At 43.6% G+C, this 109,252-nt stretch carries 131 protein-coding genes and 3 tRNA genes (2 of these 134 running past the window's edge); 74 read left to right on the top strand and 60 right to left on the bottom strand.

Features of this window, described 5'->3' with window-relative positions:
• The 5 genes from trpS to LC1Nh_RS00945 all read right to left on the bottom strand — a co-directional run.
• Positions 1-667, bottom strand: partial view of a tryptophan--tRNA ligase gene (gene trpS / locus LC1Nh_RS00965; RefSeq protein ID WP_153549835.1) — the 5' portion only. The gene continues 437 nt to the left of window position 1, outside the view; only the first 667 of its 1,104 coding nucleotides appear in the window; it begins with the start codon at positions 665-667; the stop codon falls past the left edge of the window.
• A gap of 52 nt (positions 668-719) precedes the next feature.
• A complete protein-coding gene (locus tag LC1Nh_RS00960) occupies positions 720-1,034 on the bottom strand; it encodes a hypothetical protein (protein ID WP_153549834.1) in 315 nt (104 codons plus the stop codon).
• A gap of 9 nt (positions 1,035-1,043) precedes the next feature.
• Positions 1,044-2,105: a M20 family metallopeptidase gene (locus tag LC1Nh_RS00955; protein ID WP_153549833.1), complete on the bottom strand. Its 1,062-nt coding sequence runs from the start codon at positions 2,103-2,105 to the stop codon at positions 1,044-1,046.
• Complete coding sequence (locus LC1Nh_RS00950) at positions 2,102-2,863, bottom strand: hypothetical protein (RefSeq protein WP_153549832.1); 762 nt, start codon at positions 2,861-2,863, stop codon at positions 2,102-2,104. Before LC1Nh_RS00950 ends, LC1Nh_RS00955 begins: the two co-directional genes overlap by 4 nt.
• 299 nt (positions 2,864-3,162) lie before the next feature.
• Positions 3,163-4,329 carry a phosphoglycerate kinase gene (locus LC1Nh_RS00945; protein ID WP_153549831.1) on the bottom strand — a complete coding sequence of 389 codons (1,167 nt, stop codon included), beginning with the start codon at positions 4,327-4,329 and terminating at the stop codon, positions 3,163-3,165.
• Positions 4,330-4,533: 204 nt separating this feature from the next.
• Between LC1Nh_RS00945 and glyS the strand changes: the two genes are divergently transcribed.
• Together glyS and LC1Nh_RS00935 are read left to right on the top strand one after the other, a co-directional pair.
• The gene (gene glyS / locus LC1Nh_RS00940; protein WP_153549830.1) at positions 4,534-6,255 is read left to right on the top strand and encodes a glycine--tRNA ligase; all 1,722 of its coding nucleotides are present in this window, start codon (positions 4,534-4,536) and stop codon (positions 6,253-6,255) included.
• A gap of 61 nt (positions 6,256-6,316) precedes the next feature.
• Positions 6,317-7,300: a rhomboid family intramembrane serine protease gene (locus LC1Nh_RS00935; RefSeq protein ID WP_153549829.1), complete on the top strand. Its 984-nt coding sequence runs from the start codon at positions 6,317-6,319 to the stop codon at positions 7,298-7,300.
• Here LC1Nh_RS00935 and LC1Nh_RS00930 read toward each other — a convergent pair whose 3' ends face one another.
• Genes LC1Nh_RS00930 through rnhB form a run of 3 tightly spaced genes read right to left on the bottom strand, consistent with a single transcriptional unit; the run spans position 7,301 to position 9,083 of the window.
• Complete coding sequence (locus tag LC1Nh_RS00930; protein WP_153549828.1) at positions 7,301-7,825, bottom strand: hypothetical protein; 525 nt, start codon at positions 7,823-7,825, stop codon at positions 7,301-7,303.
• 24 nt (positions 7,826-7,849) lie between these two features.
• Complete coding sequence (gene endA, locus LC1Nh_RS00925) at positions 7,850-8,389, bottom strand: tRNA-intron lyase (protein WP_153549827.1); 540 nt, start codon at positions 8,387-8,389, stop codon at positions 7,850-7,852.
• Between the two features lie 25 nt (positions 8,390-8,414).
• A complete protein-coding gene (gene rnhB / locus LC1Nh_RS00920; RefSeq protein WP_153549826.1) occupies positions 8,415-9,083 on the bottom strand; it encodes a ribonuclease HII in 669 nt (222 codons plus the stop codon).
• A gap of 96 nt (positions 9,084-9,179) precedes the next feature.
• Between rnhB and LC1Nh_RS00915 the strand changes: the two genes are divergently transcribed.
• Positions 9,180-9,326 (top strand) — tRNA-Met (locus LC1Nh_RS00915).
• An 8-nt stretch (positions 9,327-9,334) separates the two neighbouring features.
• Here LC1Nh_RS00915 and LC1Nh_RS00910 read toward each other — a convergent pair.
• Positions 9,335-9,973: a hypothetical protein gene (locus LC1Nh_RS00910; RefSeq protein WP_153549825.1), complete on the bottom strand. Its 639-nt coding sequence runs from the start codon at positions 9,971-9,973 to the stop codon at positions 9,335-9,337.
• A 216-nt stretch (positions 9,974-10,189) separates the two neighbouring features.
• On the opposite strand from LC1Nh_RS00910, the gene LC1Nh_RS00905 reads away from it, so the two are divergent.
• The gene (locus LC1Nh_RS00905) at positions 10,190-11,098 is read left to right on the top strand and encodes an ROK family protein (protein WP_217907063.1); all 909 of its coding nucleotides are present in this window, start codon (positions 10,190-10,192) and stop codon (positions 11,096-11,098) included.
• Here the strand turns inward: LC1Nh_RS00905 and LC1Nh_RS00900 are convergent.
• The gene (locus LC1Nh_RS00900; RefSeq protein WP_153549823.1) at positions 11,086-11,436 is read right to left on the bottom strand and encodes a YybH family protein; all 351 of its coding nucleotides are present in this window, start codon (positions 11,434-11,436) and stop codon (positions 11,086-11,088) included. The genes LC1Nh_RS00905 and LC1Nh_RS00900 overlap by 13 nt on opposite strands.
• A 130-nt stretch (positions 11,437-11,566) precedes the next feature.
• Between LC1Nh_RS00900 and LC1Nh_RS00895 the strand changes: the two genes are divergently transcribed.
• From LC1Nh_RS00895 to LC1Nh_RS00875, 4 genes are all read left to right on the top strand, one after another.
• On the top strand, positions 11,567-11,920 hold the full coding sequence (locus LC1Nh_RS00895; protein WP_153549822.1) for a hydrogenase/urease maturation nickel metallochaperone HypA: 354 nt from the start codon (positions 11,567-11,569) through the stop codon (positions 11,918-11,920).
• A gap of 23 nt (positions 11,921-11,943) precedes the next feature.
• On the top strand, positions 11,944-12,777 hold the full coding sequence (locus LC1Nh_RS00890; RefSeq protein WP_153549821.1) for an LAGLIDADG family homing endonuclease: 834 nt from the start codon (positions 11,944-11,946) through the stop codon (positions 12,775-12,777).
• Between the two features lie 39 nt (positions 12,778-12,816).
• Positions 12,817-12,937 (top strand) — tRNA-Leu (locus LC1Nh_RS00885).
• A gap of 198 nt (positions 12,938-13,135) precedes the next feature.
• A complete protein-coding gene (locus tag LC1Nh_RS00875; RefSeq protein ID WP_153549819.1) occupies positions 13,136-13,669 on the top strand; it encodes a class I SAM-dependent methyltransferase in 534 nt (177 codons plus the stop codon).
• A 3-nt stretch (positions 13,670-13,672) separates the two neighbouring features.
• Here the strand turns inward: LC1Nh_RS00875 and LC1Nh_RS00870 are convergent, their stop codons facing one another.
• The 4 genes from LC1Nh_RS00870 to LC1Nh_RS00855 form a co-directional block, all read right to left on the bottom strand.
• Complete coding sequence (locus tag LC1Nh_RS00870) at positions 13,673-14,035, bottom strand: hypothetical protein (RefSeq protein WP_153549818.1); 363 nt, start codon at positions 14,033-14,035, stop codon at positions 13,673-13,675.
• 143 nt (positions 14,036-14,178) lie between these two features.
• The gene (locus LC1Nh_RS00865) at positions 14,179-14,691 is read right to left on the bottom strand and encodes a deoxyuridine 5'-triphosphate nucleotidohydrolase (RefSeq protein WP_153549817.1); all 513 of its coding nucleotides are present in this window, start codon (positions 14,689-14,691) and stop codon (positions 14,179-14,181) included.
• Between the two features lie 80 nt (positions 14,692-14,771).
• Positions 14,772-15,092: a hypothetical protein gene (locus LC1Nh_RS00860; RefSeq protein WP_153549816.1), complete on the bottom strand. Its 321-nt coding sequence runs from the start codon at positions 15,090-15,092 to the stop codon at positions 14,772-14,774.
• A 16-nt stretch (positions 15,093-15,108) separates the two neighbouring features.
• Positions 15,109-15,348 (bottom strand): ribbon-helix-helix domain-containing protein, encoded by a 240-nt coding sequence (locus LC1Nh_RS00855; protein WP_153549815.1) that lies wholly within the window; start codon positions 15,346-15,348, stop codon positions 15,109-15,111.
• Between the two features lie 149 nt (positions 15,349-15,497).
• Between LC1Nh_RS00855 and aspS the strand changes: the two genes are divergently transcribed.
• Both aspS and LC1Nh_RS00845 read left to right on the top strand, forming a co-directional pair.
• On the top strand, positions 15,498-16,808 hold the full coding sequence (aspS, locus tag LC1Nh_RS00850; protein ID WP_153549814.1) for an aspartate--tRNA(Asn) ligase: 1,311 nt from the start codon (positions 15,498-15,500) through the stop codon (positions 16,806-16,808).
• Between the two features lie 10 nt (positions 16,809-16,818).
• The gene (locus LC1Nh_RS00845; protein ID WP_153549813.1) at positions 16,819-17,094 is read left to right on the top strand and encodes a hypothetical protein; all 276 of its coding nucleotides are present in this window, start codon (positions 16,819-16,821) and stop codon (positions 17,092-17,094) included.
• A gap of 17 nt (positions 17,095-17,111) precedes the next feature.
• On the opposite strand, the gene LC1Nh_RS00840 is transcribed toward LC1Nh_RS00845, so the two are convergent.
• The gene (locus tag LC1Nh_RS00840) at positions 17,112-17,666 is read right to left on the bottom strand and encodes an RBBP9/YdeN family alpha/beta hydrolase (RefSeq protein ID WP_217907062.1); all 555 of its coding nucleotides are present in this window, start codon (positions 17,664-17,666) and stop codon (positions 17,112-17,114) included.
• A gap of 58 nt (positions 17,667-17,724) precedes the next feature.
• Between LC1Nh_RS00840 and LC1Nh_RS00835 the strand changes: the two genes are divergently transcribed.
• From LC1Nh_RS00835 to LC1Nh_RS00815, 5 genes are all read left to right on the top strand, one after another.
• On the top strand, positions 17,725-20,271 hold the full coding sequence (locus tag LC1Nh_RS00835; protein ID WP_217907061.1) for a chromosome segregation SMC family protein: 2,547 nt from the start codon (positions 17,725-17,727) through the stop codon (positions 20,269-20,271).
• 90 nt (positions 20,272-20,361) lie between these two features.
• Complete coding sequence (locus tag LC1Nh_RS00830; RefSeq protein ID WP_153549810.1) at positions 20,362-21,123, top strand: segregation/condensation protein A; 762 nt, start codon at positions 20,362-20,364, stop codon at positions 21,121-21,123.
• Between the two features lie 18 nt (positions 21,124-21,141).
• A complete protein-coding gene (gene scpB, locus LC1Nh_RS00825) occupies positions 21,142-21,648 on the top strand; it encodes an SMC-Scp complex subunit ScpB (protein ID WP_153549809.1) in 507 nt (168 codons plus the stop codon).
• A gap of 34 nt (positions 21,649-21,682) precedes the next feature.
• Complete coding sequence (rqcH, locus tag LC1Nh_RS00820) at positions 21,683-23,572, top strand: ribosome rescue protein RqcH (protein WP_153549808.1); 1,890 nt, start codon at positions 21,683-21,685, stop codon at positions 23,570-23,572.
• A gap of 69 nt (positions 23,573-23,641) precedes the next feature.
• Positions 23,642-23,714 (top strand) — tRNA-Pro (locus tag LC1Nh_RS00815).
• 9 nt (positions 23,715-23,723) lie between these two features.
• On the opposite strand, the gene LC1Nh_RS00810 is transcribed toward LC1Nh_RS00815, so the two are convergent.
• Positions 23,724-24,458 carry a dTMP kinase gene (locus tag LC1Nh_RS00810; RefSeq protein WP_153549807.1) on the bottom strand — a complete coding sequence of 245 codons (735 nt, stop codon included), beginning with the start codon at positions 24,456-24,458 and terminating at the stop codon, positions 23,724-23,726.
• Between the two features lie 55 nt (positions 24,459-24,513).
• Between LC1Nh_RS00810 and LC1Nh_RS00805 the strand changes: the two genes are divergently transcribed.
• The 4 genes from LC1Nh_RS00805 to glyA are packed head-to-tail and all read left to right on the top strand — an operon-like array spanning position 24,514 to position 29,379.
• The gene (locus LC1Nh_RS00805; RefSeq protein ID WP_153549806.1) at positions 24,514-25,161 is read left to right on the top strand and encodes a hypothetical protein; all 648 of its coding nucleotides are present in this window, start codon (positions 24,514-24,516) and stop codon (positions 25,159-25,161) included.
• 38 nt (positions 25,162-25,199) lie between these two features.
• The gene (locus LC1Nh_RS00800) at positions 25,200-27,554 is read left to right on the top strand and encodes a S8 family serine peptidase (protein WP_153549805.1); all 2,355 of its coding nucleotides are present in this window, start codon (positions 25,200-25,202) and stop codon (positions 27,552-27,554) included.
• Between the two features lie 55 nt (positions 27,555-27,609).
• Complete coding sequence (locus LC1Nh_RS00795; RefSeq protein WP_153549804.1) at positions 27,610-28,077, top strand: HIT family protein; 468 nt, start codon at positions 27,610-27,612, stop codon at positions 28,075-28,077.
• Positions 28,078-28,116: 39 nt separating this feature from the next.
• Complete coding sequence (glyA, locus tag LC1Nh_RS00790; protein WP_153549803.1) at positions 28,117-29,379, top strand: serine hydroxymethyltransferase; 1,263 nt, start codon at positions 28,117-28,119, stop codon at positions 29,377-29,379.
• On the opposite strand, the gene LC1Nh_RS00785 is transcribed toward glyA, so the two are convergent.
• Positions 29,380-30,234, bottom strand: a complete 855-nt coding sequence (locus tag LC1Nh_RS00785; RefSeq protein WP_153549802.1) for a hypothetical protein — start codon at positions 30,232-30,234, stop codon at positions 29,380-29,382.
• 131 nt (positions 30,235-30,365) lie between these two features.
• Between LC1Nh_RS00785 and thyA the strand changes: the two genes are divergently transcribed.
• From thyA to LC1Nh_RS00765, 4 genes are read left to right on the top strand one after another with little or no spacing between them, the layout of a single operon-like run.
• A complete protein-coding gene (thyA, locus tag LC1Nh_RS00780; RefSeq protein ID WP_153549801.1) occupies positions 30,366-31,388 on the top strand; it encodes a thymidylate synthase in 1,023 nt (340 codons plus the stop codon).
• A 10-nt stretch (positions 31,389-31,398) separates the two neighbouring features.
• Entirely contained in the window at positions 31,399-31,641 is a 243-nt protein-coding gene (locus LC1Nh_RS00775; RefSeq protein WP_153549800.1) for a hypothetical protein, read from the top strand.
• Positions 31,638-32,111, top strand: a complete 474-nt coding sequence (locus LC1Nh_RS00770) for a dihydrofolate reductase (RefSeq protein ID WP_153549799.1) — start codon at positions 31,638-31,640, stop codon at positions 32,109-32,111. The genes LC1Nh_RS00775 and LC1Nh_RS00770 overlap by 4 nt, the downstream gene beginning before the upstream one ends.
• Positions 32,112-32,150: 39 nt before the next feature.
• Positions 32,151-34,457, top strand: a complete 2,307-nt coding sequence (locus LC1Nh_RS00765; protein WP_153549798.1) for a DEAD/DEAH box helicase — start codon at positions 32,151-32,153, stop codon at positions 34,455-34,457.
• Here the strand turns inward: LC1Nh_RS00765 and LC1Nh_RS00760 are convergent.
• Genes LC1Nh_RS00760 through LC1Nh_RS00750 form a run of 3 tightly spaced genes read right to left on the bottom strand, consistent with a single transcriptional unit; the run spans position 34,454 to position 36,483 of the window.
• Positions 34,454-34,762, bottom strand: coding sequence for a hypothetical protein (locus LC1Nh_RS00760; protein ID WP_153549797.1), 309 nt, complete (start codon positions 34,760-34,762; stop codon positions 34,454-34,456). The genes LC1Nh_RS00765 and LC1Nh_RS00760 overlap by 4 nt on opposite strands.
• A 29-nt stretch (positions 34,763-34,791) precedes the next feature.
• Entirely contained in the window at positions 34,792-35,658 is an 867-nt protein-coding gene (locus LC1Nh_RS00755; RefSeq protein ID WP_153549796.1) for a class 1 fructose-bisphosphatase, read from the bottom strand.
• A gap of 6 nt (positions 35,659-35,664) precedes the next feature.
• Positions 35,665-36,483, bottom strand: a complete 819-nt coding sequence (locus LC1Nh_RS00750) for a class I fructose-bisphosphate aldolase (RefSeq protein ID WP_153549795.1) — start codon at positions 36,481-36,483, stop codon at positions 35,665-35,667.
• Between the two features lie 79 nt (positions 36,484-36,562).
• Here LC1Nh_RS00750 and LC1Nh_RS00745 point away from each other — a divergent pair, with 79 nt between their 5' ends.
• Genes LC1Nh_RS00745 through LC1Nh_RS00710 form a run of 8 tightly spaced genes read left to right on the top strand, consistent with a single transcriptional unit; the run spans position 36,563 to position 41,031 of the window.
• Entirely contained in the window at positions 36,563-37,270 is a 708-nt protein-coding gene (locus LC1Nh_RS00745) for a PH domain-containing protein (protein WP_153549794.1), read from the top strand.
• Positions 37,267-37,821, top strand: a complete 555-nt coding sequence (locus LC1Nh_RS00740; protein ID WP_153549793.1) for a thioredoxin family protein — start codon at positions 37,267-37,269, stop codon at positions 37,819-37,821. The genes LC1Nh_RS00745 and LC1Nh_RS00740 overlap by 4 nt, the downstream gene beginning before the upstream one ends.
• Before the next feature lie 42 nt (positions 37,822-37,863).
• Positions 37,864-38,388 (top strand): nucleotidyltransferase domain-containing protein, encoded by a 525-nt coding sequence (locus LC1Nh_RS00735; RefSeq protein ID WP_153549792.1) that lies wholly within the window; start codon positions 37,864-37,866, stop codon positions 38,386-38,388.
• A 1-nt stretch (position 38,389) separates the two neighbouring features.
• Positions 38,390-38,824 (top strand): HEPN domain-containing protein, encoded by a 435-nt coding sequence (locus LC1Nh_RS00730; protein WP_153549791.1) that lies wholly within the window; start codon positions 38,390-38,392, stop codon positions 38,822-38,824.
• A complete protein-coding gene (locus LC1Nh_RS00725) occupies positions 38,821-39,285 on the top strand; it encodes a hypothetical protein (RefSeq protein WP_153549790.1) in 465 nt (154 codons plus the stop codon). The genes LC1Nh_RS00730 and LC1Nh_RS00725 overlap by 4 nt, the downstream gene beginning before the upstream one ends.
• 39 nt (positions 39,286-39,324) lie before the next feature.
• Entirely contained in the window at positions 39,325-39,891 is a 567-nt protein-coding gene (locus LC1Nh_RS00720) for a hypothetical protein (protein WP_153549789.1), read from the top strand.
• Positions 39,891-40,481 (top strand): protein-L-isoaspartate O-methyltransferase family protein, encoded by a 591-nt coding sequence (locus LC1Nh_RS00715; RefSeq protein ID WP_153549788.1) that lies wholly within the window; start codon positions 39,891-39,893, stop codon positions 40,479-40,481. Before LC1Nh_RS00720 ends, LC1Nh_RS00715 begins: the two co-directional genes overlap by 1 nt.
• A gap of 25 nt (positions 40,482-40,506) precedes the next feature.
• Positions 40,507-41,031, top strand: coding sequence for an adenylyltransferase/cytidyltransferase family protein (locus LC1Nh_RS00710; protein WP_153549787.1), 525 nt, complete (start codon positions 40,507-40,509; stop codon positions 41,029-41,031).
• Positions 41,032-41,035: 4 nt separating this feature from the next.
• On the opposite strand, the gene LC1Nh_RS00705 is transcribed toward LC1Nh_RS00710, so the two are convergent.
• Complete coding sequence (locus LC1Nh_RS00705; RefSeq protein WP_153549786.1) at positions 41,036-41,239, bottom strand: hypothetical protein; 204 nt, start codon at positions 41,237-41,239, stop codon at positions 41,036-41,038.
• Between the two features lie 35 nt (positions 41,240-41,274).
• Positions 41,275-42,036 (bottom strand): NAD(P)H-hydrate dehydratase, encoded by a 762-nt coding sequence (locus tag LC1Nh_RS00700; protein ID WP_217907059.1) that lies wholly within the window; start codon positions 42,034-42,036, stop codon positions 41,275-41,277.
• A gap of 52 nt (positions 42,037-42,088) precedes the next feature.
• Here LC1Nh_RS00700 and LC1Nh_RS00695 point away from each other — a divergent pair, with 52 nt between their 5' ends.
• The 5 genes from LC1Nh_RS00695 to LC1Nh_RS00675 are packed head-to-tail and all read left to right on the top strand — an operon-like array spanning position 42,089 to position 45,258.
• A complete protein-coding gene (locus tag LC1Nh_RS00695) occupies positions 42,089-42,340 on the top strand; it encodes a ribbon-helix-helix domain-containing protein (RefSeq protein WP_153549784.1) in 252 nt (83 codons plus the stop codon).
• Complete coding sequence (locus LC1Nh_RS00690) at positions 42,300-42,698, top strand: PIN domain-containing protein (RefSeq protein ID WP_217907057.1); 399 nt, start codon at positions 42,300-42,302, stop codon at positions 42,696-42,698. The genes LC1Nh_RS00695 and LC1Nh_RS00690 overlap by 41 nt, the downstream gene beginning before the upstream one ends.
• 3 nt (positions 42,699-42,701) lie before the next feature.
• Positions 42,702-43,109 carry a hypothetical protein gene (locus LC1Nh_RS00685; RefSeq protein ID WP_153549782.1) on the top strand — a complete coding sequence of 136 codons (408 nt, stop codon included), beginning with the start codon at positions 42,702-42,704 and terminating at the stop codon, positions 43,107-43,109.
• A 46-nt stretch (positions 43,110-43,155) separates the two neighbouring features.
• Positions 43,156-44,181 carry a type II glyceraldehyde-3-phosphate dehydrogenase gene (locus LC1Nh_RS00680; protein ID WP_153549781.1) on the top strand — a complete coding sequence of 342 codons (1,026 nt, stop codon included), beginning with the start codon at positions 43,156-43,158 and terminating at the stop codon, positions 44,179-44,181.
• 27 nt (positions 44,182-44,208) lie between these two features.
• Entirely contained in the window at positions 44,209-45,258 is a 1,050-nt protein-coding gene (locus LC1Nh_RS00675) for a glycosyltransferase family 4 protein (RefSeq protein ID WP_153549780.1), read from the top strand.
• On the opposite strand, the gene LC1Nh_RS00670 is transcribed toward LC1Nh_RS00675, so the two are convergent.
• Positions 45,253-45,573 carry a rhodanese-like domain-containing protein gene (locus LC1Nh_RS00670; RefSeq protein WP_153549779.1) on the bottom strand — a complete coding sequence of 107 codons (321 nt, stop codon included), beginning with the start codon at positions 45,571-45,573 and terminating at the stop codon, positions 45,253-45,255. The two genes, LC1Nh_RS00675 and LC1Nh_RS00670, sit on opposite strands and share 6 nt — an antisense overlap.
• Before the next feature lie 3 nt (positions 45,574-45,576).
• Positions 45,577-45,816: a hypothetical protein gene (locus LC1Nh_RS00665; RefSeq protein WP_153549778.1), complete on the bottom strand. Its 240-nt coding sequence runs from the start codon at positions 45,814-45,816 to the stop codon at positions 45,577-45,579.
• Between the two features lie 77 nt (positions 45,817-45,893).
• Here LC1Nh_RS00665 and LC1Nh_RS00660 point away from each other — a divergent pair, with 77 nt between their 5' ends.
• The 3 genes from LC1Nh_RS00660 to LC1Nh_RS00650 all read left to right on the top strand — a co-directional run bounded on the left by LC1Nh_RS00660 (position 45,894) and on the right by LC1Nh_RS00650 (position 48,973).
• Positions 45,894-47,111: a glycoside hydrolase family 57 protein gene (locus tag LC1Nh_RS00660; protein WP_153549777.1), complete on the top strand. Its 1,218-nt coding sequence runs from the start codon at positions 45,894-45,896 to the stop codon at positions 47,109-47,111.
• A gap of 8 nt (positions 47,112-47,119) precedes the next feature.
• Entirely contained in the window at positions 47,120-47,830 is a 711-nt protein-coding gene (locus tag LC1Nh_RS00655) for an alpha/beta hydrolase (RefSeq protein WP_153549776.1), read from the top strand.
• 66 nt (positions 47,831-47,896) lie between these two features.
• Positions 47,897-48,973 (top strand): glycoside hydrolase family 15 protein, encoded by a 1,077-nt coding sequence (locus LC1Nh_RS00650; protein WP_217907055.1) that lies wholly within the window; start codon positions 47,897-47,899, stop codon positions 48,971-48,973.
• Between the two features lie 6 nt (positions 48,974-48,979).
• On the opposite strand, the gene LC1Nh_RS00645 is transcribed toward LC1Nh_RS00650, so the two are convergent.
• Positions 48,980-49,261, bottom strand: coding sequence for a type II toxin-antitoxin system RelE family toxin (locus LC1Nh_RS00645; RefSeq protein WP_153549774.1), 282 nt, complete (start codon positions 49,259-49,261; stop codon positions 48,980-48,982).
• Between the two features lie 111 nt (positions 49,262-49,372).
• Between LC1Nh_RS00645 and LC1Nh_RS00640 the strand changes: the two genes are divergently transcribed.
• Positions 49,373-49,636: a ribbon-helix-helix protein, CopG family gene (locus LC1Nh_RS00640; protein WP_153549773.1), complete on the top strand. Its 264-nt coding sequence runs from the start codon at positions 49,373-49,375 to the stop codon at positions 49,634-49,636.
• Here LC1Nh_RS00640 and LC1Nh_RS00635 read toward each other — a convergent pair.
• The 11 genes from LC1Nh_RS00635 to LC1Nh_RS00585 form a co-directional block, all read right to left on the bottom strand.
• Complete coding sequence (locus tag LC1Nh_RS00635; protein ID WP_153549772.1) at positions 49,633-50,631, bottom strand: reverse transcriptase/maturase family protein; 999 nt, start codon at positions 50,629-50,631, stop codon at positions 49,633-49,635. The two genes, LC1Nh_RS00640 and LC1Nh_RS00635, sit on opposite strands and share 4 nt — an antisense overlap.
• A 24-nt stretch (positions 50,632-50,655) precedes the next feature.
• Entirely contained in the window at positions 50,656-51,027 is a 372-nt protein-coding gene (locus tag LC1Nh_RS00630) for a hypothetical protein (RefSeq protein WP_153549771.1), read from the bottom strand.
• Positions 51,017-51,349, bottom strand: coding sequence for a diversity-generating retroelement protein Avd (gene avd / locus LC1Nh_RS00625; protein ID WP_153549770.1), 333 nt, complete (start codon positions 51,347-51,349; stop codon positions 51,017-51,019). Before avd ends, LC1Nh_RS00630 begins: the two co-directional genes overlap by 11 nt.
• Positions 51,349-51,720, bottom strand: coding sequence for a hypothetical protein (locus LC1Nh_RS00620; protein ID WP_153549769.1), 372 nt, complete (start codon positions 51,718-51,720; stop codon positions 51,349-51,351). The genes avd and LC1Nh_RS00620 overlap by 1 nt, the downstream gene beginning before the upstream one ends.
• A 31-nt stretch (positions 51,721-51,751) precedes the next feature.
• Complete coding sequence (locus tag LC1Nh_RS00615) at positions 51,752-52,840, bottom strand: formylglycine-generating enzyme family protein (RefSeq protein WP_217907053.1); 1,089 nt, start codon at positions 52,838-52,840, stop codon at positions 51,752-51,754.
• Positions 52,841-53,149: 309 nt separating this feature from the next.
• Complete coding sequence (locus tag LC1Nh_RS00610) at positions 53,150-53,602, bottom strand: HVO_A0114 family putative DNA-binding protein (protein ID WP_153549767.1); 453 nt, start codon at positions 53,600-53,602, stop codon at positions 53,150-53,152.
• 14 nt (positions 53,603-53,616) lie between these two features.
• Entirely contained in the window at positions 53,617-53,922 is a 306-nt protein-coding gene (locus LC1Nh_RS00605) for a toxin-antitoxin system TumE family protein (protein ID WP_153549766.1), read from the bottom strand.
• 114 nt (positions 53,923-54,036) lie between these two features.
• Positions 54,037-55,179, bottom strand: coding sequence for a glycosyltransferase family 4 protein (locus LC1Nh_RS00600; RefSeq protein ID WP_153549765.1), 1,143 nt, complete (start codon positions 55,177-55,179; stop codon positions 54,037-54,039).
• A 2-nt stretch (positions 55,180-55,181) separates the two neighbouring features.
• Positions 55,182-55,793 carry a glycosyltransferase family 4 protein gene (locus tag LC1Nh_RS00595; protein ID WP_153549764.1) on the bottom strand — a complete coding sequence of 204 codons (612 nt, stop codon included), beginning with the start codon at positions 55,791-55,793 and terminating at the stop codon, positions 55,182-55,184.
• Positions 55,790-56,914 (bottom strand): hypothetical protein, encoded by a 1,125-nt coding sequence (locus LC1Nh_RS00590; protein ID WP_153549763.1) that lies wholly within the window; start codon positions 56,912-56,914, stop codon positions 55,790-55,792. The genes LC1Nh_RS00595 and LC1Nh_RS00590 overlap by 4 nt, the downstream gene beginning before the upstream one ends.
• On the bottom strand, positions 56,911-58,656 hold the full coding sequence (locus tag LC1Nh_RS00585; protein WP_153549762.1) for a glycogen/starch synthase: 1,746 nt from the start codon (positions 58,654-58,656) through the stop codon (positions 56,911-56,913). The genes LC1Nh_RS00590 and LC1Nh_RS00585 overlap by 4 nt, the downstream gene beginning before the upstream one ends.
• Positions 58,657-58,762: 106 nt before the next feature.
• Between LC1Nh_RS00585 and LC1Nh_RS00580 the strand changes: the two genes are divergently transcribed.
• Genes LC1Nh_RS00580 through LC1Nh_RS00570 form a run of 3 tightly spaced genes read left to right on the top strand, consistent with a single transcriptional unit; the run spans position 58,763 to position 62,414 of the window.
• The gene (locus LC1Nh_RS00580) at positions 58,763-60,532 is read left to right on the top strand and encodes an amylo-alpha-1,6-glucosidase (RefSeq protein ID WP_153549761.1); all 1,770 of its coding nucleotides are present in this window, start codon (positions 58,763-58,765) and stop codon (positions 60,530-60,532) included.
• Positions 60,532-61,173 (top strand): triose-phosphate isomerase, encoded by a 642-nt coding sequence (gene tpiA / locus LC1Nh_RS00575; protein WP_153549760.1) that lies wholly within the window; start codon positions 60,532-60,534, stop codon positions 61,171-61,173. Before LC1Nh_RS00580 ends, tpiA begins: the two co-directional genes overlap by 1 nt.
• A complete protein-coding gene (locus LC1Nh_RS00570) occupies positions 61,170-62,414 on the top strand; it encodes an ADP-dependent glucokinase/phosphofructokinase (protein ID WP_153549759.1) in 1,245 nt (414 codons plus the stop codon). The genes tpiA and LC1Nh_RS00570 overlap by 4 nt, the downstream gene beginning before the upstream one ends.
• On the opposite strand, the gene LC1Nh_RS00565 is transcribed toward LC1Nh_RS00570, so the two are convergent.
• Genes LC1Nh_RS00565 through minD (LC1Nh_RS00545) form a run of 5 tightly spaced genes read right to left on the bottom strand, consistent with a single transcriptional unit; the run spans position 62,411 to position 66,522 of the window.
• A complete protein-coding gene (locus tag LC1Nh_RS00565) occupies positions 62,411-63,742 on the bottom strand; it encodes a phosphomannomutase/phosphoglucomutase (RefSeq protein WP_153549758.1) in 1,332 nt (443 codons plus the stop codon). The two genes, LC1Nh_RS00570 and LC1Nh_RS00565, sit on opposite strands and share 4 nt — an antisense overlap.
• Before the next feature lie 2 nt (positions 63,743-63,744).
• The gene (locus LC1Nh_RS00560) at positions 63,745-64,371 is read right to left on the bottom strand and encodes a hypothetical protein (RefSeq protein WP_153549757.1); all 627 of its coding nucleotides are present in this window, start codon (positions 64,369-64,371) and stop codon (positions 63,745-63,747) included.
• Positions 64,372-64,377: 6 nt separating this feature from the next.
• On the bottom strand, positions 64,378-64,896 hold the full coding sequence (locus tag LC1Nh_RS00555) for an HIT family protein (RefSeq protein ID WP_153549756.1): 519 nt from the start codon (positions 64,894-64,896) through the stop codon (positions 64,378-64,380).
• Between the two features lie 52 nt (positions 64,897-64,948).
• Positions 64,949-65,710 carry a cell division ATPase MinD gene (gene minD, locus LC1Nh_RS00550; RefSeq protein WP_153549755.1) on the bottom strand — a complete coding sequence of 254 codons (762 nt, stop codon included), beginning with the start codon at positions 65,708-65,710 and terminating at the stop codon, positions 64,949-64,951.
• A 44-nt stretch (positions 65,711-65,754) separates the two neighbouring features.
• Positions 65,755-66,522: a cell division ATPase MinD gene (gene minD, locus LC1Nh_RS00545; protein WP_153549754.1), complete on the bottom strand. Its 768-nt coding sequence runs from the start codon at positions 66,520-66,522 to the stop codon at positions 65,755-65,757.
• 97 nt (positions 66,523-66,619) lie between these two features.
• Between minD (LC1Nh_RS00545) and leuS the strand changes: the two genes are divergently transcribed.
• Positions 66,620-69,397, top strand: a complete 2,778-nt coding sequence (leuS, locus tag LC1Nh_RS00540) for a leucine--tRNA ligase (RefSeq protein WP_153549753.1) — start codon at positions 66,620-66,622, stop codon at positions 69,395-69,397.
• Between the two features lie 20 nt (positions 69,398-69,417).
• On the opposite strand, the gene LC1Nh_RS00535 is transcribed toward leuS, so the two are convergent.
• Positions 69,418-69,687 carry a hypothetical protein gene (locus tag LC1Nh_RS00535; protein WP_153549752.1) on the bottom strand — a complete coding sequence of 90 codons (270 nt, stop codon included), beginning with the start codon at positions 69,685-69,687 and terminating at the stop codon, positions 69,418-69,420.
• A 97-nt stretch (positions 69,688-69,784) separates the two neighbouring features.
• Here LC1Nh_RS00535 and LC1Nh_RS00530 point away from each other — a divergent pair, with 97 nt between their 5' ends.
• The 8 genes from LC1Nh_RS00530 (at position 69,785) to LC1Nh_RS00495 (ending at position 75,791) form a co-directional block, all read left to right on the top strand.
• Positions 69,785-70,432 carry an FKBP-type peptidyl-prolyl cis-trans isomerase gene (locus tag LC1Nh_RS00530; RefSeq protein WP_153549751.1) on the top strand — a complete coding sequence of 216 codons (648 nt, stop codon included), beginning with the start codon at positions 69,785-69,787 and terminating at the stop codon, positions 70,430-70,432.
• Between the two features lie 141 nt (positions 70,433-70,573).
• Entirely contained in the window at positions 70,574-71,683 is a 1,110-nt protein-coding gene (ftsZ, locus tag LC1Nh_RS00525) for a cell division protein FtsZ (RefSeq protein WP_153549750.1), read from the top strand.
• 115 nt (positions 71,684-71,798) lie between these two features.
• Positions 71,799-72,788, top strand: a complete 990-nt coding sequence (locus LC1Nh_RS00520; RefSeq protein WP_217907052.1) for a PH domain-containing protein — start codon at positions 71,799-71,801, stop codon at positions 72,786-72,788.
• Positions 72,789-72,935: 147 nt separating this feature from the next.
• Positions 72,936-73,142 (top strand): protein translocase SEC61 complex subunit gamma, encoded by a 207-nt coding sequence (locus LC1Nh_RS00515; RefSeq protein ID WP_256727642.1) that lies wholly within the window; start codon positions 72,936-72,938, stop codon positions 73,140-73,142.
• Between the two features lie 15 nt (positions 73,143-73,157).
• Positions 73,158-73,595, top strand: coding sequence for a transcription elongation factor Spt5 (locus LC1Nh_RS00510; protein WP_153549747.1), 438 nt, complete (start codon positions 73,158-73,160; stop codon positions 73,593-73,595).
• 39 nt (positions 73,596-73,634) lie between these two features.
• Positions 73,635-74,132, top strand: coding sequence for a 50S ribosomal protein L11 (locus tag LC1Nh_RS00505; protein WP_153549746.1), 498 nt, complete (start codon positions 73,635-73,637; stop codon positions 74,130-74,132).
• Positions 74,133-74,188: 56 nt separating this feature from the next.
• Positions 74,189-74,815 carry a 50S ribosomal protein L1 gene (locus LC1Nh_RS00500; protein WP_153549745.1) on the top strand — a complete coding sequence of 209 codons (627 nt, stop codon included), beginning with the start codon at positions 74,189-74,191 and terminating at the stop codon, positions 74,813-74,815.
• Between the two features lies 1 nt (position 74,816).
• Positions 74,817-75,791: a 50S ribosomal protein L10 gene (locus tag LC1Nh_RS00495; protein WP_153549744.1), complete on the top strand. Its 975-nt coding sequence runs from the start codon at positions 74,817-74,819 to the stop codon at positions 75,789-75,791.
• A gap of 15 nt (positions 75,792-75,806) precedes the next feature.
• Here the strand turns inward: LC1Nh_RS00495 and LC1Nh_RS00490 are convergent, their stop codons facing one another.
• Both LC1Nh_RS00490 and LC1Nh_RS00485 read right to left on the bottom strand, forming a co-directional pair.
• Complete coding sequence (locus LC1Nh_RS00490; RefSeq protein ID WP_153549743.1) at positions 75,807-76,718, bottom strand: DHHA2 domain-containing protein; 912 nt, start codon at positions 76,716-76,718, stop codon at positions 75,807-75,809.
• A gap of 28 nt (positions 76,719-76,746) precedes the next feature.
• On the bottom strand, positions 76,747-77,466 hold the full coding sequence (locus tag LC1Nh_RS00485; RefSeq protein ID WP_153549742.1) for a hypothetical protein: 720 nt from the start codon (positions 77,464-77,466) through the stop codon (positions 76,747-76,749).
• 69 nt (positions 77,467-77,535) lie between these two features.
• Between LC1Nh_RS00485 and rpl12p the strand changes: the two genes are divergently transcribed.
• The 3 genes from rpl12p to alaS all read left to right on the top strand — a co-directional run bounded on the left by rpl12p (position 77,536) and on the right by alaS (position 81,556).
• Positions 77,536-77,844: a 50S ribosomal protein P1 gene (rpl12p, locus tag LC1Nh_RS00480; RefSeq protein WP_153549741.1), complete on the top strand. Its 309-nt coding sequence runs from the start codon at positions 77,536-77,538 to the stop codon at positions 77,842-77,844.
• 64 nt (positions 77,845-77,908) lie between these two features.
• Positions 77,909-78,685, top strand: coding sequence for a glycerophosphoryl diester phosphodiesterase membrane domain-containing protein (locus LC1Nh_RS00475; protein WP_153549740.1), 777 nt, complete (start codon positions 77,909-77,911; stop codon positions 78,683-78,685).
• A 72-nt stretch (positions 78,686-78,757) separates the two neighbouring features.
• Positions 78,758-81,556, top strand: a complete 2,799-nt coding sequence (alaS, locus tag LC1Nh_RS00470) for an alanine--tRNA ligase (RefSeq protein WP_153549739.1) — start codon at positions 78,758-78,760, stop codon at positions 81,554-81,556.
• Between the two features lie 28 nt (positions 81,557-81,584).
• On the opposite strand, the gene LC1Nh_RS00465 is transcribed toward alaS, so the two are convergent.
• Positions 81,585-82,103, bottom strand: coding sequence for a hypothetical protein (locus tag LC1Nh_RS00465; RefSeq protein WP_153549738.1), 519 nt, complete (start codon positions 82,101-82,103; stop codon positions 81,585-81,587).
• Positions 82,104-82,174: 71 nt separating this feature from the next.
• Between LC1Nh_RS00465 and LC1Nh_RS00460 the strand changes: the two genes are divergently transcribed.
• Genes LC1Nh_RS00460 through LC1Nh_RS00450 form a run of 3 tightly spaced genes read left to right on the top strand, consistent with a single transcriptional unit; the run spans position 82,175 to position 83,265 of the window.
• Complete coding sequence (locus tag LC1Nh_RS00460) at positions 82,175-82,570, top strand: hypothetical protein (protein WP_153549737.1); 396 nt, start codon at positions 82,175-82,177, stop codon at positions 82,568-82,570.
• A gap of 55 nt (positions 82,571-82,625) precedes the next feature.
• Positions 82,626-82,805, top strand: a complete 180-nt coding sequence (locus tag LC1Nh_RS00455; RefSeq protein WP_153549736.1) for a hypothetical protein — start codon at positions 82,626-82,628, stop codon at positions 82,803-82,805.
• Between the two features lie 37 nt (positions 82,806-82,842).
• Positions 82,843-83,265, top strand: coding sequence for an Hsp20/alpha crystallin family protein (locus tag LC1Nh_RS00450; protein ID WP_153549735.1), 423 nt, complete (start codon positions 82,843-82,845; stop codon positions 83,263-83,265).
• A gap of 8 nt (positions 83,266-83,273) precedes the next feature.
• Here the strand turns inward: LC1Nh_RS00450 and rtcA are convergent, their stop codons facing one another.
• Entirely contained in the window at positions 83,274-84,287 is a 1,014-nt protein-coding gene (rtcA, locus tag LC1Nh_RS00445) for an RNA 3'-terminal phosphate cyclase (protein WP_153549734.1), read from the bottom strand.
• Positions 84,288-84,333: 46 nt separating this feature from the next.
• On the opposite strand from rtcA, the gene LC1Nh_RS00440 reads away from it, so the two are divergent.
• The 4 genes from LC1Nh_RS00440 (at position 84,334) to LC1Nh_RS00425 (ending at position 87,746) form a co-directional block, all read left to right on the top strand.
• Positions 84,334-84,855, top strand: a complete 522-nt coding sequence (locus LC1Nh_RS00440) for an aminoacyl-tRNA deacylase (RefSeq protein WP_217907051.1) — start codon at positions 84,334-84,336, stop codon at positions 84,853-84,855.
• A 25-nt stretch (positions 84,856-84,880) separates the two neighbouring features.
• Positions 84,881-85,411, top strand: a complete 531-nt coding sequence (locus LC1Nh_RS00435; RefSeq protein WP_153549732.1) for a hypothetical protein — start codon at positions 84,881-84,883, stop codon at positions 85,409-85,411.
• A gap of 166 nt (positions 85,412-85,577) precedes the next feature.
• On the top strand, positions 85,578-86,606 hold the full coding sequence (locus tag LC1Nh_RS00430; protein WP_153549731.1) for a tyrosine--tRNA ligase: 1,029 nt from the start codon (positions 85,578-85,580) through the stop codon (positions 86,604-86,606).
• Positions 86,607-86,768: 162 nt separating this feature from the next.
• Positions 86,769-87,746, top strand: a complete 978-nt coding sequence (locus tag LC1Nh_RS00425; RefSeq protein WP_153549730.1) for a V-type ATP synthase subunit I domain-containing protein — start codon at positions 86,769-86,771, stop codon at positions 87,744-87,746.
• 75 nt (positions 87,747-87,821) lie between these two features.
• Here the strand turns inward: LC1Nh_RS00425 and LC1Nh_RS00420 are convergent, their stop codons facing one another.
• On the bottom strand, positions 87,822-88,025 hold the full coding sequence (locus LC1Nh_RS00420) for a hypothetical protein (protein ID WP_153549729.1): 204 nt from the start codon (positions 88,023-88,025) through the stop codon (positions 87,822-87,824).
• Between the two features lie 170 nt (positions 88,026-88,195).
• Between LC1Nh_RS00420 and serS the strand changes: the two genes are divergently transcribed.
• Both serS and LC1Nh_RS00410 read left to right on the top strand, forming a co-directional pair.
• Positions 88,196-89,464, top strand: coding sequence for a serine--tRNA ligase (gene serS / locus LC1Nh_RS00415; RefSeq protein WP_153549728.1), 1,269 nt, complete (start codon positions 88,196-88,198; stop codon positions 89,462-89,464).
• 41 nt (positions 89,465-89,505) lie between these two features.
• Positions 89,506-89,712: a hypothetical protein gene (locus tag LC1Nh_RS00410; RefSeq protein WP_153549727.1), complete on the top strand. Its 207-nt coding sequence runs from the start codon at positions 89,506-89,508 to the stop codon at positions 89,710-89,712.
• A gap of 22 nt (positions 89,713-89,734) precedes the next feature.
• On the opposite strand, the gene LC1Nh_RS00405 is transcribed toward LC1Nh_RS00410, so the two are convergent.
• Entirely contained in the window at positions 89,735-90,124 is a 390-nt protein-coding gene (locus LC1Nh_RS00405) for a hypothetical protein (RefSeq protein ID WP_153549726.1), read from the bottom strand.
• Positions 90,125-90,227: 103 nt separating this feature from the next.
• Between LC1Nh_RS00405 and topA the strand changes: the two genes are divergently transcribed.
• Together topA and LC1Nh_RS00395 are read left to right on the top strand one after the other, a co-directional pair.
• Positions 90,228-92,276 carry a DNA topoisomerase I gene (gene topA / locus LC1Nh_RS00400; protein ID WP_153550821.1) on the top strand — a complete coding sequence of 683 codons (2,049 nt, stop codon included), beginning with the start codon at positions 90,228-90,230 and terminating at the stop codon, positions 92,274-92,276.
• Between the two features lie 150 nt (positions 92,277-92,426).
• Entirely contained in the window at positions 92,427-92,810 is a 384-nt protein-coding gene (locus tag LC1Nh_RS00395) for a hypothetical protein (protein ID WP_153549725.1), read from the top strand.
• A 7-nt stretch (positions 92,811-92,817) separates the two neighbouring features.
• On the opposite strand, the gene LC1Nh_RS00390 is transcribed toward LC1Nh_RS00395, so the two are convergent.
• The 9 genes from LC1Nh_RS00390 to radB all read right to left on the bottom strand — a co-directional run bounded on the left by LC1Nh_RS00390 (position 92,818) and on the right by radB (position 99,604).
• Positions 92,818-93,111 (bottom strand): chorismate mutase, encoded by a 294-nt coding sequence (locus LC1Nh_RS00390; RefSeq protein ID WP_153549724.1) that lies wholly within the window; start codon positions 93,109-93,111, stop codon positions 92,818-92,820.
• Positions 93,112-93,141: 30 nt separating this feature from the next.
• Positions 93,142-94,002, bottom strand: a complete 861-nt coding sequence (locus LC1Nh_RS00385; protein WP_153549723.1) for a prephenate dehydrogenase/arogenate dehydrogenase family protein — start codon at positions 94,000-94,002, stop codon at positions 93,142-93,144.
• Positions 93,999-95,114, bottom strand: coding sequence for a pyridoxal phosphate-dependent aminotransferase (locus LC1Nh_RS00380; RefSeq protein WP_153549722.1), 1,116 nt, complete (start codon positions 95,112-95,114; stop codon positions 93,999-94,001). Before LC1Nh_RS00380 ends, LC1Nh_RS00385 begins: the two co-directional genes overlap by 4 nt.
• Positions 95,111-95,887: a prephenate dehydratase gene (locus LC1Nh_RS00375; RefSeq protein ID WP_153549721.1), complete on the bottom strand. Its 777-nt coding sequence runs from the start codon at positions 95,885-95,887 to the stop codon at positions 95,111-95,113. Before LC1Nh_RS00375 ends, LC1Nh_RS00380 begins: the two co-directional genes overlap by 4 nt.
• Positions 95,884-96,156 (bottom strand): chorismate mutase, encoded by a 273-nt coding sequence (locus tag LC1Nh_RS00370; protein ID WP_217907050.1) that lies wholly within the window; start codon positions 96,154-96,156, stop codon positions 95,884-95,886. The genes LC1Nh_RS00375 and LC1Nh_RS00370 overlap by 4 nt, the downstream gene beginning before the upstream one ends.
• Before the next feature lie 79 nt (positions 96,157-96,235).
• Positions 96,236-96,568: a hypothetical protein gene (locus tag LC1Nh_RS00365; RefSeq protein WP_153549719.1), complete on the bottom strand. Its 333-nt coding sequence runs from the start codon at positions 96,566-96,568 to the stop codon at positions 96,236-96,238.
• Complete coding sequence (ilvA, locus tag LC1Nh_RS00360) at positions 96,562-97,638, bottom strand: threonine ammonia-lyase (RefSeq protein ID WP_153549718.1); 1,077 nt, start codon at positions 97,636-97,638, stop codon at positions 96,562-96,564. Before ilvA ends, LC1Nh_RS00365 begins: the two co-directional genes overlap by 7 nt.
• Positions 97,639-97,908: 270 nt before the next feature.
• A complete protein-coding gene (locus tag LC1Nh_RS00355) occupies positions 97,909-98,553 on the bottom strand; it encodes a hypothetical protein (RefSeq protein ID WP_153549717.1) in 645 nt (214 codons plus the stop codon).
• Positions 98,554-98,905: 352 nt separating this feature from the next.
• A complete protein-coding gene (gene radB, locus LC1Nh_RS00350) occupies positions 98,906-99,604 on the bottom strand; it encodes a DNA repair and recombination protein RadB (RefSeq protein ID WP_217907049.1) in 699 nt (232 codons plus the stop codon).
• Positions 99,605-99,718: 114 nt separating this feature from the next.
• On the opposite strand from radB, the gene LC1Nh_RS00345 reads away from it, so the two are divergent.
• The 4 genes from LC1Nh_RS00345 (at position 99,719) to LC1Nh_RS00330 (ending at position 103,871) form a co-directional block, all read left to right on the top strand.
• Positions 99,719-100,066 carry a hypothetical protein gene (locus LC1Nh_RS00345; protein WP_153549715.1) on the top strand — a complete coding sequence of 116 codons (348 nt, stop codon included), beginning with the start codon at positions 99,719-99,721 and terminating at the stop codon, positions 100,064-100,066.
• 24 nt (positions 100,067-100,090) lie between these two features.
• Positions 100,091-102,358 carry a CDC48 family AAA ATPase gene (locus LC1Nh_RS00340; protein WP_153549714.1) on the top strand — a complete coding sequence of 756 codons (2,268 nt, stop codon included), beginning with the start codon at positions 100,091-100,093 and terminating at the stop codon, positions 102,356-102,358.
• 89 nt (positions 102,359-102,447) lie between these two features.
• Positions 102,448-103,380 carry a thioredoxin domain-containing protein gene (locus LC1Nh_RS00335; protein WP_153549713.1) on the top strand — a complete coding sequence of 311 codons (933 nt, stop codon included), beginning with the start codon at positions 102,448-102,450 and terminating at the stop codon, positions 103,378-103,380.
• On the top strand, positions 103,368-103,871 hold the full coding sequence (locus LC1Nh_RS00330; RefSeq protein ID WP_153549712.1) for a hypothetical protein: 504 nt from the start codon (positions 103,368-103,370) through the stop codon (positions 103,869-103,871). Before LC1Nh_RS00335 ends, LC1Nh_RS00330 begins: the two co-directional genes overlap by 13 nt.
• Here LC1Nh_RS00330 and map read toward each other — a convergent pair.
• Positions 103,855-104,739, bottom strand: coding sequence for a type II methionyl aminopeptidase (gene map / locus LC1Nh_RS00325; protein WP_153549711.1), 885 nt, complete (start codon positions 104,737-104,739; stop codon positions 103,855-103,857). The genes LC1Nh_RS00330 and map overlap by 17 nt on opposite strands.
• Positions 104,740-104,826: 87 nt before the next feature.
• On the opposite strand from map, the gene LC1Nh_RS00320 reads away from it, so the two are divergent.
• Positions 104,827-105,171, top strand: coding sequence for a hypothetical protein (locus LC1Nh_RS00320; protein WP_153549710.1), 345 nt, complete (start codon positions 104,827-104,829; stop codon positions 105,169-105,171).
• Here the strand turns inward: LC1Nh_RS00320 and LC1Nh_RS00315 are convergent.
• A complete protein-coding gene (locus tag LC1Nh_RS00315) occupies positions 105,152-106,288 on the bottom strand; it encodes an NAD(P)-dependent malic enzyme (RefSeq protein WP_153549709.1) in 1,137 nt (378 codons plus the stop codon). The genes LC1Nh_RS00320 and LC1Nh_RS00315 overlap by 20 nt on opposite strands.
• Before the next feature lie 119 nt (positions 106,289-106,407).
• Between LC1Nh_RS00315 and LC1Nh_RS00310 the strand changes: the two genes are divergently transcribed.
• The 3 genes from LC1Nh_RS00310 to LC1Nh_RS00300 all read left to right on the top strand — a co-directional run bounded on the left by LC1Nh_RS00310 (position 106,408) and on the right by LC1Nh_RS00300 (position 108,311).
• Complete coding sequence (locus LC1Nh_RS00310) at positions 106,408-107,223, top strand: DUF502 domain-containing protein (RefSeq protein ID WP_153549708.1); 816 nt, start codon at positions 106,408-106,410, stop codon at positions 107,221-107,223.
• 112 nt (positions 107,224-107,335) lie between these two features.
• Positions 107,336-107,614, top strand: a complete 279-nt coding sequence (locus LC1Nh_RS00305) for a hypothetical protein (RefSeq protein WP_153549707.1) — start codon at positions 107,336-107,338, stop codon at positions 107,612-107,614.
• Positions 107,615-107,735: 121 nt separating this feature from the next.
• Positions 107,736-108,311 carry a class I SAM-dependent methyltransferase gene (locus LC1Nh_RS00300; RefSeq protein ID WP_217907047.1) on the top strand — a complete coding sequence of 192 codons (576 nt, stop codon included), beginning with the start codon at positions 107,736-107,738 and terminating at the stop codon, positions 108,309-108,311.
• Here the strand turns inward: LC1Nh_RS00300 and LC1Nh_RS00295 are convergent, their stop codons facing one another.
• Positions 108,312-109,252 carry the final stretch of an acetate--CoA ligase family protein gene (locus tag LC1Nh_RS00295; RefSeq protein ID WP_153549705.1) on the bottom strand. The gene runs 1,096 nt beyond the window's last position, so only the last 941 of its 2,037 coding nucleotides appear in the window; its start codon lies off the right edge, out of view — the gene reads right to left on this strand; its stop codon occupies positions 108,312-108,314.

Raw genomic sequence — 109,252 nt, 5'->3', positions numbered from 1 at the left:
GAGCTACTTCCCGAGTTAGTCGGATGTGAGGATCTTGATCTACTCCTACAGGCACAACAGTTGGTTTAGGACCTCCATTTTCTTTGAATTGCGGTCGAAGAATGTCTGCATACTGCGTCAGAGCCGAGGAAATCTTTCCTGGATCTGCGTTTCCATAAGTTGCCTCTACCTCGTTCTGAGTAAGGTATCTTCCAAACATTTTGCTTCTAGCCAGGTGATTGTTTCCTGCCTGACTCTGGAAGTAGAAATCAACCTCTTCTAGGTCGATGCCCAGAGCTGCATAATTCTTCAGATACTGTTCTACCACAAGTTTTCTGGATTCTTCCAGACTCATCTCTCTTGTATTATATGCTTCGATGTCTGCAGCAGCGATCGTGACTTGTGCTCCCATTTCCTGGTACAGCTTGATCTGATCAACGACACATTTGTGGCCGAAGTGGAAAACTCCTGAAGGCATGATACCTGTCATCATTGCAAACTCGTTGCCTTCATCTCTGGCATCCAAGAAGTCGTCTAGACCTCTGTGACCAAAGACTATTCCTCTGCGGATAAACCTGTGGTCCGGCAATCTGTCTGCTATTTCTTCTATAGGTTCTATCCCGAATTTTTCCATTTTCTCTGAGTAGTCTCCTACCTCTACATCGCCCCAAGGATCTATATCTGGCATTTTTAGTTTACCTCTTGTTTGATTTTTCTTCGGGAGTTTGAAATAGTTAGTTTCATTCTAGGATGTCCTCCGATCCAAAAAGGACAGCTTCCTCTTCACCGTATAGAACAGCTCTTACATTCTCAGTTCGTGTAGGTTTAACTGCGTATTTTTCATCGAAGACTTCCAGCAAGTTGGATTCTGGTTCTTCTACCTGATTTATCCTCACTGCCTCTACTGCATTCTCTTCGAGATACTGTTCAAGAGAGTTCAGACTGTTGAAGGTGCTGTAAACTCTGCCATTTTCTCCTTCTTCACACACTGTGGCGTAACTACTGGTGAAAGCTACACCCGGATGAGAGTCTGAAGACTTGAATCTTGAATCCATTTTCCTAGTTCACCTAGATAACCCGTTATTCAGAAATGTTTTCAAGATTTCACAGTAGGTTTTCAGGCTTTCCGTTTCGACATACTCGTCTTTGCTGTGAAGTTTGTATCCTTCTGGTCCGAAGCATACTGCTGGAATATCTTTCTCTGTGAAGAAGCGCATGTCGCTGGCAAAGTTCTCCTTCCTGAGATCAGCTTGTTCTCCTGAAGCTTTTTCAGCCGCCGCCATTAATCTGCGAATCATCTTGTCATCTCGTGAGTTTTGCATCATAGGTGCCTCTGCCATAACCTCTGTATCTATCCCAGATATCTGCTTAATATCCTTGAGAACTTCTTCCTTCGGATAACTGGCAGAGAACCTTATATCGAGCTGCATACTTGCGGAAGAAGGTACTTTATTGACCGGACCCTCAACCGCAATATTTCCAAGATTCAAGGTGGTTGGAAAATCCTTTTTACTGTCAAAAAGATTTTTTATCTCAGCATACTTAGTCATCAGTTTTTCAGCTGCATTTTCGCCTTTCTCAGGTTTTGATGCATGGGCAGATTCTCCTTCAATAGTTATCTCCAGCTGTAAAACACCTTTCTGTTCAGTTACAATCGAAGGAAAGTTTCCAGAGTCATCAGGCTCCGCCGAAATAACGATATCAGGATTCAAATCCTTTTCTTCAATTACATGTCCTGTTCCGTTGAACCCGCCTCTTTCCTCATCTGAAGTCAAGAGTAATGCGACTCCTTCTTTTTCTCCCTCATTTAGAACCTTCATCATGCAAGCTACGCCGGATTTCATGTCAGCAGCGCCACGTCCATGAATTCTTCCTTCCTTCACCTCAGGTTCAAACATTTCTTCGTCAGCCCCTACCACATCTATATGCCCGTGAAGAAGAATTCGGGGATTCTCACCTCGAGAAATTAGGAGAGACTTCTCTCCCTCTTTTTCAAATTGTTCAAATTTGAATCCGGTGCTGAACTGGTTTTCTATGTAGTCAAGGCATTTCTCTACTTCTTCAGTGTTTCCTTCTATTGTCTGGAATTTAATTAGATCTTTTGTTAGCTCTTCTGGTTGTTTCATGCTATCTTCTCTCCGTTTTCATGGAATTCGTAGTCGGAGGCTCTTGCCGCTGAAGCCATGCTGTGGGCTGCCTCCGTCTCCGAGACTTCCCCGGCGACGATTAGTGCGTCTCCGTCTTCAAAGTTCATATTTAGACCGTCTTCTCCATACATAAATTCTTGGAATTCTTTGTTTTCAGGTACTCCGGAGTACATTCCACCGTCATAGATGTCAGCGTATGCTTTTCTCATAACCGCCCCATCCATTTCTTTGCTTGGATCTACCTCATTACCGAGTTCCTGTATCTCATCCAGCATCTCTATTTCCTCATCGGGAGCTGGTTCCAGATTAAAGCAGTTGTCGGCACAGGCATACATGTTGGGATTCTGTGTCCGGTAACCTAGTACCTCTTCACCTTCTGCCATCTCCATAACTCCTCTGCTCAATAGAGTGCTGCCGACACAGCTGCCGTGAAAATCGTGTTCCTCATCGTCTCTCACAGCAAGTCCTTCCTCATAAACCATGTCGCCTTCTCTAGAAACTGCTGAAAAACCAACACACTCTCCGCTTTCATCCTTAGCAGTAACTAAAAGCGGAACACGGAGATGGTCTTCGGCATCCTCCTCAGTAGGGACACCGTCTTTAGAGAAAGCATCCTGAGCAACATCAACAAGCTGGCTCTCAGCTCCAGGATTCTCATCGAGAAAACTTTCGGGATTTTGATATACTTCTATCTCAAGGCTGTTTCCAAACGCGTCCACCCTGCTGGGCTTCCGCATACACATCTTCGTCAGGTAAACCTTCAATCATTCTAATCACGCAACCACGTATTGCTACAGAAAGCTTAAAAAGGTCCTTAAGACATAAGAAAGGTTAAAGATACAGCTAGGACTAGAAAAGTATATTCAAAAATGGGAAAATACATTTACACCAATGAAAAGAGTTTCTCAACGCCAAGACAGGTTAAGTAGTGAAGAAATCTGTAGATAGCTATGACTCAAAGAGTTAATGAGATACTGGGTTCCAAAAGCGTCCACCCTTCTGAGCCATGGTTAGGTTTTAAAGAGAAAGAGTTAAGTTAGTTTTCCAGTGCTTCTACTGCAGGCAGTTTTTCACCGCTCATGAACCTGACGAATGCTCCTCCTGCGATTGAGACATGTGAAAACTCATCTAGTTCATGGTCGAATCTCTGCACCAGTGAGGATGTGTGACCTCCGCCCAAAACCGTGAATCCGTTGTTTTCTGCTATTGCGTTGACTACTTTTTGTGTTCCCTCCGGATGTTCTTCGAAGGCACCCATGGGTCCTTTCATCATTACTGCATCGGCATTTCTTATTTCTTCGGCAAACTTCTCGGCAGTAGTTTCTCCGATATCCCAGGTCATCTCTTCCTGTGATATTTCACCGACTTCATAGTTTCCGGAGTCCGTTGCCACATCTTCAGGCAGCAAGAATTTTTCCTCGTGTTGTTCAATCAGTTCAAGCAATTCCTCTTTTTTGGAGTCTAAACCTTTCTCCTCAATCCAGTCCTGTTTCTCACCTAGATCTTTTCCTTCAGCGATTAAAGCTAACTCGCCTGGAATACCGCCGAGCAGTACTTTATCTACTGATCCAATTAGTTCATTGATTATACCCGTAAGATCAGACGGTTTTTCTCCTCCTAGGACAAGTACTCCGCTGTCAAACTCTTCTCGTATCTTTGAGCAGCTTTCCAGCTCTTTCTCCATTATAGGTCCTGCGTAGGAATCCAGTTTCTCTGTAAATCCTACCATTGAGCCATGGCTTCGATGAGCGGCAGAGAAGGCGTCGTCAACATAGATATCGAAGTATTTGGAAATTCTTTGAACGAAGAAATCGTTGGCGTGTCTCTCAGGAGAGGCATTCTGCAGCTCCTCCGACAGGAAACGGATATTCTCCAGCATCGCTACACCACCTTCCTGCATTCTTGCCACAGTTTCACCAAGCTCAGGTCCGAAAAAGCTAGGAACAAAACTCACTTCCTTCCCCAGAGAGTCTGAAAGTATCTCAGAATGCTTTTCAAGTGAAAGAAAGTCCTTTCTCGCCGGACGACCTTGATGAGCCACAACAACTACTTTAGCCCCTCTATCACTGAGCTCCTCAATTGTCTCCAAGTACCGTTCAAATCTTACTGTTTTCTGAGGCTCTCCCTCCTCTACAGGAAGATTTAGATCAGTTCTGAGAATTACTCTCTCACCTTCAAGATCGATATCATCCAGCGACTGCATATTACGAAGTAATACTTCTCTCGTATTTAATGATTCCAACCAGAAACAGGAAAGAAAACTTAAGAATTGATTAAGAATGAGAAATTACCAATGACCGGTGAATGTTTTGGGCTGCCTGAATCGGCAGTCATGGAGTAGTATTTGCAACTTCTCAAAACCTTTCACAGCTTCTGCTATAAAAATTTCCAGACCGGTGGTTTCTCTATGGATAATTTAAGTGAGAAAGTGGCTGAGCTGGCGAGGAGAAGAGGATTTTACTCTCCGACAGCTGAGGCTTACGGAGGCGTCGCAGGATTCCAAACATTCGGACCCGAAGGCGCAGAACTCAAGAGAAACATCGAAAACAGCTGGAGACAGACATTCTCCAGAGAACTAGGGCATAGAGAGATAGAGGCTCCTACCGTGATGCCTGAAGCAGTATTTGAAGCTTCAGGACACCTGGACGGCTTCGACGACATGATAATAGAATGCCCAGAATGCGGCAAATCCAGTAGAGCCGACCACATAGTAGAAGATAATACAGAAATCGAAGAAGCTGAAGCATTCTCAAAGGAGAAAATTGAGTCCCTCTTCAAAGATCACGACCTGAAATGTCCAAGCTGCGGTGCAGATCTGGCTGGAGAAAAGGTTAATGACTTCAACCTGATGTTCGAGACGAATATCGGACCAGGAAGCAGCAACGCAGGCTACTTAAGACCTGAGACAGCGCAGGGTATTTTCACTGAGTTCCCTCGTTTCAAGGAGTACATGAGGAACCAGCTGCCCTTCGGCATCACACAGATCGGTAAGGCCTACAGAAACGAGATTTCGCCACGACAAGGGCTTGTCAGAGTCAGAGAATTCACCCAGGCAGAACTCGAACACTTCATCGACCCCGAAGAAGACAGTCCTGATATCGAGAAAGTGAAGGATATCGAGCTTAAACTATACCCTGTCAGCGAGCAGCAGAAAGAAGACGGAGAATACCTTTACCTAACGGTCGAAGAGGCAATTGACCAGGATGTGATTGAGTCCGAATGGATCGCTTACTACCTCGGATACGCCAAGCAGTGGTACGAGAGCATCGGCGTCGACATGGACCGTTTCAGGTTCAGACAGCATCTCCCAGATGAGCTAGCGCATTACTCCACCGACTGCTGGGACGCAGAAAGCGATATAGGTGACTCAGACGAAGAAGACTGGCTTGAAATCTCCGGTTTCAGCTACAGAGGCTGTTACGACCTAACTAAACACGGAAAGCACTCAGAGGAAGACTTCACAATTTTCAAAGAGTACGACGAGCCCGAGATAGTTGAGGAAGCCAAAGTAGATCCTGACATGGGCTACCTAGGACCAGAGTTCGGCAACAAAGCAGGAAAAATAGTAGAAAGACTACAGAATCTAGCTGAAGAAGATCCTGAAGTCTTTGGACAGGACGAAGTAGCTGTTGAAGTTGATGGCGAGGAGTTCAGTGTTCCTTCCGATAAATGCAACTTCAGCGTTGAAGAAGTGAAGAAATCTGGTGAACACATCACTCCACATGTTGCTGAGCCATCATTCGGCGTAGACAGAATCGTCTATACTGTCCTTGTTCATGCTTATGATGAGGACAAAGTAGAGGATGAGGAAAGAACAGTCCTCCATATGAGCGATGAAGTGGCACCTACAGAAGTAGCAGTCTTCCCATTGATGGATAAAGAAGGTCTAGGTGAAAAAGCCAGCGAAGTAGCTGACATGCTGAGAGACAAAGGATTCTCAGTCAAATACGACGATACAGGAAACATCGGTCGCCGCTACAGAAGACAAGACGAAGTCGGAACCCCTGTCTGCATCACAGTTGACTACGAGACTTTGGAGGAAGAACCTGAGACTGTGACTGTCAGAGATCGTGACTCTACAGAGCAGGAAAGAGTTGAGGTTTCAGATCTTGCTGAGGAGCTTTCCTGAGTTTCTTTTTCTTCTTTTTCCTATGCCGGTTGATAAAAAAGATGTCTGATAAGTTGGTTGTATGGTAGAGTGCTCTGAGTGTGGAAAGCAGTCAATGAGCTTTACCTGCCGCTACTGCGGAGGAAAGTTCTGTTCCGAGCACCGGCTGCCAGAAAAACATGATTGCAACGGCCTAGAATCCGGTAAAAAGGAAGAATATTCCACTTCTAGTGACTCAGAGGACGAAGAAGACCAGAAATGGTTCGATGACAAATTCAAAGATAAGAAGAAACCTGAGAAGCAGTATCAGAAACCTAGCATGTTGAATGAGACAAAAAGAATACTTAGAAACAATATTACCTTAGTTGTAATTGGATTGACCGTAGCTTCATTCCTGCTACATCAAGCTTCTCCTGCATTCAGAAACTTTCTCACCCTTTCACCCGCACTCACCGAGACCGCTGTCAATGCCACCAATCAGGCAACGCAGGAACTCGGAATAGGAAATGTGCTAGATAAGACACTGCTGACGGCCCCATGGGGAATACTCACAGTGATGCTAGTCCATGGCAGCTTCATACATATCGCAGCCAACATGATAACATTCTACTTCTTTGGAACAGCAGTGGAAAGAGCAGTCGGCGGACTAGAAATGCTGAAAATCTACCTGATAGCAGGGATAGGATCAAGCATTGGATACATCATCTTCAGAAACCTACTCTACTTAATTCACGGACCGATAGCAGGAAACATTTCACTGGCACCAGCAGTCGGAGCATCCGGCGCAGTTATAGCAATGTTCAGCGTAGTAGCAATGCTCTACCCAAAAGCAGAAGTCCTGCTCTACTTCATCATCCCAATGAAAATAAAAACCGCATTCAGACTATTCGCAGGTCTAGAACTCATCAACTTAATCGCAATACTAGCGGGCATCAGATTGCCCGTCCTCGGTGGATTCGCATCCAGCGCACATCTAGCAGGACTAGCAATAGGACTTTACTTCGGGAAGAAACTACAGGAGAAACATAAGAAAAGAAGCTCAGCCTTCAATCCTTTAGGCTACTAGTTATCTTTCAATTGATGTTCTCTTGATGCTCTCAGGATCCGCTACTATATACTCTCCTGAGCCATGATGTAGAACCGTGAAATCGTAGTTTTTACCGCACTCAAATCCATCCGGAGTTTTTTGTATCATTAAGGGATCTTCAATACTATCAGGAATGCTTTCCCTTTGATTATCAGGAAGCTGGTACACCTCTAAAGTTGCATCATATGTTTCAGCACTTTCAGGCGAGGACCCTGCTTCAAGCAACCTAACTACAACCTCATCTTCTTCGGAAACATTTGCACCCAGGACTTTCCTAGCGGCAGCTAAACTAATCTTACCTTCTGCCTTCTGGCCAGAACCAGGAGTTCTTACAAGATAACCATTTTCATTATAACGAACTACAGGCGCCCTGAGCAAAGAATCAGAAATAGTAGCGAGGTCATCAGGATGACCTGCTTCTAAACCCATACCTTTCCAAAATCGAGATCTCTTCCTATTTGGATTATCTGAACGAACCGGATAGTTTAGCTGATTAACTGACACAACCACTAATGAGGCTTAAAAATTTTAAAGCCTTTTGAAGTCGACTTGGTAGTAGGTTACTTGGTCTTCTGTGTCATTTACTGCCCAGAGCATATCTGCACGAATATTATTAGCTAACCTGACTGCTCGGCTCATTTCTGGGAAGCTCATTGAGTGGTTTTCGGGTACGGCGTGTACGACATATTTTGTGTGTTCTCTTTCTCTTTTGTCGCCGTCTTTGTATGGATTGACTCCTCTGGGGTATACTCGGAAGTGTGCACCAAACTTGAAGCCTGATTTTACGATGTAGCCTCTTTCACGGAGATCTGAGTAGGCTGGGTATTTGTAGGAGAATTCGTCGTCGATTTCGCAGAATTTTTCGTAAGCTTCCTGTCTTTCAAGTGTTTCTCCTTCTATCTCAAATTCTACATCTCTTTCCATGAGGTGAAGTGCTTCGCAGGGCGAGAGTTGAAGTGTTTCATCTTCCAGGATTTTTCCGTAGTATTTCTCTTCGTGGATTTCCTCGGCTTTTTCCTCTTCGAAAACTTTCAGCCCTTTATCCGTGATTTCGGCTTCGACTTTCATAATTGATTATCGGTGAGTCAGTTTTTTAGAACTCGTCGAAACTCTTCTGACTGTTCTCCTTCACAATCCTTTCAGCCGTACTCCAGCTCAACCTGGTCTCCGGCGGTAACTCGCCCTTCTCCTCCAAGTAATCCTCTAGGAAGTTGATCGTCGGCTTGTCATGAGGATAACCTGACTTGAAATCATAACCATACTTTTCCTTCAACTCATCGACATGATTCTCACGGGCTGATTTCGCAATGATGGATGCTGCTGAAACAATCGGAAAATTATCATCTGCCTCATGCTCCGCAATAAACTCCCTATCCGAAAAACTGGCCGGCAATTCTCTCTTCATCTTATTGATAAACCTGTCACCATCAGGCTCCGGCAAATCAACTATAATTTTATCCGCATCACTACGCTCAATCACATCAGTAAAACCCTGAATCTCAATCTCATTCAAAGACATAACCTCACGCAAATCATCAATCTCAGAAGCAGTAATCTCTTTGAGGAAAGGCTTCCCCACTTCTCTCAGTTTTTCAGCTAAATCTTCTCTTTTCTTGTCGCTGAGTTTCTTAGAATCCTTAACACCGAGACCCTCAACCTCGTCCAACCTGGACTCTTCAACCATGAAGCCACCAATAAACATAGATCCGATTACAGGACCTCTACCTGCCTCGTCAATACCTACTACTTTTTTCTCAGTCATAGAAAGAAGGGTTTTCTGCAGACCTTTTTAGTCCTTCCACATTCACGAGATGGATAGTTTAAAAGAGTGAACGCCAATTGTACTTGATACAGAGACAGCGGGGTAGAGCAGCCAGGAGTGCTCGTCGAGGTTTTTCCGCTTTGTACGGATTACCGCGAAAGGCTCATAGGAAACACTCCACAGTGAATTACCTTGAGAATCTGAGAAACCCGGAGGTCCGTGGTTCAAATCCACGCCCCGCTAAACACTTTTCAAATCCTTTCTAACTTGCTTAAATGTCTTTGGTTGTTGAATCCTATTTCTTCTTGCCACTTTTGAAGTTGACCTTTGCCATTCATCTGTATTCTAATCTTGCCGTTACCGCAGTCGTAACTCCCGAATCTAAATCCTTTGTCTTCCAGAAGTTCTGTAACTTGGTCTTGCATTGGAGACTGTGAGATTTTAATTTCGAGGCGTGGATAGAGCGTTCCATTATTATCCGTGAGAACGAGACTTCCATCTGTATCGAAGAGTCCTCTAAGCAGATGACTTGACAATTCTTCCCGAGTATATCTGTCGGGAACCATTGCTCTACCTTTCTTCGGAGCAGTCTTAAGACCTACTTCCTCCGTCATAAATTCGAAAAGTTCTTTCTGGAAACATCTGACATCCAAGGTATTCTCACTCTTCTTTTCATGTCTGCGCAGCTCAATATCGAAGAGCTCCTGGTAAAGCCCCGATATATGATCTGCATAATCCTGTTCGTCTTTAGATATAGTAACTTTCACAACACGCTGAATCTTGATCTCTCCAGAACCATCAGAGCATTTATACTCGGCTATGGAACCATCACCAAGCATAATGCCGACAAACTCTGCCAAAGACTCTTTTCCAAAATCTGGCTTATCCATAGTACTGTCTTATATAGCCAGAATTAAAAATATGTCTATTTATTACATTGATTGTAGGCAAAACAATTATAAAGCCTATAAAGAAGGCACAAGCAACTTAAAAGTTCTAAATAAGGCTAATATCTCCATATTACGGTGATTTAGGCATGCTGCCAACATGTTTACTTCTCTGTAATATCCTACATAAGTTCATAGGTGTTATTAGTTTCAATTATGATGGAAAATGTATTTTTAGGAGTGGATATCGGAGCTAAGATTACTAGAATTGGTATAGGAAACTCTGAAAACTTAGTTAATGTCGACGAGATTAGGACCGGTGATTACTGGTCCGTAAATGGGTTTTTGGAACTGGTAAGTGATTTTATTGAAGACTCTGAATATAACGCAGAGGAGATAGATGGTGTGGGTATCGGGGTTTCCGCCATCGTTGACAAGGAAGAGAAGGAGATGACATGCTCAAAGTATCTAGATGAGATTTCTTTCAATGAAGTAGAGGAAAATTTTGGTATTCCTGTTTCATTGGAGGCTAACTGCAATACTGCTGTTATAGGTCAGAAAAAGCATGGGGAACAGGATGTAGATAATTTAGCTACTGTCAATATGTGGGGCGGTATTGGAGCAGGCGTATACTTCGATAACAAGCTGTTGAGTAGTGGAAACAGAATGCCTGCTGCAGGCTCCATAGTACTAGACTATGAGAAAGGATTGACTTGGATGGATCTGTGTTCGGGAAAGGAGCTGCCTGAAACAATCGAGAAAATAGTTAGGAAAGACACTAGGCATACGGAAGCAAAAAAGAAAACCGGCAAACACGGTGAAGAAGATATAACATTGGAAGAAATGTTGGAGAAGGCTGAAGAATACGATGAAGTGGCAGAGGACTGTATTGATGAGTTAGCCCATATCAATGCTGTAGGCGTGGCCAATGTAGTCAACGCATACGCTCCTGAGTTAATTACTTTTAGAGGTACGATAGCTCAGAAGCATCCTGAGTTTATGGAGGAGATAATGAAGCGTGTAAAGTATCTTTCAGCAAACCCAGAACCGGAAATGAAGGTTACTGAAATCGAAAACATAGGTGTTAAAGGCGCAATAGCACTGGCAGAACAAAACTACTCAAGTTGACAGTACTGCCGGAACTCAAAACACTTATTCTCCTTATTCAACCCGATCAGATAGATACCGTTCAAATCCCTCTGTTTTCCATTTTGGAAGTATGAAAGACTCCATTTTACCGTAAACTTTTCCTCATCGGCGGAGAAAACCTCAAAATCTAATTCAATATCCTTCTGGCTCTCAATACCTTCCCATTCCTCCCGTATTTCATCTTTACTTTCAAGTTTCTGAGTCGGAGTTTCGTAGTACACGACATCCCCAGTGAAAAGCTCGAGAACAGATTCAACATCCTGCGATTTCCAAGACTTCTCGAATTTTTGCAGCCATTTCCGGATGTCTCTGCCCATAGATTGCAGGTTAGTGTAACCATGCTTACATAATTTAAACCATTGTTGTAAAGTACATCAATAGGGCTTCGGGGGAAGCCACAGTTAGATAAAGAGGGGAGCGAACTTTGATTCGAGGCATACACAAAAAATGGAAAAAGTCGGCAACGCACTGATCGGACTGATGCAGGACCTATCCCGACTATCCACAAACGGAAAAGCCGAGATCAAAGTAAACGAAAAACTGTGCGAACCCCACCAGTTCCAAGCACTATTCCAACACTTTGCACGCGGCACAATTCTTGAACGAGTCGACCTCGATGTCGACAGCCTGGAAACACAGGTAAACTGTAGCTGCGGATACCAAAACACGCACGACGGAGAACACAACGGATACACCAAATGCCCCAGATGCGGCAAATTCGCAGAAATACAAGACCACGCCTACAAACTAATCAACCCAGACCCCAGCAAAACAGGCGAAAGAAAAACAATCAGATTTTAATTTTGAAAGCTAAATAGTATTCTATGGCTGCCTCCAGAGTCAAATGCGATAACTCAGATCTTAAGGCAGCAGTTGAAGACTTGAGAAATTCAGGGTATACAAATGCTAAAATATCGGACGAAATAGGCACCAGAATAGACAGTTGTCTTTACCGAGACCACAAAATGAGTTTGGAATCCTTTGAGAAGTTATTGGAAATTGCGGATAGGGAAATTAACCATGAACTAGTTTCTGATGATCGATACGGCTCAAAAGAAATAGCCAATTTTACTAAAAATGGCGATCTAGCTGAACTATGTGGCTTAATTCTTGGAGATGGGCATATACAGTATAGATCCAGACGAAACAACAGTAGAAATACCTCAACTTACTTTGTTTCGATTACACTGAACAAAGATGAGGAAGAAATAATCGAAAACTCAGGAAATCTATTAGAAGAAGTAACTGGTTTGGAAGCCAAAACATACAAGAAACAAGGCAACTGTGTGAGAATAGTCATCCACAGCAAAGATGCTGTAGAAAAATTCCAAGAAATAGGGCTAGAACCCGGCCACAAGACTGAAAAACAAGTATCCATTCCAAACTGGATCAAAAAGTCAGAGAAATTCTGTAGAAGGTGCGTCAAAGGCCTAATAGACACAGATGGATCAATATACAATGACAAAAGAAAAAATAGATGCTACAAGAGAATAATATTCAAAAACTACTCTGAACCCCTTCTAGAAGACTTCAGAGAAATGTGCTTAACTCTAAATATAAAAACTGTCGACGGCGGACCTCACCAAGTACAAGTATCAATGAAGGACATCGACAAATTCATCAAAACAGTAAACCCAATAAAAGCCCACACATCCTAGCTACTTAACACTTAGACCCCTCAAGACATCATACTAAATGCCGGGGTAGCCAAGTGGCCAATCTCCACTGAGCTCACAGGAAAACTCTTGGAGGGTTAGAGGCGATGGACTCAAGATCCATTCCCGCAGGGGTTCGCAAGTTCAAATCTTGTCCCCGGCACTTACTCAGTTTCTAATATAACAATTTAAACTAATTCTGCAGCATGGAAGAAATTTTCTGGGCCGGCTGGAGTGCATGGGTAACAGGAATGAGCTACCCCTTTGCACATCGAAAGCTGAACCAACATACCAGTTTTTCCGATAACTATAGCTTCGAAGATCTGTTGGAGGATATTGAAGTGGAAGAAAGGGGCACCATCTGGATCTTGGTACCGGACCTCGATCTCCATGTGCTGAAGATGTTGAAGAAATGTTAGATATTTCTGAAAGTTACGGTTTAGACATCAGAAATTATCCTGTTAACGGAGTTGGCTGCGGACATGGTGTCGAAAACCCTGTCTACGATGGAAACGAGCCCGGAAGAGAGTTTGTGCTGGCAGATGCTGGAAAACTACCTTTTGATGATGAAGCAGTTGATATAGTGACTGCTGGCAGATTTCTCAATAACTTCGATGAAGAATCTTCAGAAGAAGTAATAGATGAAGTAAAGAGAGTTCTAAAACCAGAAGGATATTTTGTTGGAGATATCAAAATGTACCGCCCCTTGCGACCCGATCAAATGATGCAGTTCAGAAAAACCGGAGCTCTAGCATATCTAACCTCAGAGATGAGACAGGAAAGCCATGAAGAACAACTCGAAACACATTTCAATGAGTTAGAGACAGGAAGATCCTGGATAATAGAAGATGAAAGACCGTATGTGAGTACCCTATACTTCAAAGCTCAGAAATAGAAATTAGTCCAGTTCTTGTAGCTCGTCTTTCAGTGTCTGCAACTGATCATGCAACTGGTTGACGCTTTGGTCGATTTCTCCTGTCTCGGAGTTTCCATCTGAGCTGTTCTGGCTAGGTGAGATGTCTGCGGATAGTTCTTGGTCTTCTACATTTGGCATTTCGCTGTGGATGTTCTCTATGCGTTGATTTAGTTCCAGTATATTTTCTTGTATGTTCTGAATAGTCTTCTGTTTGACGCTGCGGATTTCTTCGAGGACCTGGCTGGCTTCTTCGACATTTTTGACGATGTGGTTGATGCTGTGGAGTTCCTGGCGGAGGTCTTCATGACCTTCTAGTTTTACATAGAGTTGATCCTGATCAGGCATAGACTGTTTTGGAACTTGGTTGTTATTAAAAAATCCGGTGCAAGGGAAAAGTGAAAACTAGTTGGTTCAGAGGTGTTCGTTGTACATCACTCCCCGTTACCAGGGTCAGTAAGTGTAACTCTCATCATCACCAAAAATACTAGCTATCCTTCGTGGTATACTCCATCATAACCTTCTGTCTCATCAATTTCCTCGAAAGTCAATTGATTGACACGGGCGTTCTCCTTAATCTCGACGCCCTCAGGATTCTGAACAATCAAGACAAACTCTCCCGGACCAGTGTACCCTGGCTCCCATAAAGCGTTGCCAATTGTACACCCCATACGTAGCAGAGAACTTCTTGGATGAGCCACCCCGATAAAGTTTTCCGGTATATCGACTCTTTCGTTCATCACTACTTTGTAGGCTCCTGGTTCCAGATTCCACCAGCCATAATCATCTTCCTCATCTTTCTTGACCGGTTTGACTTCTTCTGTATCCGGTATTTCTCTTTCACTGTTTGAGAAGTCGAGTTGACCAGCTTCCTCAAACCTGTGGACTTCAGCAGCAGTTACATCGAATCCCGCGGGCTGTAACTGGTTCTCTAGGTCGATGAAGTTGTTTATCAAATCGTCCTCCTTGATTCTCTCTTTAAGTTGTGTCTTGTTTATAGTCATGATTTAGTTTTTACAGGAGCGATTTTTTGAACATAACCTATTACTGAATGCGGAAGACTCACTGAGATTGAGTCTTGGTTTCAATATTCTCTTTCCATTATTTCTTCGACAAATTCTGATTCATAGACATTTTCTCTGTGTTTTACTCCCCAGATAATCCATGAGTTCTGATATCGATCTATTATAACTCTTTGATTTACTTCGAAAGGTTCAGTCTCTTTTGCCTTTATTTTGAACTTGTCGAAGCTATTTTCCTGCACAGTTACTCTGCCGAAGTGCTTGTAACTTGTTCCTTCTCTGCTAAATTCGCCTACTCTCTCAGTTATGAGGTCCTGCTTTTTCTGAGATAATTTTTCGAGATCTATCCGTGCTTGCGGATGCCAGTAAACTGTTTCAGCCATTTCCTAAAACCAGTTTTTAGCTCTTCAACTCTTCGTTTGTCTTCATATCTTCCAAGCTGATTTCTCCATTTTCTACCTGTTCAACCCTTTCCTCAATCTCCTCTACAAATTCCTGTCTGAGGACTTTTCTCTTGTTGATCTCTTCACGAATCATCTCCCTTACAAACTCCGAGGTGTTTGGATATCCCTCCTCCTCAGCGATTTCACCAAGTTTTCTCTTCTGCCCTTCAGGAACCTTCACAGCCAAAGTATCCATAAATAATACCTCTATCAAATAAATGTATTACAAGCGTTAAATAAGTTTCTGCAGTTTAGGTACAGCACTGTAGAACTCGGATGAAGACAATTAAATCGGACCTAGTGGGAATAAAAGTTTGAACCAGAAAATCAAAATGTGAACTAATTATGATTGAAAGAATCTATACTCATGATATTACGCCAGAAGACGACGGCGAAGAAGTAGCCGTCGCCGGATGGGCACATGAAATCAGAGACCTCGGAGGAATCACCTTCATAGTCGTCAGGGACAGAGAAGGACAGATCCAGGCAACATTCAAGGAAGATAGAAACGAGGAACTGTTCAACAAAGCCCAAGAAGTCGGGAAAGAAGACTTGGTACACATAAAAGGAGAAGTAACTGAAACAGACCAAGCACCAGGCAACAGAGAACTAGTACCGAAATCCCTGGAAATAGTAGGAGAAGCAGAGTCACCATTGCCGATGGATATCTCCAAAGACATCGACTCCGACCTTTCAACTAGATTAGACAACCGCTTCATCGACTTGAGGACGCCAGAAGTACACGCGATTTTCTCACTGAGAAGCCATCTAGTACAGTCAATGGAGGAATGGTTCGATGAAGAAGGATATATCGACATAGAAACACCTACAATCGCCAAAATGGGTGCAGAAGGAGGAGCAGAACTCTTCCCAGTAATCTACTACGACCAAGAAGCATTCCTAAGCCAAAGCCCACAGCTCTACAAGCAGATGCTGATGGCAGCCGGATTCGACAAAGTATACAAGACAGGAACAGCATTCAGGGCTGAAGAGTTCGCAACAAGCCGACACGTATCAGAGATCAGTATGTTCGACGTCGAACTAGCCTTCATCGAAGACCAGCACGATGTAATGGATGTAGTAGAAGAAAGCCTTCGCTACACACTAAAAGAAACCAAGGAAAGAGCAGATGACGACCTAGAAGTCCTAGACATCGACCTAGAAATCCCTGAAGACGACTTCCCACGAATCAAGTTTGAGGAAGCAAGAAGAATCCTCAGAGAAGAGTACGACCACAGTCCAGAGGATGAAGGAGACCTGGACACAGAAGGAGAGCAGCTTCTCGGCGAACACTTCATAGAACAGGGACATCCAGCAGTATTCATCGTCGGATACCCCGGAGAAAAGTTCTACTATGGAGAAGCAAGAGAAGAAGACGAATACCAGAGCAGAAGATTCGACATGCTCTACAAAGGCTTAGAACTAGTCTCAGGAGGACAGAGAGAACACGACCCAGACCGCCTAATGAGAAAAGTCGAAGAAGAAGGAATCGACCCAGAAGACATAAGCTTCTACCTAGAGTCTTTCAAATTCGGAATGCCGCCACACGGAGGATACGGACTAGGACTAGATCGCCTGGTTAAACAGGTTGCCGAACTAGACAACATCAAAGAAGCAATCCTATTCCCAAGAACTCCAGACAGGCTGGAGCCTTAGGTGAATTGTGGTGCAGGAATCTGTTTCCCATCTTTTTCCTGAAGCAGTCCAGGATATAGCAGAAGCTCTCTCGGAGAAAAGGGGAAATATAGGGCATCTAGATGAGCTCTATGGAGAAGATGGATTAACAGGACACAATTATTCAGCAGTTAATATATCAACGGAGAAGATGTTAGAGAAAGGACTACTTAGGGAAATAGCGGCAGATACATACAAACTGACTGATGAAGGCCAGGATTACATAGACGAAATGCTTGAGAAAGATTATCAGCAGCCTGTAGCCTAATAAAACAAAAATACTTCCTATTTTTCTTCTATCATTTTCCAGAGATCTGGGAACTCTGTATAACCTGAATCAGTGTTAAAGTGTCCTGCATCAGCCTTCAGATGCAGATTAGATTCTAGATTTACAGCTAGTTCTTCAGCCTTCTCCAAAGGAACATAAGGATCAGAGGCAGAATGAAATTGATGTATTTCACCTATAGACCTTTTGATTTTCTCGAAGTCGAAATCGGCATCTTGGAAAGTTGAGTTCCATTCGTTGAACTGTTCGTTGGGTAGTAGTCCTGTCCAGGCCGATACAAGGTGCGCTGCTTCGATGTCGAGATCTCTCCTGTTGAGAATGTTTAGTATAAAGACTGCTCCGAGACTGTGACCAATTAAAACTGTATCCTTATCAATCTCTATCTCTTGTTTGTCCAGAACTTCAAGCCAGTTTTCCAGTTCCTGGCCTTCTGGTGTTGGAAAGTCGGGACGACAGACTTCTACTCCTTTTTCTTCCAGTTTCTCTTCTAACCATGGAAACCAGTGGTCATCTCTTGATGCTCCTGTTCCGTGGAAGATGAAGGCTTTTTCCATGTTGAGGTGTGTGGCACCCTTGTTTTTTAATCTCAGACAGACCATTTTTATTCTATATATGACTGAGCAACAGCTAGAGGAAGAGACTGAAGAGCCTGATTACGGTGCGGAAACCAAGATTAACAAGGTAACAAGCAAAGGATTCAAGAGTTTTCAGAGAAAAACTGCTGTACCTTTCTACAACGGACTTACAGCAATTGTAGGAGAGAATGGAAGCGGAAAGTCTAATATTATAGATGCTATGAGCTTTGTTTTCGGTAAGAGAAGCTCTAGCCTTCGTGCCGAGAAGTTAACCCAGTTGATCTTCAATGGTGGAGAGAATCGCAGCCAGGCAGACCATGCCAAAGTAACTATTACACTGGACAACTCTTCCGGCATATTTGACGAGTTTCTGGAAGAAGGACAGGAGGTTGAAGAGGTTAAAGTCGGTCGTAAAGTTACTCAAGCTGGATCCTCGATGTACAAGTTTCAAGGCAGCAACTGCAAAAGAAGCAAGATAGATGAGATAGCCAGAAAGGCAAACATCGACCCAGACGGATACCACTTCGTCCGACAGGGAAAAGTAACAGAGATAGTCGAGCAAAGCGACAAAGAAAGAAGAAAAGTAGTAGACGAACTCTCAGGAGTCGCAGAATTCGACGAGAAAAAAGACGAAGCAGAGGAAGAACTGCAAGAAGTAGAGGAAAAACTCCAGGAACAGGAAATCATACTAAACGAGAAGAAAGATCACTTGGAAAAACTGAAGGAAGAAAAAGAACTAGCAATAAAATACAGAGAACTAGAAGAAAGGAAAGAGAAGCTCGAAGCCTCAACCTTGGAAGTCAGAAAAAGAGCGCTCTCCAACAGACTTGCAAACATCAACACAGATGTCTCTGAACAGCGTGAAAGAATCAAAGAGCTAGAAGACGAGTTAGACGAAATTGATGAGAAAATCGATGAGAAGCAAGACAGGATAGAAGAAATAGAGGAGCAGATGGGAGGAAACAATGACATCCAGCACCTCGAAAACCGTATAGAAAAGAAGAGAGGAAAAATCGAAAACAAGAAAGACAAGATAAACGACTTGAAGGACCAGATCGAAGATTTGAAGAAGATGAAGAACCGTGGAGGCGGAAACAAGAAGAGAGCCGTCAAATCAGTGCTCCAACTCGACAACGATAAGATTCACGGCGCCTTCGAAGACTTGATCTCTGCTGATAACCGGTACGCTGTGGCTATCGATACTGCTGCCGGAGGTCACATGAACGATGTCGTGGTTGAGGATGCTCAGACTGCTACTGACGCGATTAACTACTTGAAAAGGGAGAATATTGGAAGGGCGCGGATGCTGCCGATGGACAAGCTGAAAGACAGAAACAGATCCGCTAAGTCAAAGATGGCAAAAAAGAAGAAAGGAGTGATCGGATACGCAGCAGACCTTGTGAACTACAACAACAAATACGATATAGCGGTAAACTATGTCTTTTCAGATACTTTAATTGCGGAAGACCTTGACTCAGTAAAGAATATTGACGGCGTCCGCGTTGTCACTCTGGACGGCGATGTAATGAGTCGTGGAGGAGCAATGAGCGGAGGTAAAAAGAAGAAAAAGAAAGGAAAGAAAAGTAAGAAACTCTCTAAGTCACTGGACCCCGAGGAAAAGAAGAAGGAGAAGGAAGAAGTAGAGGAAGAGATTGAAGACTTAAGAAAGGATATTGCAGAGCTTAAGGAGATGAAAGAGCGTAAAGAAGAGGAGGAAGAGACTGATGAAGAGTTGCAGCAGGAGAAGAAAGAACTGAGAGAAGAGCTTGACGATCTAAGAAGTGAGAGACAGGAGCTTTACAGCGAACAACAGAAGCTGGAGACCAAAGTTGACGAAGTTGGAAGCAAGAAGGCTAACCTGAAGGCTGAGCTGGAGAATGTGAAAGAAGATCAATCAGAATACGATTTCGATGAGGATGAGATGATCGGCCTGGATTCTACGCCCGAAGACCTGAAATCAAAGAAGAGAAGTGTTGTCAGTAAGCAGAACTCTATGGGTCCTGTCAACATGCGGGCGATAGAAGAGTACAAGCAGAAAAAAGAGGAGTTCGACGAGTTCAAGGACAAGGTCTCTGAAATCAGGCAGGAGAAGCTGGAGATAGAGGACATGATCGAGGAGATCGAGCAGGAGAAGAGAGAGCGATTCATGGACACACTCGAGGATCTTCAGGAAAGCTTCTCAAGACTGTTCACAGAGCTATTCGGAGGCGGAAACGGAGAACTGATACTTGAAGACGACGACATCACAAAAGGACTGAAGATTCGTGCAGCCCCTCCAAAGAAAGACCCACACATCATACAAGCATTGTCCGGTGGAGAGAAAACTATGACAGCAATAGCCTTCGTGTTCGCTATCCTAGAATACGAGGAAAGCCCCTTCTACATCATGGACGAAATCGATGCCGCACTGGATAAAACTAATTCCAAGAAACTGTCGGAGATACTAAAACAGTACGCGGACGACAACCAGTTCATCGTCATCAGCCACAACGACATCACAGTCAGACACGCAGACCGAGCCTACGGAGTATCGATGCGCGAAGGAGTCAGCCAGATGAGAAGCATAGAACTAGACGAAATGTAGGATAAGACGATAGTCTTTAAACCTTCTGACGGCATAAACAATGTACACGGGGGACTTTAAGGAGGAGGAAGCCACAGAGATGAAAAAATAATGGACCAAGTCAAGGTTGAAGAAATAGCAGAAGAACCATGGGAAGAAACCATAGACTTCCTAACAGCCGATATGCCCCCACAAGAAATAGATATCACAGTTCTAGCCGATAGATACAGACAATACCTCTCCGAACTACAAGAATACGACCTCTCCGTACCTGCAAAAGCCATCCGCATCTGCGCAGCCCTTCTAAAAATGAAAACACAGGCACTTGAATTCGAACAAGCAGAAGAGGAAGACCAAGAACTAGAAGAAGACCCAATGGCATTCGAAGACGAAGAAATGATGCAAGAAGAACTCATGGAAGAAAACACGGAAAGAATAGAGATCAAAGACGGACCTGATCTGGAAGTCCCTGTAAAGCAGAAGCCGAAGAGAAGAATGCGCCTAGACGAACTAAAAGGCGCCTTGGAAGATGCTGTAGAAGTAAAGCAGCGCAGAGACGAACGCCGAGAAAGGAGAGCCGAAATGGACCAAGAATTTGAAATGGATGAAGAAGACCTAACACAGAAACTAAACCAGCTCCTAGGCTCAATAAAAGACAAGATAACCACAGAATCGGACGAAGAAATAAACTTCGACGACCTGATAGAACAAAAAGACAGGGAAGAAAAAATCGAAAAATTCAAACACATGCTACACCTTGAAAACGACGAAAAAGTCCGGCTAATACAGGAAGAATTCCTAGGAGACCTAAAAGTACAGCCACAAGAACTAGAAGAAAACCCAGAACAAGAAACAGACTACATAGCAAACTAAACACCGAGGCACCCTCAAATGGAAGAAAAAAAGGCCAAACTCGAAGCAGCACTTTACCTAGCAGAAGAACCAGTAACAAGAAAAGAAATAGCAGACATCATGAACCTCGGAAGCATCGGCTATGTCGACATGCTAATCCAAGAATTCGAAGAAATGCTCGAAGAAGAACACAGAGGCCTAGAAATAATCCACACAGACGAAGGATACGAAATGAAAGTCAAAAAAGACCACATCGACGAAGTAAGCCACCTCGCACCACACCAAGACCTAAACTCCGGAGAAATAAGAACACTCTCACTGATCGCATACAACGCGCCAGTAGAACAAGCCAACATCATAGAAATAAGAGGCAACAGAGCCTACCAACACGTCAAAGAACTTGTCTCCAGAGGATTCGTCGACAAAGAAAAAGACGGCAGAACAGCAATCCTAGACGTCACAGACTTCTTCCTGGACTACTTCAACATCGAAGAGGTAGACGAATTCAAAGAAAACTTTGAGGACGAAATCGAGATAGAAAAATAATTGCTTTTTGTAATTCACATTCTAAATTTGAATTATGGAACTAACCAGTCTTGACCTCTCAATCCTGATGGAAGACTTCAAGGAACTGGAGGACGGACATGTACAGAAAGTATACCAGAGAGGTCAAGAACTGACAATCGAAATATACATTCCTGGAGACGGAAAGGAAAGACTGATAGTCGGCACCAGCCACGCGTTCCTATCCAAATACAAGCGAGACAACCCTATGAAGCCCCCAGGATTCTGCATGGAACTCAGAAAACATCTTGGCAAAGTCGATAAGATAAATCAGAGAGGATTCGACCGGATACTGGAGCTCCAGAGCGGAGATGTCAAACTAGTCTGCGAAATATTCGGTAAAGGCAATTTTATCCTGGTAAAAGAAGGAAAAATAATCGGAGCACTGAGACAGGAAGAATGGGCTGACAGAACCATAGAAGTCGGCGAAGAATATGTCTACCCTGAACCAACCACCGATCCCCGGGAGACAGACGATATATTCGAAGTTCTAGATGATGGAGAAATCGTCAGACGCCTCGCCTCCGATCTAAGTCTAGGGGGTAAATACGCAGAAGAAATCTGCATGAGAACCGGAATCGAAAAGACCACAAAAATAGAAGAACTCACAGACGATGAAAAAGAAAGAATACGGATTGAAGCAGAAAACTTAATCATAAACGAGAGAAGCCCGATCCTCTACAGCGAAGACAACATGCCTCAGAGAGCAGCGCCATTCCCACTGGAGACATACGAGGAAATGGAGAAAGAATGGTTCGACCAGTTCTCAGAAGCACTGGACGAATACTTCTACCGCAGAGAAAAGAAAGAAGAGGAAAGAAAGAAGAGAGAAGCCTATGAAGAAAAGAAAGAAGGTATTGAAAGGCAGCTCCAACAGCAGGAAAGAAAAATTGAAGGACTGAAAAGATCTGCTGAGGAAAACCGTGAGAAAGCGGAAATAATATATGAGAACTACGGAACACTGCATGAAATTCAGAAAGCAGTGGAAGAAGGCGTTAAAAAACATGAATGGAGTGAAGTGAGAGAGAAATTTGAGGAATCAGAGGATGAACTAACGGAGAAAGTCAAAGGATTCAACGAGCAGGAGAGATTCGTTACTGCTGAAGTAGATGGAAAGAATATCAAGCTGACGCTTGGAGAAGACCTGGAAGCCATTGCATCCAACTATTACGACAAAGCCAAGGAATCCGAGTCCAAGATAGAAAACGCGAAGAAGGCTAAGGAAGAGACAGAGAAGCAGCTTGAAGAGTTAAATGCTGAGAGCATCGAGTTAGAGGAAGTGATGGAGGATAAGACTGAGAAGAGGGAGAAGAAATGGTTTGAGAAATACCGCTGGTTCCACAGTTCGGAAGGATACCTGATTCTGGCTGGAAGAGACTCCAATACCAATGATATGTTGGTCAAGAAACATATGGAGTCAAATGATCTGTACTTCCACGCTGACTTTGACGGCGCACCCAGTGTCGTAGTCAAAGAAGGACAGGATTGTGGGGACGCGACGCGTGAAGAGGCTGCGAAGGCCGCTGTCACATTCGCAAAGACATGGAAAGCCGGCATAGGCGCAGACGATGTATACTATGTAGATCCCGAACAAGTGACTGAAAACCCTGAGTCAGGAGAGTACCTGGCGAAAGGAGCATTCGTCATCCGAGGCGAGAGAACCTACATGAGAAATGTATCAGTCGAAGCAAGCATCGGCGTACACGAAATAGACGAAGTCAAAGTACCGATGTGCGGACCCGAATCAGCGATAGATGAGAACTGCGAAAGCTATGTAACCCTGAAACCAGGTCACACCAAGAAATCGGAGATAGCCAAGAAAATACAGGGAAGACTTGACAAAGAGCTCGACCTAGACTACATCATCAGAGCTCTGCCTCCAGGAAAATCTGATATTAAAGAATAAAATTAGCTTGCTTAACTTCAATTTGTAAGCTGCCTTGTGCAGCTTGATCGCTCAAACGAATCTTCGTTTGGCGGGGTGGTTTAGTGGACTATAATCGTACAGTGGGGCTGTACGGACCCGGGTTCAAATCCCGGCCCTGCCAACTATTTTTCTAGATCAGAGATTTTACTAGTTTCTTCATCTCTTTGAAGACTTCTTCAGGGCCTCTTTCACCATCAATAATTTTCCATCCCTCATGTTCAGCGACTTTACCGCCATTCAAATTCGATTTTTTCATGTAGCTGTCATCAAGTTCGTGGATATCCTTGTCTTTACCCTCCATTCTCCTCTTAGCCTCTTCAGGCGCGATATCCAGATAGAAAACTCTGTCAGCATCCGGAAGATCAGCATCGATAGACTTGATGTACTCTAGTTTTTCTCTCCATTCTTCTCCCTCAAATCCTACCAATTGGTGAATCAGGTTAGCTTCTCTATACCTGTCACAGACAATTATACCGCCTTCAGATAAATACTCTGCTATCAACTCCTTGAACTGCTTCCTATCAGAGGCATAAATATCAACAACTGTTTCCATATCAAGATCTTCTCGGGCGCCGAAACCTCCATCAAGATATGCGCCAACTAGCCTACCTCCCGGAGTCTGGCTATAAGTCGGGAATGAAAGCCTCCAAACACCGTTTTCTATACTATCCTCAATTTTCTCAGCACTTGGATCCGGATAATTTCCTGGCATCTTTTCAATCAGTTGTTGCTCATCTTCAGAACTAATTTCTGAAAAGTCGTTTTCTCTCAACCATTCAACAAGAAGTCCTGTCTGAGTCTCTTTACCAGAAGCATCAGGACCTTCTATCACTATGAATGTTCCAGGATCGCTGTTTTCAGTCACGGAAAGAACTTCGGATGAAGAGTGTTTTTAACCTTCCGGAACAATTCGATATCATATGTTAGGAGATGGAGAACTGAAGAGTATTGGAGTCAGCTTAGGGCTTATACTGGCAAATATTTTGATAATGGCTGCAGTAGCAGTTTCTCCACTTTCAAATCTTACAGATATCATCTTCTCAATTCCAATAGTCGGAATGATTATCTTCGGCGCAGGACTAATGGCTGGAAGGTACCTGGCCAGAAAAGGAATAAAAGCAGATAATACAGGCCTAGCTCTAAGCGGCGTAGGACTTCTAGAAATAACGTATGGAATATTTGGAGGCGGAATACTCTCCCTAATACCGCCAAATGCTTTCCCACTAGCACTAGGACTTACAGCAATAATAACTACATTTATCGCCTTACTTGCAGCACTCCTCGTCTACGGCACAGGTAAAAACTTCAGAACATGGGGGAGATACTCAAACTATCTCTTCCTAGGCGCATTCGGAACAGGTCTAATCGGCAGCGCATTCCCACCTCTACTCTTGCTCACATTCATCCTCGTATTGATTGGCTTCATAGTCTACCTCGTCTACGAGATCTGGAGAATGAAACAGAGACCAGGCAGAACACTAATGAACGGAATAGGAATCTACATCGCCTACATGGGTGTATTCGTCGAAATCCTGCAGCTAGTGATTAGGATGCTGATCGACGAGTAACCTTACCTTATTTCAACAAACTTGTTATAAGTCGATTCATGAACCGAAAAGCCGTTATTCTAGCGTTCGCAGCACTTCTAACAGCAACAACAGCGTCAGCACAAATCTCACCTGAACTTGGGGACAGGCTCGAAGAAAGACCTGACACGGAGAAAATAGATGCAATAATTTTAACACAGCCTAACGCAAACGAAAGAGCCAGAAATGCAGTAAAAAACGCTAACGGAAACATAAGCCACGACTTCAACATAATAGACGGCGTCGCAGTTTCTATTCCGAAGGTGGCAGCCGAAAACCTTGCCAACAGAGACTTCGTAAGAGAGATACAGCCAGACTACAACGTAAAAACACGGCTCTCAGAAAGCACTTCAACAGTCAACGCAGACGAGGTTTGGAATCAGAATACTACAGGAGCAGGAGTCGACGTAGCAGTACTCGACACAGGAATAGAAGACAACACAATACTCAACATAGAAGACCAGGTTGACTACACAGGAGAAGGAACAGACGACTTAAACGGACACGGAACACATGTTGCAGGAACAATAGCCTCACCAAGTGAAGAATACAGAGGCGTAGCTTACGGAGCCGACTTATTCGACGTTAAGGTTCTAGATCAGGAAGGATCAGGAAGTGCATCCGATGTGATTGCAGGATTAGAATGGGCAGCAGACAAAAATTTAGACATAGCGACCCTAAGCCTTGGAGCAGCAGTAGAACAGTGCGACGGAACCAGCTCACTCTCAGAAGCAGTTGACAATACAGTAGAACAAGGAGTAACAGTTACAGTCGCAGCAGGAAACAACGGCCCAGACAGCGAAACAATCACAGCACCAGGATGCGCACAAAAACCAATCACAGTAGGCTCAAGCAGCAACGGAGAAATCTCAGACTTCTCAAGTAGAGGACCAACAGCAGACGGAAGAACCAAACCAGATTTAGTCGCACCTGGAGAGAGCATCACTTCACTAACAAAAAACGACGGAGACAGCCCACAATTCGAAACACTTTCAGGAACAAGCATGGCAACACCTCAAGTAGCAGGAACAGCAGCACTACTTCTAGCTGAAAAAGACTTGACGCCTGCAGAAGTAAAGAATATCACAACATACACTGCAGAAGACCTTGGATTCGATGAAAAAGATCAAGGAGCTGGAAGACTGGATGCTTACGCAGCATACCAACAGGTAGCGACCACGAACCAGACAGAAAATCAGGCGCCAACGGCAGAAGCATTAAGAACGCAGGTTAAGCTGCTGAATGAATCAGCGGGGGCAGAACTCTCAATAAATGCAACTGATGAAGATAACGAGACGCTGAACGCAACATTCTACCTAGAAGGAGAGGAAGTAAGCCAGCAGGAAGGATACGGAGAGATAACACATACAGCAGCAAACCTAAGCCTAAACACGACTTACAGCTGGAGTGCAGAAGTAACAGACGGAATCAACACAAGCAGTACAGGAACACAGAGCTTCAACACAGATGTACCAACAGAAGAAAACGAGACTGAGGAAGAAAATCAGACAAGAAACGGGACCAAACCAGATTTACCGTCTCAGGCAAGTGACACCGCAAGAAAAGCAAGGGCAGGATTCTTCAACCCAAACTCCCCATTTTACGGACTTGACCTTGCATTCGACAGAGCCTCAGTAGCAGTAGGGCTGAGAACAAAAGAAAGCGTGATGGAAGAAAGAGCAAACGAAGCAAGAGCAATGGCAGAAAAAGGCGACAACAAGGCAGCGGAAAAAGCAGTCAAAGAATTAAGAAATACCGCAGGAAACAGCGAAAACGCCTCAAGAGAAGCCAAAGAAACCCTCAACAGAGTCATAAAGGACGCACCAGAACAAGCCAAAAAAGGACTGCAAAACACATTGAGAAACGTCGAAAAGGAGAGAAAAGAAAGAGAAGACAACCAGTCAAGACCCGAAAATCCAGGAGAGAATCAGAACAAGTCAGAAAAGAGAAATGGAGAAAAACCAGAGAGAGGAAATCGGCAAGAGGAATCTCAAAGAGAACAAAGACCTGAAAACTCACAGAACAGGAGCGAAACAGGAGCCAATGGATCCCAGAACGGAGAGAAAGAAAACATGCCAGACAGAGAAAATAGACAGGAAGGACAAAACAGACAGAAAAACCAAGAACCCAACCAGAGACGCACCAATCAAGATACAGAAGCAGGAGCAGAAACTGAAGCCAAAGCAGGGAATGTGGAAACCAGTGCTGAAGGAAGTGCGGAAGCTGAAGTAGATGTAGGAAAGAATTCAAATACGGAAGAAAGTTCTGGAAGATCTAGTAACTCTGGATCGAGCAACTCCGACAAATCAAATGGCAATGGAGACTCCAACAGTAATGGAGGCAGACCCTCCAAGGCTAATGCAGGAGGGCCTTAGAGAACTCCTGCAAAATCAAAAAATTAATTTAGTTTAGGTTTCATTGAGTTTCCGTATGAGTAGTTGCCTATTCTGTGAATTCGACAGCCTAGCTGAGAAAGCTGTATTTACTGAGACAGACAAGTTTAGAGTTATTCTGGATCCTTTTCCAGCTAGTTTTGGACATTTTTTGATAGTTCCCCGACAGCATGTGGAGAAAATAGATGATGTAACTACGGAAGAATTCAGCAGAGTACAGGATTTGATTATAAAATGCAAATCTATCGGTAAAGAACAGATAGAAGAGAATTATCAGGAAATTCTAGAGTTTAAACCTCCAGAGAAATCAGAGAAACTTATAAGCGATGCTTTAAACAGTAAGAAAAATCCAGACGGCTTCAATGTTGGAATAAATGAAGGTGAAGCCGCAGGTCAGACAATCGACCATCTTCATATCCATGTTATCCCAAGATACGAGGGAGATGTTGAGAATCCTAAGGGAGGAGTTAGAAATGTGATTCCTGATAAGGCAGATTATACCTGAGTCGAAAGACAAATATGAGTAACTTTCTCACACCTAATCATGGAACATCGTGATCTTTCTGAGGCTGATCCTGAGGTTTACAAAGCGTTGAAGAATGAGGTTGAGAGGCAGGAAAGCGAGTCCCTGGAGATGATCGCCTCAGAAAACTTTGTACCTCGACAAATTCTGCAGGCACAGGGTAGTGTTTTGACCAATAAGTACGCGGAGGGCTACCCTGGGGAAAGATACTATGCAGGTTGTGAATATCACGATAAAGTTGAGAACTTAGCTCGGAAACGAGCATGCGAAATTTTTGATGCAGATCATGCCAATGTACAGCCACACTCTGGTTCTCAGGCGAATTTTGCAGCTTATTTCTCTCAACTAGATGCTGGCGACAAAATACTAGGCCCAGTGCTTTCTCATGGAGGTCACTTGACGCACGGTCATGGAATAAATTTTTCCGGAGATCTATTCGACTTCGCCACATACGGCATCAACAAGGAGACGGAGAGATTTGAGAAAGAAGATATCTTGCAAGCTGCTAAAGAGCATGAACCAGATATGATTGTCTGCGGTTATTCTGCTTACCCTCGAGAAATCGATTTCGAGATGTTTAGAGAGGTTGCTGATGAAGTTGATGCGTTGCTTATGTGCGATATAGCGCATATCTCTGGCCTGGTGGCTGCTGGAGAGCACCCAAATCCTTTCCCACAGTGTGATATCGTGACTACTACGACTCATAAATCAATCCGTGGCGCCCGTGGAGGAATGATCCTCTGTAAAGATGAATACGCTGAGGATGTAGATTCAGCAGTCTTCCCTTACAGCCAGGGAGGTCCGTTGATGCATCAGATTGCCGGTAAGGCAGTCTGCTTCAAAGAGGCTATGAGACCCGAGTTCGAAGACTATGCAAAACAGATCAAGAAAAATACCAAAGCGTTAGCTGAAGGATTACGAAAACATGACTTGGAACTGGTTTCGGGGGGCACAGACAACCACCTTGTTCTAGTTGACCTCAGAGAAGAAGATGTTACCGGCAAAGAAGCTGAAAGTGCTCTTGAAGAGGCTAATATTGTGGTTAACAAGAACGCAGTCCCTTACGACCCCGAACCTCCGATGGTCACTTCTGGAATTAGAATCGGTACTCCTGCATTGACAACGCGAGGGATGGAAGAGGAGGAACTTGAAGAAATCGGTGAGATGATTGGGAAAGTTGTGAAGAATCCTAGAGATTCAGGTGTTAGAACTAAAGTTCGGGAGAAGGTTTCAGAACTACTTGAGAACTTCGAGTTGTATGAAGAGTCTGGAGTAGAGTTCTGATTATTCTGGAGTTTGGAAGGTGAAGTCGATTCTGAAAGTATCTTCATCCCCGTTGTACTCTATGTCTCCTCCGAACTTCTCGGTGATGTATGCTGAGACCGGCAATCCAAGTCCATTATATTCTTCAGCATCGGGAGTGTAATTGAATATGTCGTGTCCCTGAATATCTCCGTTCTCGTTTTCCACACTTGACAAGTCGCTTTCGTAGATAAGACCTATGTTTCCATCTTCAGTCTCTTCCAACATGACCTGTGTATCTCCTGTAACTCCTTTTTCGTATGCATTCTGAACCATGGTACTGGATATAAACTGCATCGCTTCGTTACCTACAACTTCCTTATCTTCTTCAATGCCTCCATAATCCATTTCAATCCCTGAGAATTCGTCAAACGCCCAGACCACATCTCCTACCCGAATTGCTTCATCTGGAGCCCGAGAGTTTCTCATTCTTTCATACTCTCTGGCTGCTTCTGCAACTTTCAGCGTACGGTAAATAACTTGCCCTGCGAACTGTGGAGCCTGCTCAACCCCCGCCTCCAAGATTTCAAATGGGTCTTCAGCAACAGGATTTCTTCTCAAAACATGGTAGGCATCCAGGATATCACTGCGACTAGGTTCGCCCTCCCATCCTTCAGGCTCCAAACCAAGACTCTCAAAGTCAGAATTGTTTCCAAAATGTTTGTCTATATTAAAATCATCGCCAGTTTCCGAATCATCAACCAAGATCTTCCCTTGAACATAAGTGTCCAAATCATGACCTAAGAGATCAGAACCGGAATCAGGAATGTTCTGATAACGAGACCTTCTATCTACCTCCTCAAGTTCCTCTTGATCGAAAATTTCTTGACCCGACAAAAAAAATTACCCTATAACTCACCAACACACATACAATATTTTAAACAGGTTACCTAGACATAATCTCAAAGCCAGTTAACAATAAGATGTAAAGAGCTTCATCCCTTCACCAAAGTTAGAGGGGCTCCACATTGAAACAATACCATACCTTAGTAAAGAATATTCTTGAGAACGCAAACTACAGAGAGAACAGGACTGGTGTAGATACTCTGTCGACTTTCTCCCAGAGCTACAAGATTGATTTACAGGAAGGATTTCCTCTACTAACTACTAAGGACTTATCAGGTTATAGATGGAATTCTCTGATTCACGAGCTTTTATGGTACTTCTCGGGAGAAGAACATATCAGGAACTTGAGGGAGGAAACCAAGATCTGGGACGCCTGGGCCGATGAAGAAGGAAAACTTGATACAGCGTACGGTCGATTTTGGAGAAGATATCCTGTACCAGACGAAGACTCACAATTACCTGGCGAAACATGGGCTGATACTGACTGTAAGTGGGTAACGGAGGAAGAGGATGGAAGACTGGTTTTCGATCAGATAAAGTACGCCATAGATACATTGAATGGAGATAACCCAGATAGAAGTCCAAACTCAAGAAGACTGGTTATCAACGCCTGGCATCCTTCGAACGCAGATGTCTCAGGACTGCCACCATGCCACTTCACCTTTGTAATGAATGTACAGAACGGAAAACTAAACACACACTTAACACAGCGATCAGGAGACACAGCACTCGGAATACCATTCAACATCGCATGCTACTCTCTGATCACCAAGGTAATTGCACAGCAGACAGGCTTTGAATCCGGAAGCTTCTCACACACCATTGTTGACTCTCATATCTACTGTGGAAAAGGCGAGAGAGGAGAATGGTACCGTGAGAACTTGAAAGAACTCAAATCGAAGATGAGGGAAGCAGAAACTAACGAAGACTACCTAGAAATCAAAGACTGGATCCAGAAAAACGCACCAGAACAGGAAGAACCCTACGACCATGTGCCAGGCCTTCTGAAACAGATTTCCAGAGACATAAGAGAAAGACCAGAAATGGAGATCGCAGACAAAGGTGTAGACGAACTGGAATACGATGACTTCAAGCTGAAGGATTACAACCCGCATCCCGGAATCAAGTTCGCGGTAGCGGAGTAAACTGGTAAAAATGGGATTTGAAAACGATATAAAGTTAAAGAGATTTAGAAATGCTCACTCTGACAGCCTGGAGGATGTTAGAGAGTTCCTTGACAGTTACGAAGAAGATTACATTAGTCACAAAGAGTTGATAAACTATATTCGTGACGACTCTAACGCCACCATAGCCTCCGCTGCAGGGATAATAGATGTACTTAAAATAGATGAGTATTTAGAGGGAAGTTCCATTGAAGGATACGAAGTGAAACTATGAAGAAGATAATCATAGCAGCAGTAGCAGAAAATGATGTAATCGGGAAAGACGGAGAGATACCATGGCATATTCCCAAAGACTTACAGCATTTCAAGGAGAAGACCACAGGGCACACGGTCGTCATGGGCAGGAAGACATTCGAATCACTTCCAGACAGCTTCACACCCTTGCCGGACCGCGAGAACATAGTCCTGACAAGGTCAGATTTCTCACCAAAAAATGAGAGTGTAAAGTTAGCGAACAGTCTCGATGAAGCATGGGAAAAAGCCGAGAGCGAGAAAATATTCATAATAGGTGGAGCAGGAATCTACAGGCAGACAATGAGCGAAGCCGACAAAATGATTTTAACGGAAATCCATGAGGAGTACAAAGGAGATACTTACTTCCCAGAGTTTTCAGAGGAGAACTGGAAAGAAGTAGAGAGGGAAGAACACAGAGAATTTGATTTCGCAGAATACTCTTCTAACTGACCATTCGAATCAAAAGAATTCTACCACCACTTTCACAATGTGAAGACCGAAAACCTGGATCTGCCGGAGAGAATCAAGCGAGACTATATTGACACCGGCATCACCGAACTGAACCCTCCACAGGAGAAAGCCGTCAAATCCGGACTTCTGGACGGAGAGGATATGATTGTGGCTTCTCCGACCGCTTCAGGAAAGACATTTATCGCAGAACTAGCAATGGTCGAGAAAGCAGTCAAGGAAAACAAGACAGCAGTCTATGTAGTTCCTTTGAAGGCTTTAGCCTCAGAAAAATACGAAGACTTCTCCGAAAGATACGAAGACCTGAATGTGAAGATCTCAGTCGGTGATCTAGACGATGCAGGAGAATATCTGGAGAACGCAGATATAGTCATCGTGACCTCCGAAAAGCTGGACTCAATGCTGCGGCATAATCCAAGCTGGATTCACGACATCGGACTGGTAGTAATCGACGAAATACACCTTTTAACCTCCAAAAACCGCGGTCCTACGCTCGAAGTAACCTTGACAAGACTCAGAGACCTGCTAGAGTTCCAGTTACTCGGTTTATCTGCCACCATATCAAACTCAGGCGAGCTAGCTGAATGGCTGGACGCAGAACTAGTAGAATCAGACTACCGCCCGGTAGAGCTGCGTCATGGAATATACCAAGGTAACGAGATAGAGTACTACTCAGGAGACGAAGAAATAGACGACTCAGAGGAAGAAGACTCCAAAGAGTTAAGCGGATGGCAGACAGGAAAAGAAGCCAAACAAAACAACAGTTCTGAAGGAGAAAAATACTTCGTAGACGACAAACATGGCCAGCCAGCACCAAACCTGCTGGAAGACACTTTCCAGATGGACAAACAAGCCATAGTGTTCTGCTCATCACGGAAAGGCGCAGAAAAAAGCTCAGATCGAGCCGCAAAAATAACCGAAGAAAAGATAGATAGAGAAGAGAAACAGAAACTAGAAGAATACGCAGACAGAATACTCAATGTACTGGGCTCCCCCACATCTCAGTGTAAGCGTCTAGCGGAAAATGTAGAGAAAGGAGCTGCATTCCACCACGCAGGTCTCGTGACACAGCAACGCCAGCTAATCGAGCAGGCATTCAAGAAAGACCTGATTAAATCAGTCTCTGCCACGCCAACACTCGCTGCCGGAGTAAATCTGCCTGCTTTCCGAGTTATAATTCGAGACTTGAAGCGTTACGATGGTAACGGCATGAACTGGATTCCTGTACTGGAATATGAACAGATGACAGGACGAGCTGGACGCCCAAAGTATGATGACAGAGGGGAGGCTATTTCCGTGGCGAAGAATTCTGGCAGCGTGGATGAAATCAAGGAGAGATTTGTTCTGGGAGAACCTGAAAGAATTCAGTCGAAGTTAAATGTCGAGCCAGTTCTCAGAATGCATACACTGGCTTTAGTGGCCTCCAATTTCTGTACCTCAATGGAAGGATTATTGGAGTTTTATCAGAAGACTTTCTATGCTCATCAGTTCGGAGATATGCAGAAGGTAGCGGAGAAGATCCGGGATGTAGTCGATTCATTGAGGGACTATGATTTCATCAGAGAAGATGAAATGAAGGCGACGAAGATCGGGAAGAAGGTATCTGATCTTTATATTGACCCTGATTCCGCACATTACATGGTTAAATCGTTAGGGAAGGCTGAGGGAACTGAGACAAGAGCAATCTCATACCTTTTTATGCTTTCCAGGACTTCTGAGATGGCTCCAAGATTACGAGTGAAGGATAAGGAGTGGAGTGATTATCAGAATGCCTTGCAGGACGCCGAGATTTATCTCTTGGATTCCGTGCCGAATGAGTGGGAGGCGGGATACGAATCTTACCTGGAGTCAATGAAGACTGCGATGATGATGCAGAGCTGGGTGCAGGAGATGGATGAAGAGAGGATAATGAACGAGTTCGGAACCGCACCTGGAGGTATCAGGGCAAAGATGCAGAATGCGGACTGGTTGTTGTACGGAGCCAAGGAACTGGTTAGGATGAAGGAAACGAAGAACTCAGAGAGTTCTTCTGAAAACCAGAATTCAGAGAATTTTTCGGGAGTAGAGAAAGACATTGAAAAATTGCGCGTCAGAATGGAACACGGAATAAAGGATGAACTGTTAGATTTAGTTCAGTACGATCAGATTGGCCGTGTGAGAGCGCGGAAACTCCACGACCACGGTATTGAAACACAGTCTCAGATCCGTGAAGTTAATTTTGAGAAGTTGAAGAAGTTGATCGGCAAGAAAACTGCTAAGAAGCTGAAGAAACAGGTTGGTCAAGATAATATCTTCGACCGGGAAGATATCACTGACTGGTATGATTAGCCTTCATATCCAATTCCTAGTTCTTCATAGGCCTCTCTTACTGCTTCATCAAAGGCCTCTGCCGCATCCCAGCTTATATAGTCTGCTGTGCCGAATCGGGAGCTCTCTATTTCTTCTAAATCATTTAAATCTACAGCTCCTTCTTCCGCATATTCTAGTAGATCTTCCTGTATTTTTGAATAGAATAAGGTGCTTGCAGCCAAACTTCTTTCTTGGCTTTCCTCCAACACAGAGTAAAATTTGAAAACAAATTCGTCAACCTTCTCTTCCTCAAGGCTTTCAAAGACAGTTTTCGTGCCGAACATCTCAAGAAATATAGGAAAAGTAAATTTTTTCAGTGCAGAGACAGACCTCTTTCGTTAACTTTCCTAACCGATTCCTCCGACCCTACAAATACTGGAGTTCTCTGATGTAGTTCTTCAGCCTTGACTCTGAGGATTGATTTATCACCATCACTAGACTTGCCTCCTGCTGTTTCGAAAATGTAAGCCATAGGATTTGCTTCGAAGAGAAGCCTGAGTTTGCCGTTTTCGGCGTCTTCACGAGCAGGATATCCAAATACTCCTCCCTGGTGAAGCACTTGATTGACATCTCCTACCATCGCACCGCCGTAACGAAGCTTCAAATCATCAGAAATATCCTCCTTCAAGCGTTCAAAATCACTGCCCCAGTGCTTGTTGCCTCCAAAGCCGTAGACATATGGCTCAGGGATCTGAATATCTTCACTAGCTTTGTGCAGTTCTACACCATCACCTTTAGATTCTTCCAGCACATACTCATCAACTTGCCCATCTCTGGCAATCGTAAAACTTGTTAATGGGCCATATACAACATAAAAAGCCGCTACAATATTTTTACCTCTGCAAGGAAGTTCTTCATCATAGATACCAACGATAGTGCCGACAATATTATTCGTCGGAATGTTTGAAGAGCCATCCAGAGGATCGACAGTTACAGATAGTCCCTCTCCACAATCCGTTACTTCGTGCTCTTCCTCAGATGCGAACTCGCCTACACCCTCAAGTGAGGTGATTTCCTCCTTGAGGAATTCATTGGCCCAGACATCAGCCTCTAACTGCTTCTCATCACTGGGATTTTCCTCACCTACATACTCTCTCCTCTTGAGTAGACCTGAGGATATGTGAGGCGCTACCTCAGCTACAGAATGGAAGACCTCGTCGACTACTTCTTGTTTATCCACTTGGAATCACATTGCTTCGTCGACGGTCTTTCCTTCGAAAATTACTTTTTCCAGCTTATCAAGCAGTTCTCCCGGCTCTTCACGCTGGAAGATGTTTCTACCTACTGCTAAACCGTTCCCACTCACTTCAATAGTGTCATGTACATCTTGGAGGAATGCTCTGTCACTTCTCTTAGATCCGCCGCTCATAACAGTTTTTAATTCTGCTACCTGGCTTTCAAGTCTCTCCCAGTCTTCCTGATTCCCTGGATACTTGCATTTTACCATGTCAGCACCTAACTCCAGTCCTAACCTAGCTCCGTAAGCTACTACTTCTGGATCTTTCTGACCTGAGTAGTCAGGGTTTTCTTCTATTCCTTTTCCTCTTGGATAGCTCCACATAACTACAGGAACATCATATTTTCTTGCTTCTTCCTGTACTTCCCTGAAATCTTTCCACATTTCGTCTTCATGAATGCTTCCCGCGTACATCGTGTACCCGATTGCATCAGCGTCCAGTTCTTCTACAGCGTACTGTACACTGCATTGTTTTGGACTATAGTAATCTTCTCGTTTTGGAAGGCTGGAGTTTCCGTTTATTTTAAGTAGAAGTGGTGCTCCTTCGTTTCCTGTATTTTCCTGCCAGTTTCTGTAGTATTCTGCATTTCCTTTCTGAAGAGCTAAAGCAGTCACTGCATCGTGCTGAGAAACTTCAAAGACATGCCGCGGGTCAGCACTTTTCGGCATCGGCTCGAAGTCAACCGGACCGTGTTCTGTTCCGTGGTCATAGGCCAGTATCAAAGAGTTTCCATTCCGTGTGATCGCGGAGTCATCCATATCTTTCATATTACGATGTATTACATTTTCTGGTTTAAATTTCTGGGAGTCGGAGAGCTTTTAACTTTCCCCTGCATTGTGATGCGTTATGGAGCCTGAAGGAGGACTTCACGAAGGAGAGTCTGTCAAAAAACATTTCACACCGAGCCCATGGAAATATCTTGGCTGGTATCTTCTTGGATTGATTTTACTTCCACTCATGTTGATCGGAGTAATCGTCTGGATTATCGCAGAAATACACAGAAAAGGACATAAATACTTTATAACAAACGAGCGAGTTATCAGAGAGTTCAAGTTCCTAAGCCGGGATACAACGGAGGCAACTTTCGACTTAATCACGGAGACTTCGATAGATCAACCTCTCGGATACAGAATGCTTAACATCGGCGATGTAAATGTGAAAACCGCTTCAGGACAAGTAATAGAGTTCGGCGCCATCCCTAACCCGAAAAACGCTAAAAACCAGATAACGGAAGCCAAACACCGAGACAAGAACGAAGTCCAGAAAGTAGAAATGGTGGAAAACGGAGATACAGAATACTGTCAAGACTGCGGAGAAGAAGTCTCATCATCCAGCACCTACTGCTCAAGCTGCGGACACAAAATAGAGAAAGAACAGTCGAAAAAAGAAGAGAAAAGTATAGACTACAGCACCATGTTAAAGGGAAGCATCCAAGAAGTAAAAGATGATATCAAAGCACTTGAAGACCCAGACTATGCAGAAATTATCGAAGAAGAAAAACAAAACAAAGAAAGAAAAACACTGATCGAATGGTTAGAAGGTAAAGAAGAATGAGCCTAAAAAAATCAGATTCAGAGCTTTCACAAGGAGACTACGCACCCGAATTCAAACTCGAAAACCATGATGGAGAAAAAGTCGAATTAAGCGATCTGGACAACTATGACGGCGTCCTCGTCGTATTCATGTGCAACCACTGCCCCTATGTCAAAGCTCAGACAGAAGAACTGAGAGAACTGAATGACGAGTTCTCTTCAATAGCTATAGTCGGAATAAATCCTAACAGCGAGACACATCCAGACGACTCAGTCGAGAAAATGGGGGAATTTATTGAAGAGAATGATCTGGAATCCCCGCACTTCTACTACCTGACAGACCCAGAACAGGAAATCGCAGAACAGTATGGAGCGAAATGCACACCAGATCCCTTCCTACTGGACTGGAGACATAGATTATACTATCAAGGCCGATTAAACGATAAGATGGGTCCTGACCAGGAAGTAGAGAACCGAGAGATGAAAAAGGTAATCGAAGATATGCTGAAGAGACGGGAACCTCCAAAAGATCAGAAGCCGAGTCAGGGCTGCAGTATTAAGTGGAAAGATTAGAAGCGTTTAGTTTTATAAACACTTGTTTAAAATTATAAACACATGTTTGCTGAGTTAAACACCCGGCATCAGAAAATCCTGCGACAGTTTTTTCAAGATCCAGAACTAGAAATATCTGCAAGAGAGCTATCGCGAAGGACAGATATCTCGCCGGCATGGATATCAAAAAATATAGACCTGCTCTCAGACAAGAAGTTCTTGGAAATTAAGGAAGAGAAAGCTTCGAACAAAATAACGACCGGGGAGAACTTCCAAGAGTTGAAAGAAGTCTACAACCTAGGAGAGATCAAGGAATCAGGCATAGTGGAAAACCTAGATAAAGAGCTGAGACCGGAAGCAATAATCTTATTCGGATCCTACGAGCAAGGAAATGACAGGAAAGACTCAGACATAGACATAGCTATAATCAACGGAAGAGAAAAAGAAGTAAACTTGAAAGAGTTTGAGAAAGATTTAGAGAGAAAAATAGAGTTACAGTTTATAGAAAATCCTAAAGATTCCGACAAAAACTTCAGAAACAGCCTTGCCAACGGCAAGACACTAAAAGGATTCGCAGAACTGATTTAAAATGAAAGAGTTTGAGAAATTTATTGAAGAAGGAAAAGTCAGAGAGACGAAGCCCAATCCTTCTCAGGCCAGAAGCTTAATTCAGAAAGCAGAAAAAAGGCTTAGATATGTTAAAGGAAGAAATATCACGGAAGAAAACGCCGACCTCATTCTGGAAGATAGTTATGAAGCAGTTCGAGAAGCTCTAGACGCCTTCCTAGTTCTCGACGGCTACAAACCACACAGCCATGAAGCATCAATAATCTACGGATTCGAAAACCTAGAAATTCCCTACGGCACCACAAACAAATTAAACAAGTTCCGCAAACTCAGAAACGACTCAAAATACCGTGGAGAAGACATAAAGAGAAAAGAAGCAGAAAAAATCCTCAAAATCGCAAAAGAACTGATACCCTTACTAAAAGAGAAATTCAATGGAAGAGAAAATCAACAATGAGAATCCTATCCGAAAAAGAAGATGAAAGGTTTAGAGAAAGAATAAAGGAAGAGTTCGGTATTCCTGGCGATGTTGATGACAACTGGGAGCCTGTTAATATAGGCAGCTATTTAGCTACTCCCTGGAGAGAGCAGAAGGAGAACGATGAGAGATTAAAGAAGTTTACAGAACTTCTGAAGGAACGAGATGAGAAACTTTTCATGGTGGCTTTCAGCGGCGGACAGTATGTTCCCAGCTTTCAGCAAACATTCGAGGAAAAATACGATTCCAAGGCTGCGGAAATAAAACCAGAAGAAATTCTGGAGGTAAGAGATGACCTCATAACTTTCTATATCTTCCCAAAAGATCTCTCATGGATCTTCCTGGGTGACCACGAAGGCAGGGTAGTCTTTTCAGGAGAGATAATTGAAGAAGTAAGAGATATCATAGATGAAGAAAAACTGGAAGAAAGAGAATACTGAACCCTCGTCGAATAAATTACTTGAAAAAACAGCATATCCATGAACTACTCAATCAAGCCGGAAGAACACGAGTTACGGGAAGCTAGACAAGCAGTCGAGAAAACCTTGGAAGGCTGCAAATATGTGTTGGAGAAAGATGAAGATTTAGAATTTTCTCTTGGTCATACAGGTTTGGATGCGGTTGAAGGATTCGGAGTATCTGGAACAGCCCTAAGCCCCAGCACAGCAGAAATATTCTTTAACACCGAAGTTGACAGCTGGAAAGAAAACCTTGAAGATCTAACAGCGGACATTTATGGTCAGACATGGTTCTACGAGAACTCAGAAGTTAACTTTGTCTGGCAGCAGGTTTTAGCCTCCATCACAGGCTTAATGGTTATAGAGAAGATTTCAGATCAAAAAGGAGTAGAGATAGAAGATTTACAGGAAGAATGGGCAGAGAAAAAGACAGATATTTCAGAACAGATATCAGAGCAGCCAGAAAACCTTTCCTGGCAGTTGAAAACAGCTATAGGTCACGAACTTTTGGAAGAATACGAATTGGAAGAGTTTCCTGAACTTAACCGTACTGATGTTTTAGAGGCTGGAGACTCATTATTTGAGTGATGCAGAGGAAGCCCAATTCGAACGACGAACTAGTAGACTACCTGATCAGGCAAGACAGAATAAGATCTGAGAAAGTGGAACAAGCTTTCAGGAAAGTTGATAGGGCAGATTTCGTGCCGGAGAGTTTTATAGAAGATGCCTACTCGGATAAACCTCTGCCTCTTAATGGCGAGACAATCTCAGCACCGCATATCGTAGCAGAAGTAACAGAACTACTGGATTTAGAGAGCAGTCATAAAGTTCTGGAGATAGGTTCTGGTTCAGGATATCAGGCAGCGATTTTAGGACAATTAACAGATAGAGTAATTGGCGTAGAAATCAATAAAGAACTGACCGAGGCTTCACGGCCTAAGATACCAGAAAATGTTGAGATAAGACATGGAAACGGTTTTAGTTCTGTCGATGGAAAGTTTGACAGGATCCTATTTTCCTGCGCCACAGAAAACTTTAACGAAGCCCTTAACTTTGTTGAAGATGGTGGAGTGATCGTTGGCCCTGTTAGAGAGGACGACAAGCAGGTCTTGAGGAAATGGAAAGATGGTGAAATAACCAGTCATGGTGGTGTTCGGTATGTGGAGATGCAGGATTAAAAGTTTGCTATACGGTTTCTGAGTTATGGTTTCGGCTTTTATCGGAAGATTCCAACCTTTCCACCTTGGCCACAAGCATGTAGTGGACAATCACGAAGGAGAACTGGTTCTGGTAATAGGCAGCTCCGAGAAAAGCCGAACGGACGACAACCCCTTAACTGCCGAGGAGAGGAAAGAAATTATCCGAGGATGCTTCCCTGATATCAAGATTTTTGAAGTATCTGACCGTGAAAGCGACAAAGAATGGAAAGAAGAGGTTCTGGAAAAGACAGAAGCAGACAAAATAATCTCAGGAAATGAAAGAGTCCGTAAAATATTCGAGGACGAAGTAGAAGTAGCAGAACCCAACATGCATCAGCCAGAAATCTACTCAGGAACCGAGGTACGCCGACGAGTCAATTCAGGCGGCGAATGGAGCTACCTCGTACCAGAATGCGCTAAAGACAAGATAAAACAACTTGAAGAAACAATCAAGAAATCAGGTACACAGTACGAATTCGAACCCGGCTGGAAAAAGGAAAACGCTTTTCATGGGACAGCAGATAAATGAAAAACTACATCTCACGCCTTGAATAGTTCTTGTATTTCTCAGCTCTGATTTGACCATACTCCGCATCAGTGACACCACCATCATAATCGCGATCCAGAACTGCGGGATCATGTGAATCCAAACTGTTATCTCCTATACTACTTACCTCAGACAAACCAAGAGTCGTGCTTACAAGAGCCGCCAAACTAAGTTCATAGTCATCATCCATAGTAAAAACTACCCGTTAAATCCTTTATACTTTTCTCATAAGACCGATGGAATTAAATCGATAATATCTGTCGCCAGTAAGCTATTTCCATATTCTTCAGCAGCTTCCTCGCCTGCCTCGCCGTTTATTTCTGCAGCTTTGACAGCAGCCTCTCTTTTTGAAACATCTTGAGAGATAAGCGAAGCAACAATCCCTGTCAATACATCGCCCGTTCCTCCAACCGTCATACCTGGATGACCAGCGTCTACCTTTTCAACACCTTTATCCGAATAAACCCTATCCGTCTCACCATTCACTAAAACCACTATATCCTCATTCTCGCCAACGAAACTTTCTACAGAACCATATTCATCCTTAATCAGCTCTGCCTCTCCTCTATGTGGAGTCAAAACAGCGTTGCTTAAATCTGCCTCTAGCGCTGGCTTAATAGCATCTGCATCGACTACAGCAGTTTTATTCGTCCTTTCTAGTATTTCCCCGACTGCTTCGGAGTCAGGATTACCGAGTCCAGGACCTATTACAAAAACATCACACCACCTGACAGCATCAATACAGTTCTCTACTCCGGAAAGACCTAGATAACCAGAAGAATACTCCCTCACAATCAAGTTTTCAGAATAGGACGCCACAACACTGGAAACTTCTTCAGATGTAACGATTTTTGCAAGATCACAGCCAGTCCTCAGAGCCGCCTGAGCAGAAAGGGCTGGAGCACCAGTAAAATCTTTGCTGCCTCCTATAACTGTTACTTTCCCGTTTTCTCCTTTGTGTGACTCTGGTTTTCTTTCCATTTCCATGGACACATATTGAGAACAAGATTTAAAATAATACAGCTGTATTATATTTGTTATGTCGAAGGTTGCTGTAAACATTCCTGACGAAGAGAAAAGCATCGTGGACAAGTTTGTGGAGAAGATTCCAGGCTACAAGAACCGGTCTGACTTCATCAGAAAAGCATTGAGAAATGAGATGGACAGAGATTATAATACTTTAGAGGAACTCACAGGCTCATGGAGCGATGAGGAAGCTGAGAAAGCTAGAGAAAATATCAAGGAGATTGATGAAGAGGATATCGAGGCTCAGAAGAGAAATGATTATTGACAGCAACTTTTTGATCGACATCCTCAATAATGACAGTAACGCTGTAAAGAAGCTGGAAGAGCTGAAAGAAAGGAAAGAGCCACTTCTATTAGCTCCCGGCGTCCTCTATGAACTATATTCAGGGACAGAATCAGAAAAAGAGATAACAAGAATTGAAAACGAACTAAACCAGGCAGAACTAACACCAGCCATAGAAAAAGAAGCCGCACGAATCAGAAAAAAACTTACAGCCGAAGGAAAACCTATCAGCTCAATTGACTACCTAATAGCAGGAACAGCACGCCACCTAAACGAAAAAATACTTACAAGAGACGAACACTTCAAAAGAATAGAAGAACTAAAAGTAGAAGAGTTTTGAAGCATGAGAGTTGAAACTTTGGAATATGGTGACGACCCAAGTGACGAGTATCCCGAAGACTGGAACAGCTTCAAGATTTTTACTGTCTGGAGTGAACCAGATTCTGAAGAAAACTCCAAGAGACTAGCCACTTGCGTGGAGTTTCACATCACTAAAGGCGGTTATTTCTTCATCGAAAGACCTGAACCAGGACCGGACTGGCTATGCAAAATTTTCGAAATGCTGAAGAGAGAGGGCTGGCAGGGACACAGTTTACATGAAATGAGAGTCGAATGCCGAGGAGAGATTGAAATAGAGGAAGGCGATGACTGGACAGCAGTTATAGACAACAAAAAAGAAAGAGCCTTCCATAACCGTGGAAAAAGGAAAGGTAGCGGAAAGATCGAGAGACTTGAAGAATTCAGAAGCTGACCTCAAACTTTTATTCCAGCCTCTTCTTTCTGTAATATGTGGTAATATGGTAAAAGTTGTAATAGCCGGTTGCGGCACAATTGGTAAGAGAGTGGCGGAAGCCGTCAAAAAACAGGACGACATGGAGCTGTATGGGATCGCAGATGTCAGTCAGACAGGAGGACTCCGAACAGTTCTCAGCGAGGACGGACCCCTCCACGGAACTCATCTTTACGCCTCCAACCAGGAAGGAAAAGAAAATCTGGAGGAACAAGGATTCTATGTAGAAGGATTGCTGGAAGATCAACTAGATGAAATAGATGTTGTGGTCGACTGTACTCCTCCAGGAGTTGACGAAGCCAACAAAGAGAACCTGTACGAGCCAAACGATGTTAAAGCAGTTTTCCAGGGCGGGGCGTCAGACGACATAGCTGAAGTAAAGTTCAACGCAGACGCCAACTATGAAGAAGCCAGAGGCGAAGACTTTGTCAAAGTAGTCTCATGCAACACAACTTCTCTATCCAGAACAATGAGTGTAGTAGATGAAAGGTTCGGAGTAGAAAGTGCAACCGCCAATCTTGTCAGAAGAGGCGGCGACATCCCACAAGACGGGAGAGGACCGATCAACTCGACTATTCCAGTCACAGAAGTTCCAAGCCATCACGGACCGGATGTGCAGGCAGTAATGCCGGAACTGGATATTACTACACTTGCTGTCAAAGTACCTGTAACCTTTGGACATGTACACATGGTTACAGTTGATCTAGAGGAAGATATTTCGGAAGAAGAAGCTGTTCAGGCGTTCGAAGATCAGCCAAGAGTCAGATTGATTAATGCTGGAGAAGGATACGACTCAACAGGAAAAGTCCATGAGATGATGCGGGACCTGGAACGACCTAGAAGTGATATGCCAGAAGCAGGGGTCTGGAGAGAAACAATCGATGTAGAAGACGGCAAACTACGCTGGATCCACATGGTACACCAAGAAAGCATCGTCGTACCAGACAATGTAGACGCAATCAGAGCAATGTTCGACATGGAAGACAAAGAAACCAGCATCGAAATGACAAACGAAAAAATGCACATCGAATAAATCATTCCTTTTCTCTATCTTTTCTTAATGAATAAGAAAATCCTTTTGCTGGGGTGGGGCTATCCTCCGAACATTGATGGCGGCCTAGATATCCATGTGAAGCATCTGTTTGAGGAGCTTCAGAAAAGAGATGATGTAGAGGTAAAACTAGCTTTACCCCAAGATAGGGCTCCAGAGAAAGAAAACATCGTTGGCCTAGATGTGGGCGAGGGTGACATGGTCTGGAAGGCCCGCGAAATGAGTTCTCAAGTAGCTGAATTAGCCGATGACTTCGATATTATCCATACACATGACTGGTTTGGCGCAGAAGCCGGTTTCAAAGCACAGAAGTACAGCGACTGTAGCTGGGTTTCGACTATTCATTCTTTAGCATCCGGGAGAAGCAGAGAACACCATGATGGAGAGGTTACAGACCTGGAGAAACTGGCTGTCGAGAAACCTGGCAAAGCTATAGCTGTAAGTAATAAACTGGCTGAAGAAGTAGAATCAGAGCACGGAGAAAAGCCTAAGGTAATCTATAACGGGTTCTCCAAGCCCCAAGGCAAAGGACAGGACATCAAGGAAAAGCTGGATATCGAAGATAACATGGTTTTCTTCGTTGGACGGCACGCGGAGCAGAAAGGAATCGAACACCTGATCTACGGCTTCAAGAAGTTCCTGAAAAATGGCGGAGAAGCTACTTTAGTAATCGGAGGTGACGGCGAGATGCGTGAAAGCCTGGAAAAATTCGCAGAAATGCTAGATATTCATGAGAACACTATTTTCACCGGCTTCATCCCTACAGAGGAGCTTGGCGACTACTACAAATGTGCGGACCTTTTTGTCTCACCTTCGATCAACGAACCTTTTGGTCTAACTATCAGCGAGGCATTGGAGTCCGGAACACCCGTACTGGCGACTGAAAACGGCGTCTCCGAATTTATATCAGGTGATTCTATAATTGAGATTGATCCTGATTCAGATTCTATTGCTGAAGGATTGAAGAAAGGACTCAGACAGGATATAGTGGTAGATGAAGAAAGTAGGAGTTGGGGAGAAATGACAGATGAAATAATAGAGATTTACAGGAATTTATGATTCTGTAGGTTTTCCTGCGTTTTTCCAGCCTTTGAGGCCTTCTTCGTAGTCTTTTACATTCTGGAAACCGATGCTTTCGAGTTTGGCTGCAGCTTTCGGACTTGCGGAGCATTCCTTGTCTTTGCAGTACACTATGATTTCATCATTCATGTCGAATCGGTCCATGGCCTCTGATGCGATATCGCTCAGCGGAAGGTTGACTGCTCCCTGTATATGTTCTTCCTGGAAGTGGTCTATGGATAGTACATCGACGAGTCTAAATGGTTTTCCTGAGTCTTTGAGTTGTTGAAGTTCTTCTGTTGTGATTGTGTCCATATTCTAATTCTCCTGTGTTGAGAAAACCTTTATAGAATCTGGTTGACCGTTGTGAACTACTGAGAAACCCTGTTGAGACTGTTGCAGCGATTTAGTGTCAGATGTGTAGTATGTGGAATCATTATGGCTTGTTGAAGGCAGATATATTCTTTCCTCACCGTTTTCCTTGACTATCACTGCTGCTTCGTCGGCCTCCACTTTGATGAGTGTTCCGTTTTCTACTTCCTGGGTTCGGTAGTTCACAGTTTGAGTTAGGTATCTTTGAATTTTAAACCCTAGATACCGTGCCGGATTTAAACCACGACTGAAAAGACAAACTTATGTTACCAGTAACCCTCTCCTTCGAAGTACATCAACCACACAGACTCAGGATTGACGGAGTAAAAAAGGACGCAGGCACGCTTTACGGCCGATACTTCGACGATGAGATGAACGAACACTTCTTCAAAGATGTCGCAGAAAACTGCTACTTCCCAGCAACCGAAAGACTACTAAGAGAAGCCAAAAGACGAGAGGGAGACGACAGAAACCTGAAAGTAAACTTTTCGGTGTCAACTGCCTGGATAGAACAAGCCAAGAAATACCATCCGGAACTCATCGACATGCTGAACCAGTTCCCAGACAACTCTATCGACTTCATCGGACAGGCATACCAGCACAGCCTCGCAGGACTATTCAACGACAAAGAAGAGTTCAGATGGCAGCTAAACCATCATAGACAAGTTGTGGAAGATACTTTTGGAGTGAATCCTCAGGTTATGACAAACACTGAGCTGATTTACCACAACGAAATCGGGAAAATTTCGGCGGAAGAGGGATACAAGGGAATATTTACCGAAGGCGCTGACAGAATCCTCGGATGGAGAAGCCCAAACCACGCTTATACTCAGCCAGACTTCGTCACTGAAAATGGAAACAATGTGATGCTGAGAAACAGAAAGCTAACGGACGATGTAGGGTATCGATTCTCTGCTGAATGGTGGGATGAGTACCCATTGACAGCTGAAAAATACGCCTTGTGGCTTTCAGAGGCGCAGGGTGACATGCTAAACCTGTTCATGGACTATGAAACCTTTGGAGAACACCACTGGGAAGGCACAGGCATCCTCTGGTTCCTCGAAGCACTACCAGAAGAAACACTCAAACACGACAACCTGGAATTTGCCAAGGTAAGAGAAGTCGCACAAAATAACGAACCTGTCGGCGAGTTCGATGCATTCGAATACAACACAGTATCATGGGCAGACCAGGAAATGGATGCCTCAGCCTGGCTTGGAAACCCCATGCAGAAGATGCTTTTCGAGAAAATGCAGGAACTAGAAGGAAAAGTCAAACAGCTTGACGATCCGGAGATCAAAGAAGTCTGGCGAAAATTCCTGACCAGCGACCACCTGCACCATATCGCTACGAAAACATACGATGACGGATCGGTCCACAACTACTTCTCTTACTTCGACCATCCACACCAAGGATTCGCCGTGATTACAGAGCATTTGATGGATTTCCAGCAGCAGGTCGAAAAAAGATTGAGGAAATAAGCAGTAATATGAAAGAATATTCTATAGAAGCTGAAAACGGGGAAAAAGTAGCAGTAACTCATGAAGAAGCAGACTCAGACACTTGGATTTTTGTCTGCCACGGATTTGGTGGAAACAAGGAAAGACAATCAGAGTACTTGGAGTTAGCTGAAGAAAGCTTCAATGTAGTTACTCTTAGTTTCCGTGGCAACGGAGATTCTGATGGAGAGTTTATTGACCAGGACTTAAGTTCTAGAATCAAGGACTTAGAAGCAGTCGTAAATTATTTTGAACCAGAAAATACTATTCTCTTCGGCACTAGTTTCGGCGGAAAAGTTGTTTTCCACACTGCTGAAGATATAGATGTTGATGCTGTTATTGGGAAGGCACCTGTGACATATAAGGAAATCATGGATAAGTTTAGGGAAGTTGTTGAAGCTAAGGGTCGCTTTGAGTATATTGATGGTAAGCCTATAGATGAGAGTTTCTTTGATGACTTCGACAGTTACGATTTCGAGGAGTTGGAAAATAGTCTATATATTCCTGTGGCGATTTTCCATGGTGCAGCAGATACCACTGTTCATCCCGAGTTCAGTTTTGAGGCAGCTGAGAAACTGGATACTTCCGTGATGCTGGATAAGATTGAAGGTGAGAAGCATTCTTTCTCTAGGGATGGGAAGGAGTACATGTTTGGTCAGATGGTTGCTTGGTTGGATAACAATGAACTTACACCAGAATAGGCTAATTCCTTTTTCATGCTCAGCAGAGTGAAGAGTATTTTAACCAGCGAAGAGAAAAACGCTAGTATGGATGAAAGAGTAGCGGAGCTGGTTGAATCCTCTCGAGAAGTACTGAACGATGTATGCCTAGAAAACGGAGCAGTCGTGGCCGGCAACTCGGATAAAGAATACTATCCAGACAATGTCGCTAACTACCGTTTCGTCTGGCCGCGCGACGCCGCATTCACACTTTATGCACTCGACATCCTAGGCGAAGAAGAACAGGAAGAAAGATTCTATGAATGGCTGATGGATAGAGCAGAAGGATTCGAGGACTCAGGGGTAATCTACCACCGCTACTCAACCAACGGACCACGAGACACAGATTTCGGACACCAGTTCCAACCCGACCAGGCTGCAGCCCTCCTATGGTGCATACTGGAGACCAACGACAAATTAGACGATAGACAGGAAAAAATCATCCACCTACTTGCCGATGGACTCTGGAGCCAGTGGGACGAAGAATGCTTCCACAACGCCACACACGACCTATGGGAGGAACGAGAAGCACACCCAGACATGAAAGAAAACTTTAGCTACACACTAGCAGCTTCCTCAGAAGCACTTTACCTGGCCGCGGACAGAATGGACGAACAGAAATGGTTCAAAACCGCAGAACAGATGAGAGAAAGACTAGAACAACACCAAGCAACAGAAAATGAGAAAACATATTATCCACGGACATACGGCGATGTAGTCGATGAAACAGTCGACGCATGCAGCCTAGGACTCCTATGGCCATTCAACGTAGTACAGAAAGACGAGAAACTGGAGAATACTGTCAAACTCATTGAAGAAAAATTGATGATTGATGAAGGAGTCATGCGCTATTCTGGCGACATGTACGACGGCATAATCCACCATACCAAACACCTGAAGAAAGGAGCAGGAGCCTGGCCGCTTCTAACATTCTGGTACGCCATCGCACTCCACGAACTCGGAAGAGAAGACGAAGCACATGAAATATTCGACAGACAGGTCGAACAAATAGGAGGCAAATACATTCCGGAACAGAAGTTCTCCAGAGACAGACAAGGAATAGAACCATTGGCATGGAGTCACTCAATGTTCATAGTGGCAGCTGAAAAATTGGATAGGATTTAATTTCGTTTAAATAGAAATGGTGTTGTACCCTTCATCCCTGTGGATGACAGCTAGAACTAGTATATCAGAGTTCTTAATATCAAATATAACCCTATGGTCTAGTTTTTGGTTTCTTTCTCCTACTTTCAGTCGGAAAACTGGTCGACCCTCAATATTAATCAATTTGACATCCGAGTGAGAAGTCAACTTCTCCCGAAGCTCAGATACTTTGTCTCTAACCTCGCTTTCAACTTCATCATTCAACTCATCAAGATCCTTTTCAGCACCCTTATGATAATCCAACTCCATGAAACACCTATCGGACTTCTACTTATTAAAAACTGTGAATAATCCATATTATCCAACAAATTTTCTCAGAAAAGAGCAAGATTTAAGAGGATTCAGCCCTAATAGAAGATTATGACCTTAAGTGTGGAAGTTCCTGACGGAATGAGGAAAGATCTTGAAAAGAAGAAAGAAGAAGAATACTACAGTTCAATGTCTGAAGTAGTAAGAGAAGCCATAAGAGGATACCTTAAAGAAGATAATAAAGGGAAAAATCTGACTAAAAAGGAAGAAGCAATTCTGGAACTCACAGAACAAGGAAAAATAGAAAAAGTAGAGCTGGAAGGAGAAGCAGAGAATAAAATCAAGAAAAGACTCAAACAAGTTGAAAAAAATTAACTCAAACTGCCAAGAAAGTTTTCACACAGGTTTTCTGTATCTGCGTGTTCAGCATGTCCTTTCCAAGACTCAATAGAATCCCTCAACTCAGAAAAAGTCAATTCACCCCGTTGTAACTCTGATCTCTGCTTTCCATGCCTTTCCTTGAAACCCAGCTTGTTTCTTTTCCTGAGCTTTCTGTGATTTGGAAAGATTCTGTAACCAAGAAAGATCAATCCTTTTTGGATTGGTTCTAAAGTAGTTTTGGAGAACGGCAGCGACAGATCCAGCTCCTTCCTAAGAAATCCTTTAGACGCCTCCCTCAACTGATGAAGCCGTTGCTTGGAATCACTGAAAAACACGAAATCGTCCATGTAACGAACATAGTAATCAGCCTGAAGCGACTGTTTTACAAAATGATCAAACTTGTTAAGATAGATATTGGCGAATAACTGGCTGTAAAGAGTGCCGATAGGCATACCCTTGTCTCCAGAATCCGCTAAAATAGTTCTAACTAAATCAACTATCCTATCATCTCTAATCTTCCTATCCAACATATCAGTTAGGATTTTATGATCAACGGAGCCAAAGTAGTCTTCAACATCACATTTCAGAAAGTATTCGGCATCACTCTTGTTCATAAATTCTTGTGCCTTATCAACACCGGCATGCGTGCCTTTACCTTTTCTACACGCATAAGAATGCTCTATAAACCTTTTATCGAAGAAAGGTTCCAGAGATATGTGAAGGCTTCTATGAACTATCCTGTCACGGAAATAAGGGGCTTTAATCTCTCTTTCCTTTGGATCAAACAGTTTAAACTCCTTGAAACCCTTAGGGCAGTAACTCTGTGTCAAAAGATCGTTTGAGAGATCGAAAAGGTTGTCTTCAAGGCTTTCAGAAAAAGCTAATACCTCACTGCTGTAACGCTTGCCCTTCCTTGCTTTCTTGTAGCCTTTGTAAAGCGGTTGAAACCCAGCTACAGTTTCAAAGTCTTTTGAAAAGCTGTTTACCATGATGAAAGTAGATGTAGATGGGCTTCAGCTTTCAACCATCAATGGTTTACTGGCTGTCGCCCATTTTTTGGTAAGAGAATTTTTCGCCTCCACACAATCGTGTTGGTTGGGCTGGCAGATACCGAAGTTCTCCCTCCGGTTGGCTTTGCCCCAGCATCCCAAAGAAATTGGATGACTGAGTTCTCGCCTGTCGCAAATCAAGGATTTGCTCGAACTCCAAACAGAATGTTTGAAGTAGTTGGGAGGACACCGGAACCCGATGTTCCTGTTCGAGTTCGAAGGAGCGTTGTTCAGGTTCATGGAGAACACGCCGGCGTTTGCACCATTGTTCGCGTTACCACCGCGTTGAACGGCACGAGTTCCGAAAACAGCATCTGCCTTAATATCATTTTTCATTTTCAATCCAGCCTCCAAGCATCTTACCTAGCTCAACTAAATCCTCAGAAATATTTTCATGTTGTCCAGAGGAGATGAAGCCGAGATCACGGGAAAGACGGAAGAAAATCTTCGTCTTTTCTAATTCCCTATCTGCCTTCCTCAAGTGGTGAAGCGTGTTACTGGCTTTTCGAGCTGAAATAATGTGAGAAATAAACTCCAAGAAAGAATCCTGAATCTTCTGAACCATAACAAAACGCTCCGATTGGGGAAAGTTCTTCAGCGTTGGATAAACTTCCTCATAAAAATCATAGCTTTTCTGAAACAGTTTAAGATCCTGCATCACTCATCATCCTCCATTCGACTGATCAAACCATTAAGGCGTCCAATACCACCTTCCAAACTACGGCAGATTGAATCTACATCCTCGTTCGTTAAAACCCCGATATCCTTCAAAATCAGGAAACAGGACTGACAACGAGACAGCTTACTCCTGACTTTTTTGTAAGCTTCAGCCTTCTCATCATAATGATACCGGTTATACCCATCAGCGAGCAGGGGTAGGGATTCAGCTAAGTCACGCCGCAGACCTTTCAAAATAAAATCCCAATAAGTATCATAATCATCCAAGTCTCTCAGCAACTTTAATCCTTTCACAACCGCAGGAGAAACCTCCTCATACGCCTGCAAACCAGTAAAATCCACTTCACCCATTCTGATCACCTCGCAACCCAGCACTCAGCAATCAGGAAAAAGAACACCGGAACCCGATGTACCTGAGCGAGCGCGAAGGAGCGTTGTGCAGGGTCAGGGAGAACACTCCGGCGCGCGCACCATTGCGCGCGCCACCACCGCGTTGAACGGCACGATTATCATCACTCGAAGACCAGTAATAGTCGCCTCCAAAGTCAGAATTACTGCTGCCGAGTGTTTCTGGATAGCCATTGTTGTTCCAAGACGAGACCTGACCATTACTACCGCCCTTATGCATCGGATGACTTTGATCAACAACAGTCCGTGTCCACTCCCAGACATTACCATTCAAATCATGGACTCCAATCGTGTTAGCCCAAGTATCCGGACCACTCCCAGTCAAAGTCCTATCATTCTCACCGTCACTGTTCCAGTCATGACTTGTTGGATCTATCGTTCCCTGATCCCCATTACTGTCCTCATTATTATTCGTATTACCGAGTGGTTGTGTAGAAGAGTTTCCTATTTCTGCCATTGTTGCAGCCTGCCACTGCCTGTTACTCGGTAAATTGAAGCCTGCCTGCTGACACTTATCAATAGCCTCGTTCTGACTGATTTGAACCCATGGAACGACTCCTTGCTGAGAAACAGGAGTTGATTCAGAACCTGCGTCAGTAGAATTAGCATCACTCCGAGAAGCCTCATACTTCATAATATAGAAGTCAGACATTTCACTGGTATCAACAGTTGACTGATTGACTTCAGAGACATCAACGAACTCCCATTCGCCGTTTCCAGGCTCAGCCCTCTCAGTGTCAAGGCTGAAGGCACCGGTGATACTGCCATTAACCGCTAAATTATTCAAACCACCAGTATCATAAGTAATTTCAACATTAACACTATTTTGTCCTCCAGTTTCAGTTAAGCCTATTGTATTAAATGTTTTTTCTTCTCCGACTGGCAGAGTTTTGCCTGGTCGGGCAACGACTTTGTTTCCTGCTTCATTGGTTAGAGTTATTTTTTCTACCGTCATTTCTTCGGCTTCCTGATTACGAAGACGCATCTGAAAAGTATTATCACTCGTTAAACCACCATCAACAAAAGCAACACCACTAACCGCATCAAAACCACTAGAATCCAAACTAGAACTACCTTGAACAGTAGTAAAAACAGCACCACCAACAATAGCAATAACCAACAACATCCAACCATAAGTAGTCAAATACTCAATAGCCGACTGGCCCTTAGACTTATTCAGAAGTTCGTGTGTGTGTGTGACACTTCGATGTTTCGTCACCTCGAGGTGATGATTCTAGTTGCGTACTCATGTGTACATGTTGGAGAATACCGGATTTAAAACCTGTATTATTCACTCCACAGCATCAGAGTAAATGCCAATAGACTTGTTTGTTCTTCTTCCCGTAGGCAATTGAGTAGATAAAGCAACCGGCTAAGCTGTTTTAAAGTCTTTCACTTCTTTATTACTCATCAAGCTGCTTTTCAGGTTGTAATTGATTTCTATGTCTGAGTAGGGTACTACTGGTTTCTTGGCTTTGCCGTTGACTTCTTCTCCTTCGATGTAGACTAGTTTATTTTCTTTCAGTATTTCTAGGTCTCTGTGTACTTCTGTAATTCCTCTATCTGTTATGTCTGCTAATTGGCTTATGCTTTCTGGCTCTGCAGATATTATGGCGCTCATTAATTCTCTTCTCTTAGGAGTTAAGATCTGCCTTATTTTTTCAGGATCTTCAAATCCTACAACCACACCTGATTCTTCTCCATCTTCGATAAAGGATTCAAATTGCTGATTCATGTCCTCTACTGCCTGTTCCAGATTTCTCTCTTTTATTACAAGTTTTTTCCCGTACGGTATTTCTCTTTCAATTCTGTTTTCATTTGACATTTTGTTTCATCTCTTCAATCCATTTTTTGGAATAGTTTATGCAGTTGTTTTGCGTTTCCTGGTTGTAGTTCAAGTGACTCAGTAGTTTCTTCTCCATCTTTCATGACATGTTTGTGGTGTTTGGCTGCGTGACTATCGTTTGCGTTATCGTAACGGACGATTAGCTGTTCCGTTTCCTTGTATACAGCTTGGAAGCTGTACTTTACCCCTGATGGAAATTGGTCGCTTTCTGGAACAGTGTAAGCGACTACATCCAGTATGTATGTTTGGCCTTCTGAGCTCTGTTTTTCATCCCTGCTATCTATTATCTTATCAGCCAAGATTTAAACACCTTTTGCATCCTATGTGTAAGGTACATAGCTGAGTTTAAATAACCTTTGGCATACAGTGAGTAAGGATAGTATTGTCGTAACCACCAAAACCAGCTGAGAAAGTTATTCAACAGCATCAGAATAGATTCCGGTTGTCCAGGCCGAGATTTGTTCCCAGCGGAAGTTGTCTTCTACTCTTTCTCGGGCTTTGTCGCCCATCCAGTCCGTCCATCCCGGATCTTCCAGTGCTCTTGTTACCTGATTCTGGATGCTGTTCGGATCAGCCGGGTATGTGTGGAGACCTGTATATTCGTGGACGATTGTATCTTTCATTCCTCCTGTATAGCTGCCTATTGTTGCCGTCTGGCATGCTGCGGCCTCCAGAGGTACTATTCCGAATGGTTCGTACACCGAGGGTGCTACCGTCATTTCAGCGGATTTCATGAGTGAGAGAAGTTCTTCTTCAGCAACATAACCAGGGAAATGTACTTTGTCGCCGACTGTTTCCTTGGCGATTCCTTTATAGTGTTCTGTTGCTCCGGAGCCACACATTACGAACTTGGCTTCGGGTTTCTGTTCTAGAATCTTGGGCATGGCTTCGATCAGGTGCCCTGGACCTTTCTGAGGGTACATTCTCCCTACGAACAGTACTATCTGCTCCCAGTCCAACGCATAGTCGTTATAGTTTAATTGGTTGGTATGATTGTCGAATTTTTCCAGGTCGACTCCGTTCGGAATATAATTTACTTTCCCTTCTGGCACATCGTAGTTGTGTTTAACTTCTTCTGAGAACTCTCTTCCGACTGTGATGACTTCCTCTGCTTCGTAAGTTCCGTACCACTCAAGGTTGTGAATCGTCTCCTGGTACTGAGAGTCTATCCCGTCTCTTCCTTTCTGAGTGCTGTGTACTGTGAAGACCATGGGCAAATCCAGTGTTTTTTGTATTCCTGTTGCACCTGGTACTGCCATCCAGTCGTGTGCGTGGACTAAGTCAAAGTTATCATTTTTAGCTAACTGTACAGCCTTTTTCTCTATTTGATGTCCGAGATGCATCGCCCAAGAAAGAGTATTATTTGCTGAATCAGTTGAAGGCACTCTGTGGATTTCCACACCATCCCTGTATTCGGTTTCCTCTTCGTCTCCGTATGTTAGAATTACTGGTTCGTGACCTTGATCCGCCAGTGTCGTAGCAAGGTCTTCGCAGTGCGCTGCTATGCCACCTGCCTTGTATGGAGGGTACTCCCAGGTTACGAACAAAGGTCTCAAGTTTACATCTCCACCTCCACTTCTTCCTCTTTATCGAAGATTTCACAATAACAGTTTAAAATTCTTTCCTGCCACCCGTCATGAAGCGGATCCGCCACGCAAACCTTTTCATCAGCTAAATCAAGGTCAAATAACAAAGAATTCTTCACACCATCATTGTTCGCAAATACTCTATCTGCTTCAAAGCTTCCCTGCCACTCGAGCTCCGAAATCAAACCGGAATTCTCTCCCTGAAATCCTCTCTGATTCTCAGTAGAATGAATAGTTAGGAAGAACGGTTTTTCAAGATGATTAGAAAGTGTTACTCCTCCTGGAGCCGTAATCCAGTCATTAGAGTGTATAACATCGATCTCCTCATCTTTCATCTTCTCTACAACCTTGCCTTTCATCTCATTGTTCATCATCATAGCCCAGGTGTAGAGAGAATCACCGTCAAAATGGAGCTGAAAACGCTCAACTTCAACCTCTTCGGAAACAGTGTATTTAGAACCATCATCGAAAGAGACAACAAAAGGTTCGTGACCTTGGGAAGCCATATACTCTGCCAAGGACTTCACATACTCCGATAAGTCATCTCCATCTGCAAAGTTCTTCACCAAGTAAGCTATCCTCACTTAAGTCTCTCCTCCAAACCCATTTTCTTGCTTTTCTCTACATCAGGCTGGGTCAGCGGATCAACACCGCGAATCTTAGCTGAATAAAACGCAACCAGCTGCAGAAATGCCATTAACTGACCGAACCCTTTGTAACTAGAGTTTTCAAGCTTCAAATCAATATATGGCCTGTCCTCATCTTCCAGTGCTTTCCTCACACCTAAAAACTCTGCTTCAAGAGATTCTGACAGATTTTTATCGCTGAAGTTTGCCAGTTTGCTTCCTTTTATGTCTATATCGGATATTTGATCGGGCACTGTTATTTTTTCGTTTCTGTGGTTTGTTCTGAAGAAGAACGGCAGTATATCTTCTTTTCCTCCGAACAGGCGTTGATTTGTGTGGTGTTGGTACTCTGGGGCGTGATCACCGAAGAATGTCTGTCCCTCGCCTTCTTTGCAAACTGTTTCATGCATGAGCTGGACTGTGAGAGGGTAGAAGCCGAACATTCTTGAGGAGTAGAACGGAGTTAAGACCTGGTTAAAGCCTTTTTCCTCGGCATTGTACAGGGCTTGAGCTGTTTTAACCGCCTTGTCATTCATTCTGTAGCCTTCTTTGCCGCCTGCCCTGATTACATCAGAATCAAGACCTATAAGCTCTGCAGGAGCCAACGCTGTATTAGTAAGTCCGGAGAATCTTCCTCCGACCTCCTGATGTTCGATTATGCTTCGATCAAAACTATCTGCGATTTCGTGCAGAGGAGATCCTGGTGTCGTCAACGGGTTAAAGTCGTAATCCCTGTTTATGAAAAACATTAGAGACTCTATAACTCCGACTGTTGATCCTGATTTGCTTATAGGCATGATAAGAGTGTCTTCAGGATCGGTATTTGCTGCAACTTGGTCAAGTCTGTCAGGATCCATCGTGGAGACTATATCAAGAGTTTTATCGGCTTCTTCAAGAAAAGTGTAGTAAAGAGCTCTCAAACTCGTAATTGATCCGCCGTTACCGATTACAACCAGATGATCGAAATCCTTGTCGATTTTTTCCAGGTTATACCCTGGTTCGATTTTTGCGAAGTACGGCAGATTTTCATCTAATACTCCAGAAGTTTCAAGACCGTTAAACTCTACTTCAATACTCATTGATGGTTTCTCACCGCTTTTTGATGTGCTTTCTTGTAATTCTTACCTAGCTTACTCCAGGAAGTCATCTGCGCCAGTTTTCGGGCGTTATGCTTTCTCTCAGTTATCTCGGTCTTATCATAACTTACTATATCGTCTATCATCTCTGCTAGATCTCCTGCAGCCTCTTCATCCGACCTATTCCTTCTTCCAAGAACCTTAATACCTTTTCTTTCATCTTCTGATGTGTTTTCCTGCAGGAACTGACCAAAACCAGCTAGATCGGTGGTGATAGAAAGTGCACCATTTGCTGCTGTCTCTACAGGAGTATAACCCCATGGTTCGTAGTAACTTGGGAAGATACCTGCGGAAGAAGCTACTATTGCATCATTATAACTCATTGAGAGCAGTTTATCTCCAACAGAAAGGTAGGTCGGGTAGAATATTACTTTGACTCTGTCTTCTTCATCGTTTGTTAGTCCTGCATTCCAGAGGCTTTCCATTATCTCATCATCCAGATAGTTAAGGTCAAAAGCCGCAACAGGAGGACTGCCCTGCTTCTCATGGAAGTTTCTTCTCAATGAATTAAGCGTACCTGATTTAAGCAGTTCTTCAACTACCTCTGATGGATTCTGGTCTCCTGTAACTGAGGACAGTATGCTCGACCTTATATCAGGGAGAATATCGTCCACATGATCTTCTAACTCATCATAAAGCGACATGTTATCCAAGACCTCTGACTTAGGACCTTTGGTGTCGCTCGGCACGAAGATAAAGACATAGAAGTCATCTCCCTCTTCCTTGTTTAGCTGTGAGAGTGCATCGACCAGTATATCTACTCCTTTGTTATGGAACTCGTATCTGCCGGATATAAACAGGACTCGAGGATCATCCTCCAAGTTTACATCGTAGTATGGTTTGAAGTATGCTGAGAGAAATTCCTTCATCTCATTTTTCTTTTTTGTGTGATTATAGGACAGCTCTTCTAGCGAGGGATATGATTCTACATTGAAACCGTTCGGAAGTATTTGATCCGGTTCTTGATCCAGTACTGCTTCGGCCTCCCTTCCCGTGGTTTTACTGACTGTTGTGAATGCATCCGAAATATCAGCCGCTGCCTTCTCTAACTGATGCTTGGCTCCTATACCATACTCAGATGCCAGAGAATCATCCACACTTCCTTCTTCAACAGCACCTAGCAGGTCAAAGTCTGAGTTGGATAGTGCTCTGCCTAGAACCGTTGCATGTGTTGTGAATACTGTTGGCGAGTCAAAGTTGAACATTGCGGGCGTTGAAAGCCATTCATGAAGCTGGACAACTGTTTCGCCCTGTTTCTTAGCCAGGAGTTTATCAACCAGTTTTCCTACTGCGTAGCTCCATTTTACTGGTTCGTCAAAGTCTTCTCCTGCGTTCATGGAGTCGATTCCGTGTTTTTCCCACATCTCTTCCTTGATCTCATCTGCGGATATCTCCATATCGGAGATGTCTACTAGTATACAGTTTGGGGTTGTTTCAATGTTCCATACGCCGTATCTGCATTTTATTCCTTCTTGTTCGAGTTCGTTGAATATTTCTTTGTGCGGGTTTTCCCGTGAGGCAAATTCTTCTCTGGCTGATTCTTCATCGTAGAAGCCTATTGTCAGGTAGTTGTCGCCGTAGAAATCCTGCATTTTACAGGCCTTTGATTTGAGGACCTGGTGTATTCCTCCTACCTTGTTTGCTGCTTCGAAAGAGACTTCGATGAAGTTATCAGGTTCGACCATGAATTAGATTTTGGAGAGACTCGGTATAAAAGATGATCTCTCAACTCGGTGCTACCAGACGGTTAAAATATAGTCTTTATACCCTAGCAAACTTGGAAGTTCAACCATGAAGTATCAGGTTAAGGAAAATCTTAACGAAAAAACCGGTGTAATCTCCAACCTCCACGGATTTCTCTACACACACCTAGACAACGGCTTCAAAGAAAAGTGGAGCGGTTACTGGAAACCACCCTACAAGTACCTAGATTATATTGCGGTAAAAGTTAACGGCGACTGGCTGGATGCAGAAAACCTGGTTGAAACAGAGTACGGGGAAAAAATCATCTACCATTACGAGACAGAGACGCTCAGCATAAAACAGGAGATAAGCACACCAGAAAAACTAAACGGATTTAAAACAGAATTCAAGGTCAAGAACAAGTCAGAAGGAGATACAGCAGTCCAAACATCAGTAGAACCAGGAGTAGACATCCGGAAAAAATCAAACGATGTAGAGGACAGAGACTACATAGTAGAGGAAAATGAAGGTCTCAAGATAGGTTCAGGAGAAAAATTCCTGGAAATCAACGGAGACAAGTTCGAGTTCGAAGAAGGCAGATACTACAAGGAACACTTCCCAGGCGAGAGACAGGTCTGTCTAATTCCTGGAGAAATCACTTATCGCTGCGAACTAAGACCTGGAGAAACCAAAGAATCCAAACTAGTTTTTAAGACCGATGGAGACAATACAGGAAAAATTGAAAGCCACGAAAATACTTTGAGACATCCTGAACTAGGGCGTACCTTCGATTACAGCATTGAAAGCCTGGAAAACCTTATCTACAACTCAAACGGTCGTGGGATAATCGCTGGTCATCCATGGTTCCAGAGTTACTGGGCGCGCGACAGTTTCTGGAGCGTATTAGGACTGATAGACGCAGGATACTTTGAGGAAGTGGAAAAAATACTTTTAAACTTTGCAGAACGGGACAGCTTCCCCTCAAAAATTAATTTGGACGAAAACACCGAGGAAGATCATGCTAGATCGGATTCGATCCCTTTATTCGCTATAGCAGTTGACAAACTTAGAAAATTTTACGAACCAAAAGATATGCTCCTAGATTGCGTTGAAGGACTTCTTCGGGAGGAAAGACCTAATGGAAAGTTTGTAGAGCATGAACCCGAAGGAACATGGATGGATACACTGGGAAGAAGTAACGCCGTTGACATTCAAAGCCTCTGGATAGAAGCCCTTAACAGATTTGACAGAGGTACTAAGAGGCTTCAAAGCGGTTTGGAAGAGTTCAAGAGAGAAGAATACATGGCTGACAATCTTGGAGAGGACTGTGAATCAATTAATCCTGCTGTCAGCCTGATGTTTGGTCATGTGGAAGATGAGAAAGCTGAGAAGTACTTGGAGAAGATTAACGGCGAGTTCTCCTCACGGTTTGGCGCCCGGACTCGATCAGTGACAGATCCAGGATACGATGCTTCAGGTTACCACACCGGTTCTTCCTGGGGGTTAACAACCTGTTGGGCGGCAGCCGCAAATCTGGAATATGGGAACAGACAGCAAGGAGTTAACTTCCTGGAAAAGATGACTCAGTTCGTAGATAGAAATCAGCTAGGTGCATTGCCAGAGGTTGTAGATTCCGAGAGCGGAGAAGCACTTGGCTGTGGCGAACAAGCATGGAGCGCTGGACTTTTCGTCCATGTTGTAGATAGCTATCTGTTTGGAATCAGCGTAAAGAATGGAAAAGTAGTGATTGATCCTGTAGACAGTTTTTCAGGAGAAAGACGAGGGAAGAGAGTTCTCGGTGAGGAGCTAGATGTCAAAGTTAATAACGGGGAAGCCAAAATAATGAACGAGACAAGTCTCAAAGTGAGGACAAAATAATGCTGATAATAAACTACAAAGCCTACGAAAAAGCAATAGGAAACAACTCTGAGAATATAACAGAGAAAATTAGAAATAGTGCCTCCGAAACAGATAAAAAAATAGTTGTAAGCCCTCAAACAGCTGATTTAGCTCGATTAAATGGCTTTGAACTCGAAGTATTCGCCCAGCACACCGATCCAGTAGAGAAAGGAAGCCACACAGGTTCAAACCAGTTAAAAGCGTTGGAAGATGCAGGAATAACTGGTACATTGATTAATCACTCGGAAAAAAGACTTGAAGACAAAGTTATAGAAAAAACAGTCAAAAAGTGCGGGAAAGAAGGTTTAACTTCAGTTGTATGTGCTCAAAGCCCTGAAGAATGTAGAAAGTACTCAGAATTTAATCCCGATTACATCGCGTTTGAGCCACCGGAACTTATAGGCAGCGACACAGCTGTTTCGACAGCAGAGCCTGATCTGATAGAAGAGGCTGTTAAAGCAAGTGGCGATATACCTACACTAACAGGAGCAGGCATAAAATCCAAGAAAGATGTGGAAAAAAGCATTGAACTAGGATGTAAAGGTGTTTTAGTGGCTTCAGGCGTCATAAAATCAGAAAATGTGGAAAAAGAAGTTAGAGAGCTCTGTGAAGGACTATGAAGAAGGAATGGATTCAAAAATATCAGGATGCCGTAGAAGAAACAAATTTTGATTCTAATGTTTTAACCGGATTTAATGCGAACATAGATTGTTCATCGAGTTTTGAAGAACTAGAGATAAGTATAGAAGATGTAGAAGCAGAAAAAATGGAGTCAGTAAGCTCAAAGGAAGATTTAAAGAAGATACTGAAATACTGTAAAGAGAATTGCTCTAATGAAGAGGTTTCATTGGATTTTGACCTTGAAAAGAATTGTGAGAAGCAGTTAGGCGGTCAAGGAGGAATAATGGCAAACTTCCTATCACGGATAGGTAATAGAGCTGCATTTTACACGCCTTTCCTATCTCAGGAGATAGCAGAGTTGATGGATAATGAAGTGGTGTATCCCGTTATTGACGATACTCTGACACTTCAATCAATCGAAGAAGCCGTTAACTCCGATAGAACCAAGCAAAACTATATCATCGAGTTTGAAGAAGAGTCTTGTCGGCTGATATTATCAGATAGTATCCGGGGATTCGGACCTTACTTTAGAAAGTCAGTTGAGGAAAAATTATCGGAGACAAAAGGCAGTATAGATCGGATGCTGCTTTCAGGCTTCCAGGATGTAGAAGGAAACATCGAAGCGAAGTACAAGAAGGCGGAGACACAGCTGGAAAAAGTGGAAATACCAAAACACCTTGAATTCGTCTCCAAAGGAGAAAGAAAAGATAAGTTAATGCTTAGCCAGATAGCTCCCCACTTCACAAGCATAGGAATGGATGAAAGAGAGTTAAGAAACATTTCAGACGCCTTAGGATTCGATCTAGAAGAGTCCAGCCTAGGACATGTTTACAACGCAGCCAAGAATATACTTGAAGAAACAGGAGTTTCCAGAGTCCATATCCACACATTGGAGTTCCAGTGCGTTGTAGCAGAGAATTCCTACAGTGTGGACGCAGAGGATATCAGTAGAGGCATGTTATTTGGAGGTTTGGCAGCAGTTTCTATGGCAGAAAAAGGCGAAATACCAGAAAGAGACGAAATAAGTATGGCGCCAGATGACATGCATCTAAACAGGTTAGATAACTTAGAACACTTTGAAGACTTCTTCGACCTAGAGGATTTCTCACAGACAGGTATAGCTCAGATAGATGGCTACACAGTAGTAGCTGTACCTACTATAATCCATGAAGAACCGAAAAGATTAGTGGGAATGGGAGACCTGATTTCTTCAGGCGCTTTCGTCGCTGAGATCAATTAGGAGTATTTCTCGATCAGATCTCGAACCTTCGTCTCTACTTCACTTAGTATTTCCTCTAAATCTTCTTCTGTATCTGCTTCACAACGGACGCTCATCTTCGGTTCTGTGCTCGAAGGTCTGACCAGCGCCCACCCGCTTTCAAACTGGATTTTAACCCCATCCATGGTCGAGGTTTCATGATCTGAGTATTCTTCGGCGATTTCATCGGTGATTTCTTGCTTGGATTCCTGAGGACAGTCAATCCTGAGCTCAGGTGAAACCGGATAAACAGGGAATGACGACAGTTTTTCCTCTAAATCCTGCTCCGAGACCATTTTACTCATCAAAGCACCGGCGAACAATCCATCATCCCAGGGAAAATCGAAAGCCGGGAAGTAAAAATGACCGGAAAGCTCTCCGGCAAAGGAGACATCACCGCCTTGATGAATTCTCTCAGAGATAAATGTATGACCTACACGAGTCTCTTCAGGCTCTCCACCATGTTCCCGGACCTTTTCAGGAACCAGCTTGGAAGCACGAAGATCATATACTACAGCACCTTTCTTCTCTTTCAGGGACTGCTCCGAGAACAAAGCGATGACCTCATCCTCATCGATATAACCAGATTCAGGTAGAACGAACCCTGCACGGTCACCATCCCCGTCAAATATTATACCGAGATCCTCATCCGCCAAGACATCCTTAGTCAATTCCTTGGCCTCCTCACTTCCAGGATCTGCTAGATGGTTAGGAAAGTCGCCATCAACCTCTTCGTTAATCATTTTTACATCGCAGCCGAGCTCCTCGAAAAGATCTCGGACCAGGACTCCTGTAACGCCGTTGCCACAGTTAATTACAACACTGAGATCTATTTCACCAATTTCATCCTTGACAGCCGCAATGTAATCATCTAGTATCTCTATATCCTTTCTTTCACCTTGACCAGTCTCAAACGCTTCTCTTTCATATATATCTTCTATTTCTTTCATGCCGCCTTCCCGAGACATAGCCATAGCTCCTTCAAGATTAAACTTGAAACCAGTGTATTCTGGCGGATTATGAGACGCTGTAACAACTGCTGCAGAATCAAAATCATTATTTACTTGTCCAAAGTAGACAACAGGGCTTGGAACCATACCAGCAAAGACAACATCGGTTCCAGTAGATAATATTCCTGAGATAAATGCTTCAGTTATTTCTTCACCGTGTTTTCTACCATCTCTGCCAACCAGGACTTCATCAGCATCGATAAAAGTACCGTATGCTTTTCCTACTTTTTCCGCCTCCTCTTCACTGATTTCGTCAGGATAAGTACCTCTGAGGTCGTAGCTGTGGAAGAATGATGTCATAATTAGCCTCTAAGGTACTCGTAGTATTTCAACATTGCGTCCTTTTCATAGGTCCTTTCTATATTCATGACCGTATATTTGGCTGATATAGCTAGAGAATTAGCTAAAGCAGAGTTATTTGAAGCCTCTGCAGTTTCTAGCATAAGTTTTGCACATTCTAAGAAATGAATTGGAAGACCGTGATCACAATTAGGATAATTAGAAGGTAAATCCTGTCTTTTCTCCTTCCAGTAAGCTTCAGAATCTTCTATCTCTTTTCTGGGATCCTCCCGTATTGCTTTCTCTATTGATTTCAGATTAATGAAAGGATCTATATCTGGTTCAGCACCAAGTGAAGCCCCATTAAGTTGTTCCAGTAGCACCTGATACGAGTGTTTATCCACCGTTTCATAGGCAAACTCTCCTAATAAAGCAGCTGATATAAATAGTCCTTTAGCAGAATCTCTATCATCCATTCCCCTACCAGCCTGGAGGAATTCCCTCCCTAACTCCAAGAAAAACTCAGGAATCACACGAGCATGAGGACCTGCCTTATCCCTCTCTAGAGACTCCTCAGTAGATTTTTTCTTCTCGTAGAACAACTCTTGTAATTGAGGCAGCTCCGATTCAAGAAAATTTTGTTTATTCAACTTCAATCACCAGTACTCATCCAGGATTTCAGCGTGCTCCTTGTATTTTTCCTGAGTGTCCTTCAGTGACTCCTTCATGACCTTAGTATCCAAACTGGTCTCCATGAACCCTCTATCCTTCTCGTAGATAGGGACAAGCTGCACATGCAGATGTGGAATCGATTCTCCAGCCGCTTTTCCAATGTTCATACCTACATCGATTCCTGCCGGGTCAACAGCTTCTCTCTGAAGTTCTTCAACCCTCTGAACCATAGAGAACAATCTGTTTCTCTCTTCGTCGCTTAAATCTGTCATCGAGTTGACATGTCTCTTCGGTACGACCATCAGGTGACCGGTGTTATATGGGAAAATATTGAGTTCAACCATCAAGAAGTCGTCTTCGTACACTGGCAGGAATGAAACCCTGTCATCTCCGTCTGCCTGCGCACAGAAGATACAATCTAAGTCTTCAGGGATTTCCTTAGCCTCGTATTCAGCTCTTTTAGGACTCCACAAATACTGCTCATACGGCTTGGTATCAGTCATAGAGAAAAATTATCAAGGCTCCGGTTTATACTCTTCGGAAAAGTAAGATGGCCTAGAAAAGTTGGAAATCGTTTACTCTTTCAACCAGTCTCTCTTGAAGTCCTCTCTGTGGAGGCTCCTGTCCTTTGATTCTGTATGCCAGGTCTTCAATCCTGTTCGAAGGTCTAGAGTTTGGTTTGTAGCTTACCACCGGTTCTCTCAATGCTATTCCTTCTCTTACATGCTGGTGATCAGGTATTTCAGCTATTATTTCCTCTTCAATCAGATCTCTGATATCTTCGTGCTGGACTTCTGATTGTTCATCTCTGACACTGTTTAGAGCTAAACCGAGGACATCTCTGTCTAGTTGTTCCGCAAGTTTCTTTGCACCCAGTGCATTCGTCAACGCAGGAAGTTCTGGTTCGGATACTAGAAGTACTTCATCGGAGGCCTGTATACCTGCTTCGACTTCATCTCCTACTCCTGCCGCAGTATCAATTAATACAAAATCTTTATCGCCTAGGAAGTCTACTATAGAATGCCTTAGCTTTTCTGCGTCGGCGTTAAAGTCTAATATACTTGCTGGAAGAACAGATACTCCTTCACTGTGTTTGGAGACTGCCTGTGTGATGTATGCTTCCCCATTGAGAACATCGTTTAGTGATACTTCCTGGAATCCGAGTCCGAAGTGTTGTGAAATGTTGGCCCCGGAAAAGTTTCCGTCAATAATCAGCACATCGTGATCCTGTTTGGCCAGTTCTGTTCCTAGATTGGCTGTTACAGTGGTTTTGCCGACACCACCTTTTCCCGAGACAACAGAAATAATACGGGTCATCAATTCACTTTTCTCAAAGCTTCAATAAAAAACCACTTATACACTTATCTGAACCTGCCAAACAAACTCTGCAAAAAACCATCCTCATCCAGATCAGGCTCATATTCGAGCTCTGCAAGATCCGCAGCGACTTTCTTGAACCTTTCAGACACATGATGATCTGGTGCATGATGAACAACAGGTTTCTTGGCTGAAAGAGCTTCCTCAACCTTCTCGTGATGAGGAACCTCCATCAGAACCTCGTAGCCGATCATTGACTCGACTTCTTCTTTGTCAAGTTCAGAATCATGATCTTTAACCATATTCAGGACTACTCCTGCGATCTCAGTACCTGCTTCCTCAGCAACATTCACTGTCTTCAAAGCATCTGTTACTGCAGGAAGATTAGGATTAGTTACAATCATAACCTCATCAGAAGCTTCAATAGCATTGATAGATTCGTTTCCAAGTCCTGCGGCCGAGTCTACAAGGACGAAGTCCGGTTCACCGACAGTATCCAGAAGTACATCAGATAAGTTTTCTGGAGAAGTATCTCTAAGATCTTCAACAGATAGTCCTGCAGGTACAACTCTTAGACCAGAGTCATGGATGTACATTGCTTCTGTGATATGTGCGTCTCCTTTGAGAACATCGTGCAGCGTCTTAGGGTATAGTGGTATTCCTATGTGGAATCCTAGGTTTGGGTTAGTAAGATTTGCGTCTAGAACCACCGTATCAGCCCCAAACTGGCTCAGTGCAGCTCCTATATTTGCTGTTGTCGTGGTTTTTCCGACCCCTCCCTTGCCACTGCTCACACATATCAATCGGGTCATTGTATGTGCAAGATTATAATCCAGCCTTTAAAATACTAGCGAGGGTCACTTCCCCGAGACTGACAAATTCAAATAAGTTGTAGATAAAAAGCCGAACATGGCCCAAGAATTCGCAGAAAGACTCAAACAGATAGAGCAAAAATGGCAGAAAAAATGGGAAGAAGCCAACCTTCACAAAGCCGAGAAAGACGAAGATAAAGAAAAGAAATACATCCTGGACATGTTCCCATATCCTTCTGGACGAATGCACATGGGCCACGGAAGAGCTTTCTCCCTCTCAGATGTCTACGCCCGTTTCAAGTCGATGCAAGGCTATAATGTGATGCATCCTATGGGCTGGGACGCATTCGGAATGCCAGCAGAAAACGCAGCTATCGACCGAGACATTAATCCCGGAGAGTGGACTTTGGACTGCATCAGCGACATGAAAGAAGAGTTCAAACGACTTGGATTCTCCCTAGACTGGGATAGAGAAGTTACAACCTGCGAACCAGAATACTACAAATGGGACCAATGGATTTTCCAGAAAATGCTTGAAGAAGGCATAGCATACCGTGATGAAGCAGAAGTCAACTGGTGTCCAAGCTGTGAAACAGTTTTAGCGGACGAGCAAGTTGAAGATGGTCTTTGCTGGAGATGCGATTCAGAGGTAAACGAGAATAAGGAGATGGAACAGTGGAAGCTCGCTATAACCGATTATGCTGATGAGCTTGTCGCCGATCTTGAACAGCTCGACGGCTGGCCTAACAAGGTAAGAGAGATGCAGGAGAACTGGATCGGAAGAAGTACAGGAGCAAGAATAAACTTCCCGCTAAAACAAGGCAGAGAACTTGAAGTATTTACTACAAGACCAGACACGATATTCGGAGCCACATTCATGGCCTTGGCACCAGAACATGAACTAGCCGAAGAAATAGCAGAAGAAAACGAAGAAGTAGCAGATTACATTGAGGTAGCAAAGCAGAAGGACGACGAGGAAAGGGAGGAGAAATCCAAGGCAGGAGTATTCACTGGCAGATACGCGGAAAATCCGTTCAACGACGAAGAAATACCAATCTATGTAGCGGAATTCGTACTTGAAGGTGCCGGAACCGGTGCTATTATGGCAGTTCCTGCACATGACCAGAGAGACTTTGAATTTGCCCAAGAGCATGAAATAGATGTTCAAACTGTTGTAGAACCTGCTGAAGACCACAGTTTTGGGGAAGACGGCGCCTGGGAAGGAGACGGAGACCATATCAATTCGGACTTCCTCAACGACTTGGATAAAGAAGAAGCTATCAAAACTGTAATAGAAAGATTAGAAGAGAAAGAAATTGGTGAAGAAGATGTTAATTACAAGCTGCGTGACTGGCTGATCTCCAGGCAGCGTTACTGGGGAACACCGATACCCGTAGTCTACTGTGACGAATGCGGAGCAGTACCAGTTCCTGAAGAAGACTTACCTGTCGAACTACCAGAAGATGTGGAATTCACAGGTAGAGGTAACCCTATCGAAACTTCTGACAGCTTCATGGAAACAGAATGCCCTGAATGTGGAGGAAAGGCAGAAAGAGAAACCGACACGATGGATACATTCATCAACTCCTCATGGTACTTCCTAAGATACTGCTCACCAGATTTCGAAGATGCTCCTTTCGAAGAGGATGCAGCAGACTACTGGATGAATGTAGACCAATATGTAGGCGGGATAGAACACGCCACAATGCATCTTATCTATGCAAGATTCTTCCAGAAGTTCCTCAGAGACCAGGGAATGGTTGAAGACGATGAGCCATTCGAAAAACTGTTGACACAGGGCATGGTCAACCACCCTGCCTACAAATGCCCTGAACACGGCTGGATGTATCCTGAAGAAATCGAAGACGAAAATATCTGTAGCAAATGCGGCAGAGAGGTTGAAGTCGAGACCATCAAGATGTCCAAATCTAAGAACAATGTCGTACGGCCTTCAGAACTTGTAGATGAGTATGGAGCAGACACAGCCCGATTATTCATCTTGAGTGCTTCACATCCAAGCAAAGAGCTAGACTGGTCGAAGGACGGAGTTCAGGCATCACACGACATGCTAGAAAGAATTGAGAGGCTCGTCACTGAGAACGAGGATTTACTAACAGAGCAAGAAGCAAGTCTTGAGGACGCAAAACTTGAGGACAGTATAGTATCCAGCAGAATTCAGAGAGCCAAAGAAAATGTAACAGAATACAACGACAACTACGAGTTCAACTTGGCTGCAGGAGAAGTTGACAAACTCCTGACAAAGCTTTACTGGTACAAGCAGAGAGATGCTGACCCTGCAATATTCACTGAAGGAGTTAAGACCCTGATTAAACTTGTAGCGCCTTTCGCTCCTCATCTCGGAGACGAACTATGGAACAAGATTGATGAAGGCTTCCTTTACAACTCTGACTGGCCTAAAGTCGATGAAGAGCTTCTTGACGAGGAGGCAGAGAAGATAGACGAATACTTTGACAGAGTAGCCAGCGACATCAGAGAGATCCAGGAAATGGTTGATTCAGAACCAGCGAAAATCAAAGTAATCCGAGCAGCAGACTGGAAGTACGAAGCATTCCAGGAAATTGAAGAAAACCTGGACCTCGGCGATGTAGGCGCAATAACAGGAAAGACCATCAACGCAGGATTTAAACAGCACGCTGACACAGTCAATCAGAAAGTACAGGATGCCTTCGAAAATCCTGGCAAATTCAGAAATCAGTTGATGGAACAAAGAACAGAGATTGAAGCATTAGAAGCCAACGAAAGCCGCTGGAAAGAAGAATTCGATGCCGAAGTTATCATTGAAGCTGAGGAAAGATCTGACGAAGGTAAAGCAGATAGAGCAGAGCCAGGTAAGCCTGCAATTGTAATGGAGTAAAGATTCTCCAAACTTCCTTCTTAATATCTTTTCAGGCTTTCTTTCAAATCTTTGTCGAGGTGTTTGTCGACTTCTACTTCTACATCCATTTCTTTGAGTGCTGTTCTCTGTGCCTGGACGAGATCCTCTAGTTTTTGGATTCTTTTGTTCATTTGTGCCATTGCTACCCATATTTGACCTATTGGCGCGTTTTCTGCGTCCATGTAGGTTTCTTCGTGTTGTTCTGTTTCGAGTAGTAGGTCGTCCATTGATTCCTGTACTTGTTCAGGGAGTTCGTCCATCCAGCTCATACAAGAAGGAATTGTACATGGAAGTCTTAAGTTTTTGTCTCCTGTTCGTGGCATCTTTTAACTATTTTCAGCCTTATTGTTTTCCGTGAATTAACCAATGGAAAACGGAGAACTAGTTCTGATCGACTATGTAGGAAAGGCTGACGGCGAAATATTTGACCTGTCAGACGAAGAAAAAGCAGAAGAACACGGAATCAACAAGCAAGGCAAAGAATTCAAGCCTATCCCAGTCCTAGTCGGAGAAGACTATGTAATCGAAGGACTAGAAGAAGAAATCCAAGACATGGAAGTAGGAGAGGAAAGAGAAGTCGAAATACCAGCTGAAAAAGCATACGGAAAGAGAGAAGCCGACAACATGGACACCTTCCCTGAAAAAGAGTTCGAAAAGCAGGGCGTCCAAGTCAATGTAGGCGAACAGATCCAAATAGGTCGGAGAACCGGAAGAGTAATCTCAAAAGGATCTGGCAGAGTCAGAATCGACTTTAACCATCCGCTCGCAGGAAAAGATCTGGAATACTGGGTAAGAGTTAATGAAAAAGTTGAAGATGACGAAGAGAAGGCTCGAAAAATCTTCGAATACCGACTAGGCCACGGAGAAATAGAATTTGACGGGAACAAAGCAACTATCGTACACAAGCATGAAGATGACGGCCATAGTCACGAGCTCCCAGAAGAAATGAAGGACGGAATTAGAGAAGAAATCACCCAGTTTACCAGCATAGAGGAAGTAGAGTTTGATGAGTAAGAACTTCAAATCTGCTCCTATCTTTTCTCTCTTTTTTTCTCATCTGCAAGCTTTATTTTTCGTGTTTTCGGGCGGCAGAGGCTTGAGCCAATTTTATATAGTTTAGTGACTACTTGTTTTACATAAGAAAGTGGTCCTCTGATGGAAGATTCTATAAATGAAGCAAGGCGGAACGATTCTGGATCAGTGCCTCAAAAGCAGAAAAACCATGATATTGACGACGAGCTTGAGGACTTGATAGAACAGAGAAAAGCTGATATCAAGGTAATCGGCTCAGGTGGAGCAGGAAACAATACTATCTCCAGACTTGTTGAAGTAGGAATTGAAGGCTGCGAGACAGTTGCGATGAACACTGATGCACAGGACCTTCTCTATGCAAATGCCGATGAAAAAGTACTAATTGGGAAAGAACTTACTCAAGGTCTCGGCGCAGGAGCAGACCCAAAAGTCGGAGAGGAATCTGCCAAAGAATCTCAGCAGAAAGTAAAACAGCAGGTCGAAGGAGCTGACATGGTATTCATCACCTGCGGCCTCGGAGGAGGAACAGGAACAGGATCAGCACCAGTAATCGCAGAACAAGCCAAGAAAGAAGGCGCACTAACCGTAGGAATCGTAACACTACCATTCGAAATGGAAGGACAAGCACGACAAGAAAACGCAGAATACGGACTAGAACGACTAGAAGAAACAGTCGACACCTTAATCGTAATTCCAAACGACAAGCTACTCGAAATCGTACCAGATGTATCCCTGAACACAGCATTCAAGATCGCAGACGAAATACTCGTCAACGCAGTCAAAGGCGTAACAGAACTCGTCACCAAGCCAGGACTGGTCAACCTCGACTTCGCGGACATCAGAGCCGTCATGGGAGAAGGAGGAATCGCAATGATCGGAATGGGACAATCCGATACAGACTCCAGAGCAACAGAAGCAGTCCAGAAAGCACTAAGCAACCCACTACTTGATGTAGACATCGAAGGAGGGAAAGGAGCACTTGTCAATGTAACAGGAGGCACCAACCTCTCCCTCAACGAAGCACAGGAAGTCGTCAACACAGTTTCAGGAAAACTGCACGACTCAGCCAAGATCATCTGGGGAGCACAAGTCAGAGAAGACATGGACAACTCACTGCAATCCATGATAATCGTCACAGGGGTCGACAGCCCACAGATCTACGGACCTGAAAAAACTCACCAAGACGAGTATGAGGACGAAATTGAGCAGGAACTAGGCGTAGAGTTTATCTAAAGTGGGCTAAGCCTAAAAATCTTCCCTTTACTTATTTCAATAACTTTCTTCTTACTATAGTTTAATGTCAGACGCTGTGAACATCAAGCCATTTAAAAAATCGGCGACGACTTGCATGATTGTTAAGTCGCTTTTAAGAAGAGACATCTATAACAATATATCTCCTAATACCGGATTCTCAGCCCTAGCAGGATTTGTCATAGGAATAATAGGTTTCCTGATATCTTATGTGATGACTAAACCTTTTTTGGGAGTGAGTTCTGCCGCAGTCATTCTTACTTCTTCAGTTAGCGTCATACTTTTTTTCATTGGGTTTTCGTTAGTCGAAGGACATTTCATAAGTAAAGAATTGAATAAGTGGAGATATATTATTCATGAAGATGAAATAGAGGTTAAAAAGACTCGAAGCAACGAGGACATATCTTTCAATAACATAGACAGACTCCAAGTTAACAGACCCTTCTTACAGAGGTTCTTTAACACCGGAAATCTGAAACTCAGTACCTCCCAAAAAGAAGTTGAACTAGAATATTTAAGCAAACCAGATTTCTTGGAAAACCAACTTCGCGGAATGATTAGAGAAGATATTAAAGAAATCAAAAATAAGCGAAAAACAAATAGATTTAATGATAGGATCTCCTCACTCAGCCTTAAACCAAATGTTGGGGCAGGAATAACAACTAACCTATTTATCACTCTTATCATAGCTCCAATAATATTTATAGGTGTCTTTGGAGTAATACTTCTAGCATCAACCAGGATAGAAAGTATCAATGAAGCAATTACCACAAATTTGCTTTTATTGATAAGTTCGATAGGATCAGCAGCTATCGTATCAAATCTCTTGATTTCAGACTATATTGGACTGAAGTCAACTAATTATACCATCAAAAGAGATTTCATCAAAAGAGAGAGCCGTCACCAAGACGAAGAATTTCTGTGCAAAGACATAGAGAACATTTCCATGACTGAAAGCAGAATAGAAAGCTTATTCGGAGTAGGGACGATAAAAATAAGCCTTAGAGATGGTTCAAGTTTTTCAATAAGGTTTATTGAGGAGCCTGAGAGAAACCTTAGAAAGGTGAGGAACTTACTGAATACCTGATGTAATTAACGGTTTTATAAATTTTTCTACAGATTTAGTTCTTGTTAAAGGCCCGTTTGAACCACTGTCGAGGTGGAAGGGTTCTAGACAGTTTCAGTCGTCTAGGCTTTTCTATATAACTCGGCAGTTGTCAATGGTTGAATGATTATGAATACCGAAGAACTGTCGCCGGCTAAGCTCAAGAACGAGCTCGAAAGCAAGTTGAAAGAGTACAGGCGAGTCCTGAAAATTTCAGAAAAACCGGACCGTGAAGAGTTTGAGATGAGCGCCAAAGTTACCGGAGCAGGCATCATCCTGATAGGGCTTATAGGATTCATATTTTACCTGATCAAAAACTTAGTACTCCCAATGTAGAGGTTTAACAAGAGAATGACAATACTCAGTGCAAGAACAACTCGTGGAAGAGAGAAAACAGCGATAAACGCAATGAGAAACCAGGTTAAGACAAGCAACCTAGACATAAAAGCACTTTTCCACCCTGACGACCTTCAAGGATACATATTCATCGAAGGAAAAGAGCAGGACATCAAAGACCTCGTCAATGACTCAAGAAACGCTAGAGGAGTACTAGACAAGAAAGTAGATGTCGACCAGATCGAAAAATACCTCGACGAAGAACAAGAAGAGATCAAGATTGAAGAGGGAGACACAGTCGAAGTAATCTCAGGACCTTTCAAAGGCGAACAAGCCAAGATCGAAAGAGTCGACGACACCAATCGTGAAGTAACAATCGAACTGATCGATGCAGCAGTCCCAATTCCAACAACAGTCGACATAGACACAGTAAGAAGAAAAGCAAACCAGTAAAACACACATACTATCACACAAAACACGAGATGATTAACAATGGGAGATAAGACCACAATAAGCACTTTAGTGGAAGGAGGATCAGCCTCCGCAGGACCTCCCCTAGGACCGGAACTGGGACCACTCCCAGCGGATGTAGGGGAAGTCGTGTCAGCAATCAACGACAAAACCAAAGACTTTGACGGCATGGAAGTACCAGTCGATGTAGAAGTCGATGAGGAAACCGGAGACTTCGAGATAGAAGTCGGAACACCTCCAGTCGCCCAGCTAATCTTTGACGAACTGGGAATCGACGGAGGATCAGGCGAACCAAACCTAGACAAGGTAGCCGACATGGACTTCAGCACAGCATGCAAGATCGCAAGAATGAAGTCAAGCGACCTTCTAGCAATGGACCTACGAGGAGCAGTCAAGGAAGTCATCGGTTCCGCCAATTCAGCTGGAATCACAGTTGACGGCAAAGATGCCTACGAAGTCGGAAAAGAAATTGACGAAGGAAAATACGATGATCAACTCAAAAACGAGGAGGGAATCTAGATGAGCCGAAAATCACAGATTTTCTCGGTCATGCAGAAATCGCAGGGTGATTTCGAATGAATTTCGAAGAAGCAGTTGAACAAGCAGTAGAAGAAGCAGAAGACAGAAACTTTACAGAATCAGTTGACCTAGTCTTCAACTTTAGAGACCTGGATCTTTCTGATCCTAACAATCGTTTCAACGAAGACATCAAACTTCCTTATCAGGCAGACGAAGAGATCAAGGTTGCAGTAATTGGGGATTCAATTACTCAGAACCTTGACAACGCCGACAAGGTCATTACAGAGAACGAACTGGAAGACGAGTACTTCGACGAGCCTTCCAACGCAAAAGACCTTGCAGAAGAGTTTACATTCCTCCTGGCAGAGGCACCACTGATGCCTAAGATCGGTTCTCAGTTAGGACAGGTACTCGGTCCAAGAAACATGATGCCGGACCCAGTACAGCCTGGAGAAGATCCTTCAGAAGACATTGAAGACCTGAGAAATACGGTAACTCTCAGACTTGCTGAAGATCCTTTGATGCAGGTTAAAATCGGAAACGAAGAACAGGACCTAGGAAATGTCGCCATGAACGCAGATACAATCTACGAATTCGTATCCAACCACCTTCCTAAAGGCGACAACAATCTCAAGAATGTCTTAATCAAGACCACCATGGGTCCAACAGTAGAGGTGAATTAGAATGGTCCAGCCAATTCCAAAACAGATGACCAGAGAACAGAAAGAAGAGAAAGTCGAAGAGTTCAAGACCAAGATCGAAGACTACCCTGTAGTCGGACTCCTAGACATGCACAACCTTCCTTCAAGACAGCTACAGCAGATGAAGAAGGAGATGAAAGAGTTCGCAGACATCAAGATGAGCAGAAAAACCTTGATGCAGATCGCAATCGAGAAAGCTGAGAAAGAAGATATCGAACAGCTTGAAGATAACGATGCAACTCAGCCAGCATTCATCTTCTCGAACAAAGACCCTTTCCAGCTCTATCAGCTGATTCAGGAGAACAAGACTTCCGCAGCTGCACAGGGAGGAGAGACAGCTCCGAACGATATCGTAGTCCCTGAAGGCGACACTGGAATAGGTCCAGGACCGATGCTTGGAAAACTGCAGCAAGCAGGACTCCAAGTACAGGTAGACGACGGAAGCATCCATGTACAAAATGACGGAGTAATCGTCGAAAAAGGAGAAACCATCACAGCCGAAGATGCAGAAATCCTAAACCAGATGGGGATCGAACCACTGGAAATCGGACTGACACTAGATGTAGCATACAATGAAGGAGAACTCTTCAGTGCTGAAGAACTTGACATCGACACAGAACAGTACAGAACAGATGTCGAAGCAGCAGCTTCACAGGCATTCAATCTTGCAGTCAACGCAGGAATCATCAACGAAACAACAGCGCAGGCAATTGTCAGCGAAGCAGTCCAGAAAGCCAAGAACCTGGCAATCAGCGAAGGATTACCAGAAGAAGAAACAATCGAAGAAGCAATCAGCTACGCAGCATCCGGAGCAGAAGCAGTTGATTCAGAAACAGACATTGAAGCAGCAAAAGAAGACCTCCAAGAAGATGAAGCTGAAGAAAATGGTGACTCAGAAGAGGAAGAAGAGACTGTAGAAGATTCAGAAGACGAGTCCGAAGAAAAAGAAGAGGAATAACCCTCTTCTAATTTTTTATTCCAGTTCTTCTTTTACTTTTGGTATTATTTCTTTCCTGAGCAGCATTCTGGAGTCTTTAGCTTTGTTATTTTTAAATTGGAGGTTGAGGGCATTTTCCAAAATTTTCTTGGATTGTTCCAAAGCTGTGAAAATATTCAATTCTTCTCTGATATCTATGCTTGTTAGGAAAACGTGATCAAGATTTTCACGTTGCTTCAATCTCCACATTACACTCAAAATTTCTTCCGAATTTTCTTCAATAAATTTTTCTGCGCCTAAAGCTTCGATTTGGGCAATCCCTACCTTGCGTCCTGCCAAGTTGGTGTTATAGTAGTCGTTCTTAACTTTTTCTGAAACAGGTTTGTCAAAATCAGACTTGACTGAAAAAATCTCTTGCAATACATTCTTATCCGAGAATTTGTTTTCTAGCCAATCAGCAGCATCCTTATCTCTCTTGGTTGTGACGTTGGCTTGAAAATCCACGGTGTTATCTGCTATAGCACAGTATAAAAGTTCAGCTGATTCCTCAGAAATCTCTACTTCGGAGTTCTTGAATTTTTCTGCTATCAAGGTCGCAGCTGCTCCAACCAATTCAATCTGAGACTCTCCATCGAATTCTTCAGAAAGATTGTGCTCACGATGGTCTATTATTTGAGATATTTTGGATTTGTCAATACTCTGGTTCAACCATTCCAAGTTACTAGCGTCAACCAAAGCAATCTGATTAACTTCCTCAATCAGATCTAAACTGGAAGAAATTTTTAGATTGAGCTTTTCAAGTAAGAATTTTGCCTCATCATCAGGTTTCCCGAATAAACCAGGCTCAGCTTCTTTATTGTTCTTCCTCAAAAATTCAGCATAAGCAAACGAGCAAGCAGTTCCATCAAGATCAGGATTAGAGTACGATGTAACTAAAAACTCAGTCATATAAACAAACTAAACAAGAATTTTGAAATCAATTTCCAATCATTCTCCTCACTTTTGTAGATTCTTCAGCCATTAACTCAGCAATCTTATCCGAGTCACTTCTTTGAAGAGCTATCTCAAAACTTTTCTCTCTAGAATAAAGCTTTCCATCAAAATCACTGATATCTATCTCCCTATCACGGACGAGAATAGTTCCGTCTTTTATCTCTCCTTTCTCGTCTATCAATGCAGAAAAATTCGTTTCATAGCTGATACCCCGGAATAACTGGTTCAAAAACTTGGGATACCTTACTTCAAACCTTGAATCACGAGAATAAACACTGTATTCAACTCTTCCAAGCTGTTCAAGTAGTTCAGTAAACCTGTCTGCCAAAACCTTTTCACCGGTTATGTAGACAGGTGTTCCATCAGAGTTTTCGTTGACAGATGCTTCTACTCTTGTAAGAAGTTCACTTGAAACATTTAACGGAAAAAAAGGTTCTTTAATGTAACTGCTGCTTCCCTTACCCTTTAAAACAGTTACTTCATCGGTACTGTTTTCTCCCATTATCCTCTTGACAAATTTAACTGGTAAGGCTAGGTCTTTGTTCTTCCAATTATACATTTTAGACCGGGAAAAATCAAAAGACTCAGACAAAGTCTTTATCCCTCCAAACTCATCTATTCTGTGCCAGAGATCATCTTTACCTTTTTCCGAAAGGTGAACCTTGAACTCTTCAGGCAGGTCTGAGAACTTGATATCAGTCATTTGTAATCATCTATGCAGTACATGTTTTTAAGGGTGAACCCTGAATAATCAGACATTGGTTGATTAACTATGGAACTAATTTACGCAGCATTGACACTTTCAGAAGCAGATAAAGAAATCAACGAAGAAAACCTTCAGGACATTGTCGACGCAGCAGGTCTCGACGTAGAAGATTCAGAAGTCGCAGCACTGGTCGCAGCACTAGAAGACGTAGACATCCAGGAAGCAATGGAGACAGCAGTCGCAGGAGGCGCAGCACCAGCACCTTCAGGAGACGACTCAGCAGAAGAAGCAGATGAAGAGGAAGAAGCTGAGGAAGAGGAAGAAGACGAAGGAGACGACGAAGAAGCAGCTGAAGGACTAGGAAACATGTTCTAAGATTGACCGGCTTAACCGGTTCAACCCTTTTCTTTTTTATTAGATAAAACCGAATCTTTTCGTAATGAAGTTAGATATAGTTGACACAGTTCTGTCAAGCTTCAATAGAATCGCCTCTAAGGCATCACTTGGAGTCATCGGATTTATGATTGCCCTATTAGTCATTCTCGGCGCAGGATTTACCGCCGGGGCAGCACTGATGACTGTAAGCACAATTCTTGGAGGAGCTGTCATGGCACTGACACTCATCGGATACATCGTAGGTGCCGCAGCACTTTCAGTAGGAACATTCAGAGCATTTGACCAGAAAGATATCAGCAAGTCAATGTTCACAGAGAACATCCTATGGCCATTCCTGAGAATGACAGGAGCCAACATCACAATCCAGGCATTTGCCTTCACTGCCGCATACCTATTAATCTACCCGCTACTCCTCATAGGAGTACTGGGAGGCAGCATGGCAGGTCTCGGATCATCAAGTTCGGCAGCTAGCCTAGCAGGAGCAGGCACAGGACTTCTCGCAATCGGAGGAATCCTAGGACTTATCTCACTAGGAATCATCCTGTACCTACTGGCAACACTAATCATCTCAGTTCCAAGAATCACAGTAGACGACAAGAGACTGTTCCAAGCGCTTGACGAAAGCGTACAGTCCACAAAAGGAAACAGAGCTAGAATTATAGCTACAATCCTTCCATTCGTTGTCCTACTAGTGATCGGTGGAGCAAGCATGGCACTACTGGGAGAAATCCTAGGAACAGTAGCATACCTACTCACAGTCGTAGTAGGATCACTCTACATGCCAGCAATCTTGACAGAACTCAACTCAAGACTCGAGTAGATACTTCTCCTATTTTCTTTCCTTTCTTCTTTTCCACAACCTGATAAAAAAATACTCTGATACTTTTAGGGTATGAAGAGCCTCGACCAGCTAAAAGAAGAGATAAAAGAAGAAGCCAGCGAGAACCCGGAAAAATTCTTCGCCACAGAAGTACTCAAGGAAAAAGGATTCAGTCGAGGCCAGTGCAAGAACTGCAGACTGTATTTCTGGAGCTCAGACCCGGAGCGAGAGATCTGCGGAGAACCAGAATGCGGCGACGGATACACCTTCATCAACGACTCACCAACCGAAGTAGAACTAACACACACCGAGAGCTGGGAACTCTTCCAAGAATTCATGGACGACAGAGGATACGCTTCAATCGATAGATATCCTGTCGTAGCACGCTGGAGAGACGATGTAGAGTTCACAGGCGCAAGCATCTACTGCTTCCAGCCATACGTAGTATCAGGCGAAGCAGAACCGCCCGCAGACGAATTAATAATACCACAACCAAGCCTTCGTTTCAACGATGTCGATAATGTAGGAATAACAGGCAGACACTATACTAATTTCACTATGATCGGTCAGACATGCTTCCAGCCTCCTGAAAAATACGACCAGGACCGATACTTCCGAGACATGTTCGAATTCGCAGTCGAAGGACTCGGCATTCCTGAAGAAAAACTTATACTGCACGAAGACAGCTGGGGCGGCGGAGGAAACCTAGGAGCATGCATGGAGTTCTTCGTAGATGGTTTAGAACTATGGAACCAGGTCTACATGTTCTACAAACAGACACCAGAAGGCTACGAGGAACTCGACCTCAAAGTCCTAGACATGGGAATGGGGCACGAACGAATCACCTGGATCAGCAGAGGAACAGAAACCAGCTACGAATCCGTCATGCCAGAAACCCTCTCCAAGATGAAAGAAAGAACAGGACTGGAAATCGATCAAGAAGTCTGGGAAAAGTTCCTGCCACACAGCTCCGAGCTCAACATCGATGAAGTAGATGACATCGACGAGAAATGGAAGGAAGTCGCAGAGAAAATCGATGAAGATGTCGACAATCTTAAAGACGAGATTAAGCCTGCTGCCGCACTTTACAGCATAGCAGAACACAGCAGAGCACTTAACTTTGCGCTGGCTGACGGCAAGATTCCTTCAAACACAGGTGGAGGACATAACCTGAGAATGATTTACAGAAGAGCTAAGGATTTCATTGAGAAATATAACTGGGAGTTAAAGATGACAGAGGTCGCCAGATGGAACGCTGAGGAACTTGAGCCGATGTTCCCAGAGCTTCTGGAGTCGATAGACGAGATTCAGAGAATTTTAGAAGTGGAAGCGAAGAAATACGAGAAAGCACGTGAAAAAGCCGAGAAAAAGCTTTCGGAGCTTGAATCACAGCCTTCAGTTGAGAAAATGATTGAGCTCTACGAGTCTCACGGTGTTTCTCCTGAGATGATGGAGGAAGCCGGTTTTGAAGTACCTGAAGACTTCTACATGCAGATTGGAGAAGAAGATGAAGCAATTCAGGAAGTTGAAGAGGACTTTGATCTTGAAGGAGTTTCTGAGACAGAAAAGCTATACTACGATAGAAGAGAGCCGTATAGAAAAGACGGAAAGACTGAGAACTTCGATTTCAAAGCAGAAATCCTGGAAGTTATAGATGACGAATGGATAGTCCTGGACAGGACGATGTTCTATCCTCAGGGCGGAGGACAGATGCACGATGTCGGAAAAATAAATGGTTTCCAGGTTGAAGATGTGCAGAAGCAGTCGGGCGTGGTACTCCATCGAGCGCCAGATCATGATCTTGAAGAAGGGCAGAGTGTGAAGGGCGTCGTCAACGGTGAGAAGAGGAAGCAGTTGACTCAGCACCACTCCACGACCCACATGGTGAATGCTGCAGCGCGTGAAGAACTCGGCGAACATATCTATCAGGCCGGAGCAAACAAGACATTGGAAAAAGCCAGGCTCGATATAACGCATTACGAGAAACCAGACCGAGAAACTCTGGACGAGATCGAAGCCAGTGTCAGAGAGATAATTGAAGAAGATCATGAGATCAATGTCTTGGAGATGGAAAAAAGCGACGCTGAACAGGAGCATGGCTTCAGGATCTACCAGGGTGGTGCACCTCCCGGAAACACCATCAGACTGATCGATATTGAAGACGTAGATATCGAGGCGTGTGGAGGAACACACCTGACCCAGAGCTCCCATGCAGAGGAGTTCGTGATCACCGGCTGCAAGAGAATTCAGGACGGCGTTATCAGACTAGAGTACAAAGCCGGGGAATCAGCCAGAGAGTTCCAGAGAGAAGTTGAGGGCAGAGTTAAGGAAGTTTCCAAGTTGCTGGATGCAGAAATACCGGATGACACCAGGAATGTTCAGAGAAGTCTTTGTGAGGTCTTCTCCGTAGAACCTGAGCACCTTGTCGACACAGTTGAAAGGTTCATGCGTGAAGTAGATGGATTTGAAGAGAAGATCGAAAAGCTTTCAGATTTCCTAGGCGAAGACACTCAAATTAGCAAGGTGAGAAGAGAGACCACATTGGAAACAGCCGAGAGCCTGTACAGTATCAGAAAAGATAGAGAAAAGAAGGTTGAAAACCTTGAATCTCAGATTGAAGAGTTCTTAGAGGAGGAACTTGAGAAGAATGACTTTGAAGAGGTTGAAGCTGAGGTGCCTACCGAGAACGTTGGACTGCTGATCCAAGTTGCTCAGAAGCTTTCCAGCAAGCATCAGGCATGTATCACTTTGATAGGTGAGAAGGGCGCTGTTTCAGCATCGCAGACAGATGAAAGCGCTGAGGAAAAGTTGGAGAAGTATTCTGATAGTGTTCAAGGCGGTAAAGAGTTTGCGAAGGCTTTTGACATCTGAGAAAGAGAAAAGTGGAGGGAAGTAAAGTTTATGTGTAGCAGGTTGCTCCGAACTGGCTTACATCCCTCATTGAGCTGCAGATACCTGAGATTATGTCTTCCTGAGTTGTTTCTGCTGATCTGATGCTGTAAGGACTTCCTCTGGTCGGCTGGTTTCCTATCAGCAGAGTTGTTGGTGGTTCAGCTCCTGTCCCTGTTGCAAATGTTGATTCGGATGTGTTAACGGAGTTTATGTAGACCGTGTTATTGAATTTTGATGGAATTCCTTGTAGTTCTGTATAGTTTTCTCTCCGGTCTGTGTATAGCACATTCACAAATACTACTTCTTCATTGACTGATAGGTAGGCTTGTTCTTGTACTGAAAGATTGTAATTTCCGTCTATATAGTTTTGAGTTGGAAGTTCTGCCTGTATCTCCTGATTGTCTTGGTTGTTGTTTCCTCCTCCTGTGTTTACTAGGTTTCCGTATGTGAATACTCCTGAGAACCCGATTGCTACCATAAGTCCGATTCCGATCAGCATTGCCTGCTGGAATTTATCTTTTGCCATTTAGTATCTAATCCCTTGAAACTGTTTTTGGACACGGAAGGTTAAAGAATCTTGCACTTTTCAACCAACATATGATAGTAGGATTTAATATTGACTCGATCGATGCATCCAAAGGCGCAGGATCACAGGGAAACATCCAGGTCAACTACGCACCAAAAATCAAAAAAGTCACAGAACAAACTGTAAACGCAATAGACGAACCAGTAGCCAAGATCGACTTCGAGTTCTCAGTAAACTACATGACAGGCGATGACAAAGCAGCCGAAATCCAGATGAGCGGTCACATCCTCTGGAAAGGACAGACAGACGAAATAATAGAATCATGGGAAGAAAACGGAGAACTACCTGAAGAAGTCAATGCACCACTTATGAACGAGATGTACAAGAAACTGCTGTCAGAAGCAGTCGGAGTAGCAGACACACTCAACCTACTGCCGCCGATCCCAACCCCAAAAGTCGACCAGTAAAAACCACTTTTTTCTACACCTCATTTTTTATCTTATCTTTCTCTAAAAGACAGTTGTGAGCGACTACAGAGACATCATGAACGACCTCGAGACACAGGTTGAACAGACTGAAGAAGACTTCGACTCGTTCAAAGATGAAGTTGAGCCAGAGAAACGGGAGAAGGCTGAGCAGCTGATAGATCAGATAGAGGATCAGATAGAGTTTCTTGAGGAACAGATGGAGAAGATGGAATAAACTTTTTTATAGATAACAGTAAAAACTTATACTTGTTATGAGACGACTTGATCGCCAAAACTCCGACGACCTCTTCGAACAGATGCAGAACATGATCGAAGAATTCCAGAACAAAGGAATGAACCTAGCCACAGAATTCACAGGACACATGCCCATCGATGTAAGAGAAGAAGACGGAAACCTCATCATCTCAGCCGATCTTCCCGGAGTACAGAAAGAAGACATCAATATCAAAGCAGACGGCCAAAAAGTAGAAATCAGCGCCGAAGCAAGTCAAGAAATAAAAGAAGAGAACGAAAAATACCTGAGAAAAGAGAGAAGCAGCAGAAGCTTCCGCAGAACAGTCCAATGGCCAAGAGAAGTAGACGAAGAAACCATCAACGCCGAATACGAAGATGGAGTACTGGAAATCAGCGCAGAACTAAGCGAAGACGAAGGAACAGAAATAGAAATCGAATAAAAAATATTCTAGACCTTCTTCAACACATTTTTCTTGCCTGTTTTCTCAATTTCCAAGTCAAAGCCAAAGCTCCTGATCACTTCCAGATTGGTTTGAACATGCTCCGTTACTTCAGGTATAGATACTTTCCCGCCGACCAGAGCCAGGAAGATCATTAACTGGTCAGCCATATAGAGATCAACGGCCGCATCTGTTTCATGGAATGATTTAAACTCTTCAACAGCTTCTCTCGCCACATCTTCCGATCTCTTCCCTTTCTCACCGACCGCATCAAAACCAGCTACAGAGTTCTCATACACTGCTTTGACAAGAAGCGATGAACCTGTGGACTTAGCATCCTCATAAACGATATTTTTGTCTATCGGAACGGAGAGATGATTATTTTTCAGTAGTTTAGCAGCTTCATCAGCTTGTCGACCAGCAACACCCTGTGATTCTAAATCCTTCGAAGCCTTGGAGTAAATCTCAAATCTTTCTAGTTCTCCCCTCTCCTTTAAGTCCGGCGAACTCATAGAGTATTCTTCAGTAGTTAAAACTGCCTTACCACCTCCTTTAGGATAATAACCTGTCTCCCCTAATTCTATGTCTGCTACCAAACCGTGCTTTCTCAGAAGCGGAAGTTTGACATGTTTGAAATAGTTGAACGTCGGAGACCACTTCACATCAGTTCCGCCCTTAGCAGTAAACCTGAAGGAGTCAGAAAACTGAGTTGTTACAGGTAAAACAGTGTCAAAAAGCAGAGTAATACTTCCAGCAGTCCCTATATTCGAAGTAAAAGATTCGTTTCTGATGTTGCCAGGCTTAAAGACGATCCTTTCCGAACCTTTTTGATCTCCCTCTAGTTTGGCATCGCAGAGTCGTCCAGCAGTTTTAACGCATTCCAAGTGCTGGTTCTTCAGTCCAGGATTGCTTCTAGAACCTCTGATATTCTCCAGTTCAAAGTTTTCACCTGTCACTGCGCTCAGCGTCAAAGCTGTTCTCAGCATCTGACCACCGCCCTTCCTACCATCAATCTCTATCATGGGAAAGGAAATGGTAACAAAAATGTTTGAAACTATTTCTCATAATATGTCAGAATCATTCAGACAGAAACCAGAAGAACTAGAACAGTTCATAGAATTCTTCGAAGAAGACCGGGAAAATATCCTCAGAGTCAAAGAATTCTGCAAGGAAAAAGAATTAGATGTCGAATTCAAGGTCCATCCTAAAGCCGAGACATGCGAAGAATCCGCCCAGCACACAGACATTAAGATCAACCAGATAGTCAAGACACTGATCTTCAAAACAGGTGAAAACCTTGTAGCGGTTCTAGCGCCCGGCGACGAAAGAGTAGACACAGACAAGATAAGAGAAAACACAGGAGAAGAAAATGTCAGGATGGCAGACCCAGAAGAAGTAAAGAACCGGACAGGCTATGTAATCGGCGGCGTATCACCATTTGACCTAGAAATACCGGTCTACATGGAGGAAGAACTTTTAGAACACGATATTGTTAGACCTGCTGCAGGTTCTCGAGTTATAGGCGTTGAAATAAGCCCTGAAGAGCTGGAAGAAACCTTAAATGCGGAATCAGTAAAACTTGTAGATTAAAGACATTTACTGTTCAGTATAGTGTATGGACTCTGATGAAATCTTAGTTAGGAAGAGTGAAGCAGAGGAAATACTTGGAACAGCTACTTCAGAACTGCAGGTAGCATTGATTTACCAGCAAGAGCTAGAACCTCTAGACTACTCCAGATGCATCGATATCTTAGATAGCATTGCACAGGCAGCATACGAAGAGGGTAGAGAAGTTTTAGACGAACTGGAAGATTCACCGCAACATCCTGATCTTTCCACTGCCGAATTTGTGGACGACCCAGAAAAAGCGTCGCTGAGAGAAAATAGTAGCGAATGGATTCTCATGAGTGAAGCTGGCGAAGCCGCAGAAGCAATGGAAGAACACTACAAAAATGTCCAGAGATCAGAACCAAGATACGAAGGAAGAGTAACAGGCACCGAACTCAGAAGAGCACTCGAAAAATACGAAGAACTAAGAGAAGCAGCAATAGAATACGGAGTCCACGACTTCAACGAAATCGACGACATGCTCATAGATGAAGAAACCACCAGAACAATTCTAGACGACGCAGAAATCATTCCCTAGGGCAGCAGGAAACAAATTTAACTTTGACGAAGAAAAACCTGCTTGAAGACCAATGAAAGGTGGATGTTTTTACCTTCGGCAAGTTTGCAACTGATTCAAAATCTTCTAATCACAGCTCTAAATCTTTAAGGCTTCTCTCCGAACCTTCTGACAGGTGAATTAAAACATGGATATTGAAGAACGGAAAGAACTGGTTCTCAGAAATACCGAGGAAATCATACAGGAAGAAGAACTTGAAGAAATACTAAGAGAAAAAGACGAGCCAAGAGCCTATATCGGCAACGAAACATCCGGCCCTGTACATCTCGGACACTGGATTCAGATCCGAAAGATGAAGGACATACAGAAAGCCGGCTTCCAGCCCGTAATCCTATTCGCAGACCTCCACACCTATCTTAACAAGAAAGGAGATGAGGAATGGATCCAGGACATGGTCGACTACTGGCAAGCCACATTTGAAGCCTGCGGACTTGATGCAGAATATGTTAAAGGACGAGAATTCCAGGAAAGCACAGAGTACTTCCACGACATCCTCCGAATGACACAGAACACAACCGTGACCCGTGGAGAAAGAGCAATGGGCGAAGTAGCATCCGAACAGGACAGCATCTATACATCACAAGTCGTCTACCCTCTGATGCAAGCACTAGATATCGTACACCTAGACCTGGATCTGGCAGTAGCCGGAATAGATCAGAGAAAGATCCACATGCTCGCAAGAGAAAAACTACCGAAACTGGGATATGAGAAGCCTACATGCCTGCACTGGCCTCTCTTGAGCTCTCTAAGCGGAGAAGGAGACAAGATGAGTTCATCAAAGAAAAATACGATGTTCCCACTCCACGCCGACCCAAGCAGAATCCAAGAAACACTTGAAGACGCATACTGCCCACAGGGCGAAGTAGAAGATAACCCAGTCATCGAAATCGCAGAAGTCTTCATCTTCGGCGCCGACAGAGAACTGCATGTCGAAAGAAAGGACGAATACGGCGGAGACCTACACTACGAGAAATTCGAAGAAATGGCAGAAGACTTTGAATCAGGCGAACTACACCCACTAGACCTGAAAGAAGCAGTAGCAGACCAAGTAATAGACAGATTCGAACCAGTAAGAGAACACTTCAAAGAAAACCCAAAACTGCTTGACCCTCTGGAAGAAATTGGGCACGAAAAGCCAGATTACATTGAGGAGTAATATCTCCGATCTCTCCATTTTTATTTTCAACCTATTTCCAGAGGGAAATTTGATTAAACAATAAACTAGAGTAGGTAGGAGAAAGCGGCAATTAGAATATTAGCGGATAAGTTAACAAAATACTGAATAAATTAAGTATGAAAAATTGGAGTAAGTGATACCATGGCAGAACCTCCTGAACAAATAACCGAAATCTACTCTAACTGGGAGGATGCTAAAGCCAACATCGAAGACTCTGATGTTTTCTTGGAAGAGAGAAAGGATAGAATAGAAGACCAAGAACTAAGTAAAATAAAAGAGGATCTAGATAGGGTAAAAAATTGGGTAGACACAGGCAAAATAGAAGAAATTGGTCAATATGATGAAATTCAGCAATCTCTTGCTGGAATAAATCATGCTGTCGCCAAACTTAAACAGAATGTAACAAAGAAAAACATGTTCGAGCTAAATCAAGCTGGTATCCGGCTTGAAAAAGCAATTTATCAAACATTAAATGACGAAGAAGACTATGATGAGAGCATTGACAGCCTACTGCAAGTACTATCAACAAAGGAAAAGAGAGTTTCCGAAAAGATTAGAGAAATAGAAAGGAAGAAAGAAGATATAGACGAACTCGAGAAAAAGGCAAATCGATTACTTGAGACCAGCAGTAATTTAGTAGAGGGTCAGGCAAGCGAAGAGATAGGATCAATATTCAACGAAAGGAAAAAGGACTTGAGAATATCAGTTTTCACATGGCTCGGCGCATCCATTCTGTCTATATCAGCTTTGATAGTCTTCTCCTGGCATCTATATAACCAGATTGATTCAATGGCTACAGGAACTATTTTTATAGCAAAGATAGCGCTTTTAATACCGGTATCTGTAGCTGTGTGGTTTTCTGTTTCCAACCACTCTAAACAAAAGAAAATTATGCAAGAATACGAGTTTAAGTCTAACATTGCCCTTTCTATGATGGCCTATAGAGAAGTACTGAAAGAAGATCTACCCGATGAGAAAGCAGGAGAATTTGTGAAAGACGCCATGGATAGAATTCATGAAAATCCTTTGGAGAATCAAGAACAAGAGAAACCTCCTGTTACGCAAAGCCAAGTACTAACCCAGTTAATGGCAAAAATTAATGGCAATAGCTCAGAATAATCAAGTTAAAGGCGCAAACAGGTTTTGAATGAAGGATTACCGGACATAGAAAAGTACAGAGGAAAAGTTTCGATTTTATTCCTCTTCTTCTGGTTCGTCTTCTTCTACCCAGATTCTTACTTTGCCTGGTGGTGCGTCGAATGGTCTTTTGCCGAAGCGGATTAGGTCGTCGAGGTCCATTGCTTCTTTGATCTTGTCGAATTCTTTTTCAGTTACTACTTCTTCTTTTAGCTCAGTGGGATGTGTTTCGTCAAACTCGTATCCAGCGACTTCTTTCATACTCAAGTTTTAGGGATGCTTCTTTATGACTCCACTCCTATGGACAGATTACTTAACTTTGGATAGGTAATATTGGATTACCGATGAAAGGTGGATACGCGTCTACACAAAGTTTTGAACATTGAGTTAAAACCTGTTCTAGATAAAATTTTCTTCACAAGTGAATTCTTATGATCAGCATCGAAGTCTTCCGTGAGAATCCTGAGAGAATCAAGGATTCACAGCGACGCAGAGGGAAAGAACCAGGAAAAGTCGAAGAAGTAATCGAACTGGACGAAGAATGGCGTGAAAAACTGCAGGAACTTGAAAGCCTTCAGCAGGAGAGAAACACTGTTGGAGATGAAATAGCTGCGGCGAAACAGAACGGAGAAGATGCTGAAGAAAAGATAGAACGGATGCAGGAAGTCAAACAGAAAATACAAGAGCTTGAAGACAGAGTCGACGAAGTAAAGGAAGAAAGAGACAGTTTAAGATATGAGATCGCTAACCTTCTTGGCGAATCAGTTCCTGAAGGAGACGGAGAGGAAGATAATCCAGAGCTTAGGACCTGGGAGCCTGAAGAAGGTAAGGCTGATGAATCAGAGCTTGCAGCAGATATAATAGAAAGAAACAATCTCTTGCTCAGCGAAAAAGCGGCTGAAGTAGGAGGGGAAAGAGCCTATTACCTCACAACAGAACTAGTACAGCTCAACCAGGCATTAACCAGTTTTGCGCTTGACTTCATTAAGGAAAAAGGCTTCGAGACACATCAAACACCTTATATGCTGGAAGGAGATGCCATAAGTGCCGCTGTCGACATGGAGGCATTCGAAGACCAGCTTTACCAAGTCAACGAGAATGGTCGATACCTGATCGCAACAGCAGAACACGCTTTAGCAGTGATGAAGAAAGATGAAGTTATCGGAGAAGGCGAACTACCTCTCAAACTCGGAGGATTCTCAACCAACTTCCGAAGAGAAGCCGGAAAACACGGCAAACAGACCAGAGGACTCTGGAGAGTACACCAGTTCGAGAAAGTCGAACAGTTCATGTTCACTCATCCAGATAACCACATAGAACACCTAGAATGGATGCTGGAAAACGCAGAAGAAATCATGCAGGAACTAGGACTACCTTACAGAGTAGTAGATATCTGCGACGGAGATATAGGCGACAAAACATTCAAACAGTACGATATAGAAGTCTGGCGTCCTCCACTAGGAGAATACGGAGAAGTCGGCAGCTACGGAAGCTGCATAGACTACCAGGCTAACAAGCTTGGCACGCAGTTCTTCGAAGACGGAGACCGGAAAACACCGTACACCGTCTATGCCACCGCACTAGCAAACCCACGAATCATTACTGCTATAATGGAAAACAACCAGACAGAAAAAGGAATCAAAATTCCAGAAGCACTGCAAAGCTACATGGGCGGAAGAGAATACTTGGAAATAGATTAAAGACCTGAAAACCCAATGTTTAATTGGAGGTGCAGAATCAAATGGGTGCAATGGATGCACTGTCGGACATGGTTGAAAGCGTAGTTGCCTTTGTAGTACTGATAATCCTGGGAATAATCTCCTTCTTCATAACCACATTCATCGTGGTAGCAGGAGCAGACCTAGCAGGAGTAACAGCAGGAGGCGACTTCGTAGTACTTTCAGCAGCAATCATAGTCGCAGCATCCCTAATAGGAGGATCAAGATAGAGAGAAAGAAAATTTACATTTTTTATTCTTCTTGTGTCATACTATCCAAAATTCTTTGTGCATCTTCTGAGAGCTCAGGAACATCATAAAGCCTGTCTTCCCCAGTCTCATCATCGTATACAGTAGTTCCTCCATCAGTCATTGGATCTCCGGGTCTTCTATCTCTTGTTACTCCAGCTACTTCTTCAGCTTCTCTACCATCATAGTGATCATCAATGGCTTCACTAAATGTATCATAATCATCTCCATCAATACTTACAGCATAGCTACTGGATTCATCATAAACCGTTATCTCTGCATCCAGAGTAGATATAACCGTAGATTGGAAGCCATCCGCCCCTCTTTCTTCTAGTAATTTTTTTATCTGATCGTTGTCCGTTTCCTTTCCATCTTCAAAGCCAAATCTTACCATTTTTTCACCTATTGTTACCGCATCCTAACATCTAGATTTTAGTTTTATAAACCCATTTCAGAGACTATCTCTAATTTAAGTCTAGGCCACAATGTAGTGCCATATGCAGACTACAGTGATGGTTGGTGAGAAGCCGAATGTTGCTTCTAAGCTGGCTCAGGCATTAGGGAACTACAGTATTGAGGAGAACCACGGCGTCAAGAACTACATCGTTGAGACTGATGACGAGAAAATTATAATCGCACCTGCCGTAGGACACATCTTCAACTTAGAGCAGACCAGTGAGGGCTGGGACTATCCTGTTTTCGAAGTAGACTGGGCTCCAACCTTTGAAACCAGTGATTCTGCGGATTACATGAAAAAATACTACAGAAACCTCCGTGACCAATGTGAGAAAGCAGATGAATATATCAACGCATGCGACTTCGATCTTGAAGGGTCAGTCATCGGAGATAGAGTTATCAAGGAGCTTGGTACTACGGATGAGTCTCGTATCAGGCGTATGAAGTTTTCTACCTTGACTCCAAGCGATTTGGAAGAGGCTTTCGACAACTTGGAAGACTTCGACAAGGGTATGACAGAAGCGGGTTTAACTCGACACATACTCGATTTCTACTACGGTATCAATGTTTCCCGTGCCCTGATGCAGGCAGTTAGGGAAAATGATCGTTACAAAACTCTCTCAACAGGCCGTGTGCAGGGACCAGCCTTGAACTTCCTTGCTGAGCGTGAAAGGGAGATTCAGGAGTTTGAACCTGATCCTTACTGGGAGATTTTCCTTCACAACTCCGAATTTCGGGCGAAGTTCCATGATGATGGAGATGAGAGAATCTGGGAGGAGGAAGTAGCGGATGGAATATTTTCGGAAATTGAGGGCGAAGATGAAGCTGAAGTCTCAAACATCAAAATCAATAATTACAGTCACAAGCCTCCTGTACCTTTCAACCTGACAGGCTTGCAGAAAGAGGCTTCAAGCCAGTTCAACATCAACCCTAAAACCACACAGAGCATTGCACAGGATCTCTATGAAGACTCATTGATTTCCTATCCAAGAACTGAGTCTCAGAAACTTCCACCGAAAATTGGCTACAAAAATATCTTGAACAAGTTGAAGAACCAGGAAAACTACACTGAGAAGGCAAAAAAGGTCTTGAAGAAGGATAAAAGCGATAACCTGTATACTAAGCAAGGTAAGAAAGAGGATGATGCTCACCCTGCTATCTATCCTACAGGACAGAATCCCGGTAATCTTTCAAAGAATGAGAGAAAGGTCTACGACTTGATCGTCAAGCGTTTCTTCGCAGTGTTCGGAAAACCAGCTAAAAGACAGTCATTGACGATGACGCTGGAAGTAAACGGATACACATTCAACGCCAAGTCCAAGGTTACAAAGAAGCGGAACTGGTTTGACCTATACGATCCATACGTCAAAGTAGAAGAAGCAGAGCTACCAGAGTTAGAAGAAGGAGAAAAACTGCCGGTAGACGAATTTGAACAGGCTGAGAAAGAGACTCAGCCACCAAGAAGATTTTCTCAGACTTCTATCGTTTCAGAGCTGGAAAAAAGAAATCTTGGAACAAAAGCCACTCGTGCACAGGTCGTAGACCGTTTATACGACAGAGAGTTCATCAAAGACGATCCAATCGTAGTAACCGATCTAGGTCTAACAATCGCTGAAACATTGGAAGAGTACAGTCCGGAAATCGTCTCCGAGGAACTTACTAGAGAGTTTGAGGAAAGAATGGAGTCTATAAAGAATCAGGAGGAGAGTAAGGAAGAGGCGTTAGAGAGAGCTAGGGACGAGCTTGGTGAGACTCTACGCAACTTTAAAGAACAGGAGAAGGAAATCGGCGCCAAACTGGTTAGAGCTATCGATAAATATCGCGACCAAAAGAGAAAACTCGGTCCGTGTGACAGAGACGACTGTGATGGAACACTACAAATAATAAGAACAGACAACGGCCGGTTCGTAGGATGCACAGAATACGACGACTGTGAAAACACCTATCCGCTGCCTAACAACGGTGAGGTTACTTCACAGGGAGAAATTTGCGATGAATGTGGCACTCCAAAGATTCATGTCTCTAGAAAGAGTGGAAACAACTATGAAATGTGTATAGATCCGGATTGTTCTACGAAAGACGATTGGTAAGTAGGCAGATAATTTGGGAATAACATGAAGTTTTAGTGTCTGCAAGATTGGAAAATCAAAGGCCACTGTCATTAACTGATTCAGAAAGAGATTCTAAAATTTGATCTTAGAACGGCGGTATTGATAAGCATAAAATAAATATTTTGCTGTATGACCGAGCATTGGCCAACATTTGAAGAAGCAGAGGATGGAGAGTTTATATCGCCTAATTCCTACAAATCAGGAGAAGAAATCATTATACCGATGAACCGTACGAGGACACACAGCGACCCCGACAACAGCATGACACAGCTTCTTCATCAGAAAGCTGAAGAGTATGGGCTAACTCGTACGGAAGCAGCTGAAATATACAATGAGGTGCCCGGGCACCTAGCTGATACCCATAGACTTAATGAGGAAAAATTCGAAGAAGATATTGAAAATGCAGTGGAAGACTACGCTGAAGGATTAAGTGCCGAAGAAGTTGTTAATGAATACGGACTTGAAAAGCCTGCAAAAGAGACCAAAACATCTCCAATTGATTTAACAGAATAGAACAAGCTTACTCGTCTCCTCTTCTTTTGTCGAGTTCTTCTCTTTCTAGGTCCACTGCGAGGTCGATCAGAACTCTTCCTAGTTGTCTGCCTCTTGTTCTTGGGTAGCCTAGTTCTTCGAAGCGGTCGGCGAACTGTTTCATTACTTTTTCCTCTCTTTCTTCGTCCCTTACTTCGAGGTTGTGTTCTTCCTTGAAGTCGATAATCCGTAGTACTTCGCTCATACGTTTGTCTACGGATTGAACTATCTCCTCGTTCACCTTGTCGATGTTCTGCCGGGCTTCTTCAAGAGGATTGGACATACTAAAAGTAATCGAGTTAAATATTATAAATCAATCATCACGTACATCGTTGGAAAGGAACTCTATAACCTTATCCGTCCGCTCCTGAGCTCCTTCAAGATCGAAAGACTCTCCAAGCTCCTCAAACTTTTTAGAAAACTCTTCATCATCCTTGATAACCTCTCTTAACTCTTCAGCAGAGTCTACAACCTCTTCTCTTACGTCCTCTATCTCAGGATTGTGGTTCTGGATGCTGCCGTAGAGCTCTGCCTTCTGGTTAAGCATCCGGGCAGTCAAGTCTGTGATCAACTGGTAGATAGGAGTGCTGTACTCATTCATTTCATCTGTGGATAGTTCAGATTTTCTGATGACATCCGCCATCACAAGCTCTGAGAAATGCATCAACCCCTGGACAATAGAAGTGGCTTTATCATGAGACTTCGGATCTGTAAAGTGGAGATCTGCACCGTGCTCCTCCCAGAACTCCTCCATAACACTCCATTTCTTCCCTTTCTCAGGACACATAACAATCTTCTGTCCTTTAATCGAGTTACTTGGAGCATACATAGGATGCATTCCCAGCACTTCATCAGAATACTGTTTCATGGCTTCAACAGGTTTTTGCTTGACACTAGTCACATCACATAGAAGTGCACTATCAGAAACATTCGGTCCGACTTCATGGATGACATCAACAGTAACTGCGATAGGAACCGAGATAATCACGATGTCAGCACCCTTCACAATCTCCTTTCCTTCACCATAACCCCAGCCATGAGGCTCTGCCTCTTCCTTAGCTCTCTCAACTGAGCTTCCGGAAATCACGATTTCATTGTTTTCCTCTAGCCTTTCACCCAAATGCTGACCGAACTGTCCTGTACCACCTACTATAGCAATCTTTTGGTCAATCATTGTATTTTTTCCTCTAATTTGTCAAATGCTAAACTGATTTCGCCTGCAGTAGTTGATCCGAAGCAAATCCTGATATTTTGATCACTTTCGGGACCCATTGGCTCTCCCGGAACCATTGCAACACCGTCCTCAATCATTTCCATACAGAACTTCCAGGAATCTTCTCCTACTTCTGGGAAAGCATAGATAGCTCCTTCAGGAGCCCTGAAATCCCAGCCGAGATCATTCATCCTTTCAACAAGCAGGTCTCTCCTCTTTTCGTATGTCTCACGCATCTCTTCCACATGAGAGTCGTTCTGCAAGGCTTCAATAGCTGCATACTGTGAAACTCTTGGAGGACAAGCAGTTGAAGCCCTTGAAACTTTGGCATACTGCTCGATATTTTCTTCTTCATCTACTATCCATCCGATCCTCCATCCTGTCATCGCATGGTTCTTGGAGACTGAGCCAATAATAGCCGAATCACATGCGTAAGCTGCTGGAGAATAGTGCTCTTTTCCATAAGTTAGTCTATGGTATACTTCGTCCGAGATCAGGAAAGTATCGTGTTCATCTGCAAACTCTCCGATCTCTTTTGCCTGTTCCTCGGTCAGTACATATCCTGTCGGGTTTGAAGGCGTGTTAACAACCACCATATCTGCTTCAGCGATCTCTTCTTTCGCCTCCTCTCTCAGGTTTCTGTCTTCATCCCAGTACTGTACCTGTGTCCACTGGTTTTCTGATACTTCGCTTATCATTTTGTAAGGTCCCCAACATGGGTCGTTGAATACTGCCTTGTCGTCGTCTCCAAGTCTTGCGGCAAAGATCGCGTAGAGTGCTCCCATTCCTCCTGTAGTAACCATTACATGGTCTTTAAGTATTTCTTTTCCTTCTGGACCGTAACCTATTTTCCCATTTTCTTCTTCGGCGATTGCTTCTCTGAGCTCATCTATTCCTAGCATCGGGCTGTAGCCCTGTTTGTTTTCCAGTCCTTCTTTGGCGGCTTCTTTGATGTGTTCTGGTGTGTCGAAGCTGGGCTGACCGATGTCAAACCTTACTATATCGTCCTGGTCAGCTGCTTTTTCCGAAATTTTTCTGATTGAAAGATCTATGTTTTCTATTCTTTCTCTCATGTTTCGTCACCGAGTACTGAGAAGCTTCCAAGATTTTGGACCTCTGCATAGGTTTCAAGACAGTCTATCGTATCCTGAAGCTTTTCTCCAGCCGCATCTGCTTCAACATAGAAATAGTACTCTCCCAGCTTTCTTTTCGTTGGTCTTGACTGGATATGGGTTAAGTTGACTTGATGACCTGCGAAACAGGAGAGCATCGCGTGGAGCAGTCCAGGACGGTCTTCACCTGGCTCCAAGACAAGCGCTGTCTTCTCTTCAGGTTCTGGATCTCCGTTAAGCACGAAGAAACGAGTTATATTTGAATCAGTATCCTGGACAGAAGTCTCCAAAATGTTCTTATCATTGATTTCAGCTGCGATCTCGGAAGCCAGTGCAGCTTCACCTTCCTCAAGTTGTTCAACGGCTGCTGCAGTTGACCCAGTTTCTTCTTTCTCCCAGCCGTGCTCTTCAATCAAGTTCTGGCACTGAGACAACGCCTGAGGATGAGATTTGATCCTTTCAATATCTTCGATCGAGTCTTCATCCGAGATCAAGGCGTGTTGTATCTGAAGTCTGACTTCAGCAGTGACAGTATCGTCTCCAGACTTCAGAAGCTCTACAGTATCAGAAACACCACCTCCAAGAGAGTTCTCAACTGGAACAAACTTTACCTCAGTATCCGAGTTGAAAACATCCCTAATAGTCGAACAGTAGTCTGTTTCCAGGTCTTCAAAGTAGCTGGCAGCTGCTTGATGCGTGTAAGTTCCTTCCGGGCCTAGAAGTGCAACCTTCATTCCTCTTTTACCTCTTCTTCCTCTTCAATAGCCATACTTATAAGGAAATGGGCAAGCTTCCTTCCTTTCTGCCCAGGCAAGTCATTTTGCTTAAATATATCTGCAAATTGGTCTTTAACTACTTCTTCTCTTCCTTCGTCTTTGATCTCCATGTTATTCTCTTTTTTGTACTCTCCAACTTTCTCCACGACCTCCATTCTTTCAGCAATCAACTCTGCCAAATCATGGTTAATCCTGTCAATTTCCTTTCTGTATTCTTCCAGACTCATACTGAAAGAATAGAAGAAAAAAGTGTTAAAGTTATCACAGAAAAATCCTCCAAGAACTTGTTGACGAGGCTCCAACATTTCAATCTCTTTGTCTGTACTTTTCGAGCACTTCAATATCTTGGATTTCTGACCCAATAGGACCTACATCATCATACTGTAAAACTAGCTGATCCGGTCTATCTCTCAGAGGAGTTTCCTGCCGGTTTTCTCCTGCTTGCTTCACATCATCGGGATTCCATCCTTCAGTCCCATAGGTCATCTCTAAAGTGTAACTGCCTTCTCCCACGGGCGTGAGGACTTTGCCCACATATCCATTATATTCATTGCCTGAAGTAGTTCCTACCGCAACTTCATCTCCGGGCTCTAACCTTTCTAAAACACTCTCAACACCGCCAGCTTCACCATCTAACATTGATTTTTCACCTCCGTAAGATAGCTCTTACCTCTTCTACAGATTTCACCAAACTCTTCAAGATCGATATTTGCGCCGCAGAGAGGGACTGCCACATCATCGTCTTCCAATCCTAAATCGTGTTCTTTCTGGAATAGGAGTGCTGCAGCAGCTACCGCGCCAGCAGGCTCGACAACCACTTTCTGCCTTTCGGCAAGTAAAGCGGTTGCAGCCTCAGCTTCTTCATCAGAGACATAAACCACTTCATCAACAAACTCACGGAGATATCTAGCTGGAAGCTCACCTATACTTCTTGTCGCTATCCCCTTCGCCACGGTATCGACAGATTCTCGCTCATAGATCTCATCAGAGTTTAAAGTCTGTTTAGCTGAACCACACCCCTCTGTCTGAACCCCTATGACTTTTGCATCAGGATTTCTTGCCTTGACTGCTCTAGCTATTCCACTGATTAATCCTCCTCCGCCTACAGCAACGAGGACTGTGTCAAGTTCTGGGAGCTGTTCAACCATTTCAAGACCGAGCGTTCCCTGCCCAGCAACCACATTCTTATCATTGTATGGATGAACGAAAGTTAGATTCTCTTCTTTCTGTAGTTTTCTGGCTTTTTCGTATGCTTCTTCGTATTCCTGTCCTGAAAGAACTACTTCTGCGCCGTACCCGGATGTTGCCTCAATTTTAGATTCAGCAGTATTTTCGGGCATGACTATCTTTGCATCAACACCAAGTTCTTGGGCTGCCAATGCCACACCCTGTGCATGATTTCCAGATGATGCTGCTATTACTCCCCTCTCCTTTTCTTCTTCGGAAAGCTGTGATATCTTGTTGTAGGCTCCTCTTATCTTGAATGCTCCTGTTTTCTGGAAGTTCTCCATCTTGAAAGCGACACTTTCTACACCTGCTTTCTCTGCAAAGGTGCTGGACTTGTCCATCGGCGTTTCATGTGCTGCGTCCATAATACGCCCCCTGGCCTCCATAATCTGCTGCATCGAGATCATATCATTGCTGCTGTCCATGTTTTCGCCAGGTTTTGCAGAGTCGTGTTGTGTTGTGGTGTATTTTTGTTGTGTCATTTTCGATTTAGAACCTCCAGAGAAACCCTGTGAGGAAAAAAGAACTTTGTGACAGAGGGGCTTCTAACCCATGATCATACCAATAATGGAGATAATACCGATAGCGGAAATATTCAAATCAGAATTGGATAAAGCTGAGGCTCGGCTACTAGAAAACTTATCGAAGTCGTGCGGACCCAACAATAAAGCGTCCACCCTTCATTGCCGAACTCATAACTGAAAATAAGAAAGAAGAATTTAAAAAGGATCTCCCGATTGCCTTCGGATTTTCTACATTCCCATTACTCCTTCTGGATCAACAACTTCAGTTGCCTCTCCTTCATCTTCATACGAGCCCATGGAAGTACCTACTACATCGGGAGCAGTATAATCCGACCCTCTCTCCATTACAGACTGGACCTCTTCAGAACCTCCATGGTCCACATCCCTCATAGTAGTTCTTAGCCCCGAACCATCTGCTGCCACCTTTTTACTTCTCATATCTCTCTTCTTATCTGGATCAAGGGCGCCGAAAGACTGTCGGTACTCAGATCTGAACTCTCTGACTTCAGAATGCGGTCCTCTAACTATAACTCCATCTCCGTGTTCCTGGACATCCAGGTCTTCATAATTAGCAGCTTTTTGTTGAAGGCGCTCTACATCATCTGCCGATTCATAACCTAATTGATACTCAAAACCGCCGTCAGCTACTATTCTTTCATCCTCAGGTTCTGAGTCTAAAAGAGCAGCAACTCCGATTTCTGCATCATCCATTATGGATTCTACCGGGTGCTCTGTAGGAGACGAATTCTTAGTGCTTACTGCCTCATTCGGATTTGTTGGCGGGCGTTCACCATGAATAGCCTCATATTCCCTAGCACCAGTCCTTACTCTTTCATCTACTTCATCTCTGCTCCGATATTGATCTGACGCCATCATCTTTCACCTCCTTTTACAGCTGTGTCTACGGTTTTGTACATATCTATTGCGTTAGTTGTGTTGTATTTGTGTTGCATTGATGTGTTCACCTTGAAATAGAATTCAAGAAAACGAGAAGTGAACACTGCGCCTATTACAGCAGCAGTGTCAGAATCAGCAGTAGGATAATTGAGATAGATACTGAGACTGAATCGAATGTTGAACTGGATGATTGAGAAAGTTGAGAAATCTGTGTTGAAACTTTAGATATAGTTGAGACTACTGAATTAGTACTGCAGAACGTGTCCACCAATAATTGATGCGGACTTCATAATCTATATCTCTAGAGTTTAGATTTATAAATTGTTTGCTAGAAGAGGCTTTTCTCACTTGTCTCTTCCAGACCGTTATCCGTTATCTCAAACTGAATCTTCTTTCCTTCTGGAAGCGAGCGGTGTTTGGAAATTTCCATCTGCCGCAGGTTCTTACCTTTGTCAGAGAGCTTGAGAAGACATTTACTCCAGTACTTAGGCACATCTCTTCCTACTAGTTCGAATTCGTCACCATCGTCAAAGCTTGTATAGACCTGGTTTGTAATCAGCACAGGAATATTCTGTTCTCGGGCGATCTTAGTAAGTTCTGAGAGCTGGCCCGAGAGCTGGTTGTTTATCTCTGAAGCATTGTCCCCGTTTACCTTCAATCTGTAGAGTGAGACCGCTGAATCAACGATTATTAGTTTGATTTCTTGGTCTTTGACTGTCTCTTCCAGTGTTTCGATTGCTGCTTCCTGTTTTTCGAAGGTTGTTGGTGCTTTGATCAGTATATTTTCCAGTGCTTCTTCGTCAGAAATCTGCAGGAATCTTTCCGAGGAGAAGCCTGCTTCTGTGTCGATGTATGCTACTTTCTCTCCTTTCTCAGCTACCTGGGCCGCTACCTGAATACAGAGGTTTGTCTTTCCTGAGCCGGATTCGCCGTAGACATTGTTGACGATGCCTTTCTCCAACCCTCCGTTCAACAGTTGGTCGATGCTTTCGCAGCCTGTGGAGACTCTCTCTATATTCGGCTTCACATTCTGGATTTGCTGTGGAAATCTTTTATCACTGAGTGAAAAACAATTCTAGGAAACTTTTTTGTTGACATGCATAAAAACTTTTTAAGTATTCCTGTTTATTGTTGTTATGCAATGTCTGAACCTGCTTCGCTCTTGACTTATTCTACTGAGAAGAAGAATTTTGATTCGGTTTATGAGAGGAACAAGTTCTATAGAGGGCTTTTTGGGTATAAGCAGACTGTGAAGAAGAATGGGAAGACTTACGAGTATGACAAAGATGGTTTAATGGACGAGATTCCTAACATCCGTATAGATGACTCAGTATTCATAATCGCCAAGAAGCAAACGGATAAGGCGAGGGAATACTTCACAGAGTGGGAGCCAAAGATTTCGTACCACATATTTACAGTGATGATAGACGACAAGGAAATCCTGGAAAAGATTAGAAACGATGATAACAACGGAGAACTGGAAAAATAATGCTACAATGGTGAAAACACAAAAATGGGAGAAGATAGCGTAAAACTGCGTGTAGGAGAAGTTCCTCCGAACGCACAACAGGATGTCGGCAAAGGCATCGTTCGTATAGACAGCAAAATCATGGAAGAACTAGGAGTACGGGAAGGAGACGCAGTACTGATAGAAGGAAACCGGGAAACCGTAGGAAGAGCAGCAAGAAGCTACCCTGCGGACAAAGGACTCGGAATAGCACGAATGGACGGCTACACAAGGAAAAACGCCGGAACCTCACTGGGGGAACATGTAGAAGTAGAACCAGCAGAACTCGAAGAAGCAGACCAGATAACACTTGCACCTGCAGAAGAAGGAGTAGTAATGCAAGTAAGCGACCCAAACATGCTGAAAAGAGGATTAAACGGACGCCCAGTAATCAGAGGAGACATAATAGTCCCCGATGCCCAGGACCGTCCAAGAGGACTTTTCGACGACATGTTTGAAGGCATGACAGACAACATGAGATTCAACTTCTCAGAACTCAAACTAAGAGTCGTCAAGACCAAGCCAAGAGGACCGGTCAAAATAACAGAGAACACAGAAATCAAGATGAAAGAACAAGCCGTCAAGGAAACCGAACAAAAGGTCAGAGTACCGGAGGTCACCTACGAAGACATCGGAGGACTGGAATCAGAAGTACAAAAAGTCAGAGAAATGATCGAACTACCTCTAAAACATCCTGAAGTCTTCCAACAACTCGGAATAGACGCACCATCAGGAGTACTCCTCCAAGGACCGCCAGGAACAGGTAAAACGCTCCTAGCTAAAGCAGTTGCGAACGAGGCAGATGCAAACTTCCTATCGATCGACGGACCGGAGATAATGTCCAAGTACTACGGAGAAAGTGAGAAACAACTCCGTGAAAAGTTCGAAGAAGCACGGGAAGGCGAACCATCGATTATATTCATCGATGAAATCGACGCAATCGCACCAAAAAGAGGTGACGCAGGCGGAGAAGTCGAGAGAAGAGTAGTCGCCACACTACTATCAGAAATGGATGGCTTAGAATCAAGAGAGAACGTCATCGTCATAGCTGCAACAAACCGTGCAGAAGCAATCGACCCAGCACTGCGGCGTGGCGGAAGATTCGACAGAGAAATCGAGATCGGAGTACCAAATAGAGAAGGAAGAAAAGAAGTGCTCCAGATCCACACCAGAAACATGCCTCTTGCAGACGATGTGGATTTAGATGAGATAGCAGACCTGACACACGGATATGTGGGGGCAGACCTGGAAGCGCTGTGTAAGGAAGCAGCTATGTCCACCTTAAGAAATGTATTGCCTGAAATAGACATGGACGAAGAAATACCAAGCGAAGTACTGGAGAAGCTGGTAGTTGACGAAGATGCGATGCTGGACGGCTTGAGAAATGTCGAGCCAAGCCAGATGCGTGAAGTAATGGTTGAAGTACCACAGGTCACCTGGGAAGACGTCGGAGGGCTCAACGACACCAAAGAAAGACTTCAGGAAATGGTTGAATGGCCGCAGAAGTACCCAGAAAGATTCGAAAACATGGGAATCGAAGTACCAAAAGGCATCCTAATGTATGGAATGCCAGGAACAGGAAAGACTCTGCTCGCCAAAGCAGTAGCAAACGAAGCCAACGCAAACTTCATCTCCATCAAAGGACCCGAAGTCTTCTCGAAGTACGTAGGAGAATCAGAAGAATCCGTCAGAGAAATCTTCAAGAAAGCAAGGCAGGTCGCACCATGCGTACTATTCATCGACGAGATTGACTCGATAGCACCGCGTAGAGGCGGCAGCAGCGGAGACTCACAGGTAGGAGACCGAGTAGTAAACCAGCTACTCACAGAGCTCGATGGAATCGAATCATTGAAAGGAGTAACAGTTATAGCAGCAACGAACCGACCTGATATGATTGATCCGGCAATTATGCGTCCTGGAAGAATCGATAGAAACATCGAAGTTGAGATACCAGATGAGGATGCAAGAAAGAGAATTTTCGAAGTACACACGGAAGACATGCCTCTGAACGATGATGTCGACATCGATAAACTTGCTGAGAAGACAGAGAACTATGTTGGTTCAGATATCGAATCTGTATGTCGTGAAGCAGGCATGAACGCTTTGAGAAGTGATCCAGAAAGTGAAGAAGCAACAATGGAAGACTTTGAGGACGCCTTGGAGGATGTACGAGCTACCGCCACAGATGAGAATCGGGAGATGTACAGGAAGATGGCGCAGAAGATGAACAACATCGACCAGGAAGAAGACGACCAGCCTGATTATTACGCCTAAAGCATCTTCTAAGTCCATTCTTTTTCTTAACTGACGGAGGGAATAACCCCCTTTCCTTTTATTCAATACTGTCCTATTCTGTACCATATATGAGTTATGAATGCGACGAATGTGGAGAAGAGTTTGATACCGAAAGAGGACTTCACATTCACCAAAGCCAGACACACGAAGAAGACGAAAAAAATACTGAAAACGGAGGTTCCAGAGATGCTGAAGAAGACAACCATACTGGAAACGGAATTACTTTAACAACAAGCCAGTTTGGAATCGGTGCGCTTGTCGTTGGACTGGCACTAGGTTTTGCTGTTGGCATCAGTTTTAACCAGGTTACAGGTTCTTTGGACACTACATCAGATGATTCTGAGGGCGAACAGTCTCCGACCCAGATTTCTGGGAGTCCTGGCGAAGTTATGGAGGAGATAGCTGGTAAAGTTGGTGCGGACAAGTCGGAGTTCGCAAGCTGTATGAACTCAGCAGATGGATCTGAGGCTGTAGAGGATAGAAATGAGGCTAGCAGCGCGCTAGGCAGAGTTGGCACCCCTACATTCCTAATTGGTAACTCGGAGACAGGTTTTGAGAAGCTTGAAGGCGCACAGCCTTTCTCCAGCATGCAGCCTGTAATCGAGGAGCAGCTTTCCGAGGCAGAATCTTCCAGCGATACGGTTGAAAGCGACGAATACAGCTTGGAAAACATGAGTCTAGATGATGAGCCTTCTAAAGGTGAAAGCGATGCCTCTATCAGAGTTATAGAGGTTTCAGACTTTGCATGCCCATGGTGTGCGGAGTGGGCTGGCTTTGATGCCATTCCTTCAAGAGATATAGATAAGAGGAACTCTTGGAGCCAGCTTAAGGAGAACTATGTGAGTACGGGAGAGGTAGAGTTCATTTACAAGGATTATCCTGCTCACAGAAACTCTGGTACTGCTCATCAGGCTGCCAACTGCGTTCAGGAGCAGGGAGATGAACTTTACTGGAAATTCCACGATAAGCTGTACGAATTCAGAGATTCATGGGTCGCCTAGATCAGATAGTTATTGCAGTAAAGTCTTCCGTTGATACTTGGAGGACTGCTCTTATTTCCCTCTTATTTACTCTTTCTTTTCTAGGACTGATGCTGATCAGCACCGATGTCTACTGGCACTTAGAGACATTGCGGCAAGGAAGAGTTCTAGACGCCTTACTTAACTCATATGCCAGCATAAAGATGAAAGGAATACTAAACTTTCCAATAACCATCATATACGCATTTTTGGGTGGAATAACATTGACAAACACCATGATCCAGTTTAGAAATGTAGGAGTTAGAAAAGAGAGTTTGAGCATACTGCCCGGATTTTTAGCAGCCGGCTGCGCTTCTTGCGGCGTAGGATTTGCCAGCATAATAGGGCTTGGAGCAGCTACCGCAGCACTACCTTTTAACGGACTAGGAATCAAAGTTGGCGGAATAATATTAATGCTCTACGCATTGAGCAGCTTAGGAAACCCTAAAACCTGTTCTATTCCCTCGTCGTAACAATATTTTCCCCGTCATCAGCACCAACAAGAACTGTATGCTCAGCCTGAGTTACCACTCCCTTATCTACCTCTCTCAGGACCGGATAGTGTTTGACAGCGCCGCTCTGGACCAGTTTCTTCAAAGCCATCTTCTCTCTACCGCTCATATCAAGCCAGCGAGAACTGAACGGCAACCCATTAAAATTCTTTATCTTCTTCAACAACTGTCTCTCAGTCCTACCACGGACATTACCACCCTGATGAAGGTAAATATTTCCTTTCTTACCTTCCTTTATCTTACCACTGCCTTTGGTTAGGAAAGGCTCGATAGCAACAGCATCACCTTCTTCAAAAACTGTTTCATCCGAATTCCTGATGTTAGGGATGGAAAGACCAGCGTGCTGAGTAAACTTATCTAAAGAGTGACCTGTCAAGTTCCTGACAACGCTGTATTCATCAGGCACCTGGTTATGGATGTGAGTTCCAAGCTCTCCAACCGTTACTCCTGGTTCTAGGAAGTCTAAAGCTGCCTGAAGAACCTCCCTATTTGTTTGAATCATCTCGTCATATTCTCCAGAAGTATTGACTGTCAAAGCAGTATCTGCGATGTATCCCTCACAGTGAGCTCCTATATCAATCTTAAGGACATCAGACTCCTTCAAAACTCTTTCTTCAGAAGTTTCGGGTGAGTAATGAGCCGCCCGATCGTTAGTTGAGAGATTGACGGGGAAAGCTGGTTCTAGACCTTCATCCCTAATCAGTCCTTCAATTTCTTCAGCAATTGTTTCATAGTTAGTTCCTGGCTCGGCTATATCTCTGGCGTGCCTTCGAGCCTTCTGTATGACTTTACCTGCGTTGACGTATTTTTGTTTTACTTTGTCTTCCATGAAGAGAGTTTATGATAGAAAGCTAAAAATAGTTGGATAACTGAATAGATAGGCAAATGATTTTAGAGTTTTTCCGTATTTAGAGTTATGGACTCAGTCTGGAGCCGGTTGGAAGCCTTGTTTTATGATAGGGAAGAGCTTGAAGGGTTAGAACGTCTAGAAGAAGTTCTGCAAAGTAAAAATGTGGATTGTTTCTCAATTCGGGGAGATGTTACCGAAGTAAACATAGATCGTGATTACATTTCCAAAAATTTGGAAAGTTACGATGTAGAAGAAATAGTTTATGTGGAAAAGCCTTTAGGTCGATGGGAGATACAGATAGACTACGACGGCGGCAGCGACATAGTTACCTCCTCTAGAGCTGCATGTGCACATAATAAAGGTGCCGAAGAGGGGGAATGGAGGTATAAAGTTAGTCAGCTTCCTCCCTAACCTTGTCAGCAATTTCCATAGCCAGTTCCTTATCCAATGTCTCAGGCACAATCTTATCCTTCTCAGGGTCAATAAATTCCTTGATAACATTTGATGCAGCTATCTTCATATCCTCAGTTATTTCCGATGTACGAGCATCGAGTGCACCTCTGAAAACACCTGGAAATGCCAGAGAGTTATTAACTTGGTTGTCAAAGTCTGATCTACCGGTAGCTGTGATGAAAGCCCCTGCTTCCTTGGCTTCATCAGGATATATTTCAGGATCCGGATTAGCTAACGCAAACACAATTGGTTTCTGCGCCATTGACCCAACCATTTCTTGAGAGACTATTCCTGGAGCTGAAAGCCCTATGAATACATCCGCATTCTCCATTGCATCCTCTAAGTCTCCTTCCTCTTCCGAAGCCAGTGTTCTTTCAGCGAGATCTGCCTTATAGCTGTTTTCATCCTCTGTTCTAAGTATTCCTGATGAGTCAGCCGGCACAATGTTTTCAGCTCCCGACTCTAGAAGAAAATTGGCTACTGCGATGCCTGCTGCCCCTGCACCGCTGATAACGATTCTAGAATCCTCTAAATCCTTGTCAGCTAGTTCTAGAGCGTTTCTAAGAGCTGCCCCTACTACAATAGCTGTTCCATGCTGATCATCATGGAATACCGGAATATCCAGTTTTTCTTTCAGCTCTTCTTCTGCTTTGAAGCATCTGGGTGCTTTGATGTCTTCCAGGTTTACCGCGCCAAATGTCGGTGCTTCTCTCTCCACATGTTCTATTATGTCTTCTGCTGAGTCTGCGTTGATGCAGATGGGGAATCCGTCTACACCACCAAATTTTTTCATTAGGTTGGCTTTGCCTTCCATTACTGGCATGGCTGCTTCTGCACCGATGTCGCCAAGTCCAAGAACAGAAGATCCGTCTGATACTACTGCTACAAGGTTTCCTTTTGATGTGTAGTCATATGCTTTTTCTTCGTCTTCACTTATCTTTCTGCAGGGTTCTGCAACTCCCGGAGTGTATACTAATTCTAGGTCCTTTCTTGTGCTGATGTCGATGCTTGGTTCGACCGATATTTTCCCTGGTTTTTTGGAGTGGAGACTGAGCGCTTCTTCCTTTTCTGCCATGTTACAGACTGTAATTTTGTTTAACAAAAGTTGTTGGGCAACCTGTAAGTTACTAGATGGAACTTTTTGCTCTTTGAAATTGTGAGAGTAATAAAATCCGAGAATCAAGGTGTAACTGTATGGGAGAGGAACGGGAGAAAAACACTCAGAACCATTTTCGGGAAGGTAGGAAGCATCTGGAGAAAGGAACACAGAAGATGCTTGAACAAGGCATAGAAAAGGGTCGAGAACAACGTAAAAAACTCGAATACTACCAACAGAACCGTTCTGAGTTCATAACAAATCTTTCAGCGAGATTAGGCAATCCTAAAAAACCAGCAGTATCAGGAACAATCGTACTACTACCAGTACTAGCAGTTTTAATAGTTGTAAGCTGGCTCTTCGATAAACTGGCAGCAATACCCGGAAACCACTACTTCAACATAGCAATTCTATTCCCAGACTTCATAGCCAACAATGGCGTAGCAGCATACTACCTAAACCAAACATTCAAACTAAGCATACTCCTTATATTCGGAGGATTCATAGTCACCGCAGTAGGCAGAATAGTGAGAACACAACAAGGATTCCAACTCGAAAAACTCTTAGACAAAGTGTTTGACCGTATACCGTTCCTCGGATCAGTCTATAACATCACAAAAGTCACTACAGAGACAATGCTAGGCAGCACAGAAGACTTATCCAAACCCGTCAAGATAAACCACGGCGACATCAGAATAAACGGATTCAAAACCGGCAACAAGACTGAAGACGGCAGAGAAATAATCTTCATGCCAACAGCACCCAACATAACCTCCGGACTTGTCCTAGAGCTCCCTGACGACAAAATAGAGGAAACGGATGAAACAGGCGAAGAAGCACTGACCCGCATACTATCCGCAGGCTTCGGACAGAAAAAAGAGGAAAAACCTCCGGAAGGAGAAGAAAACCAGTAAACGGAACTGAACACGAAAACCGCTCAGAGACGGTCTAAAAACCTATCACGGCCGAATAACTAAACGATTGTTAACAAAACCAGTTAAAAACAAAAGCACAGCCATACTAGATATGAAAAAACTACTGACGCTTCTCCTTATCGGCGTACTCCTTGCAGCCACAGGTCTAGCACAAAGCCAAGACACGAAAACAAGCCAGAATAACGGCTTTGCAGTTTTTAATCCTTTTTCAGCAGTCGAAAACTTTGTAGAAAAAGCTGAAGTAAGCTTAGCGGGGGCAATAGGCGGACCAGATCTGAAAGCCAAGGCTTTAGCCAATAACGCCGAGGAAAGCCTGGAAAAAGCAGAGAAACTGGCAAACGGGAACAAAACAGAGAAGATAGAGAAGTAGAAACATCTGCCAACTAATTTCCTTATCTTCTTTATTGCTATCGTTAGCAGTAACAGGGCTCCTCAAAATGCTGTCTGTTCTCAAACAAAGAACTTAAGATTAGAATGCCGACATTGAAGTAGTGGCTCAGGAGAATCCATCTTTTATCTCGCTAGAACCTAATATTGATGAAAGATTAGATGATGGTTTTTATCCAATTCAGACGACTTCTGAAAGAAGGTATACAGATGAAGAAAGCGTTGACTATTTAGTTTATGAGTCACTCTCCAGAATACTTTCAGATAGGTCGGGAGAATACAATATTTTAGATATAGGATCCTCCTCTGGCGAAGCTTTAGACAATTTGACTAAAAAACTGAGTCAGGAAACCAATTGCAGATTCAATGAATTAGCTCTTGATCCAAGCAATGAGATGAGTAGAAAATGTTACGAAGATCAAGATCAAAGCAGCTTTAGAGCCATGGGGCAGAAACTACCTTTTGAAACCAACTCAATCGATTTAGTGGTGTCGAGCCAACTACATCTGAATTCAGACGATATCGATAGAGTAGTTGAAGAGATAAATCGAGTGCTAGATCCTAGTGGATATGCAGTTCTATCCTCAGGATACAATTCTAGGACAAACTATCAAGGAATTCACAGAGACGAATCCATTCCAACAGAAAATCTGCCTGAAACGCAATTTAACCGACAATAATCACTCAAACTCCATCTCTATATCTCCTATGTATCCTGTATCGCCTTTGACAATCAGCGGGTTGATATCGATCTCTGAGATTTCTTCGTGATTCATAGCCAACTCACCCAATCTGATTATTGCGTCTTTCACCGGCTCAATGTGACTTTCTTCTCCGCGCACACCCTCAAATAGATCTGAACTCTCTAGTTCTTCTATCATTTGTTCTGCTTCTTCTTCAGAGATTGGCGCTATTCCAAAAGAAATATCATGCAACGCTTCTATGTATATTCCGCCTAGTCCTATCAATATCGTTGGTCCGAACTGCGGGTCGCGTTTCATTCCTAGTGCTACTTCCAGGCCGTCAAGTTGTTCCTGTATTATTATACCGTTGATCTTGCTGCCCGGTTTTTCGTGGTGTACATTGTCGACTATCTGTAGGAAGTTTTCTTTGAGGTCTTCCCGGTTTTCTATACCTGTTTTGACCCCGTCTATCTCGGTTTTGTGGCTTATATCAGGCGAGTCAATCTTGAGTACGCATGGGTACCCGACTTTGGATGCTGCTTCCTGGGCAGGATGAGGCGCATCCTCAACCTTGGTTAACGGCAGGTTAAATCCGTAAGCCTCCAACAGTTCATGACCATCTTCGTAACCAGCATAGTCTCTTACTGCTCTCTCAGCCTTCTTCTCGTCGTATTCTATGTCTCTGAATGTCTTCTCGGTTTCGAGGAACTCTCGGTACTGATTCATTGCTTTCAGTGTCTTTACTGCGTCAACCGGATCCTGAAAGTCAGGTACATGGTTTTCTTCCAGTATATCTATTCCTTTCTGGACATCTTCTTCACCCATGAATGAGGCAAAGATCGGTTTGTCAAACTTCTCGTTAGCTTTGGAAATTGTTTTAGCTGTCTTCTCTATTTCTGTATTCGCCTGAGGAGTCAAAACTACTATAGCTGCGTCAA

It is taken from the genome of Candidatus Nanohalobium constans, assembly GCF_009617975.1.
Classification (GTDB): Archaea; Nanohalarchaeota; Nanosalinia; order Nanosalinales; family Nanosalinaceae; genus Nanohalobium; species Nanohalobium constans.
This window is presented reverse-complemented; position numbering and strand designations above follow the sequence as displayed.

Bases quoted from the DNA above. Each gene is read 5' to 3' on its own strand.
- LC1Nh_RS00960 (WP_153549834.1), bottom strand. From the start codon at position 1,034: ATGGATTCAAGATTCAAGTCTTCAGACTCTCATCCGGGTGTAGCTTTC.
- LC1Nh_RS00955 (WP_153549833.1), bottom strand. From the start codon at position 2,105: ATGAAACAACCAGAAGAGCTAACAAAAGATCTAATTAAATTCCAGACA.
- LC1Nh_RS00950 (WP_153549832.1), bottom strand. From the start codon at position 2,863: ATGCGGAAGCCCAGCAGGGTGGACGCGTTTGGAAACAGCCTTGAGATA.
- LC1Nh_RS00945 (WP_153549831.1), bottom strand. From the start codon at position 4,329: ATGCAGTCGCTGGATGATATCGATCTTGAAGGTGAGAGAGTAATTCTC.
- glyS (WP_153549830.1), top strand. From the start codon at position 4,534: ATGGATAATTTAAGTGAGAAAGTGGCTGAGCTGGCGAGGAGAAGAGGA.
- LC1Nh_RS00935 (WP_153549829.1), top strand. From the start codon at position 6,317: ATGGTAGAGTGCTCTGAGTGTGGAAAGCAGTCAATGAGCTTTACCTGC.
- endA (WP_153549827.1), bottom strand. From the start codon at position 8,389: ATGAAAGTCGAAGCCGAAATCACGGATAAAGGGCTGAAAGTTTTCGAA.
- rnhB (WP_153549826.1), bottom strand. From the start codon at position 9,083: ATGACTGAGAAAAAAGTAGTAGGTATTGACGAGGCAGGTAGAGGTCCT.
- LC1Nh_RS00910 (WP_153549825.1), bottom strand. From the start codon at position 9,973: ATGGATAAGCCAGATTTTGGAAAAGAGTCTTTGGCAGAGTTTGTCGGC.
- LC1Nh_RS00905 (WP_217907063.1), top strand. From the start codon at position 10,190: ATGGAAAATGTATTTTTAGGAGTGGATATCGGAGCTAAGATTACTAGA.
- LC1Nh_RS00900 (WP_153549823.1), bottom strand. From the start codon at position 11,436: ATGGGCAGAGACATCCGGAAATGGCTGCAAAAATTCGAGAAGTCTTGG.
- LC1Nh_RS00895 (WP_153549822.1), top strand. From the start codon at position 11,567: ATGGAAAAAGTCGGCAACGCACTGATCGGACTGATGCAGGACCTATCC.
- LC1Nh_RS00890 (WP_153549821.1), top strand. From the start codon at position 11,944: ATGGCTGCCTCCAGAGTCAAATGCGATAACTCAGATCTTAAGGCAGCA.
- LC1Nh_RS00870 (WP_153549818.1), bottom strand. From the start codon at position 14,035: ATGCCTGATCAGGATCAACTCTATGTAAAACTAGAAGGTCATGAAGAC.
- LC1Nh_RS00865 (WP_153549817.1), bottom strand. From the start codon at position 14,691: ATGACTATAAACAAGACACAACTTAAAGAGAGAATCAAGGAGGACGAT.
- LC1Nh_RS00860 (WP_153549816.1), bottom strand. From the start codon at position 15,092: ATGGCTGAAACAGTTTACTGGCATCCGCAAGCACGGATAGATCTCGAA.
- LC1Nh_RS00855 (WP_153549815.1), bottom strand. From the start codon at position 15,348: ATGGATACTTTGGCTGTGAAGGTTCCTGAAGGGCAGAAGAGAAAACTT.
- aspS (WP_153549814.1), top strand. From the start codon at position 15,498: ATGATTGAAAGAATCTATACTCATGATATTACGCCAGAAGACGACGGC.
- LC1Nh_RS00840 (WP_217907062.1), bottom strand. From the start codon at position 17,666: ATGGAAAAAGCCTTCATCTTCCACGGAACAGGAGCATCAAGAGATGAC.
- LC1Nh_RS00835 (WP_217907061.1), top strand. From the start codon at position 17,725: ATGACTGAGCAACAGCTAGAGGAAGAGACTGAAGAGCCTGATTACGGT.
- LC1Nh_RS00830 (WP_153549810.1), top strand. From the start codon at position 20,362: ATGGACCAAGTCAAGGTTGAAGAAATAGCAGAAGAACCATGGGAAGAA.
- scpB (WP_153549809.1), top strand. From the start codon at position 21,142: ATGGAAGAAAAAAAGGCCAAACTCGAAGCAGCACTTTACCTAGCAGAA.
- rqcH (WP_153549808.1), top strand. From the start codon at position 21,683: ATGGAACTAACCAGTCTTGACCTCTCAATCCTGATGGAAGACTTCAAG.
- LC1Nh_RS00805 (WP_153549806.1), top strand. From the start codon at position 24,514: ATGTTAGGAGATGGAGAACTGAAGAGTATTGGAGTCAGCTTAGGGCTT.
- LC1Nh_RS00800 (WP_153549805.1), top strand. From the start codon at position 25,200: ATGAACCGAAAAGCCGTTATTCTAGCGTTCGCAGCACTTCTAACAGCA.
- LC1Nh_RS00795 (WP_153549804.1), top strand. From the start codon at position 27,610: ATGAGTAGTTGCCTATTCTGTGAATTCGACAGCCTAGCTGAGAAAGCT.
- glyA (WP_153549803.1), top strand. From the start codon at position 28,117: ATGGAACATCGTGATCTTTCTGAGGCTGATCCTGAGGTTTACAAAGCG.
- LC1Nh_RS00775 (WP_153549800.1), top strand. From the start codon at position 31,399: ATGGGATTTGAAAACGATATAAAGTTAAAGAGATTTAGAAATGCTCAC.
- LC1Nh_RS00770 (WP_153549799.1), top strand. From the start codon at position 31,638: ATGAAGAAGATAATCATAGCAGCAGTAGCAGAAAATGATGTAATCGGG.
- LC1Nh_RS00760 (WP_153549797.1), bottom strand. From the start codon at position 34,762: ATGTTCGGCACGAAAACTGTCTTTGAAAGCCTTGAGGAAGAGAAGGTT.
- LC1Nh_RS00750 (WP_153549795.1), bottom strand. From the start codon at position 36,483: ATGAAAGATATGGATGACTCCGCGATCACACGGAATGGAAACTCTTTG.
- LC1Nh_RS00745 (WP_153549794.1), top strand. From the start codon at position 36,563: ATGGAGCCTGAAGGAGGACTTCACGAAGGAGAGTCTGTCAAAAAACAT.
- LC1Nh_RS00740 (WP_153549793.1), top strand. From the start codon at position 37,267: ATGAGCCTAAAAAAATCAGATTCAGAGCTTTCACAAGGAGACTACGCA.
- LC1Nh_RS00735 (WP_153549792.1), top strand. From the start codon at position 37,864: ATGTTTGCTGAGTTAAACACCCGGCATCAGAAAATCCTGCGACAGTTT.
- LC1Nh_RS00730 (WP_153549791.1), top strand. From the start codon at position 38,390: ATGAAAGAGTTTGAGAAATTTATTGAAGAAGGAAAAGTCAGAGAGACG.
- LC1Nh_RS00725 (WP_153549790.1), top strand. From the start codon at position 38,821: ATGAGAATCCTATCCGAAAAAGAAGATGAAAGGTTTAGAGAAAGAATA.
- LC1Nh_RS00720 (WP_153549789.1), top strand. From the start codon at position 39,325: ATGAACTACTCAATCAAGCCGGAAGAACACGAGTTACGGGAAGCTAGA.
- LC1Nh_RS00715 (WP_153549788.1), top strand. From the start codon at position 39,891: ATGCAGAGGAAGCCCAATTCGAACGACGAACTAGTAGACTACCTGATC.
- LC1Nh_RS00710 (WP_153549787.1), top strand. From the start codon at position 40,507: ATGGTTTCGGCTTTTATCGGAAGATTCCAACCTTTCCACCTTGGCCAC.
- LC1Nh_RS00705 (WP_153549786.1), bottom strand. From the start codon at position 41,239: ATGGATGATGACTATGAACTTAGTTTGGCGGCTCTTGTAAGCACGACT.
- LC1Nh_RS00700 (WP_217907059.1), bottom strand. From the start codon at position 42,036: ATGGAAATGGAAAGAAAACCAGAGTCACACAAAGGAGAAAACGGGAAA.
- LC1Nh_RS00695 (WP_153549784.1), top strand. From the start codon at position 42,089: ATGTCGAAGGTTGCTGTAAACATTCCTGACGAAGAGAAAAGCATCGTG.
- LC1Nh_RS00690 (WP_217907057.1), top strand. From the start codon at position 42,300: ATGAAGAGGATATCGAGGCTCAGAAGAGAAATGATTATTGACAGCAAC.
- LC1Nh_RS00685 (WP_153549782.1), top strand. From the start codon at position 42,702: ATGAGAGTTGAAACTTTGGAATATGGTGACGACCCAAGTGACGAGTAT.
- LC1Nh_RS00680 (WP_153549781.1), top strand. From the start codon at position 43,156: ATGGTAAAAGTTGTAATAGCCGGTTGCGGCACAATTGGTAAGAGAGTG.
- LC1Nh_RS00675 (WP_153549780.1), top strand. From the start codon at position 44,209: ATGAATAAGAAAATCCTTTTGCTGGGGTGGGGCTATCCTCCGAACATT.
- LC1Nh_RS00670 (WP_153549779.1), bottom strand. From the start codon at position 45,573: ATGGACACAATCACAACAGAAGAACTTCAACAACTCAAAGACTCAGGA.
- LC1Nh_RS00660 (WP_153549777.1), top strand. From the start codon at position 45,894: ATGTTACCAGTAACCCTCTCCTTCGAAGTACATCAACCACACAGACTC.
- LC1Nh_RS00655 (WP_153549776.1), top strand. From the start codon at position 47,120: ATGAAAGAATATTCTATAGAAGCTGAAAACGGGGAAAAAGTAGCAGTA.
- LC1Nh_RS00650 (WP_217907055.1), top strand. From the start codon at position 47,897: ATGGATGAAAGAGTAGCGGAGCTGGTTGAATCCTCTCGAGAAGTACTG.
- LC1Nh_RS00645 (WP_153549774.1), bottom strand. From the start codon at position 49,261: ATGGAGTTGGATTATCATAAGGGTGCTGAAAAGGATCTTGATGAGTTG.
- LC1Nh_RS00640 (WP_153549773.1), top strand. From the start codon at position 49,373: ATGACCTTAAGTGTGGAAGTTCCTGACGGAATGAGGAAAGATCTTGAA.
- LC1Nh_RS00635 (WP_153549772.1), bottom strand. From the start codon at position 50,631: ATGGTAAACAGCTTTTCAAAAGACTTTGAAACTGTAGCTGGGTTTCAA.
- LC1Nh_RS00630 (WP_153549771.1), bottom strand. From the start codon at position 51,027: ATGAAAAATGATATTAAGGCAGATGCTGTTTTCGGAACTCGTGCCGTT.
- avd (WP_153549770.1), bottom strand. From the start codon at position 51,349: ATGCAGGATCTTAAACTGTTTCAGAAAAGCTATGATTTTTATGAGGAA.
- LC1Nh_RS00620 (WP_153549769.1), bottom strand. From the start codon at position 51,720: ATGGGTGAAGTGGATTTTACTGGTTTGCAGGCGTATGAGGAGGTTTCT.
- LC1Nh_RS00610 (WP_153549767.1), bottom strand. From the start codon at position 53,602: ATGTCAAATGAAAACAGAATTGAAAGAGAAATACCGTACGGGAAAAAA.
- LC1Nh_RS00590 (WP_153549763.1), bottom strand. From the start codon at position 56,914: ATGAGTATTGAAGTAGAGTTTAACGGTCTTGAAACTTCTGGAGTATTA.
- LC1Nh_RS00585 (WP_153549762.1), bottom strand. From the start codon at position 58,656: ATGGTCGAACCTGATAACTTCATCGAAGTCTCTTTCGAAGCAGCAAAC.
- LC1Nh_RS00580 (WP_153549761.1), top strand. From the start codon at position 58,763: ATGAAGTATCAGGTTAAGGAAAATCTTAACGAAAAAACCGGTGTAATC.
- tpiA (WP_153549760.1), top strand. From the start codon at position 60,532: ATGCTGATAATAAACTACAAAGCCTACGAAAAAGCAATAGGAAACAAC.
- LC1Nh_RS00570 (WP_153549759.1), top strand. From the start codon at position 61,170: ATGAAGAAGGAATGGATTCAAAAATATCAGGATGCCGTAGAAGAAACA.
- LC1Nh_RS00565 (WP_153549758.1), bottom strand. From the start codon at position 63,742: ATGACATCATTCTTCCACAGCTACGACCTCAGAGGTACTTATCCTGAC.
- LC1Nh_RS00555 (WP_153549756.1), bottom strand. From the start codon at position 64,896: ATGACTGATACCAAGCCGTATGAGCAGTATTTGTGGAGTCCTAAAAGA.
- minD (WP_153549755.1), bottom strand. From the start codon at position 65,710: ATGACCCGTATTATTTCTGTTGTCTCGGGAAAAGGTGGTGTCGGCAAA.
- minD (WP_153549754.1), bottom strand. From the start codon at position 66,522: ATGACCCGATTGATATGTGTGAGCAGTGGCAAGGGAGGGGTCGGAAAA.
- leuS (WP_153549753.1), top strand. From the start codon at position 66,620: ATGGCCCAAGAATTCGCAGAAAGACTCAAACAGATAGAGCAAAAATGG.
- LC1Nh_RS00535 (WP_153549752.1), bottom strand. From the start codon at position 69,687: ATGAGCTGGATGGACGAACTCCCTGAACAAGTACAGGAATCAATGGAC.
- LC1Nh_RS00530 (WP_153549751.1), top strand. From the start codon at position 69,785: ATGGAAAACGGAGAACTAGTTCTGATCGACTATGTAGGAAAGGCTGAC.
- ftsZ (WP_153549750.1), top strand. From the start codon at position 70,574: ATGGAAGATTCTATAAATGAAGCAAGGCGGAACGATTCTGGATCAGTG.
- LC1Nh_RS00520 (WP_217907052.1), top strand. From the start codon at position 71,799: ATGATTGTTAAGTCGCTTTTAAGAAGAGACATCTATAACAATATATCT.
- LC1Nh_RS00515 (WP_256727642.1), top strand. From the start codon at position 72,936: ATGAATACCGAAGAACTGTCGCCGGCTAAGCTCAAGAACGAGCTCGAA.
- LC1Nh_RS00510 (WP_153549747.1), top strand. From the start codon at position 73,158: ATGACAATACTCAGTGCAAGAACAACTCGTGGAAGAGAGAAAACAGCG.
- LC1Nh_RS00505 (WP_153549746.1), top strand. From the start codon at position 73,635: ATGGGAGATAAGACCACAATAAGCACTTTAGTGGAAGGAGGATCAGCC.
- LC1Nh_RS00500 (WP_153549745.1), top strand. From the start codon at position 74,189: ATGAATTTCGAAGAAGCAGTTGAACAAGCAGTAGAAGAAGCAGAAGAC.
- LC1Nh_RS00495 (WP_153549744.1), top strand. From the start codon at position 74,817: ATGGTCCAGCCAATTCCAAAACAGATGACCAGAGAACAGAAAGAAGAG.
- LC1Nh_RS00490 (WP_153549743.1), bottom strand. From the start codon at position 76,718: ATGACTGAGTTTTTAGTTACATCGTACTCTAATCCTGATCTTGATGGA.
- LC1Nh_RS00485 (WP_153549742.1), bottom strand. From the start codon at position 77,466: ATGACTGATATCAAGTTCTCAGACCTGCCTGAAGAGTTCAAGGTTCAC.
- rpl12p (WP_153549741.1), top strand. From the start codon at position 77,536: ATGGAACTAATTTACGCAGCATTGACACTTTCAGAAGCAGATAAAGAA.
- LC1Nh_RS00475 (WP_153549740.1), top strand. From the start codon at position 77,909: ATGAAGTTAGATATAGTTGACACAGTTCTGTCAAGCTTCAATAGAATC.
- alaS (WP_153549739.1), top strand. From the start codon at position 78,758: ATGAAGAGCCTCGACCAGCTAAAAGAAGAGATAAAAGAAGAAGCCAGC.
- LC1Nh_RS00465 (WP_153549738.1), bottom strand. From the start codon at position 82,103: ATGGCAAAAGATAAATTCCAGCAGGCAATGCTGATCGGAATCGGACTT.
- LC1Nh_RS00460 (WP_153549737.1), top strand. From the start codon at position 82,175: ATGATAGTAGGATTTAATATTGACTCGATCGATGCATCCAAAGGCGCA.
- LC1Nh_RS00450 (WP_153549735.1), top strand. From the start codon at position 82,843: ATGAGACGACTTGATCGCCAAAACTCCGACGACCTCTTCGAACAGATG.
- rtcA (WP_153549734.1), bottom strand. From the start codon at position 84,287: ATGATAGAGATTGATGGTAGGAAGGGCGGTGGTCAGATGCTGAGAACA.
- LC1Nh_RS00440 (WP_217907051.1), top strand. From the start codon at position 84,334: ATGTCAGAATCATTCAGACAGAAACCAGAAGAACTAGAACAGTTCATA.
- LC1Nh_RS00435 (WP_153549732.1), top strand. From the start codon at position 84,881: ATGGACTCTGATGAAATCTTAGTTAGGAAGAGTGAAGCAGAGGAAATA.
- LC1Nh_RS00430 (WP_153549731.1), top strand. From the start codon at position 85,578: ATGGATATTGAAGAACGGAAAGAACTGGTTCTCAGAAATACCGAGGAA.
- LC1Nh_RS00425 (WP_153549730.1), top strand. From the start codon at position 86,769: ATGGCAGAACCTCCTGAACAAATAACCGAAATCTACTCTAACTGGGAG.
- LC1Nh_RS00420 (WP_153549729.1), bottom strand. From the start codon at position 88,025: ATGAAAGAAGTCGCTGGATACGAGTTTGACGAAACACATCCCACTGAG.
- serS (WP_153549728.1), top strand. From the start codon at position 88,196: ATGATCAGCATCGAAGTCTTCCGTGAGAATCCTGAGAGAATCAAGGAT.
- LC1Nh_RS00410 (WP_153549727.1), top strand. From the start codon at position 89,506: ATGGGTGCAATGGATGCACTGTCGGACATGGTTGAAAGCGTAGTTGCC.
- LC1Nh_RS00405 (WP_153549726.1), bottom strand. From the start codon at position 90,124: ATGGTAAGATTTGGCTTTGAAGATGGAAAGGAAACGGACAACGATCAG.
- topA (WP_153550821.1), top strand. From the start codon at position 90,228: ATGCAGACTACAGTGATGGTTGGTGAGAAGCCGAATGTTGCTTCTAAG.
- LC1Nh_RS00395 (WP_153549725.1), top strand. From the start codon at position 92,427: ATGACCGAGCATTGGCCAACATTTGAAGAAGCAGAGGATGGAGAGTTT.
- LC1Nh_RS00390 (WP_153549724.1), bottom strand. From the start codon at position 93,111: ATGTCCAATCCTCTTGAAGAAGCCCGGCAGAACATCGACAAGGTGAAC.
- LC1Nh_RS00385 (WP_153549723.1), bottom strand. From the start codon at position 94,002: ATGATTGACCAAAAGATTGCTATAGTAGGTGGTACAGGACAGTTCGGT.
- LC1Nh_RS00380 (WP_153549722.1), bottom strand. From the start codon at position 95,114: ATGAGAGAAAGAATAGAAAACATAGATCTTTCAATCAGAAAAATTTCG.
- LC1Nh_RS00375 (WP_153549721.1), bottom strand. From the start codon at position 95,887: ATGAAGGTTGCACTTCTAGGCCCGGAAGGAACTTACACGCATCAAGCA.
- LC1Nh_RS00370 (WP_217907050.1), bottom strand. From the start codon at position 96,156: ATGAGTCTGGAAGAATACAGAAAGGAAATTGACAGGATTAACCATGAT.
- LC1Nh_RS00365 (WP_153549719.1), bottom strand. From the start codon at position 96,568: ATGTTAGATGGTGAAGCTGGCGGTGTTGAGAGTGTTTTAGAAAGGTTA.
- ilvA (WP_153549718.1), bottom strand. From the start codon at position 97,638: ATGACACAACAAAAATACACCACAACACAACACGACTCTGCAAAACCT.
- LC1Nh_RS00355 (WP_153549717.1), bottom strand. From the start codon at position 98,553: ATGGCGTCAGATCAATATCGGAGCAGAGATGAAGTAGATGAAAGAGTA.
- LC1Nh_RS00345 (WP_153549715.1), top strand. From the start codon at position 99,719: ATGTCTGAACCTGCTTCGCTCTTGACTTATTCTACTGAGAAGAAGAAT.
- LC1Nh_RS00340 (WP_153549714.1), top strand. From the start codon at position 100,091: ATGGGAGAAGATAGCGTAAAACTGCGTGTAGGAGAAGTTCCTCCGAAC.
- LC1Nh_RS00335 (WP_153549713.1), top strand. From the start codon at position 102,448: ATGAGTTATGAATGCGACGAATGTGGAGAAGAGTTTGATACCGAAAGA.
- LC1Nh_RS00330 (WP_153549712.1), top strand. From the start codon at position 103,368: ATGGGTCGCCTAGATCAGATAGTTATTGCAGTAAAGTCTTCCGTTGAT.
- map (WP_153549711.1), bottom strand. From the start codon at position 104,739: ATGGAAGACAAAGTAAAACAAAAATACGTCAACGCAGGTAAAGTCATA.
- LC1Nh_RS00320 (WP_153549710.1), top strand. From the start codon at position 104,827: ATGGACTCAGTCTGGAGCCGGTTGGAAGCCTTGTTTTATGATAGGGAA.
- LC1Nh_RS00315 (WP_153549709.1), bottom strand. From the start codon at position 106,288: ATGGCAGAAAAGGAAGAAGCGCTCAGTCTCCACTCCAAAAAACCAGGG.
- LC1Nh_RS00310 (WP_153549708.1), top strand. From the start codon at position 106,408: ATGGGAGAGGAACGGGAGAAAAACACTCAGAACCATTTTCGGGAAGGT.
- LC1Nh_RS00305 (WP_153549707.1), top strand. From the start codon at position 107,336: ATGAAAAAACTACTGACGCTTCTCCTTATCGGCGTACTCCTTGCAGCC.